103 protein-coding genes, 2 tRNA genes, 1 pseudogene and 1 riboswitch (2 of these 107 running past the window's edge) are annotated in these 112,951 nt (G+C 71.6%); of the genes and pseudogenes, 44 read left to right on the plus strand and 62 right to left on the minus strand.

Annotated features, from left to right (window positions below):
- The 3 genes from BKD26_RS17730 to hutU all read right to left on the minus strand — a co-directional run.
- Positions 1 to 82: the start of a formimidoylglutamate deiminase gene (locus BKD26_RS17730; protein ID WP_084899005.1), read on the minus strand. Its footprint begins 1,253 nt before the window's first position; 82 of the gene's 1,335 nt are visible here — the first part of the coding sequence; it begins with the start codon at positions 80 to 82; the stop codon falls past the left edge of the window.
- A complete protein-coding gene (locus BKD26_RS17735) occupies positions 73 to 1,263 on the minus strand; it encodes an allantoate amidohydrolase (protein WP_084899006.1) in 1,191 nt (396 codons plus the stop codon). Before BKD26_RS17735 ends, BKD26_RS17730 begins: the two co-directional genes overlap by 10 nt.
- Before the next feature lie 104 nt (positions 1,264 to 1,367).
- A complete protein-coding gene (gene hutU, locus BKD26_RS17740) occupies positions 1,368 to 3,029 on the minus strand; it encodes a urocanate hydratase (RefSeq protein WP_084899008.1) in 1,662 nt (553 codons plus the stop codon).
- A gap of 133 nt (positions 3,030 to 3,162) precedes the next feature.
- Between hutU and BKD26_RS17745 the strand changes: the two genes are divergently transcribed.
- The 6 genes and pseudogenes from BKD26_RS17745 (at position 3,163) to BKD26_RS17770 (ending at position 8,265) form a co-directional block, all read left to right on the plus strand.
- A complete protein-coding gene (locus tag BKD26_RS17745; RefSeq protein ID WP_084899010.1) occupies positions 3,163 to 4,488 on the plus strand; it encodes a hypothetical protein in 1,326 nt (441 codons plus the stop codon).
- Positions 4,489 to 4,527: 39 nt separating this feature from the next.
- On the plus strand, positions 4,528 to 5,883 hold the full coding sequence (locus tag BKD26_RS17750) for an APC family permease (RefSeq protein WP_084899011.1): 1,356 nt from the start codon (positions 4,528 to 4,530) through the stop codon (positions 5,881 to 5,883).
- A gap of 139 nt (positions 5,884 to 6,022) precedes the next feature.
- Positions 6,023 to 6,211: pseudogene (locus BKD26_RS41350) on the plus strand (roadblock/LC7 domain-containing protein); the annotation flags it as partial.
- 380 nt (positions 6,212 to 6,591) lie between these two features.
- Complete coding sequence (locus BKD26_RS17760) at positions 6,592 to 7,356, plus strand: hypothetical protein (RefSeq protein ID WP_084899013.1); 765 nt, start codon at positions 6,592 to 6,594, stop codon at positions 7,354 to 7,356.
- Positions 7,357 to 7,381: 25 nt separating this feature from the next.
- On the plus strand, positions 7,382 to 7,885 hold the full coding sequence (locus BKD26_RS17765; protein ID WP_084899342.1) for a roadblock/LC7 domain-containing protein: 504 nt from the start codon (positions 7,382 to 7,384) through the stop codon (positions 7,883 to 7,885).
- Positions 7,886 to 7,890: 5 nt separating this feature from the next.
- Entirely contained in the window at positions 7,891 to 8,265 is a 375-nt protein-coding gene (locus tag BKD26_RS17770) for a hypothetical protein (RefSeq protein ID WP_084899015.1), read from the plus strand.
- A 19-nt stretch (positions 8,266 to 8,284) separates the two neighbouring features.
- Here BKD26_RS17770 and BKD26_RS17775 read toward each other — a convergent pair whose 3' ends face one another.
- From BKD26_RS17775 to BKD26_RS17805, 7 genes are all read right to left on the minus strand, one after another.
- Positions 8,285 to 8,845, minus strand: coding sequence for a hypothetical protein (locus tag BKD26_RS17775; protein ID WP_084899017.1), 561 nt, complete (start codon positions 8,843 to 8,845; stop codon positions 8,285 to 8,287).
- A 91-nt stretch (positions 8,846 to 8,936) separates the two neighbouring features.
- Positions 8,937 to 9,818 (minus strand): MurR/RpiR family transcriptional regulator, encoded by an 882-nt coding sequence (locus BKD26_RS17780; protein ID WP_084899346.1) that lies wholly within the window; start codon positions 9,816 to 9,818, stop codon positions 8,937 to 8,939.
- Positions 9,819 to 9,923: 105 nt separating this feature from the next.
- Entirely contained in the window at positions 9,924 to 11,021 is a 1,098-nt protein-coding gene (locus BKD26_RS17785; RefSeq protein ID WP_179166575.1) for a Gfo/Idh/MocA family oxidoreductase, read from the minus strand.
- A 22-nt stretch (positions 11,022 to 11,043) separates the two neighbouring features.
- Complete coding sequence (locus BKD26_RS17790; RefSeq protein ID WP_084899020.1) at positions 11,044 to 11,847, minus strand: hypothetical protein; 804 nt, start codon at positions 11,845 to 11,847, stop codon at positions 11,044 to 11,046.
- A 29-nt stretch (positions 11,848 to 11,876) separates the two neighbouring features.
- Positions 11,877 to 12,995: a hypothetical protein gene (locus BKD26_RS17795; protein WP_084899022.1), complete on the minus strand. Its 1,119-nt coding sequence runs from the start codon at positions 12,993 to 12,995 to the stop codon at positions 11,877 to 11,879.
- Positions 12,992 to 14,263 carry a decarboxylase gene (locus BKD26_RS17800; protein WP_107417896.1) on the minus strand — a complete coding sequence of 424 codons (1,272 nt, stop codon included), beginning with the start codon at positions 14,261 to 14,263 and terminating at the stop codon, positions 12,992 to 12,994. The genes BKD26_RS17795 and BKD26_RS17800 overlap by 4 nt, the downstream gene beginning before the upstream one ends.
- Positions 14,264 to 14,276: 13 nt before the next feature.
- The gene (locus tag BKD26_RS17805) at positions 14,277 to 15,737 is read right to left on the minus strand and encodes a wax ester/triacylglycerol synthase family O-acyltransferase (RefSeq protein ID WP_179166576.1); all 1,461 of its coding nucleotides are present in this window, start codon (positions 15,735 to 15,737) and stop codon (positions 14,277 to 14,279) included.
- Positions 15,738 to 15,896: 159 nt separating this feature from the next.
- On the opposite strand from BKD26_RS17805, the gene BKD26_RS17810 reads away from it, so the two are divergent.
- Complete coding sequence (locus BKD26_RS17810) at positions 15,897 to 16,319, plus strand: hypothetical protein (RefSeq protein ID WP_084899025.1); 423 nt, start codon at positions 15,897 to 15,899, stop codon at positions 16,317 to 16,319.
- A gap of 243 nt (positions 16,320 to 16,562) precedes the next feature.
- Here the strand turns inward: BKD26_RS17810 and BKD26_RS17815 are convergent, their stop codons facing one another.
- Positions 16,563 to 17,948 (minus strand): cystathionine beta-synthase, encoded by a 1,386-nt coding sequence (locus BKD26_RS17815; RefSeq protein WP_084899027.1) that lies wholly within the window; start codon positions 17,946 to 17,948, stop codon positions 16,563 to 16,565.
- Between the two features lie 104 nt (positions 17,949 to 18,052).
- Between BKD26_RS17815 and BKD26_RS17820 the strand changes: the two genes are divergently transcribed.
- From BKD26_RS17820 to BKD26_RS17830, 3 genes are all read left to right on the plus strand, one after another.
- Complete coding sequence (locus tag BKD26_RS17820) at positions 18,053 to 19,054, plus strand: SGNH/GDSL hydrolase family protein (RefSeq protein WP_241518709.1); 1,002 nt, start codon at positions 18,053 to 18,055, stop codon at positions 19,052 to 19,054.
- Positions 19,055 to 19,728: 674 nt separating this feature from the next.
- Positions 19,729 to 20,949: an acetyl-CoA C-acetyltransferase gene (locus tag BKD26_RS17825; protein WP_084899030.1), complete on the plus strand. Its 1,221-nt coding sequence runs from the start codon at positions 19,729 to 19,731 to the stop codon at positions 20,947 to 20,949.
- Positions 20,950 to 21,282: 333 nt separating this feature from the next.
- Positions 21,283 to 22,152: a hypothetical protein gene (locus BKD26_RS17830; protein WP_179166595.1), complete on the plus strand. Its 870-nt coding sequence runs from the start codon at positions 21,283 to 21,285 to the stop codon at positions 22,150 to 22,152.
- Here the strand turns inward: BKD26_RS17830 and BKD26_RS17835 are convergent.
- The gene (locus tag BKD26_RS17835; RefSeq protein WP_073757615.1) at positions 22,136 to 22,462 is read right to left on the minus strand and encodes a hypothetical protein; all 327 of its coding nucleotides are present in this window, start codon (positions 22,460 to 22,462) and stop codon (positions 22,136 to 22,138) included. The genes BKD26_RS17830 and BKD26_RS17835 overlap by 17 nt on opposite strands.
- A 99-nt stretch (positions 22,463 to 22,561) precedes the next feature.
- Between BKD26_RS17835 and BKD26_RS17840 the strand changes: the two genes are divergently transcribed.
- The gene (locus tag BKD26_RS17840) at positions 22,562 to 22,792 is read left to right on the plus strand and encodes a DUF4287 domain-containing protein (protein WP_073757614.1); all 231 of its coding nucleotides are present in this window, start codon (positions 22,562 to 22,564) and stop codon (positions 22,790 to 22,792) included.
- Between the two features lie 69 nt (positions 22,793 to 22,861).
- Here BKD26_RS17840 and BKD26_RS17845 read toward each other — a convergent pair whose 3' ends face one another.
- Both BKD26_RS17845 and BKD26_RS17850 read right to left on the minus strand, forming a co-directional pair.
- Positions 22,862 to 23,743 (minus strand): Bax inhibitor-1/YccA family protein, encoded by an 882-nt coding sequence (locus BKD26_RS17845; protein WP_084899033.1) that lies wholly within the window; start codon positions 23,741 to 23,743, stop codon positions 22,862 to 22,864.
- 170 nt (positions 23,744 to 23,913) lie between these two features.
- Positions 23,914 to 23,995, minus strand: a tRNA-Leu gene (locus BKD26_RS17850).
- Positions 23,996 to 24,419: 424 nt separating this feature from the next.
- Here BKD26_RS17850 and BKD26_RS17855 point away from each other — a divergent pair.
- The gene (locus BKD26_RS17855; protein ID WP_084899035.1) at positions 24,420 to 25,190 is read left to right on the plus strand and encodes an ABC transporter ATP-binding protein; all 771 of its coding nucleotides are present in this window, start codon (positions 24,420 to 24,422) and stop codon (positions 25,188 to 25,190) included.
- Between the two features lie 69 nt (positions 25,191 to 25,259).
- Positions 25,260 to 27,788, plus strand: coding sequence for an ABC transporter permease (locus BKD26_RS17860; protein WP_084899036.1), 2,529 nt, complete (start codon positions 25,260 to 25,262; stop codon positions 27,786 to 27,788).
- A gap of 58 nt (positions 27,789 to 27,846) precedes the next feature.
- On the opposite strand, the gene BKD26_RS17865 is transcribed toward BKD26_RS17860, so the two are convergent.
- From BKD26_RS17865 to BKD26_RS17925, 13 genes are all read right to left on the minus strand, one after another.
- A complete protein-coding gene (locus BKD26_RS17865; RefSeq protein WP_084899038.1) occupies positions 27,847 to 29,151 on the minus strand; it encodes a cyclopropane-fatty-acyl-phospholipid synthase family protein in 1,305 nt (434 codons plus the stop codon).
- 277 nt (positions 29,152 to 29,428) lie between these two features.
- Positions 29,429 to 30,811, minus strand: a complete 1,383-nt coding sequence (locus tag BKD26_RS17870) for an NAD(P)/FAD-dependent oxidoreductase (protein WP_084899039.1) — start codon at positions 30,809 to 30,811, stop codon at positions 29,429 to 29,431.
- A gap of 359 nt (positions 30,812 to 31,170) precedes the next feature.
- Positions 31,171 to 32,091, minus strand: coding sequence for a Ppx/GppA phosphatase family protein (locus tag BKD26_RS17875; protein WP_084899041.1), 921 nt, complete (start codon positions 32,089 to 32,091; stop codon positions 31,171 to 31,173).
- Positions 32,088 to 32,618 (minus strand): DUF501 domain-containing protein, encoded by a 531-nt coding sequence (locus BKD26_RS17880; protein ID WP_084899042.1) that lies wholly within the window; start codon positions 32,616 to 32,618, stop codon positions 32,088 to 32,090. Before BKD26_RS17880 ends, BKD26_RS17875 begins: the two co-directional genes overlap by 4 nt.
- 14 nt (positions 32,619 to 32,632) lie before the next feature.
- A complete protein-coding gene (locus tag BKD26_RS17885) occupies positions 32,633 to 33,103 on the minus strand; it encodes a septum formation initiator family protein (protein WP_084899044.1) in 471 nt (156 codons plus the stop codon).
- Between the two features lie 93 nt (positions 33,104 to 33,196).
- Positions 33,197 to 34,477, minus strand: a complete 1,281-nt coding sequence (eno, locus tag BKD26_RS17890) for a phosphopyruvate hydratase (RefSeq protein WP_107417901.1) — start codon at positions 34,475 to 34,477, stop codon at positions 33,197 to 33,199.
- A 299-nt stretch (positions 34,478 to 34,776) separates the two neighbouring features.
- Positions 34,777 to 35,478: a transglycosylase family protein gene (locus BKD26_RS17895; protein WP_084899047.1), complete on the minus strand. Its 702-nt coding sequence runs from the start codon at positions 35,476 to 35,478 to the stop codon at positions 34,777 to 34,779.
- A 3-nt stretch (positions 35,479 to 35,481) separates the two neighbouring features.
- A riboswitch (cyclic di-AMP (ydaO/yuaA leader) is annotated at positions 35,482 to 35,660 on the minus strand.
- A 259-nt stretch (positions 35,661 to 35,919) separates the two neighbouring features.
- Positions 35,920 to 36,855, minus strand: a complete 936-nt coding sequence (locus tag BKD26_RS42030) for a transglycosylase family protein (protein ID WP_277622393.1) — start codon at positions 36,853 to 36,855, stop codon at positions 35,920 to 35,922.
- A 180-nt stretch (positions 36,856 to 37,035) separates the two neighbouring features.
- Positions 37,036 to 38,289: a cytochrome P450 gene (locus BKD26_RS17905; RefSeq protein ID WP_084899050.1), complete on the minus strand. Its 1,254-nt coding sequence runs from the start codon at positions 38,287 to 38,289 to the stop codon at positions 37,036 to 37,038.
- Entirely contained in the window at positions 38,286 to 39,278 is a 993-nt protein-coding gene (locus BKD26_RS17910) for a nucleoside triphosphate pyrophosphohydrolase (protein WP_084899051.1), read from the minus strand. Before BKD26_RS17910 ends, BKD26_RS17905 begins: the two co-directional genes overlap by 4 nt.
- Positions 39,279 to 39,287: 9 nt before the next feature.
- Entirely contained in the window at positions 39,288 to 39,941 is a 654-nt protein-coding gene (locus BKD26_RS17915) for a SurA N-terminal domain-containing protein (protein ID WP_241518710.1), read from the minus strand.
- Between the two features lie 82 nt (positions 39,942 to 40,023).
- Positions 40,024 to 40,443, minus strand: a complete 420-nt coding sequence (locus tag BKD26_RS17920) for a GtrA family protein (RefSeq protein ID WP_084899053.1) — start codon at positions 40,441 to 40,443, stop codon at positions 40,024 to 40,026.
- Positions 40,440 to 41,423 carry a glycosyltransferase family 2 protein gene (locus BKD26_RS17925; RefSeq protein WP_084899054.1) on the minus strand — a complete coding sequence of 328 codons (984 nt, stop codon included), beginning with the start codon at positions 41,421 to 41,423 and terminating at the stop codon, positions 40,440 to 40,442. The genes BKD26_RS17920 and BKD26_RS17925 overlap by 4 nt, the downstream gene beginning before the upstream one ends.
- A gap of 126 nt (positions 41,424 to 41,549) precedes the next feature.
- On the opposite strand from BKD26_RS17925, the gene BKD26_RS17930 reads away from it, so the two are divergent.
- Both BKD26_RS17930 and BKD26_RS17935 read left to right on the plus strand, forming a co-directional pair.
- Positions 41,550 to 43,928 carry a YfhO family protein gene (locus BKD26_RS17930; RefSeq protein ID WP_084899352.1) on the plus strand — a complete coding sequence of 793 codons (2,379 nt, stop codon included), beginning with the start codon at positions 41,550 to 41,552 and terminating at the stop codon, positions 43,926 to 43,928.
- Between the two features lie 10 nt (positions 43,929 to 43,938).
- Complete coding sequence (locus tag BKD26_RS17935; RefSeq protein ID WP_084899056.1) at positions 43,939 to 44,757, plus strand: class I SAM-dependent methyltransferase; 819 nt, start codon at positions 43,939 to 43,941, stop codon at positions 44,755 to 44,757.
- Here BKD26_RS17935 and BKD26_RS17940 read toward each other — a convergent pair.
- From BKD26_RS17940 to BKD26_RS17950, 3 genes are all read right to left on the minus strand, one after another.
- Positions 44,752 to 46,278 (minus strand): serine/threonine-protein kinase, encoded by a 1,527-nt coding sequence (locus BKD26_RS17940; RefSeq protein WP_084899058.1) that lies wholly within the window; start codon positions 46,276 to 46,278, stop codon positions 44,752 to 44,754. The two genes, BKD26_RS17935 and BKD26_RS17940, sit on opposite strands and share 6 nt — an antisense overlap.
- Positions 46,275 to 46,904 carry a hypothetical protein gene (locus BKD26_RS17945; RefSeq protein WP_084899059.1) on the minus strand — a complete coding sequence of 210 codons (630 nt, stop codon included), beginning with the start codon at positions 46,902 to 46,904 and terminating at the stop codon, positions 46,275 to 46,277. Before BKD26_RS17945 ends, BKD26_RS17940 begins: the two co-directional genes overlap by 4 nt.
- Positions 46,905 to 47,026: 122 nt before the next feature.
- Positions 47,027 to 49,096 carry an N-6 DNA methylase gene (locus tag BKD26_RS17950; RefSeq protein WP_179166577.1) on the minus strand — a complete coding sequence of 690 codons (2,070 nt, stop codon included), beginning with the start codon at positions 49,094 to 49,096 and terminating at the stop codon, positions 47,027 to 47,029.
- A 200-nt stretch (positions 49,097 to 49,296) separates the two neighbouring features.
- Here BKD26_RS17950 and BKD26_RS17955 point away from each other — a divergent pair, with 200 nt between their 5' ends.
- Together BKD26_RS17955 and BKD26_RS17960 are read left to right on the plus strand one after the other, a co-directional pair.
- A complete protein-coding gene (locus BKD26_RS17955; RefSeq protein WP_084899061.1) occupies positions 49,297 to 50,154 on the plus strand; it encodes a DUF4190 domain-containing protein in 858 nt (285 codons plus the stop codon).
- A 66-nt stretch (positions 50,155 to 50,220) separates the two neighbouring features.
- Positions 50,221 to 50,988: a hypothetical protein gene (locus tag BKD26_RS17960; RefSeq protein ID WP_084899062.1), complete on the plus strand. Its 768-nt coding sequence runs from the start codon at positions 50,221 to 50,223 to the stop codon at positions 50,986 to 50,988.
- Positions 50,989 to 51,062: 74 nt separating this feature from the next.
- Here the strand turns inward: BKD26_RS17960 and BKD26_RS17965 are convergent, their stop codons facing one another.
- The 3 genes from BKD26_RS17965 to BKD26_RS17975 form a co-directional block, all read right to left on the minus strand.
- Positions 51,063 to 51,557, minus strand: coding sequence for a hypothetical protein (locus tag BKD26_RS17965; RefSeq protein WP_179166578.1), 495 nt, complete (start codon positions 51,555 to 51,557; stop codon positions 51,063 to 51,065).
- A 136-nt stretch (positions 51,558 to 51,693) separates the two neighbouring features.
- Complete coding sequence (locus BKD26_RS17970; protein ID WP_084899065.1) at positions 51,694 to 52,452, minus strand: HNH endonuclease family protein; 759 nt, start codon at positions 52,450 to 52,452, stop codon at positions 51,694 to 51,696.
- 16 nt (positions 52,453 to 52,468) lie between these two features.
- A complete protein-coding gene (locus tag BKD26_RS17975; protein ID WP_084899356.1) occupies positions 52,469 to 53,299 on the minus strand; it encodes a hypothetical protein in 831 nt (276 codons plus the stop codon).
- Positions 53,300 to 53,418: 119 nt separating this feature from the next.
- On the opposite strand from BKD26_RS17975, the gene BKD26_RS17980 reads away from it, so the two are divergent.
- Together BKD26_RS17980 and BKD26_RS17985 are read left to right on the plus strand one after the other, a co-directional pair.
- Positions 53,419 to 53,985, plus strand: coding sequence for a TetR/AcrR family transcriptional regulator (locus tag BKD26_RS17980; RefSeq protein ID WP_084899067.1), 567 nt, complete (start codon positions 53,419 to 53,421; stop codon positions 53,983 to 53,985).
- Between the two features lie 120 nt (positions 53,986 to 54,105).
- A complete protein-coding gene (locus BKD26_RS17985) occupies positions 54,106 to 54,669 on the plus strand; it encodes a dihydrofolate reductase family protein (RefSeq protein WP_084899069.1) in 564 nt (187 codons plus the stop codon).
- A 13-nt stretch (positions 54,670 to 54,682) separates the two neighbouring features.
- Here BKD26_RS17985 and BKD26_RS17990 read toward each other — a convergent pair whose 3' ends face one another.
- The 3 genes from BKD26_RS17990 to BKD26_RS17995 are packed head-to-tail and all read right to left on the minus strand — an operon-like array spanning position 54,683 to position 55,454.
- Positions 54,683 to 54,940, minus strand: a complete 258-nt coding sequence (locus tag BKD26_RS17990) for a hypothetical protein (protein WP_084899070.1) — start codon at positions 54,938 to 54,940, stop codon at positions 54,683 to 54,685.
- A complete protein-coding gene (locus BKD26_RS40290) occupies positions 54,937 to 55,188 on the minus strand; it encodes a hypothetical protein (protein ID WP_179166579.1) in 252 nt (83 codons plus the stop codon). The genes BKD26_RS17990 and BKD26_RS40290 overlap by 4 nt, the downstream gene beginning before the upstream one ends.
- A gap of 32 nt (positions 55,189 to 55,220) precedes the next feature.
- The gene (locus BKD26_RS17995; RefSeq protein ID WP_084899072.1) at positions 55,221 to 55,454 is read right to left on the minus strand and encodes a hypothetical protein; all 234 of its coding nucleotides are present in this window, start codon (positions 55,452 to 55,454) and stop codon (positions 55,221 to 55,223) included.
- A gap of 105 nt (positions 55,455 to 55,559) precedes the next feature.
- Between BKD26_RS17995 and BKD26_RS18000 the strand changes: the two genes are divergently transcribed.
- Positions 55,560 to 56,318 (plus strand): GntR family transcriptional regulator, encoded by a 759-nt coding sequence (locus tag BKD26_RS18000; RefSeq protein ID WP_084899074.1) that lies wholly within the window; start codon positions 55,560 to 55,562, stop codon positions 56,316 to 56,318.
- 69 nt (positions 56,319 to 56,387) lie between these two features.
- On the opposite strand, the gene BKD26_RS18005 is transcribed toward BKD26_RS18000, so the two are convergent.
- From BKD26_RS18005 to mfd, 3 genes are read right to left on the minus strand one after another with little or no spacing between them, the layout of a single operon-like run.
- On the minus strand, positions 56,388 to 56,795 hold the full coding sequence (locus BKD26_RS18005; RefSeq protein WP_084899075.1) for a hypothetical protein: 408 nt from the start codon (positions 56,793 to 56,795) through the stop codon (positions 56,388 to 56,390).
- A complete protein-coding gene (locus BKD26_RS18010; RefSeq protein WP_073757555.1) occupies positions 56,792 to 57,091 on the minus strand; it encodes a hypothetical protein in 300 nt (99 codons plus the stop codon). The genes BKD26_RS18005 and BKD26_RS18010 overlap by 4 nt, the downstream gene beginning before the upstream one ends.
- Positions 57,092 to 57,120: 29 nt before the next feature.
- Positions 57,121 to 60,651 carry a transcription-repair coupling factor gene (gene mfd, locus BKD26_RS18015; protein ID WP_084899078.1) on the minus strand — a complete coding sequence of 1,177 codons (3,531 nt, stop codon included), beginning with the start codon at positions 60,649 to 60,651 and terminating at the stop codon, positions 57,121 to 57,123.
- A 266-nt stretch (positions 60,652 to 60,917) separates the two neighbouring features.
- Between mfd and BKD26_RS18020 the strand changes: the two genes are divergently transcribed.
- Positions 60,918 to 62,363: a DUF2079 domain-containing protein gene (locus tag BKD26_RS18020; protein ID WP_084899079.1), complete on the plus strand. Its 1,446-nt coding sequence runs from the start codon at positions 60,918 to 60,920 to the stop codon at positions 62,361 to 62,363.
- 82 nt (positions 62,364 to 62,445) lie between these two features.
- Here the strand turns inward: BKD26_RS18020 and BKD26_RS18025 are convergent, their stop codons facing one another.
- Both BKD26_RS18025 and BKD26_RS18030 read right to left on the minus strand, forming a co-directional pair.
- Complete coding sequence (locus BKD26_RS18025) at positions 62,446 to 65,025, minus strand: ABC transporter permease (RefSeq protein ID WP_084899082.1); 2,580 nt, start codon at positions 65,023 to 65,025, stop codon at positions 62,446 to 62,448.
- Positions 65,022 to 65,840, minus strand: a complete 819-nt coding sequence (locus tag BKD26_RS18030) for an ABC transporter ATP-binding protein (RefSeq protein ID WP_084899083.1) — start codon at positions 65,838 to 65,840, stop codon at positions 65,022 to 65,024. The genes BKD26_RS18025 and BKD26_RS18030 overlap by 4 nt, the downstream gene beginning before the upstream one ends.
- Before the next feature lie 335 nt (positions 65,841 to 66,175).
- On the opposite strand from BKD26_RS18030, the gene BKD26_RS18035 reads away from it, so the two are divergent.
- Complete coding sequence (locus BKD26_RS18035) at positions 66,176 to 67,633, plus strand: MFS transporter (protein WP_241518728.1); 1,458 nt, start codon at positions 66,176 to 66,178, stop codon at positions 67,631 to 67,633.
- Positions 67,634 to 67,727: 94 nt separating this feature from the next.
- Here BKD26_RS18035 and BKD26_RS40295 read toward each other — a convergent pair whose 3' ends face one another.
- The 3 genes from BKD26_RS40295 to BKD26_RS18050 all read right to left on the minus strand — a co-directional run bounded on the left by BKD26_RS40295 (position 67,728) and on the right by BKD26_RS18050 (position 72,207).
- Entirely contained in the window at positions 67,728 to 68,588 is an 861-nt protein-coding gene (locus BKD26_RS40295; RefSeq protein ID WP_084899085.1) for a cellulose-binding protein, read from the minus strand.
- 78 nt (positions 68,589 to 68,666) lie between these two features.
- Positions 68,667 to 71,216 carry an SUKH-4 family immunity protein gene (locus BKD26_RS18045; RefSeq protein ID WP_084899087.1) on the minus strand — a complete coding sequence of 850 codons (2,550 nt, stop codon included), beginning with the start codon at positions 71,214 to 71,216 and terminating at the stop codon, positions 68,667 to 68,669.
- A gap of 7 nt (positions 71,217 to 71,223) precedes the next feature.
- Positions 71,224 to 72,207, minus strand: coding sequence for an SMI1/KNR4 family protein (locus BKD26_RS18050; RefSeq protein ID WP_084899362.1), 984 nt, complete (start codon positions 72,205 to 72,207; stop codon positions 71,224 to 71,226).
- Between the two features lie 227 nt (positions 72,208 to 72,434).
- Here BKD26_RS18050 and BKD26_RS18055 point away from each other — a divergent pair, with 227 nt between their 5' ends.
- Both BKD26_RS18055 and BKD26_RS18060 read left to right on the plus strand, forming a co-directional pair.
- Positions 72,435 to 72,950, plus strand: coding sequence for a YwqJ-related putative deaminase (locus BKD26_RS18055; protein ID WP_084899088.1), 516 nt, complete (start codon positions 72,435 to 72,437; stop codon positions 72,948 to 72,950).
- Positions 72,951 to 72,960: 10 nt separating this feature from the next.
- Positions 72,961 to 73,449, plus strand: coding sequence for an SUKH-3 domain-containing protein (locus BKD26_RS18060; RefSeq protein WP_084899090.1), 489 nt, complete (start codon positions 72,961 to 72,963; stop codon positions 73,447 to 73,449).
- On the opposite strand, the gene BKD26_RS18065 is transcribed toward BKD26_RS18060, so the two are convergent.
- Positions 73,436 to 74,755 (minus strand): histidine kinase, encoded by a 1,320-nt coding sequence (locus tag BKD26_RS18065; protein WP_084899091.1) that lies wholly within the window; start codon positions 74,753 to 74,755, stop codon positions 73,436 to 73,438. The genes BKD26_RS18060 and BKD26_RS18065 overlap by 14 nt on opposite strands.
- A gap of 155 nt (positions 74,756 to 74,910) precedes the next feature.
- Here BKD26_RS18065 and BKD26_RS18070 point away from each other — a divergent pair, with 155 nt between their 5' ends.
- The 8 genes from BKD26_RS18070 to BKD26_RS18105 all read left to right on the plus strand — a co-directional run bounded on the left by BKD26_RS18070 (position 74,911) and on the right by BKD26_RS18105 (position 81,412).
- Entirely contained in the window at positions 74,911 to 75,783 is an 873-nt protein-coding gene (locus BKD26_RS18070; RefSeq protein WP_084899093.1) for a hypothetical protein, read from the plus strand.
- Between the two features lie 6 nt (positions 75,784 to 75,789).
- Positions 75,790 to 75,860 (plus strand) — tRNA-Gln (locus BKD26_RS18075).
- A 131-nt stretch (positions 75,861 to 75,991) separates the two neighbouring features.
- Entirely contained in the window at positions 75,992 to 77,443 is a 1,452-nt protein-coding gene (glmU, locus tag BKD26_RS18080; RefSeq protein ID WP_084899095.1) for a bifunctional UDP-N-acetylglucosamine diphosphorylase/glucosamine-1-phosphate N-acetyltransferase GlmU, read from the plus strand.
- A gap of 108 nt (positions 77,444 to 77,551) precedes the next feature.
- Positions 77,552 to 78,529: a ribose-phosphate diphosphokinase gene (locus BKD26_RS18085; protein WP_073757529.1), complete on the plus strand. Its 978-nt coding sequence runs from the start codon at positions 77,552 to 77,554 to the stop codon at positions 78,527 to 78,529.
- A 205-nt stretch (positions 78,530 to 78,734) separates the two neighbouring features.
- Complete coding sequence (locus BKD26_RS18090) at positions 78,735 to 79,328, plus strand: 50S ribosomal protein L25/general stress protein Ctc (protein WP_084899096.1); 594 nt, start codon at positions 78,735 to 78,737, stop codon at positions 79,326 to 79,328.
- Positions 79,329 to 79,410: 82 nt separating this feature from the next.
- Complete coding sequence (gene pth / locus BKD26_RS18095; protein WP_084899098.1) at positions 79,411 to 80,007, plus strand: aminoacyl-tRNA hydrolase; 597 nt, start codon at positions 79,411 to 79,413, stop codon at positions 80,005 to 80,007.
- A gap of 54 nt (positions 80,008 to 80,061) precedes the next feature.
- Positions 80,062 to 80,529: a hypothetical protein gene (locus BKD26_RS18100; RefSeq protein ID WP_084899099.1), complete on the plus strand. Its 468-nt coding sequence runs from the start codon at positions 80,062 to 80,064 to the stop codon at positions 80,527 to 80,529.
- Between the two features lie 163 nt (positions 80,530 to 80,692).
- The gene (locus BKD26_RS18105; RefSeq protein WP_084899100.1) at positions 80,693 to 81,412 is read left to right on the plus strand and encodes a hypothetical protein; all 720 of its coding nucleotides are present in this window, start codon (positions 80,693 to 80,695) and stop codon (positions 81,410 to 81,412) included.
- A gap of 66 nt (positions 81,413 to 81,478) precedes the next feature.
- On the opposite strand, the gene ppc is transcribed toward BKD26_RS18105, so the two are convergent.
- Entirely contained in the window at positions 81,479 to 84,208 is a 2,730-nt protein-coding gene (gene ppc, locus BKD26_RS18110) for a phosphoenolpyruvate carboxylase (RefSeq protein WP_084899102.1), read from the minus strand.
- Between the two features lie 211 nt (positions 84,209 to 84,419).
- On the opposite strand from ppc, the gene BKD26_RS18115 reads away from it, so the two are divergent.
- Together BKD26_RS18115 and BKD26_RS18120 are read left to right on the plus strand one after the other, a co-directional pair.
- Positions 84,420 to 85,406 carry a fatty acid desaturase gene (locus tag BKD26_RS18115; RefSeq protein WP_084899104.1) on the plus strand — a complete coding sequence of 329 codons (987 nt, stop codon included), beginning with the start codon at positions 84,420 to 84,422 and terminating at the stop codon, positions 85,404 to 85,406.
- Positions 85,403 to 86,080: a TetR/AcrR family transcriptional regulator gene (locus tag BKD26_RS18120; protein ID WP_084899105.1), complete on the plus strand. Its 678-nt coding sequence runs from the start codon at positions 85,403 to 85,405 to the stop codon at positions 86,078 to 86,080. The genes BKD26_RS18115 and BKD26_RS18120 overlap by 4 nt, the downstream gene beginning before the upstream one ends.
- A gap of 44 nt (positions 86,081 to 86,124) precedes the next feature.
- Here the strand turns inward: BKD26_RS18120 and BKD26_RS18125 are convergent, their stop codons facing one another.
- Positions 86,125 to 86,748: a Uma2 family endonuclease gene (locus BKD26_RS18125; protein WP_084899107.1), complete on the minus strand. Its 624-nt coding sequence runs from the start codon at positions 86,746 to 86,748 to the stop codon at positions 86,125 to 86,127.
- A gap of 134 nt (positions 86,749 to 86,882) precedes the next feature.
- Positions 86,883 to 87,710 carry a trans-aconitate 2-methyltransferase gene (locus tag BKD26_RS18130; protein WP_084899108.1) on the minus strand — a complete coding sequence of 276 codons (828 nt, stop codon included), beginning with the start codon at positions 87,708 to 87,710 and terminating at the stop codon, positions 86,883 to 86,885.
- Positions 87,711 to 87,841: 131 nt separating this feature from the next.
- Here BKD26_RS18130 and tamR point away from each other — a divergent pair, with 131 nt between their 5' ends.
- Positions 87,842 to 88,339, plus strand: coding sequence for a MarR family transcriptional regulator TamR (gene tamR, locus BKD26_RS18135; protein WP_073757514.1), 498 nt, complete (start codon positions 87,842 to 87,844; stop codon positions 88,337 to 88,339).
- Here the strand turns inward: tamR and BKD26_RS18140 are convergent.
- The 4 genes from BKD26_RS18140 to galT form a co-directional block, all read right to left on the minus strand.
- Positions 88,298 to 89,083 carry a response regulator transcription factor gene (locus BKD26_RS18140; RefSeq protein ID WP_179166581.1) on the minus strand — a complete coding sequence of 262 codons (786 nt, stop codon included), beginning with the start codon at positions 89,081 to 89,083 and terminating at the stop codon, positions 88,298 to 88,300. The genes tamR and BKD26_RS18140 overlap by 42 nt on opposite strands.
- A 239-nt stretch (positions 89,084 to 89,322) precedes the next feature.
- Complete coding sequence (galK, locus tag BKD26_RS18145) at positions 89,323 to 90,468, minus strand: galactokinase (RefSeq protein WP_084899111.1); 1,146 nt, start codon at positions 90,466 to 90,468, stop codon at positions 89,323 to 89,325.
- Positions 90,465 to 91,436 carry a UDP-glucose 4-epimerase GalE gene (gene galE, locus BKD26_RS18150; protein WP_084899113.1) on the minus strand — a complete coding sequence of 324 codons (972 nt, stop codon included), beginning with the start codon at positions 91,434 to 91,436 and terminating at the stop codon, positions 90,465 to 90,467. The genes galK and galE overlap by 4 nt, the downstream gene beginning before the upstream one ends.
- Entirely contained in the window at positions 91,433 to 92,476 is a 1,044-nt protein-coding gene (gene galT / locus BKD26_RS18155; protein ID WP_084899114.1) for a galactose-1-phosphate uridylyltransferase, read from the minus strand. Before galT ends, galE begins: the two co-directional genes overlap by 4 nt.
- Before the next feature lie 230 nt (positions 92,477 to 92,706).
- Between galT and BKD26_RS18160 the strand changes: the two genes are divergently transcribed.
- Both BKD26_RS18160 and BKD26_RS18165 read left to right on the plus strand, forming a co-directional pair.
- A complete protein-coding gene (locus BKD26_RS18160) occupies positions 92,707 to 94,377 on the plus strand; it encodes a sodium:solute symporter family protein (RefSeq protein WP_084899116.1) in 1,671 nt (556 codons plus the stop codon).
- Positions 94,378 to 94,398: 21 nt separating this feature from the next.
- The gene (locus BKD26_RS18165; RefSeq protein WP_084899117.1) at positions 94,399 to 94,680 is read left to right on the plus strand and encodes a hypothetical protein; all 282 of its coding nucleotides are present in this window, start codon (positions 94,399 to 94,401) and stop codon (positions 94,678 to 94,680) included.
- Positions 94,681 to 94,699: 19 nt separating this feature from the next.
- On the opposite strand, the gene BKD26_RS18170 is transcribed toward BKD26_RS18165, so the two are convergent.
- The 4 genes from BKD26_RS18170 to BKD26_RS18185 form a co-directional block, all read right to left on the minus strand.
- Positions 94,700 to 95,392, minus strand: a complete 693-nt coding sequence (locus BKD26_RS18170) for a LuxR C-terminal-related transcriptional regulator (protein ID WP_084899119.1) — start codon at positions 95,390 to 95,392, stop codon at positions 94,700 to 94,702.
- Between the two features lie 223 nt (positions 95,393 to 95,615).
- The gene (locus BKD26_RS18175; RefSeq protein WP_084899120.1) at positions 95,616 to 97,361 is read right to left on the minus strand and encodes a PQQ-binding-like beta-propeller repeat protein; all 1,746 of its coding nucleotides are present in this window, start codon (positions 97,359 to 97,361) and stop codon (positions 95,616 to 95,618) included.
- A gap of 137 nt (positions 97,362 to 97,498) precedes the next feature.
- The gene (locus BKD26_RS18180) at positions 97,499 to 99,469 is read right to left on the minus strand and encodes a PQQ-binding-like beta-propeller repeat protein (RefSeq protein WP_084899122.1); all 1,971 of its coding nucleotides are present in this window, start codon (positions 99,467 to 99,469) and stop codon (positions 97,499 to 97,501) included.
- 245 nt (positions 99,470 to 99,714) lie between these two features.
- Complete coding sequence (locus BKD26_RS18185) at positions 99,715 to 101,523, minus strand: ABC-F family ATP-binding cassette domain-containing protein (protein ID WP_084899123.1); 1,809 nt, start codon at positions 101,521 to 101,523, stop codon at positions 99,715 to 99,717.
- 64 nt (positions 101,524 to 101,587) lie between these two features.
- Here BKD26_RS18185 and BKD26_RS39800 point away from each other — a divergent pair, with 64 nt between their 5' ends.
- The 3 genes from BKD26_RS39800 to BKD26_RS40300 all read left to right on the plus strand — a co-directional run bounded on the left by BKD26_RS39800 (position 101,588) and on the right by BKD26_RS40300 (position 102,991).
- Positions 101,588 to 101,953, plus strand: a complete 366-nt coding sequence (locus tag BKD26_RS39800; RefSeq protein ID WP_143662666.1) for a hypothetical protein — start codon at positions 101,588 to 101,590, stop codon at positions 101,951 to 101,953.
- A 38-nt stretch (positions 101,954 to 101,991) separates the two neighbouring features.
- Positions 101,992 to 102,642 (plus strand): lipoprotein, encoded by a 651-nt coding sequence (locus BKD26_RS18190; protein ID WP_241518711.1) that lies wholly within the window; start codon positions 101,992 to 101,994, stop codon positions 102,640 to 102,642.
- Positions 102,643 to 102,823: 181 nt separating this feature from the next.
- Entirely contained in the window at positions 102,824 to 102,991 is a 168-nt protein-coding gene (locus BKD26_RS40300) for a hypothetical protein (RefSeq protein ID WP_179166582.1), read from the plus strand.
- 12 nt (positions 102,992 to 103,003) lie between these two features.
- Here BKD26_RS40300 and BKD26_RS18195 read toward each other — a convergent pair whose 3' ends face one another.
- From BKD26_RS18195 to rsmI, 6 genes are all read right to left on the minus strand, one after another.
- Positions 103,004 to 103,897 carry a 4-(cytidine 5'-diphospho)-2-C-methyl-D-erythritol kinase gene (locus tag BKD26_RS18195; protein WP_084899125.1) on the minus strand — a complete coding sequence of 298 codons (894 nt, stop codon included), beginning with the start codon at positions 103,895 to 103,897 and terminating at the stop codon, positions 103,004 to 103,006.
- Positions 103,894 to 104,757, minus strand: a complete 864-nt coding sequence (gene rsmA / locus BKD26_RS18200) for a 16S rRNA (adenine(1518)-N(6)/adenine(1519)-N(6))-dimethyltransferase RsmA (protein ID WP_084899126.1) — start codon at positions 104,755 to 104,757, stop codon at positions 103,894 to 103,896. Before rsmA ends, BKD26_RS18195 begins: the two co-directional genes overlap by 4 nt.
- Positions 104,754 to 106,178, minus strand: coding sequence for a resuscitation-promoting factor (locus tag BKD26_RS18205; RefSeq protein WP_277622394.1), 1,425 nt, complete (start codon positions 106,176 to 106,178; stop codon positions 104,754 to 104,756). The genes rsmA and BKD26_RS18205 overlap by 4 nt, the downstream gene beginning before the upstream one ends.
- Before the next feature lie 97 nt (positions 106,179 to 106,275).
- Positions 106,276 to 107,175, minus strand: coding sequence for a TatD family hydrolase (locus BKD26_RS18210; protein ID WP_084899128.1), 900 nt, complete (start codon positions 107,173 to 107,175; stop codon positions 106,276 to 106,278).
- 28 nt (positions 107,176 to 107,203) lie between these two features.
- A complete protein-coding gene (locus tag BKD26_RS18215; protein ID WP_073757483.1) occupies positions 107,204 to 107,620 on the minus strand; it encodes a hypothetical protein in 417 nt (138 codons plus the stop codon).
- A gap of 129 nt (positions 107,621 to 107,749) precedes the next feature.
- On the minus strand, positions 107,750 to 108,649 hold the full coding sequence (gene rsmI, locus BKD26_RS18220; protein WP_179166583.1) for a 16S rRNA (cytidine(1402)-2'-O)-methyltransferase: 900 nt from the start codon (positions 108,647 to 108,649) through the stop codon (positions 107,750 to 107,752).
- Positions 108,650 to 108,701: 52 nt separating this feature from the next.
- On the opposite strand from rsmI, the gene BKD26_RS18225 reads away from it, so the two are divergent.
- From BKD26_RS18225 to BKD26_RS18240, 4 genes are all read left to right on the plus strand, one after another.
- The gene (locus tag BKD26_RS18225; RefSeq protein ID WP_084899131.1) at positions 108,702 to 110,435 is read left to right on the plus strand and encodes a phospholipid carrier-dependent glycosyltransferase; all 1,734 of its coding nucleotides are present in this window, start codon (positions 108,702 to 108,704) and stop codon (positions 110,433 to 110,435) included.
- A 183-nt stretch (positions 110,436 to 110,618) separates the two neighbouring features.
- Entirely contained in the window at positions 110,619 to 111,173 is a 555-nt protein-coding gene (locus BKD26_RS18230; RefSeq protein WP_241518712.1) for a hypothetical protein, read from the plus strand.
- A 35-nt stretch (positions 111,174 to 111,208) separates the two neighbouring features.
- Positions 111,209 to 111,889 carry a hypothetical protein gene (locus BKD26_RS18235; protein WP_084899132.1) on the plus strand — a complete coding sequence of 227 codons (681 nt, stop codon included), beginning with the start codon at positions 111,209 to 111,211 and terminating at the stop codon, positions 111,887 to 111,889.
- Positions 111,890 to 112,050: 161 nt separating this feature from the next.
- Positions 112,051 to 112,951, plus strand: the 5' portion of a protein-coding gene (locus BKD26_RS18240) for a penicillin-binding transpeptidase domain-containing protein (RefSeq protein WP_084899134.1). Its footprint extends 737 nt past the window's final position; only the first 901 of its 1,638 coding nucleotides appear in the window; the start codon lies at positions 112,051 to 112,053; its stop codon lies beyond the right edge, outside the window.

The raw sequence follows: 112,951 nt of genomic DNA on the forward strand, positions 1-112,951 counted from the left end.
GGCCGTCGGACACGTCGAGGGCGACGCCCGGCTCGACGTGGGTGCCGAGCCAGGCGTGTTCGGTCCAGTAGGTCAGCTGCACGCCAGGCCCTCCAGTACGTCGGCGAGTGCGTGGACGCCGGCCACGCAGTCGTCCTCGGCCGCGTACTCGGCCGGGGAGTGGGAGACGCCTGTGGGGTTGCGGACGAACAGCATGGCCGTCGGGATGGAGGCCGACAGGATGCCCGCGTCGTGCCCGGCGCCAGTGCCCAGGACCGGGACCTGGCCGCCGAGGATCTTGGCCAGCTCGTCGCGCAGGGCGTGCTCGAACTCGACGACGGGGGTGAACGATTCGCGTACGACGGTGAGGTCGATGCCCTGGCGGGTGGCCGCCTCGTGGGCGGCTGCCTCGATACCCGACACGACCGTGTCCAGCGTCGCCTGGTCGGCGGCCCGGGAGTCGAGCCAGCCGCGTACGAGGGAGGGGATGGCGTTGACGCCGTTCGGCTCGACCGCGATCTTGCCGAAGGTGGCGACGGCTCCGGCGAGTTCCGCCTCGCGGCGGGCGGCCAGGACCGTTTCGGCGTACGTCAGCATCGGGTCGCGCCGGTCGACGAGCCGGGTGGTGCCGGCGTGGTTGGCCTCGCCGTGGAAGTCGTACCGCCAGCGGCCGTGCGGCCAGATGGCGGAGGCGATACCGACCGCGTCCCCGGTCAGGTCGAGGGCGCGGCCCTGCTCGACGTGCAGCTCGACGAACGCGCCGATACGGGCGAGGCGCTCCGGGTCCGGGCCGATGGCCTCCGGGTCGTACCCGGCCGCCTCCATGGCCTGGGGGAGGGTGACGCCGTCGGCGTCGAGCAGCGCGTACGCCGCCTCCTTCGTCAGCTGCCCGGCCGTGAGGCGGGAGCCGACGCAGGCGAGTCCGAAGCGGGCGCCTTCCTCGTCACCGAAGTTGGTGATGGCCAGCGGACGACGGAACTCCACTCCCCTGTGGCGGAGTTCGTCGAGTGCGGCGAAGGAGGAGACGACGCCCAGCGGGCCGTCGAAGGCGCCGCCGTCCGGGACGGAGTCCAGGTGCGAGCCGGTGACGACGGCGTCCTCGCCGAGGGGGTCGCCGAGCCAGGCCCACTGGTTGCCGTTGCGGTCGGTCTCGTAGGTGAGCCCGCGCGCCTCGGCCTGCTCCTGGAACCAGGTGCGGCAGTCGGCGTCGGCGCCGGTCCAGGCGTAGCGGCGGTAACCGCCGCTCGCCCGGTGGCGGCCGATGGGCGCGAGGTCGGCCCACATGGTGTGGAACGAGGCGCCCGGCTCCGCCGGGCCGTGCCCACCCGCCCCCTGGGCTTCGCCCGGGAGGTGCCCCCGATGCCCTGCGGGACGATTGCCCATACCCATTACGCGTCACCCTCGCGCATCGGGATGCGGACGCCGCGCTCGTCGGCGACGGACTCCGCGCGGTCGTAGCCGGCGTCGACGTGGCGGATGACGCCCATGCCCGGGTCGTTGGTGAGGACGCGGCGGATCTTCTCGCCCGCGAGCGGGGTGCCGTCGGCGACGGTGACTTGGCCCGCGTGGATGGAGCGGCCCATGCCGACGCCGCCGCCGTGGTGGATGGAGACCCAGGAGGCACCGGAGGCGACGTTCACCATGGCGTTGAGGAGCGGCCAGTCGGCGATGGCGTCGGAGCCGTCCAGCATGGCCTCGGTCTCGCGGTACGGGGAGGCGACGGAGCCGCAGTCGAGGTGGTCGCGGCCGATGGCGAGGGGGGCGGACAGCTCGCCGGAGGCGACCATGTCGTTGAAGTGCTCGCCGGCGCGGTCGCGCTCGCCGTAACCGAGCCAGCAGATGCGGGCGGGCAGGCCCTGGAAGTGGACGCGTTCGCCGGCCATCTTGATCCAGCGGGCCAGCGACTCGTTCTCGGGGAAGAGGTCGAGGATGGCCTTGTCGGTCTTGTGGATGTCGGCGGCGTCGCCGGACAGGGCGGCCCAGCGGAAGGGGCCCTTGCCCTCGCAGAACAGGGGCCGGATGTAGGCGGGTACGAAGCCGGGGAAGGCGAACGCCCGGTCGTAGCCGGCGAGCCGCGCCTCGCCGCGGATGGAGTTGCCGTAGTCGAAGACCTCGGCGCCGGCGTCCATGAAGCCGACCATGGCCTCGACGTGCCGGGCCATCGACTCCCGGGCGCGCTGGGTGAAGTCGGCTGGCTTCTCGGCCGCGTAGGAGGCCATGTCGTCGAAGTCGACGCCGAGCGGGAGGTAGGAGAGGGGGTCGTGGGCGGAGGTCTGGTCGGTGACGATGTCGATGGGGGCGTTCATCGCGAGCAGCTGCGGGACCAGGTCGGCCGCGTTGCCCAGCACGCCGATGGAGAGCGGGCGGCGGGCGTCGCGGGCCTCCACGGCGAGGGACAGCGCGTGGTCGAGGGAGTCGGCACGGACGTCCAGGTACCGGTGCTCGATGCGGCGCTCGATGGCGCGCGGGTCGCAGTCGATGCAGATGGCGACGCCGTCGTTCATGGTCACGGCGAGCGGCTGGGCGCCGCCCATGCCGCCGAGGCCGGCGGTGAGGGTGATCGTCCCGGCCAGGGTGCCGTTGAACTTCTTGGCGGCGACGGCGGCGAACGTCTCGTACGTGCCCTGGAGGATCCCCTGCGTACCGATGTAGATCCACGACCCGGCCGTCATCTGGCCGTACATGGTCAGGCCCAGCTGTTCCAGCCGCCGGAACTCCTCCCAGTTCGCCCAGTCGCCGACCAGGTTGGAGTTGGCGATCAGGACGCGCGGCGCCCACTCGTGGGTCTGCATGACGCCGACGGGGCGGCCGGACTGGACGAGCATCGTCTCGTCCTGCTTGAGCGTCCGCAGCGTACGGACCATCGCGTCGAAGGAGCGCCAGTCGCGGGCGGCCTTGCCGGTGCCGCCGTAGACGACGAGCTTGTCGGGGTGCTCGGCGACCTCGGGGTCGAGGTTGTTCTGCAGCATCCGCAGGGCGGCTTCCTGCTGCCATCCCAGGGCGCTCAGTTCCGTACCGCGCGGGGCCCGTACGGGGCGGGGTCCTGACATGGGGATGCCTCCTCGGTCACACAGGGACGACTGCGACTGCGTCGCTTGCAGAATCAGCTATTCACATCTTGGCGCGATGAATAGATGTAGTCAACGGCTGCGGTGCCGGACACCGGATGATTGGCTGGAGAACATGGCTTCAGACCGTCGCGATCAGGCCGTACGAGCCGCAGTCGACCAAGCCCTCCTCACCGGGACCGAACCCGTCGCCGCCCTCCTCGACATCGCCGGCGTCCGCGCCTCCGCCGCCGCCCTCCGCGCCGCCTTCGCGGACGTCACCGACGCGCCCGTCCTGCACGCCTTCGCCGTCAAGGCGTCCCCGCTCGTCCCCGTCCTGCGCCTGCTGTACGAGGCGGGCCTCGGCGCCGAGGTCGCGAGCCCCGGAGAGCTGGCCCTGGCCCGCGCGGCCGGCGTCCCGCCGGAGCGGACCGTCCTCGACTCCCCCGCCAAGACCCCCGCCGAGCTGCGCGAGGCCCTCGCCCTCGGGATCTCCGTCAACGCCGACAACCACCAGGAGCTGGCCCGTATCGGCGCCCTGCTCCAGCAGGCCCCGAGCGCCTCCCCGCTCGGGCTGCGCGTCAACCCGCAGATCGGCGGCGGCACCATCGAGGCCCTGTCCACCGCCACCTCCACCTCCAAGTTCGGCATCGCCCTGCGCGACGAGGGCGCCCGCGCCCACGTCGTACGGACCTACCTCGAACGCCCCTGGCTCACCCGGCTGCACACCCACTCCGGCTCACAGGGCGTGCCGTTGTCCCTCCTCGTCACCGGCATCAGGGAGGTGTACGAGCTCGCCGAGGAGATCAACGCGGCCGCCGGGCGCCGCCAGGTCGACACCATCGACATCGGCGGCGGGCTGCCGGTGAACTTCGCGTCCGACGAGGAGACCCCGACGTACGCGGAGTACGCCCGGCTGCTGGCCGCCGAGGTGCCGGGGCTGTTCGACGGGCGCTACGGGCTGGTCACCGAGTTCGGCCGGTCGCTGCTGGCCAAGCACGGCACGGTCCTGGCCCGCGTCGAGTACACCAAGACGTCCGGCTCCCGGCCCATCGCCGTCACGCACGCGGGCGTCCAGGTCGCCACCCGTACGGTCTACGACCCCGTCTCCTGGCCGCTGCGGATCGCCGCGTACGACGCCAAGGGGCTGCCCAAGACGGGCGGCGGCCCGGCCGTCGACCAGGACGTGGCCGGACCGGCGTGCTTCGCGGGCGACCTGCTGGCCGTGAAACGCCCGCTGCCGCTGCTCGAACCGGGCGACATCGTGGCCGCGCTCGACACCGGGGCGTACTACTTCGCGCACCACTACGCGTACAACTCCCTCGCCCGGCCGGGGGTGTACGGCTTCGTCACGGATGACGACGGGTCGGTCCGGTTCGCGACCGTACGGCCGCCGCAGACCGTCGACGAGATCGTCGCGGAGGCAGGTGGCGGACGCCCGGACGTGCTGCTCTTGGGCTGAAAGGGGCATCTCCCCGGGCGGCCAGGGCAGAACCTCCCCATGACCACCACCGAACAGCCCGCGGGAGCTCACGCGGAGCCGCCCCTCAAGCGGGTCATCGGGCCGAAACTGCTCGTCCTCTTCGTCATCGGCGACATCCTGGGCACCGGCATCTACGCCACCACCGGCAAGGTGGCCGGGAAGGTGGGGGGCGCGCTCTGGCTGCCCTTCGTGATCGGCTTCGTCGTCGCGATCCTGACGGCGGCGTCGTACGTCGAACTCGTCGGCAAGTACCCGAAGGCGGCCGGGGCGGCCCTCTACACCCAGAAGGCGTTCAAGGTTCCCTTCCTGACCTTCATCGTCGCCTTCATGGTGATGTGCTCGGGCCTGTCGTCCGCGAGCGCGGCGGCCCGCGCCTTCAGCGGGGACTACCTCGCCGAGTTCACGGAGGGCGTGGTTCCGCCCACGCTGATCGCGATCCTCTTCATCCTCGCCCTCGCCGCACTGAACCTCCGAGGCGTGTCGGAGTCCGTGAAGACGAACGTCGTCCTCACCCTCGTCGAGATGACCGGCCTGGCGATCATCCTCGCCATCGGCGCGTGGGCGGTGCTGACGGAGGGCGGGGAGCCGTCGCGACTGGGCGAGTTCCAGGCGACCGGCACCGGGTACGCGCTGCTCACCAGTGTGCTGGGGGCGACGGCGCTCGGCTTCTTCGCGTTCGTCGGCTTCGAGGACTCGGTCAACATGGCCGAGGAGACCCGGGACCCGGTGCGCACCTTCCCCCGGGCGATCTTCACGGGCGTCGCGGTCACCGGCACCATCTACGTCCTGGTGGCGCTGGTCTCCTCGCTCCTGGTCGACTACCGCACCCTGGAGAAGTCCAGCGGGCCGCTCCTGGAGGTCGTCAAGGCCGGCGGGCTCGACTTCCCGCCCAAGGCCTTCGCCCTCATCGCGCTGTTCGCCGTCACCAACTCGGCCCTCATCAACATCATGATGGCCTCGCGCCTCTGCTACGGCATGGCCAACGAACGGATCCTGCCCCGCGCCATGGGCCGCGTCCTGCGCGTACGCCGCACCCCCGTCGTCGGCATCGTCTTCGTCTCGCTCCTGGCGGTCGGGCTGGTCTCGACCGGCGAGATCGAGGGCCTGGGCGACACGACGGCGTTCCTGCTGCTGTGCGTCTTCGCGGTGGTCAACATCGCGGTACTGGTACTGCGCCGCGACCGGGTCGAGCACCAGCACTTCCGTACGCCGACGGCGCTGCCGGTCCTCGGTGCGATCACCGCCCTGATCCTCGCCAGCCCGCTGGCCGACCGGGACGCGGACGTCTACATCCGGGCGGGGATCCTGGTGGCGATCGGCGTGGGGCTGTGGGCGGTCAACAAGGCGGTGATGCGGGCGCGCGGAGAGTCGTAACCGGCGACCTTATCGCTCGCGGGGCACGTTCCATTGGAAAATGCCAGAACTCCCACCTGTCGAGCGAACGTTGCGTAGCGTCGTGGTCACAGCACCTTTGGACGTGGATGCGCAACGGGGAACTGGGAGGGGAGCCCGCGTGCCCGGAATCGACGAGTGCCTGCGCGAAGTGATGAGCCTGCCGGGCGCGCGGGGGGCGGCACTCGTCGACTGGACCAGTGGCCTGGCTCTCGGCACGGCCGGCCAGTCCCCGGTGGGTGACCACGAGACGACGGCGGCGGAGACGGCGGAGCTGGCGCGGGCGGCCGCGGAGTACGAGTCGTTCGCCCCGGACGCGTCACCGGCGGCCTTACCGGACGCGTTACCGGCGGCGGGACCGGCGGCCTTACCGGACGCGTCACCGGCGGCCTTACCGGACGCGTCACCCGCGGCGGGACCGGCGGCCCTGCCCCGGGATCCGGGAGGCCACCCGGGCGGGCGCCCCGCCCCGGCCCTGCTCCCGGCGTTGCCGACGGGCGGTGTGGACCCGAAGGCGCCGCCCGTCGAGGACGTCATCGTCACCACCCGTACCGGCTATCACGTCCTGCGGTTCGTCGAGACGACGTTCGACAGCAGCGTGTTCCTCCACCTGTGGCTGGACCGCTCCACCGGCAACCTGGCGCTCGCCCGCCTCCGCCTGCGGGAGTTGGCCGAGCGGCTGGTGCTGGTATGAGGGCGCATGCCGCCGGAGCCGTCGTCGTCTCGCCGATGCTGCTGCGGCTCGCGCGCGAGCGGGCGACCGGGGCACTGGTGCGCGACCACGGGACGCTGTACCTCGTCGACGGGCGGGTCGTGCACGCGGAGAGCCCCGTCGCGCCCGGGCCGGACGTCCTGCTGACGGCGGGCGGGCGCCGGCCGAGGCGCGGCCGGATCGCGGCCGGCGAGCTGGAGATCTGCCGGCTGGGCGCCCTGTTCGACGCGGCGTTCTTCGCGCTCGCGCCCGGCCGCGGCCCGGCCCGCTTCCAGTACGGCACCGTTCACGGGACGCACGCCGTACGCCCCGTACGGCCCGTGTCGGCAGTCGACCTGGAGCGGGAGACGCTGCGCCGCCGTGAGCTGCTCGACAGCGTGTGGCCGTACCCCGCCGTCGACGCCGCGCCCGTCGTCCCGCGCCCCGCCGCCCCCGGCCAGACGGTCACCGCCCGCGGGCGCGCCCTGCTGGCCCACGCCGACGGCACCCGTACCCCGGCGCAGCTCGCCTGGGCGCTGGGAAGGCCCGCGTTCCACACCCTGCTGGACGTCCGGCGGCTGGCCGCGGCCGGGCTGGTGGCCACGCCCCCGGAGCCGCCCCCGTACGACCCCGCCCCGTCCCAAGTCGCCCCGTACGACCCCGCCCCGCACCGCCCGCCCCCGCCCCTGGTCGCGGACTTCACGCCCGACCCGGACATCGCCCTGCTCCGCCGACTCCGTGACGCCCTGGAGGCCCATCTGTGACCACCCGTACGCCCCGTACGCGCTCATGAGGCGCGCCCTACGACAGCGCGCCGAGAGGAGACAGCTGATGACGGCGGCCGAAGCCGAGGTACTCGGCGAGCTGAGGCGCCTGCGCGCCCGGGTCCCGCAGGTGACCGGGGCGCTCGCGGCCAGCGCCGACGGCCTGGTCCTGGCCCGGGACACGGCGGACGCCGACGCCGCGGAGGGCGTCGCCGCGCTCACCGCGGCCGCGCTCGGCGTCGCGCTGCGGCTCACCGAGGCCACCGGGCAGGGCGGCTTCCGTGAGCTGCTGGTCCGTGGCGAGCACGGCTACGTCGCGACGTACGCGGCCGGCGGCTCCGCCGTCCTGACGGTCCTGGCCGAGCCGCGCATCAACGTGGGCCGGCTCCACCTGGAGGCCCGGCGGGCCGGCCTCCGCATCGGCGAGCTGGTCGACGGCGCCCTGCAGCCACGTACGCCCGCATCCCACGAACCCGCCCCCCGACGAGCCATACCGCCCCTCCCGTCCCACAAACCGAAGGAAGCGTGACACTCATGGCCAACACCGAAACCGCCCTCAAGGAAGCCACCACCGTCATCGACGGTGCCCTGGGCGCCGCCCTCGTCGACTACACCAGCGGCATGGCCCTCGGCACGATCGGTGGCGGCAAGGACCTGGACCTGGCGGTGGCCGCCGCGGGCAACACCGACGTCGTACGCGCCAAGGTGCGCACCATGGAGATGCTGGGCCTCAACGAGGAGATCGAGGACATCCTGATCACGTTGGGGTCGCAGTACCACCTCATCCGGCTCCTCAAGGGCCGGGGCACGAACGGCCTGTTCCTTTACCTGGCGCTGGACAAGGGACGGGCGAACCTGGCGATGGCCCGCCACCAGCTGCGGAAGATCGAGGCCGAGCTGGAGGTCTGACGGGAGGTCTGACGGGTGTTCAGCGGCGCCGCGCCCCGCCCGGTGCGGCGTCGCCCGCCGCGATGCCCGTCGACCGGTACGCCTTGACGGGCTTACCGGCCGGCCCCTTGCCGAGCCAGTCGGTACGCACCCACCACAGGGTCTCCTCGGTACGTTCCCGGTGACCGAGCCACAGCGCCTTCAGCCACAGCCCGGCGCCCGCGCCCGCCAGCCACAGCCCGCCCGCGCCGGGCAGCGCGAACGACGAGCCGACGGCGGCGAGGAACGCGCCCAGCAGCCACCAGCGGTGGGCGCGCCGCCAGACCCGTAGCGTCACGGCCCGGTCCTGGAGGAAGTCCGCCCGCGCGGCCCTCGTGGCCCCGGCGGCCAGCCGCGTGTAGCGCCCGCGCCGCACCAGGGCCACGACGGCGGCCGTCACCAGGAGGAGGGCGGCCCCGGCGAGCAGCCCGATGCGCCGCCCGGTGAGCCCGGGCAGCAGCGCACCGATCCCGGCGGCGAGCAGTCCCGCCCACCACATGGGTGCGGCCCCCGCCCGTACGACCACGGCCACTCTCGCCAGCGCCTGCCCTCCACGTGCCACGTCCGCCTCCCCTGTTCACGGTCACCTGGGTGCGGCGGGAGGGTAACGCCCTTTCCTTAAAGCCTTCTGAGAGGAGCCGCCTTGGGAGGCCTCACTCCACGAACAGCCCCCGCGCGGCGGCCGCCGCGTCGAACTCCTCCAGCCGTGCCTGCGCGTCCGGCAGCCCGTCGCACATCGCCTCCAGCAGCACCCGCCCCAGCAGCATCGGCGCGCACGCCGTGTCGAAGGCGAGGCCGGTGCCGACGGCCGCCGGGATCAGCAGGTCGCTGTGCTTGGCGACCGGCGCGAACGCGGAGTCGGCCACCGTCACGACGGTCAGCCCGGCGTCGCGCGCGTACGCGAGCGCGTCGACGACCTCCCGGGGGTGCCGGGGCAGCGCGAAGCACAGCAGCACGGTGGCGCCCGCCCGTACGGCCGCGTCGATGCGGTCGGTGAGCATCGTGCCGCCCTCGTCGAGCAGCCGTACGTCCGGGTGGACCTTCGCCGCGAAGTACGCGAAGCCCCGCGCCTGGGAGGAGGCGGCGCGCAGCCCCAGTACGGGCAGCGGCCGCGAGGAGGCGAGCAGGCGCCCGGCGCGCTCCACCGGCTCGGGGTCGGCGAGCAGCTCGGCGAGGTGCCGCAGGTTCTCGATCTCGCCCAGCACGGCCTGCTGGTACTCGTTGTACGTCGACTCCCCCGCCGCCCCGGCGGCCGGCTCGGCGGGCGCCACCTCGCGCAGGTGCTTGCGCAGCGCGGGGTAGCCGTCGAAGCCGAGCGCCACCGCGAAGCGGGTGACGGACGGCTGGCTGACCCCGGCGAGCTCGGCCAGCTCCACGCTGGACAGGAACGGTACGTCACCGGCGCGCCGCACCATCGAGTGGGCGATCCGGCGCTGTGTGGGCGTCAGCCGGTGCCCCTCGAACAGCGCCTGCAGCCGTGCGGCAGGGCTGTCGCTCGTCCCGTTCCCGCGTGTCGTCCCGTTCCCGCGTGTCATGCCGTTCCCCCGTTCACCCAGGACCATCGCCAACTTATTCAGCCACTAAAAACTCTGCATGACCATATACAGCGCGGGCAAGGGAGGGACGCCGGCGGCCGGTGATCAGGACTTCTCAGCCGCGGCCCGCAGGATGTCGATCATCAGACGGGTGTCCTGGAGTGCTTCCTCCACGCCCGTCAGGGGCTGCAGCCCGGGGGAGGCCACGCACGCGTGGAAATGGCGGAGCTGGGCCCTGAACGCCTCCTCATAGGAGCCGGTGATGATCTCCTCTACGGCGGCCCCCCTGGAGTGGCCCCCGTCGGATGCGGCTTCGTCCCGCCGGACCGTGACGGTCGACGGTGTGTGCCGGAGGAACGGGTTGGAGATGTCGAGCGTGACCGTACGGTCGGCCCCCCACACGGTGAGGCTCTCCTCGAACCGGTGGAGCGAGGTGCTCGCCCCCTGGAAGGTGCACTGGAAGCCGTCGGCGTACTGCAGTGAGGCGGTCATCACCGTGCCGTCCGGGGAGGAGTGGGCCTTGATGGACGTGGGAGCGGTGGGGAACGCGGCCCGGTAGACGTTGATGTCGTGGCTCCACACCCCGAACATGTCCATATAGGCGTCCATGATGTTCTCCGGAGCGGCGCCGAACTCCTCCAGGACCCTGAGGCGCCGGGCGTCCGTCTCCTCCTGTACCGGACTGCTGGAGCGCGCGATCCGTGCCAGCTCGGGAATGATCCAGTTCCCGTACTGGGGCCCCACGACGATGTGGATCCTCGCCATGACGGGGTGGGCGATCCGGGCGATCTCCTCCAGGCCGCGCCGCACGCCACTGTCGTAGCGCTTCATATAGCCCACCATCAGCTTGGCACCGGTCCGCGCCGAGGCGGCGGCCATCTCCTCGATCTCCTTGACGGTGTAGCCGAGGGGCTTTTCGGTGAACACGTGCTTCCCGCGTTCCAGGGCGGCCAGCACGGGGCCCGCGTGGTCGAGGTTGAGGACGACGACCGCGTCGATGTCGGGGGCCTTGGCCAGCATCTCCTCCAAGGAGGTGCAGATCTCCCGGACCTGGAAACGCTCGGCCACCAGCCCGGCCAGGTCGGCGGACCGGTCGCACACCGCCACGATCTCGAAGCGGTCGCGCAGTTCGGCGAGATACGGAAGGTGCATCAGCTGGGCGATCATTCCGCAACCCAGGACACCCACCCTGACACGGGACACGCGGATCTCCTCCATGAATCGACTACTCGGCCGACAGCGGTGACCGCCGCCGGATCACCTGGTCCAGGATGTCGGCGACCCCGTCCAGCCCTGCCCGCCCCGACACGTACCAGGCCGCTTCCCGCACGTCGTCGGGGATGTCCGCGTCCCCCACGAAGGCACACGTCACGCCCGGCGCGTCCGGAACCCAGTCCGCCGGCGAATTGCCGACCATGAGCACGTGTCGGTGCTCCTCCCGCGCCAGTCGTGCCAGGGCCCTGCGTTTCCCCAGGTGCGTACGGGCGTAGGGATGGATTCCCAGGTACGTACGGCCGGGGCCGGGCTCCACCGACATGTCGACGCGATGGCGGACCGCCCACCCGGTCAGGTGCCGTTCGGCCGCGCCGATGAACTCCGGGGGCCCGAACACGCTCACCGACGCGCGCCGGTTGGCCCCGAAGGCCCACTCGTGGCAGGCCGGTGGAACGCCGCCGAACTCCGGCGCTGTCACGTCCTCGGCCCGGCCGAGCCGATGAGCGGAGGCCACCGCCTCCACTTCCGTACGAATCCGCTGCCGTGCCGGGAAGGGCGTCATGACGCGTACCGCTGCGCCGACCGCGACCACGTTCCCGTTCTCGGCGACCACGGGGAAGCCGGGCGGCGTGCCGAGGCCGACGACCCGCCCGAACCCCCAGAGCTGCTCGAGGGGCGAGTCCGAGCACAGACCGACGCGGACACCCGCCGCGTCCAGCAGACGCGCCAGGCGGGCGACACGGTGGAAGACGGCCGCGTCCGGAGGCGGCCCGGGCAGTGAGGGCACCAGCGTGCCGTTGACGTCGAGGAGCACGGTATCGAGCGGCTCCTGGCCGGGCCCCGTCACCGGACGGCCCCCGGCACATCGAGGTCGGAGCGATCCGCGGATTCCGCGACCACGTCGATCCAGCGGTCCATCCACACGCCGAGCCCCTCCAGTACGGAGCAGACGGGCCGCGACAGGGAAGCCATGTCCAGGGACATCAGCAGCCGGCGAGTGGCGGGAGGGAGATCGGCGACCCTGACAGTGCGCCCCAGAACCTGCCCCGCCCGGACGAAGAAACGCCGGTTGGCCTCCAGCATGCCGAAGGCGAACTCCTTCTCGTACGCGGCGGCGACGCCGACCCGCGCCGTGGTGCTGACGAAAGGCAGCCAGTACGGCGCGCGTCCCCACGTCCGGTCGGGCAGCCGGACGACCAGCCCCGACGCGCCGAGCAGGAAGTTCCTCGGGTCCGTCAGCTCCATGACGCGTTCCGCCCCGGCGGCGCCCACGGCCCGGTACTGGAGTACGGGGTCGACGGCGACGCCCAGGATGCCGGTCGGCGCGGTGCCGGTCGGCGCGGTACCGGCCAGGCGGATGCCGGGTATCGCGCGCCGTACGCGCACGCCCGCTTCCTGAAGCAGACGGATCACGCCGGCCAGGGTCCCGCCGGTGGACACGTCGTCCTCGACGAGTGTGTAGCCGTGCTCGGGCGGGTTCTTCAGGAGCGTGGTGATCTGCCTGCCGATCGGATCGGTGTCCGGCCTCGGCACCAGTCCGAGCGCCTTCCGGCCGCCGAGCAGGAAGCCCCTCGACACGCGCAACGGGCGGGCGGCGCGCTCCACCAGCGGATCGAGACTGATCACGGGCCCGCCCCCGACCCAGCGGCGGACGGACCGCTCGAGCTGGTGCCCGTCGACGACGTGGAAAGCGATCCCCCTGGGCCCGTACGCCGTGTCACGGAACGCGCCGCGGAGGTCGTCCTGGAAGGCCCGGTAGCTCTCGGTCAGGGCAGCGGACAACTCGCCCGGCGGCACGGCGCTCCGTCCGGACAGCCGACGGCACAGCTGCTCGACGCAGTACGCGGTGTCGTCACGCATGATCAGGACGAAGGCACCCGCGGCGGGCACGTCCACGTACGTGGGTGCGTCCAGCGTGGGGTCCGGCTGGACGACACGGAGATCGGAAACGACTCCCCTCATGCCGTGTACCGGTCGCGGCCCAGGAAGGCACGGCTGCGGTCGACTTCCCTTTCCCCGTCGACCACCACCTCCAGGGGCATGGGGTGGCAGTGGAACAGGGCCAGTGAGGAATGCAGGCCGTAGGCGCCGACATTCGGTACGACGACGAGGTCGCCCACGGTCACATCCGGAAGGGCTCCGTTCATGGCCCAGACGTCCAGCGGGTGACAGAGGGGGCCGGTGACGATCGTTCCCCCCGTACCGTCACCCCCGTCGCCGCCGTCACCCCCGTCACCGCCTTCGAGCTGGAGGCCGGGTTCGACCCGTTCCTCCTTCCCGAGGCCGGACATTCCCCCAAGATGGTTGACTCCGGTGTCCAGGACGACGATGCGCCGCCCCCGTGACTCCTTCACGTCAAGGACCCGGGTCAGCAGGCGGCCGCAACCGGCCGTCAGATAGCGGCCCGACTCGAAAACGACCCGGCGCTCCCCCTCCGGCCAGCCCGGCAGCCGCTTCCGGAGCAGGCGATGGAGCTCCTCCCTCAGCGAGTCGAATCGCGGCAGCTCGCCCGCGACCGCATAGGGCGCGCCGAAGCCACCACCGAGGTCCACCACGGGCAGGGTGCGGCCGAGCGCCTGCTCCACCTGCTCCACCACATCGAGGGCGTACCCGAACGTGGCGAGCAGCGCGGCCTCCTGGTGGAGGTTGCTGCCCATGTAGAGGTGGAGGCCCAGCAGTTCGGCATACTCCCTGCTCCGGAACATCCAGGGCTTGTCCAGCACCCACGACAGGTCCGCACCGAACTGCGAGGGCCCTCCGGTCATCGCCAGGCCCGCGCCCACCGGCGGATCCGCCGGATTGACCCGCAGCAACGCGGAGAGCCGGGTGAGATGAGCACGGCCGGAACGGTCCAGCTGGTCCAGCGCGGACGGAGAGTCGACGGAGAACTGACGGACCCCCTGCGAAATCGCCCGGGATATGTCCTCGTCCCGCTTTCCGGGACCGGTGTAGAGAATGCCGGCGGGGGGAAATCCCGCCTCTATGGCAGCCTCCAGCTCACCGGGAGAGCTCACCTCCGCCTGGCACCCCAGGGAAGCGATGTGCCGGAGCACGGTGGGGTGAGGATTCGCTTTCAGCGAGTAGAGCAGAGTCGCCGATTCCGGTAATGCGTCCAGCAGGTGCGCGTGCGCGCGCCGTATCGCGGACAGATCGTACACATAGGCGGGGGTTTCCACTGGTGTGCCATGAGCCGTTCCCCCGATCACCGCTCCACCGACACCGGCATCCACAGATCGAAGCCCTTCATGAATCCACTTGGTCTTTTTCCGCGGGGGCGAGCTCCGCCCTGCCCAGGTCCAGCGCCCGCTCCAGGAGGCCCAGTTCGTCGCTCGCGTACTCCGCCAGATCGTCGAGGAAGGGCAGCGCGTCGCGGTCGCCGACGAACCCGAGATTGAGCCGCCCGGACGACGAGCACGCCGCCACGAACAGGCGCACTCCGTGGCAGACACTGCCCAGGGGATGGATCGACTCCAGTGCGGAACCCGCGAAGTACTGCTGCTTCGGTGAGCCCGGCACGTTCGACACGACGATGTTGTACGGGGGACGTGTCCTGCCGCCCAGGCCCAGCACGTTCTGCGCGACGAACGGCCAGGTGAACAGCGCCCCGTAGAGTCCGGCCGCGTCGGGGGGCAGTTCGCCCAGCTCCTTCTTGGCGATCCCGCTGGACCGGGACACCAGCCGGAGCCGCTCCAGCGGGTCGGCGACGTCGGTGCCGAGACTCATGACCGTCATGGCGAAGGCGTTCGCGGTCTCCGTGTCACCCGCCGCCCGCGTCGACACCGGGGTCCCGGCGGTGAGCGAGCGCTCCGGCAGGGTTCCGGCCTCGGCCAGGCACCGCCGCAGAGCGCCGCCGCACACGGACAGGAGGACGTCGTTGACGGTCACGCCAGCGGCGTGGGCCGCCGTACGGAAACGCTGGAAGTCGTAGTGCCGCGTGGCCACCCGGCGTTGCTGTCCGACGGCCCCGTTCACCCGGGACCGCGGAATCGCGAACGGTACCGCGCGTGCCGGGTCGTCCGGGGCGAGGGCGCCCTCCGCCATCTTCCTGGCGGCGCGGCCCGCCGCGGCTCCCGTGGCCATCGTCGCCCCGATACCCGCCAGCATCCGTGCCAGCGGCGTCGCGCCGCCCCCGCCCGGCTCGGCTCCGCCCGGCTCGGCTCCGCCCGGCTCGGCTCCGTCGGTGGCCGCCACGCTCCACAGGGCCCGCACCCCGTCGTCCAGCGGATCGGCGCTCAGCATGTACCGAAGGCGCTGTACGGCACCGAGCCCGTCGATGAGCGCGTGGTGGACCTTGAAGTAGAGCGCGTACCGGTCGTGCGCCAGGCCCTCGATGAGGTGACACTCCCACAGCGGCCGGGTGAGATCGAGCGGCCGGGAGTGGAGCTGTGAGACGAGGTCGTGCAATTCGCTCGCCCCGCCGGGTGTGGGCAGCGCGGAGCGGCGTACGTGATGGGACCGGTCGACGTCCTGCTCGTCCAGGACGTCCCACGCGGCGGCGAACGCCCTTCGCCCCGGGTGGCGCAGCCGGAAGGTGAACGGCGCCGCGACGGGTGCGGCACGGAGGCGGGTGAGCAGCCGGTGGACGTGGTGCCGTGGGTCGGCATCGCCGGGTAACGCGAAGGTGGCCAGAAAGGCGACGTGCTGGGGCGTGCTTGCGGTTTCCAGGGCGAGAAAGACCCGGTCCGCGATTTCTGTCCTGGTCACCGCACCTCTTCTCCGGCGAGTTCCTGGCGGATGCGCAACAGCTTGGTGCGCGTGGGCCGAACGGGCAAGCGGATCAAGGGAATCGGGGGGAGCGCGGGGGGATGAAGAGGGGGGGTAGCCCCACCGACAGCGCGGCTTCGGCCCCGTACCGTATCGAGCATGGAAGCCCGTGACACGGAGCTCGAGAAGGAGCTCGACGCCACCCTCCAGGCGCGCCGCGAACTGGGGACGGAGTACGAGTCGGCCCTCGTCGAGTCGTTCCTGGAGAAGGTGGAGCAGCGCCTGGACGCCACGGTCGAGCGCCGCGTCCGCCGTCAGGTCGCCGAGCAGCAGATGATCGTCGCCCGGGGCGCCCGCCCGGGCGGCGGCCTGGACGGCGGCCCGCCGGTCGGGGAGAACTTCGGCGAGCGCTTCGGCTTCGCCATCGTCTCGCTGATCCTCGCGGTCCCGCTCTCGGCGATCGGCGTCGTGAACGCCGGCCTGGAGGGCCTGATCGTCACCTGGACGGGCATAGTCGGCGTCAACGCGGCGTACTCACTGCGGGGCATATCCCGGCGGCGGCGCCGGGACGAGGACGCCTGAACAACGCTTGGCGCGGGGACCGCCGCACCCCCGTTGCCGGGGGGCGGGACGACGGCGGTCCCCGCGAGGGACACGGGCCCGGGTCAGGGCCGGTCTCCGCGTCCGCGGCGCGTCTGGAGGTCCGGGAGCCGCTCCGGAGGTCCGTAACGCCGACACAGACAACGATGCCTGACGCGTGTTAAGCGGGTGCTGCCGCTACATGTCGCGCTCGTACCGATTTCGCGAAGCGGCGTTCCCTTGTGGCTACTTGCCGTCCTTCGCGAGGAAGGCGAGCAGGTCCTGACGGCTCACCACACCGGTCGGCTTGCCCTCGACCAGCACGATCGCCGCGTCGGCCGCGCCGAGTACGGACATGAGGTCGGCGACCGGCTCGCCGGAGCCGACCTGGGGCAGCGGCGGGCTCATGTGCTTGTCGAGCGGGTCGTCGAGGGAGGCGCGCTTGGTGAACAGGGCGTCCAGCAGCTCCCGTTCGACGACCGAGCCGACGACCTCGGCGGCCATGACGTCGGGGTGACCGGCGCCGGGCTTGACGATGGGCATCTGGGAGACGCCGTACTCGCGCAGGACGTCGATGGCTTCGCCGACCGTCTCCTCGGGGTGCATGTGGACGAGCTTGGGGATGTCGCCCTCCTTGTGGCGGAGGACGTCGCCCACGCTGGCGGACGGGCCGGCCTCCTCCAGGAAGCCGTAGTCGGCCATCCACTCGTCGTTGAAGATCTTGGAGAGGTAGCCCTTGCCGCTGTCGGGGAGGAGGACGACCACGACGTCGTCGGGGCCGAGGCCCTCGGCGACGCGCAGTGCCGCGACGACGGCCATGCCGCAGGAGCCGCCGACCAGGAGGCCCTCCTCCTTGGCGAGGCGGCGGGTCATCTGGAAGGAGTCCTTGTCGGACACGGCGACGATCTCGTCGGTGACGGTCCGGTCGTACGCGGTGGGCCAGAAGTCCTCGCCGACACCCTCGACGAGGTAGGGCCGCCCGGAGCCGCCGGAGTAGACGGAGCCCTCGGGGTCGGCGCCGACGATGCGGACCTTGCCGCCGCTGACCTCCTTCAGGTAGCGGCCGGTGCCGGTGATCGTGCCGCCGGTGCCGACACCGGCGACGAAGTGGGTGATCTTCCCGTCGGTCTGGTCCCACAGCTCGGGACCGGTGGTCTCGTAATGCGAACGGGGGTTGTTCGGGTTGGAGTACTGGTCCGGCTTCCAGGCGCCCGGCGTCTCACGGACGAGGCGGTCGGAGACGTTGTAATACGAGTCGGGGTGCTCGGGGTCCACGGCCGTGGGGCAGACGACCACCTCGGCGCCGTACGCCCGCAGGACGTTGATCTTGTCGGTCGAGACCTTGTCGGGGCAGACGAAGATGCACTTGTAGCCCTTCTGCTGGGCCACGATGGCGAGGCCGACGCCCGTGTTGCCGGACGTGGGCTCGACGATGGTGCCGCCGGGCTTCAAGGCGCCGCTCTCCTCGGCCGCCTCGATCATGCGCAGGGCGATGCGGTCCTTGACCGAACCGCCGGGGTTGAAGTACTCGACCTTGGCCAGGACGGTGGCCTGCAGGCCCTCGGTCACACTGTTGAGCTTCACCAGCGGGGTGTTGCCGACGAGGCTGATCATCGAGTCGTGGTATTGCACCGTAGTCTCCGGGGTCTCCGTAATGGTCCAGCCAGCGTATGCGTAGTCGGAGGCGGTTACGGGGCAGTTAGCTCTTGTACGGCAACGAGGAGGTGGCTGCCCCTATGTCGAGGGCGAGGGTGGCACGGCGGATCGCCGCCGGCGCGGCGTACGGGGGCGGCGGCATCGGGCTGCTGGGGGTGGCGGCGGTCGGGGTGCTGCTGGCCGAGGTGCAGCTGGCGAAGCGTTCGGTGGGCGGTGGCGTGGCGCCGCTGCCGCCGGCGGCCGACGGGCTGTACGGTCGGGGGTACGAAGGCGGTGCCGAGCCCCTGCGGCTCGCCCTCCTGGGTGATTCGACGGCGGCGGGGCAGGGAGTGCGCCGGGCTGGCCAGACGCCCGGCGCGCTGCTCGCCTCGGGGCTGGCGGCGGTCGCGGAACGCCCCGTGGAGCTGCGGAACGTCGCCCTTCCCGGGGCCCGCTCCGACGACCTGGAACGCCAGGTGACCCTGCTGCTGGCCCATCCGGGGCGGATCCCCGACGTGTGCGTGATCATGATCGGGGCGAATGACGTGACGCACCGGATGCCGCCCACGGAGTCGGTGCGGTACCTGGCGACGACCGTGCGCCGGCTGCGTACGGCGGGGGCGGAGGTCGTCGTCGGCACGTGCCCCGACCTGGGCACCATCGAGCCGGTGTACCAGCCGCTGCGGTGGCTGGCGCGGCGGGCCTCGCGGCAGCTGGCCGCCGCCCAGACGATCGTGGCCGTGGAGCAGGGCGGCCGCACGGTGTCGCTGGGCGACCTGCTGGGGCCGGAGTTCGCGGCGAACCCGCGCGAGATGTTCGGGGCCGACAACTACCACCCGTCGGCGGAGGGGTACGCGACGGCGGCGATGGCCGTGCTGCCGACCGTGTGCGCGGTGCTGGGCGTGTGGCCGGAGGCGGACCGGCTGGAGGCGGACCGCCGGGAAGGCATGCTGCCGGTCGCGAAGGCCGCGGCGGAGGCGGTCGAGGAAGCCGGTACGGAGGTCACGGGCGCCCGCGCGCCGTGGGCCCTGCTCAAGCACCGCCGCCGTCGCCGCCTCCCCTCGGTCCAGGACCCCGCCCCTCTCCGCGACGCCCACCCCTGACCCTTCCGCGCGGGCGCGTGCGCCCTCCGGGCGGATGCCCCCGGGCCGGTCGCCGCCGCCCTGCGGGGTCGCCCGTGCGCGGGGTCGCCCGTGCGCGGGGTCGCCCGTGCGCGGGGTGCGCCCTGCGGGGTCGCCCGTGCGCGGGGTGCGCCCTGCGGGGTCGCCCGTGCGCGAGGTCGCACGTGCACGTATACGTGCCGTTGGGGTCCGCTCCGTGGGCCGTGTCCTGGGCTCTCCTTCGCAAGCTCAGTCGTTTTAAGCCCAGAACACGACCCACTGCGCGTCCCCCTTCGGAGCCGAGCCGAGACCCCGCGCACCTGCGCGGCGCGAAGCCGCCGCGCCCCGGGGTACGGGGCGGAGCCCCGGTTTCGGGAAGGGGCGGGGTAGGGGAAAGCGTGCCACCGACGCGGCGCGAGCTGCCGCGTCCCGGGGGTGTGGGGGCGTCGGCCCCCGCCTACTGGCTCCGGGGCGGAGCCCCGGTAAGTGGGGGCGTGAAGCTGCCGGTCATGGGGTGAAGGCGGTGGTTTCGGGCAGGAGCCGGGTGTGGGCGGGGCCGCAGGGGCTGAGCGAGCGCTTAGAAATGCGGTCCGCATCACACGCCCGCCCCGGTGACCTGGGCCATACGTACGGGTAACTTCCCTCTCAGTCCTGCCCCTCGCCCCTCTGGAGCCGTGATGCCCGAAGCCGTGATCGTCTCAGCCGCCCGCTCCCCCATCGGGCGGGCCTTCAAGGGCTCGCTGAAGGACCTGCGGCCGGACGACCTGACCGCCACGATCGTCCAGGCCGCGCTCGCCAAGGTGCCCGAGCTCGACCCGCGTGACATCGACGACCTGATGCTCGGCTGTGGCCTGCCCGGTGGCGAGCAGGGGCACAACCTGGGCCGGATCGTCGCCGTGCAGATGGGCATGGACCACCTGCCCGGCTGCACCATCACCCGGTACTGCTCGTCGTCGCTGCAGACGTCCCGCATGGCGCTGCACGCCATCAAGGCGGGCGAGGGCGACGTCTTCATCTCCGCCGGTGTCGAGATGGTGTCCCGCTCCGTGAAGGGCAACAGCGACAGCCTGCCCGACACGCACAACCCGGTCTTCGCCGAGGCGGAGGCCCGCACCGCCGCCCGCGCCCAGCAGGAGGGCACCGACTGGCACGACCCGCGCGAGGACGGGTTGCTGCCCGACGCGTACATCGCGATGGGCCAGACCGCCGAGAACCTGGCGCGCCTGAAGGGCGTCACCCGCCAGGACATGGACGAGTTCGGCGTACGGTCGCAGAACCTCGCCGAGGAGGCCATCAAGAACGGCTTCTGGGAGCGGGAGATCACCCCGGTCACCACCCCCGACGGAACCGTGGTCTCCAAGGACGACGGGCCGCGCGCGGGCGTGACGCTGGAGGGCGTCCAGGGGCTGAAGCCGGTCTTCCGCCCCGACGGGCTCGTCACCGCCGGCAACTGCTGCCCGCTCAACGACGGCGCCGCCGCGCTGGTCATCATGAGCGACACCAAGGCGCGGGAGCTGGGCCTGACACCGCTCGCGCGGATCGTGTCCACGGGCGTCTCGGGCCTGTCGCCCGAGATCATGGGGTACGGGCCGGTCGAGGCCAGCAAGCAGGCGCTCCAGCGCGCCGGGCTGACCATCGGCGACATCGACCTGGTCGAGATCAACGAGGCGTTCGCCGCCCAGGTCATCCCGTCCTACCGCGACCTGGACATCCCGCTGGAGAAGCTGAACGTCAACGGCGGCGCCATCGCCGTCGGCCACCCCTTCGGCATGACGGGCGCCCGCATCACCGGCACCCTGATCAACAGCCTCCAGTTCCACGACAAGCAGTTCGGTCTGGAGACCATGTGCGTCGGCGGCGGCCAGGGCATGGCCATGGTCATCGAGCGGCTGAGCTGAGCTGTAGCGGAGGGTAGGGGTCGCCTGAGGAACGAAGGCGGCCCTTGCCCGCAGCGGTAGCGAAGCGGAACGCGACCACAAGAGGCGAGCGACTGAGCTGAACCACAGCTAACCGCACCGCGTCCCAGCCGTGACCGAATCTCCCCCAGGATGTGACCTATCTCCCGGGGGAGATTCGTTTGTGCAGGTCAGCCCGTACATCGGGGGAAACCACGAGGAAAAAGACCTGTCCATTTCGTGACGTAATGCACTGACAGGGGGCGCGAGGGCAGGACAAGCTGATGTAGGAAGTGCGGGGGATCGATTGAAACCGGGAGTAAGTCAGTGAGCGCCATGTCTCTCGCCCTGCTGCTGACCACGGCCACCGCCACGGCCGTGGGCGCCGCTGCCCTGCACGCCGCCCACGGGCTGCGCAGGCAGGTCACCGCGCTGCGCACGGAGCTCGCCGCCGCGGACGCCGCCGGCCGTACCCCCACCGTTCCCCACGCCCGCGCCGCCGAGGACATACGCGCGGCTGTCGCCGAGGCGCTCGCCGAGGAGCGGGAGCGCGAGCTGGCCGAGGCGCGGGCGTTCTGGGCCGCCCAGGAGGCGCGGGACGCCAACGACGGCCCCGGCAGCCTGCTGGGCGGGCACGCGGCGGCCGGGACGGGGGCCGAGGACGGGCCGTTCTTCGTGCCGCGCCAGGCGGACTTCGCGGGCCTGGAGGCCGACATGGCTCAGGAGTACGCCGAGTACGCCGACGCCCTGGACGATCTCGACGCCCTCGCCGAGCTGCCCGACTTCCCCGGCATCACCGACCACCCGTACCCCGAGGACTCCCCCGAGCTGGCCGCCGCCCGCCGCCGGCACCCCTCGCACCCCGACTTCGTGCCGGTCCAGACGCCCGTCGTCACCGACCACGAGCGCACCGTGGCCCGCCTGGAGGAGCTCGCCGAGACCCGGACGGCGCTCACCGACGTACGGCCCGGGCCCCTGGGCACGCTGGATGTGTACGTCTTCGCCGACGGCACGACCCTGTGCATGACGCCCGGCCACCGGGAGACCGCCGAGCGCCTCGCCGACGCGCTGCGCAACGGCGAGACGCCCGTCCTGCTGGGCGGCTCGGGGGTGTCCGGCGCGTACGCCCTGACCTTCTCGTGCGGCAGCGGCGCCGACGCCGAGAACGTCTACATCCTCGCCGACCGCGTCATAGCGTCGCTGTAGCCCGCCGGACCGCTGACACGGCCTCGTCCAGCTCCCGCTGAAGCGGGGAGCCGGCCGGGGCCGTTCTCAGAATTTCCGCCAAATCGTTGCAGGCCACCACGAGCTGGTCCGCGACCGCGAACAGCCCGGCGTCCGGCATGGTCCGCGGCGGCACGTCCGGTGCCTCCAGCCGCTGGGCCCGCAGCGCCAACTCCCTGGCCAGAGCCAGCGCTTCGGCCGCCGCGCCCCGCTGGAGCCGGCTCTGCGGCGCGGCCCGCAACCGGTCGGCGAGGCGTTCGACGGCGGCGGTCAGTTCTGTCGTATCGAGCACGCCGCGACCCTACGCGCCGCGACGGGACTGTTGCCAACGGGCGAACGCTCAGGCACGGTGACGTGAAGGAGCACACGCGCAAAGCGTCCGGAGGCGCCGATGTCCCAAGTCTTCTCCGAAGAGACCCATCGAAATCTGCTCTCCCGCATTCCCCACTGCACAGGCCGGCAAGTGTCCGAATGGCTTCGCACCGTCGAGGAAGGCCCCTCCCTCGTCCGCTTCGAGGAGAAGGTGAGCTGGCTCCGGGGCGAGCACAACCTCAGTTACGGGCACGCCAAGGCGATCATCCACGAGTACGACCTGAGGCGGGCCGCCCGCAAGCTGCTCTGACGGTCGGACGACAACGCCGAAGGGCCCGCCCGGCGGTCGCCGGACGGGCCCTTCGTACGGTCACAGCGATCAGTCGTCGCCCTGCAGGATCGACAGCAGCCGCAGGAACTCCAGGTAGATCCACACCAGCGTCATGGTGAGGCCGAAGGCCGCCAGCCACGACTCCTCGCGCGGGGCGCCGTAGGTGACGCCGTCCTCGACCTGCTTGAAGTCCAGAGCCAGGAAGCACGCACCGAGGATGATGCCGATGACACCGAACAGGATGCCGAGGCCGCCGCTGCGGAAGCCGAGCCCGTCACCGCCGCCGAACACGGCGAACAGCAGGTTCACCGCCATCAGCAGGACGAAGCCCAGCGCGGCCGCCATCACGAAGCCGTAGAAGCGGCGGGTGACGCGGATCCAGCGCATCTTGTACGCGATGAGCACGCCGGCGAAGACGGCCATCGTGCCCAGCACCGCCTGCGGGACGACGCCCGGCGAGACGTACGTCGACACGGCGTTGGAGATCACGCCGAGGAAGACGCCCTCGAAGGCCGCGTACAGCAGGATCAGCGCAGGCGACGCCTTGCGCTTGAAGGACTGGATCATCGCGAAGACAAAGGCCACGAGGGCCGCGCCGATGCCGATCCCATACGACTTGCCCAGGTTCGCCGGGTCGACCGGCAGCAGGAACCAGGCGAGCGTGGCGGTGACGAAGACCGTACCGAGCGTGATCGCGGTGCGCGACACCACGTCGTCGATGGTCATCGCGCCCGGGCGCGCCGGGGCCTGTGCGGGGGCGCCCAGCTGGGCGTCCTGCGGGGCGTACGGGTTGGTGGCGTACGGGTTCGTCGCGTACGGGTTCGCTCCAGCGGCGGGGCCCCCGGCCTGCGGCTGCTGCGCGTTGAAGCCCGCATAGCCGTTGTCGCGGCTGAACCCCCGTCGCGAGAAGACCGGGTTGCTGCTCCTCATCTCACTCCTCCATGGCCGCCGTGCGCGGCCTTGAGACAAGAGTAATGGGCAAGCAAAAGAAACACCCTAGTGCTCGGGGAGGATCTTTCACTCCCGTCACACCGGCCCAGGCCGGTTCCTGCCGGTCGTCCGGTTTTTCGTGGGACCGCTCCCGCCAGGAAGCTCGGGAGTGCCCGGAACCGGACTCGAACCGGTACGGCCCGAAGGCCAGCGAGGTTTAAGCTCGCCGTGTCTGCATTCCACCATCCGGGCGTTACCCCGCGGCCCCGCGTTGGCACATGAGCCTATCGGGGCGCGTCCCCCGAACAGCGGAACGATGGCCCGATGTTGTCTTATTTTATTGACGCTTGAGGGTGCGTCAGTGCAGGTGAACGGCGTCACACAGCAGCCTCCAGGGGCTCCCGGCCGCAAAGATCCACGCAAAGGAATGACGGAAAGTCGCCGCCCGGTGTCACCCGGTCGGTGAACGGGCGGGTGACACCGGCTCCCGGAGCGGGGGCCTCCGGTCTCCCGGAGCGGGTCTCAGGGGCCCCGTCATACCTCAGGAGGAGGGGTGAGCCCCCCGGTCCGACTCCAGGCTGCCCCCGATACGGGCATGCGGACGGACGCCCGGCGGGGCGGCCGGCGATGACGATGGAGGGGTCCTCGAAGAACAGTCCTCGACAGGAGCCCCCTCGTGACCGCCACCCCCACCGCTTACCGCGCCACCGCGGTAGCCGCCCGCGCCACGGATCTGTCCAAGGTCTACGGACAGGGCGAGACCCAGGTGGTCGCCCTGGACCGGGTCACGGTGGACTTCCACCAGGGTGAGTTCACCGCGATCATGGGCCCCTCCGGCTCCGGCAAGTCGACGCTGATGCACTGCGTGGCCGGGCTCGACACCTTCAGCAGCGGGTCCGTACGCATCGGCGACACCGAGCTGGGCTCCCTCAAGGACAAGCAGCTCACCCAGCTGCGCCGGGACAAGATCGGCTTCATCTTCCAGGCGTTCAACCTGCTGCCGACGCTGACCGCCCAGGAGAACATCACGCTCCCTATGGACATCGCGGGCCGCAAGCCCGACAAGGAGTGGGTGCGCAAGGTCATCGACATGGTGGGCCTGTCCGGGCGGCTCGGCCACCGGCCCGCGCAGCTCTCCGGCGGCCAGCAGCAGCGCGTCGCCGTGGCCCGCGCGCTGGCCTCCCGCCCCGAGATCATCTTCGGTGACGAGCCGACCGGGAACCTCGACTCCCGCTCCGGCGCCGAGGTGCTGGGCTTCCTGCGCAACTCCGTACGCGAACTGGGGCAGACCGTCGTGATGGTCACCCACGACCCGGTGGCCGCCTCCTACGCGGACCGGGTGATCTTCCTCGCGGACGGCCGGATCGTCGACGAGATGCTGCGCCCGACGGCGGACGGCGTGCTCGACCGCATGAAGGAGTTCGACGCCAAGGGCCGCACGAGCTGACGCCCCGCAGGGGCGCGCCCGCCCCGGACGACCCACGCCGATCCCTCTTCACCCCAGGACTCACACCTCATGTTCCGTACCGCCTTGCGCAATGTGCTCGCGCACAAGGCCAGGCTGCTGATGACCGTGCTCGCCGTCATGCTCGGCGTGGCGTTCGTCTCCGGCACCCTGGTCTTCACCGACACCCTGTCCAACGCCTTCCGCAACCAGTCGGCCAAGAGCTACGACGACGTCGCGGTCGCCGTCACCTCGTACGCCGACGAGAACGACGCCACGCAGGAGCCCGGCCTCTCCCAGCAGACCGTCAACAAGGTCGCGAAGGTGGACGGGGTCGCCTCCGTCACCGGACGGGTGGACGGCTTCGCCGGTGTCGCCGACCCCGACGGCAAGCTGATAGGCGTCGGCTGGTCCAACAAGGGCGCCAACTTCGCCCCCGGCGAGGACGGCAAGGACCCCGCGTACGACTTCACCGACGGCTCCGGCCCGGTGAAGGACGACCAGATCGCCCTCGACAAGGACACCGCCGCCAAGGGCGCGTACAAGGTCGGCGACCGGGTGCGGGTCGCCACGAACGGGCCGGTCAAGGAGTACACCCTCGCCGGTGTCTTCACCACCGACGACGGCGCCGTCAGCGCCGGCGGCAGCCTGGTCCTCTTCGACACCTCCGTCGCCCAGAAGCTCTACCTGAAGCCGGGCTACTACAAGGAGCTGACCGTCACCGCCGCGCCCGGCGCCGACGACGCGAAGATCCTCGCCGCCGTGGAACCGCTGATCCCGGACAACGCCCAGGCCCAGACGGGCGCCGCGCTCGCCGACGAGCAGGCGAGGGCGATCGAGGAGGAGCTGAGCAGCCTCAACCAGATCCTGCTCGGCTTCGCGGGCATCGCCCTGTTCGTCGGGGTCTTCCTGATCGCCAACACCTTCACCATGCTGGTCGCGCAGCGCACCAAGGAGCTGGCGCTGATGCGCGCCGTCGGTGCCTCCCGCAAGCAGATCACCCGGTCGGTACTGGCCGAGGCCGGTGTGGTGGGCCTAATCGCCTCCGCCGTCGGTCTGGTGCTCGGTGTCGGGCTGGCCGTGGGGCTGCGCTCCGGCATGGCCGCGTTCGGCATGAAGGTGCCCGGCGGTCCGCTCGTCATCGGTATGACGCCGGTGATCGCCGCGTTCGGTGTCGGCGTGCTGATCACCATGTTCGCCGCCTGGCTGCCCGGCCGCCGCGCCGCGAAGATCCCGCCGGTGGCCGCGATGAGCAGCGTCCACGCGGTGGCGACCACCAAGTCCCTCGTCGTACGCAACTCCATCGGCGGTGGGCTGACCGCCATCGGCGCGGGCGCGATCCTGGGCGGTGCCGCGATGGGCTCGGACGGCCGGTGGATCATCGCCCTCGGCGCGTTCCTGGCGCTGATCGGCGTGATCGTCCTGATCCCGCTGCTGTCCCGCCCGGTCATCGCCCTCGTACGGCCGCTGCTGGTGCGCGCCTTCGGGGTGTCCGGCAAGCTGGCCGGCCAGAACGCGGTCCGCAACCCGCGCCGCACCGGCGCCACCGCCTCCGCCCTGGCCATCGGCCTGACGCTGGTCACCGGCCTGTCGGTGCTGGGTGTCACCGTCGGCACGGCCATCGACAAGATGACCACGGACCAGATCAAGGCCGACTACATGGTCACCATGGCCAGTGGCGGCGACCTGGACCGGTCCGCGCTCACCGCGCTGGAGAAGGCGCCGGGCGTCACGGCGGTCTCGCCCCAGCAGTCCACGTCCTTCGACGTCGGCGACAACTGGGTGTCGGCGTCGGCCATCACTCCGGGTGACATCGAGCGGGTCCTCAACGTCGAGGTGGTCGGCGGCTCGCTGGACTCGCTCGGCAAGGGACAGCTGGCGGTCGCCGAGAAGACGGCCACCAAGCGCGGCTGGAAGGTCGGCGACACCCTGCCGGTCACCTTCAACGACGACAAGAAGGGCGAGCTGACGGTCGGCGCCGTCTACAAGGACAGCGAGTTCCTCTCGCCGGTCCTGGTGGACACCGAGGTCGTCGCGCCGCACGAGGTGAAGCCGTACATCCCGCAGATCTTCGTGAAGATGGACGGCGGCCAGAGCGCGGCGAACGAGAAGGCCCTGATCAACGCCCTGGGTGAGAACCCGGCGATCAGCGTGATGGACCACAAGGACATCCGCGACCAGTTCGGCGGCTTCATCAACATGATGCTGAACGTCATGTACGGCCTGCTGGCCATGGCCCTGCTGATCGCGGTGCTCGGCGTCGTCAACACCCTGGCGATGTCGGTCTTCGAGCGGCAGCAGGAGATCGGCATGCTGCGGGCGATCGGTCTGGACCGCCGCCGGGTGAAGCGGATGGTGCGGCTGGAGGCCGTGGTCATCTCGGTCTTCGGCGCGGTGGTCGGCATCGGCCTCGGCTCGTTCCTGGGCTGGGCGATCGGCCAGACCATCAAGTCGAGCCTGCCGGGCTACGCGCTGGTCGTCCCGTGGGACCGGATCGGGATCTTCCTGGTCCTGGCGGCCCTGGTGGGCGTGCTGGCCGCGATGTGGCCGGCGCGCAGCGCGGCGAGGCTGAACATGCTGAACGCCATCAAGGCCGAGTAGCACCCCCGGAAGAAGCAGAGCCGGGTTCCCGTCGGGTGGGAACCCGGCTCTTGCCGTGTCAGCGGCCCGCGCGCTCGGTCCACTCCCGAGTCCGCAGCGGCAGCCCGGAGACACCGTCGTCGGGCGTGCGTACGGCGAGGATCTGGTTGACGCCGATCCGGTTGCGTTCGAAGGAGACGGCGGAGGCGGCCATGTACAGGCGCCAGACGCGGGCCCGGCCCGGTGAGGTGAGCCGCGCGGCCTCGGCCCAGTTGGCCTCCAGGTTGGCCACCCAGCGCCGCAGGGTGAGGCCGTAGTGCTCGCGGATGGCCTCGACGTCCCGGACCTCGAACCCGGCCTCCTCCAGGGCGGCGGTGGTACGGGCGACGGGCGCGAGCTCGCCGTCGGGGAAGACGTACCGGTCGATGAAGTCGTCGACGCGGTAGGCGGCTTCGTTCTTCTCGGGGCGGCGGGAGATCTGGTGGTTCAGGAGCCGGCCGCCGGGCTTGAGCAGGGCGTACAGGTCGTCGGCGTACTCCTGGTAGCGGGCCTGGCCGACGTGCTCGGCCATCCCGATGGACGAGATGGCGTCGTACGGCCCGTCCTTGACGTCCCGGTAGTCCTGGACGCGGATCTCGACCAGGTCCGTCAGGCCCTCGTCGGCGATCCGCTTGCGGGCGTAGGCGGCCTGCTCGGTGGAGAGGGTCACGCCGACGACGCGGGCGCCGTACTCACGGGCGGCGTGGATGGCCATCGAGCCCCAGCCGCAGCCCACGTCGAGCAGCCGCTCGCCCGCCTTGAGGGCGAGCTTGCGGCAGATGAGGTCCAGCTTGGCGGCCTGTGCCTCTTCGAGGGTGCCGTCCTCGGTCCAGTAGGCGCACGAGTAGACCATGGACGGGCCGAGGACCAGTGCGTAGAAGTCGTTGCCGACGTCGTAGTGGTGGCTGATGGCCGCCTTGTCGCGCCGCTTGGTGTGCAGCGGTCCGGTGCGGCGCCTGACCTCCTCGGCGGGCGGCGGGGGCGGCGGCCACGGCCCGGCGAGCCGGACCAGGGTGCGGGCGGCGGCGCGGAGTCTGGGGTCCCGTACGGGGTGCACGGCGTCCTTGTCGTCGGCGCCGCGCTCCCAGACGAGCGCCGCGAGCCGGTCGAGCGTCTCGTACAGATCGCCCTCCACGTCGAGCTCCCCGGCGACCCAGGCCCGGGCGAGCCCCAGCTCCCCCGGCTTCCACAACAGCCGTCGCAGCGCCCGGCGGTGGCGTACGACGAGGACGGGCGCACCCGGCGGCCCCGCTTCGCTGCCGTCCCAGGCGCGGATGCCGACCGGGAGCGGAATGCCCAGCAGGTCCTCGGCGAGCGTGGTGAGCCGCGACGCGGCGTCGGCCATGGTGCACACCTCCGTGATGAGGGGTCCCAGAAATGCTCAACACCACGAAAACACCCGGCGGGCGCGGATGCGTCCCGAAGCGAGGCAATGCGACGGCAAAATGCCCCGTTCCCGTCCGTCACACGCCTTGACGCCCCCTCAGCCCGCCGGAGCCGCCCCGGTATCCGGACTCCCGCGTCCGGGTACGCGAAAGGGGCCGCCTGCACCACGGATGGCAGGCGGCCCCTTTGCGTGGGCCTCGGTCCGGTGACCGGGGTCAGGACCGGTCAGGACCGGGTCAGGAGGCCTTGGCCTTCTCCGGCTTCGACGCCGACGGCGCCGCCGGGGCCGGCTTGGCCGCCTCGTAGAACTCCTCGCGCGGCGACTCGATGGCGCCGAGCGAGACGACCTCGCGCTTGAGGAACATGGCGAGCGTCCAGTCCGCGAAGACGCGGATCTTGCGGTTCCAGGTCGGCATCGCCATGCCGTGGTAGCCGCGGTGCATGTACCAGGCGAGACGGCCCTTGAGCTTGATCTTCACCTTGCCCATGACGATCATCGCGACGCCCTTGTGCAGGCCGAGACCGGCGACCGCACCCTTGTTGGCGTGGCTGTACTCCTTCTGCGGGAAGCCCCGCATGCCGGAGATCACGTTGTCGCCGAGGACGCGGGCCTGGCGCAGCGCGTGCTGGGCGTTCGGCGGGCACCAGGCGTTCTCGTTGCCGGCCTTGCGGCCGACGAGGTCCGGGACCTGGGCGTTGTCGCCGGCGGCCCAGATGTAGTCGGTGCCCTTGACCTGGAGCGTGGCGTCGCAGTCCACGTGGCCGCGCGGGCCCAGCGGCAGGCCGTAGCGGGCGAGCGCCGGGTTGGGCTTCACACCGGCGGTCCACACGATGGTGTTGGAGTCGACCTCCAGGCCGTTCTTCAGCACCACGTGGCCGTCGACGCAGGAGTCCATGGACGTCGAGAGGTAGACCTCGACCCCGCGGCCCTCCAGGTGCTCCTTGCCGTACGTGCCGAGCTTCGGCCCGACCTCGGGAAGGATCTTGTCCGCGGCGTCCACCAGGATGAAGCGCATGTCCTCGCGCTTCACGTTCTTGTAGTACTTCGCGGCGTCGCGGGCCAGGTCCTCGACCTCGCCGATGGTCTCCGCGCCGGCGAAGCCGCCGCCCACGAAGACGAAGGTCAGCGCCTTGCGGCGGACCTCCTCATCGGTCGTCGAGTCGGCCTTGTCCAGCTGCTCGAGGACGTGGTTGCGCAGGCCGATGGCCTCCTCGATGCCCTTCATGCCGATGCCCTGCTCGGCGAGGCCGGGGATCGGGAAGGTGCGGGAGACCGCGCCGAGCGCGATGACGAGGTAGTCGAAGGGCAGCTCGTAGGCCTCGCCGACGAGCGGCGCGACCGTGGCGACCTTGCGGTCCTGGTCGATGGTGGTGACCCGGCCGGTGAGTACCTCGGCCTTGGGCAGCACGCGTCGCAGCGGGACGACGACGTGCCGCGGCGAGATGCTGCCGGCGGCGGCTTCGGGCAGGAAGGGCTGGTAGGTCATGTACGACCGGGGGTCGACGACCGTGACGGTCGCCTCGCCGTAGCGCATCTTCTTGAGAATGCGCCGAGCTGCGTACAGGCCTACGTACCCACCGCCTACTACGAGGATCCTGGGACGCTCCGTGGTGCTCATGCCATCGAGTATCCACCCGCTGGAGGGGGGTCGCTCGTGCGCCCCTTCACAAGGTTCTGGGGTACCTCTGCTACACTGCGCGGCCCGCGTGACCGAGGTCATGGCGCGGAGGGGGAACCAGGGTGTAACGGAAGGCGTTGTTCACCCCCGCTGAACTGGGCGAGCGAGCACCTTTTAACGGTGGACCACACCGCAGTTCACGCCTGCGAAACATAGGCCAACCACTGCCCACGAGCGTAGACAAGGGCCCTGAGGGAGGCACCAGAGGCCCTTGAGCGGCTCCGCGACCCCCATCAGGGCCCTTTTCCTTGTGAAGAACTTCACGAACTTTTCCGACCGCCTGTCCGGCGGAGCGGGGATCAGACGAGCGACAGGGCGATTCCGTCCAGAATGTCGTGTTCGGAGACGACCACCTCACGGGCCCCGATCCGCTCCATGACGGCCAGCAGGACCAGCGCCCCGGAGACGATGACGTCCACCCGCCCCGGGTGCATGACCGGGATCGCGGACCGCTCGTCGTGGCTCGACGCGACCAGCCGCGCCGTCACCTCGGCGACCTGCTCGTAGCGGATACGGGAGCGGTGGATCGCCGCCGAGTCGTACTCCGCCAGCCCCAGCGCGATCGCCGCGACCGTCGTGACCGAACCGGCCAGCCCGACGAGCGTCTCCGCGTCCCGCAGCGGAACGGTCTCCTCCGCCAGGTCAAGCGCCGCCTCGACGTCCGCCCGGATCGCGGCCACCTCGGCCTCCGACGGCGGGTCGCTGCGCACATGACGCTCGGTCAGGCGTACGCAGCCGATGTCGACCGACCGGGCGGCGCGCGCGTGCAAGTCGCCGACGACGAACTCCGTGGAGCCGCCTCCGATGTCCACGACCAGGTACTCCCCCGCGCCGGCGTCCTTCAGCTCCTTGGTCGCCCCGGTGAAGGAGAACTCCGCCTCCTGGTCACCACTGATGACCTCGGGCTCCACGCCCAGGATGTCCATGACGCCCCGGACGAAGTCGTCCCGGTTCTCGGCGTCGCGCGAGGCCGAGGTCGCCACGAAACGCAGCCTCTCCGCCCCGTACTCCTTGATGACGGCCGCGTACTCGCGGCACGCGGCGAACGTCCGCTCCAGCGCCTCGGGCGCGAGCCGGCCGGTCCTGTCGACGCCCTGGCCGAGCCGGACGATCGTCATCCGGCGGTCCAGGTCGGTGACTTCGCCGCTCGCCGGGTCGACGTCGGCGACGAGGAGGCGGATGGAGTTCGTACCGCAGTCGATGGCGGCGACCCGGGTCACTGGTCGTCCTCCTTCTGCGGACTGACGCAGGGGCCCTTGGCCCACCACTCCGGCAGCATCGCGATGGCCTCGTCGCCCAGCGGGTTCACGCCGGGGCCGGCGGCCAGCGAGTGACCGACGAGCACGTGCAGGCACTTCACGCGGTCCGGCATCCCGCCGGCGCTCGGGAAGCCCTCCAGCACCTCGATGGCGTCACGGCGCGCGATGTAGTCCTCGTGCGCCGCGCGGTAGGCGGCGGCCAGCTCCGGGTCGGTCTGGAGCCGCTCGGACATCTCCTTCATGACGCCGTTCGCCTCGAGCGTGCCGATCGCGGAGGCCGCGCGCGGGCAGGTGAGGTAGTACGTCGTCGGGAACGGCGTGCCGTCCGGGAGCCGGGGCGCGGTCTCCACCACGTCCGGGTTGCCGCACGGGCAGCGGTGCGCGATGGCGCGCAGGCCGCGCGGCGGGCGGCCGAGCTGTTCCTTGAACGCCGCGACGTCCGCCTCGGTGGGCTCGGTGCGTTCGGTCTGCGGAGGGGGCGTTTCCATGCCTGCCTTGGGTTCTACTTGCGGTCGGTGCGGTCGGCGGTGTCCACGCCGTCCCAGAGGTTGGAATACCAGGGGCGGTCGGCCGCGCCCTGGTCGGTGCGGCGCTGGCGCACCGCGTCGGGGTCGATGACCGTGTAGCCGGTCTCCCCCGGGAGTACATAGTGCAGGTGCTCGCGGGCGAGGCGCTTGATGTACGCGTCGTCCTGGAGCCGCGCCTTCTCGTCGCGCAGCCGTTCGACGCGCTCGCTCGCCTCGGCCGCCAGCCGCTCCTGCTCGGCGATCTCGGCGCGCTGGGACACCCATTGGCGCATCGGGTAGGCCAGGGCCACCACGAGTGAGCAGACGACCAGCGCGAGGAAGGCCGCGCGGCCGGTGAGCCGGGAGCGGCGGTCGTGCCGTCGGCTCTGGGAGCGGTAGACGCGGGCGGCGGTCTGCTCGCCGAGCAGTCGCAGCCTGGTCGCGGTGGAGAACCGGTCCCGGGCCATGTGCTTACCCGCCTCCCCTTGCCCGTTACGTACGTACGTCCCCGGACACGGTACGGGACCGTGGCCGGGGACGTACGGAGGCTGGTGCGGAGATCAGCCCTTGAAGCGCGGGAAGGCGCTGCGGCCCGCGTACACCGCCGCGTCGTCGAGGATCTCCTCGATGCGCAGCAGCTGGTTGTACTTGGCGACGCGCTCGGAGCGGGCCGGGGCGCCGGTCTTGATCTGGCCGCAGTTGGTGGCGACGGCCAGGTCGGCGATGGTGACGTCCTCGGTCTCGCCGGAGCGGTGCGACATCATGCACTTGAAGCCGTTGCGCTGGGCCATCTCGACGGCGTCCAGGGTCTCGGTCAGCGAACCGATCTGGTTGACCTTGACCAGCAGGGCGTTGGCGGCGTTCTCCTCGATGCCGCGCGCCAGGCGCTCCGGGTTGGTGACGAACAGGTCGTCACCGACGAGCTGGACCTTGGAGCCCAGCTTCTCGGTGATGGTCTTCCAGCCGTCCCAGTCGTCCTCGAACAGCGGGTCCTCGATGGAGACCAGCGGGTACGCGTCGACGAGCTCGGCGTAGTAGTCCGTCATCTCGGCGGCCGAGCGGGACTTGCCCTCGAACTCGTAGGCGCCGTCCTTGTAGAACTCGGACGCGGCGACGTCGAGCGCCAGGGCGATGTCCTTGCCCGGGGCGTAGCCGGCCTGCTTGATGGCCTCGAGGATGAGGTCGAGGGCGGCGCGGTTGGAGTCGAGGTTCGGGGCGAAGCCGCCCTCGTCGCCCAGACCCGTGGAGAGGCCCTTCTCCTTCAGGACCTTCTTCAGGGTGTGGTAGACCTCGGCGCCCCAGCGCAGGGCCTCGGAGAAGGACTCCGCGCCGATCGGGGCGATCATGAACTCCTGGATGTCCACGTTGGAGTCGGCGTGCGAGCCGCCGTTCAGGATGTTCATCATCGGAACGGGCAGCAGGTGCGCGTTCGGGCCGCCCAGGTAGCGGAAGAGCGGCAGGTCGGACGCCTCGGAGGCGGCGTGCGCGACGGCGAGGGAGACGCCGAGGATGGCGTTGGCGCCGAGCGACGACTTGTCCGGGGTGGCGTCCAGGTCGAACATCGCCTGGTCGATCAGCCGCTGCTCGGTGGCGTCGTAGCCGACGAGCTCCGGGCCGATCTGCTCGATGACGGCGAGGACGGCCTTCTCGACACCCTTGCCGAGGTAGCGGTCCTTGTCACCGTCGCGGAGCTCGAGGGCCTCGAACGCTCCGGTGGACGCACCGGACGGGACGGCAGCACGGCCGGTGCTGCCGTCGTCGAGGCCGACCTCGACCTCGACCGTGGGGTTGCCTCGGGAGTCCAGGATTTCCCGGGCTACGACGACGTCGATGGACGGCACGAGCATCTCCTTCTGGGATGTGACGCAAAATGTGACGCATGCGGTGCAGGGTCTCTTTGGCCTTGCGGCAAGAGCCTAACCGCCCTGAGGGCCGGAGCCGGCCGACGCCCGCCTCCTGGGACGAAAAAGGGCTCACGAGTCGGCATTACGGGCAAAACGCCACGAAACTTACTGGCTGGTAGCCGTGGTGTGCGGGGGGTCGCTCAGGGGTGCGGCGGGTGCGGCAGGTGCGGCGACGGGAAACCCCGGCCCGGCGCATACAGGGGAAGGACACGCCGGGCCGGGGTGGTGCGCGGGGCTCAGCTCAGGTGGAGCTGCTGGCCCGGGTAGATCAGGTCGGCGTCGTCGACGATGTCCTTGTTCAGCTCGAAGAGCTTCTCCCAGCCGCCCGCGACCTTCTTTTCGGCGGCGATGATGCTGAGGGTGTCGCCGGCCTTCACCTTGTACTCGCCGTCGCCCTTCTCGACCTTCTTGCCGGTCGGGGTGGTGACGGTCTTCTTCGGCGCGGCCTGAGGAGCGGCCTCGGCCTTCGGCGCGGTGCGCTGCTCGCTGCGCGTGGTGGGCTGCTCGGCCGTGCGCTCCTGCTGCGGCTGCGGCTGGGCCTGCTCGGCGCCGCCGCCGTCGTACGAGGCGTTGGACAGGCCGACGCCGCAGCTCGGCCACGCGCCCTTGCCCTGGCCGGCGAGGACCTTCTCGGCTATCTCGATCTGCTGCGACTTGGAGGCCTGGTCGGCGGTCGGGGCGTACGCGGTGCCGCCGTACGCGGCCCAGGTGGAGGCCGAGAACTGCAGACCGCCGTAGTAGCCGTTGCCGGTGTTGATGGACCAGTTGCCGCCGGACTCGCACTGGGCGACCTTGTCCCACTCGGCGGCGGTGGCGGCCGAGGCGGACGTGGCGCCCATCAGCGGGGCGGCGACGGCCACACCGGTGATGCCGGCGAACGCGGCGAACCGGGCGGCCTTGGAGGGGCGACGGTGCTTGGCCTTGCTGGAGAACAGCATGGGACATCTCCTCACCGACGCCTGCGAGGTGAGCTGTCGGGTTCGGGCGTGAGCTGCCCGGCCGCGCGGCACTGCTGTGCGCGCGGCTTCACCCCAAGCCGGTTGTCGGTGCCATGTCTCCATGACTGCCGGGCCGGCACTTACCTTGGGTCCCCCGCTCCTGCCTTCGGCGCGTGACGCGACGACTGTTCCCGTCGACCGGCGGCAGGATTCGGCGTTCCGGTCGATGGGGCCCGCGGTGGCGAGCGGTCACGACGGTAGACACAGACCTCCCCGAAGTTCAAAGACGGACATCGGGGTCAATCCGCCCGTACGCGCCTGCCCTTGACGGGCGTTTACGCAGGTGACGGGCGGATTGTGCGGTTCGGTCGGCGTTGGCGCGCCAGTTGGGGCGAAGAGATTCATGTCTCACTTACACAGAAGCGGACATTTACCCCGCGCTCAGGGCTGATCCGGCGTCAGCTCCAGGCTCTGGCCAGGAAGGATGAGGTCCGGGTCGGCGCCGACGGTGTCCTTGTTGGCCTCATAGAGGGCCGACCAGCCACCGGGGAACTGGTGCTCGTCCGCGATGGTCCAGAGGTTGTCGCCGGGACGGACGGTGTACGCGCCGGGCTCGACGTTCCCCGGGTCGCGTGTCGCCCCGTCACCCCGGGAGGCATGCCCGTCGTTTTCGCGCCCGGTGACCGAATTGCCGGTATCGGTGGGATCGGTGGGTCCGCTGGGCTTGGTGGTGCTTTCGCCCTCCGGTGTGGCAGGGGCGGCCGGGGCCTTCGGGTCGGTCGCCGCGGGCTCCTCCGGGTCGGCCTCGCCGCGGTGCTTGCCGGTGCCGGGGGCGGGGCTCTGGGCCGGGTCCCCGGTCGGGGTCCCGGTGGGGGTCCCGGTCGGGTCGGGCGTCGCCGGGGTGGGCTCGGTGGGCAGGAGCGTCCCGGCCGGGTCGGCCGGCTGGGACGCCTCGGGCGCGCCCGGGTCCTCGAGCGTCTCGGCGGGGTCCGTCGCCTCGGGCGCCGCCGGGGCGGTCTCACCGGGCGCGGTGGGCACGATGCCCAGGTCGGCCTCGGGCGTCGTGGTGGCGCCGCCCAGGCCCGCGATGGGGGCGCAGGTCTCCCACATCTTGACGCCCGTCGCGGCGTAGGCCTTCTCGGCGACGGCTATCTGCTCGGTGCGGCTGGCGAGGTCGGGGCGCGCGGCGTGGGCGAGACCTCCGTACGACTCCCACGTCTCCTGCGACATCTGCAGGCCGCCGTAGAAGCCGTTGCCGAGGTCGGCGCTCCACATGCCGCCGGACTCGCATTCGGCCACCCGGTCCCATGTGGTGGCGTCCGCCGCCGACGCGGAACCCGCGCCGAGCAGCGGGAGCGCGATGGCGGATCCGGTCACCCCTGCCGCGACGACGATGGCGGGGGCTTGACGGGGTCGTCGGTGCCGGCCGTTCCCGGAGCGCATGCGGTGCTGCCTTTCGCGTGACTGCTGAGGTGGGGGTGAACGTAGCGGCATTCGAACGCCAGTCACAAGTCGATGCAGCGGAGATTACGCGAAGATCACAGTTCTGACGGAGCGTCACTTCTCAATAGGGGCGAACTCGACCGGGAGTGTGCGCAGTCCCCGCATAATCAGCCCCCCACGCCACCGCAAATCGGCCGGATCCACCGCAAGCCGAAGGTCGGGGAGGCGGGTGAGCAGCGTCGCGAGCGCGGTCTGCCCCTCCAGCCGGGCGAGCGGTGCGCCGAGGCAGTAGTGGATGCCGTGCCCGTACCCCAGGTGCTGGTTGTCGCGCCGCGCCAGGTCGAGGGTGTCCGGCTCGGTGAACCGCTCCGGGTCCCGGTCGGCCGCGGCGAGCACGACGAGGACCGGGTCGCCGGCCGCGATCCGCTCGCCGCCGATGGTGAGCGGCTCGGTCGCGAACCGCCACGTCGCCAGCTCCACCGGCCCGTCGTAGCGCAGCAGTTCCTCGACCCCGGTCTCCAGCAGCCCGCGCTCTCCGGCGGCGAGGGAGTCCTGGAGCGCGGTGCGCTGGCCGGGGTTGCGCAGCAGGGCGTACACCCCGTTGCCGATCAGGTTCACGGTGGTCTCGAAACCGGCGAACAGGAGGATGAAGGCCATCGCGGCGGCTTCGTTCTCGGTGAGGTGCTCGCCGTGGTCCGAGGCCCTGATGAGCCCCGAGATCAGGTCGTCGCCCGGATCCTCCCGCTTGCGGTGGATCAGCTCGGCGAGGTACCCGCGCATCTTCTTCACCGACCGCGCCACCCCGCCGCGCGGCCCGCCGCCGTGCCGGATCATCATCCCGGCCCAGTCGCGGAAGTCGTCCTGGTCCTCGCGGGGCACGCCCAGCATGTCGCAAATGGCGTAAATGGGGAGCGGGAAGGCGAACTCATGGATGAGGTCCGCGCTCCCCTTTGTAGCGAAGTTGTCGATGAGCCGGTCCGTGAGCTCCTGCACACGCGGCGCGAACTCGGCCACGCGGCGGGGCGTGAACGCCTTCGAGACCAGGCGGCGCAACCGGGTGTGGTCCGGCGGGTCGATGTTGAGCAGATGCGTCATCAACTCGGCCTTGCGCTCGCCCGGAATGCCGGTCTTGCCCTTGGCGTGCGCGGGCTCGTCGTGATGCGCCGGGTTCTTGCTCAGCCGCTGGTCGGCCAGCGCCTGCCGGGCGTCCGCGTACCGGGTCACCAGCCACGCCTCGACCCCGCTGGGCAGCTTGGTGCGGTGCACGGGCGCGTGCTCCCGCAGCCAGGCGTAGGCGGGGTACGGGTCGGTGGCGAACTCCCAGGTGAAGAGCTCGGGCGCGGCGGGCGGGGGGTTCCGGTCGGTCACTCCTCGACGGTATCCGGCGCCCCGGCGGCTTCCGCCGCGCGGATCGCGTCCCGGTAGGCCCGGCCGGCCGCCCGCAGCGCCGCCTCCGGGTCCACGCCCGCCGCTTCCGCCCGTACCGCCAGGGCCAGCAGCTCGTAGCCGAGGCCGTCGCCGGAGGGCAGCGGGACGTCCAGGCCCGCGTTGCGGACCCGGCTCGCGAGCTTGGCCGCCAGGGCGAGGCCCGGCTGGCCGAGCGGGACGCCGTCGGTCACCGACGCGCGCCGCTTCTCGATCGCCTTCGTCCGCAGCCAGTGCTCCTTGACCTCCTCCGGCGTCTCGGCGCGCTCCTCGCCGAAGACGTGCGGGTGGCGGTGGATGAGCTTGTCGACGATCGTGCCGGCCACGTCGTCGATCGAGAACGGCTCCTCCTCGTGCTCCTGGGCGATCCGCGCGTGGAAGACCACCTGGAGGAGCACGTCCCCGAGCTCCTCGCGCAGCTCGTCGCGGTCGCCGTCCTCGATGGCCTCGACGAGCTCGTACGCCTCCTCGATGCCGTACTTCGCCAGGCCCTTGTGGGTCTGCTGCGAGGACCAGGGGCATGCGCGGCGGATGCGGTCCATCACCTCGACGAGGTCCAGCAGCCGGGCGCCCGGCAGGTCGTACGAGCCGGGCAGCAGCTCCAGGTCGGGCATCGCGACCCGGCCGGAGCCCGCCATGCGGGCCAGCCCGTCCGTCAGGGCGCCCTCGCCCTCGCCGGCCGCCACGACCACCACGGTGGCGCCCCCGGCGCAGGCGCCGACCAGCTCCTCGGCGATCGGCGCGGCGATCTCCACCGTGACGCCCGCCTCACGCAGGTACGGCAGCTGAGGGTGCGCGTCGTCGGCGCACAGGACCCGGTCGGCTGCGTGCAGCGTCCGCCACGCGGGCCAGGACAGCAGCCCGGGCGCGACGCGGTGGCTGGCGGTGAGAAGGACGATACGGCCAGGGGTGTCGGGGGTGTCGGCGTTCACCCCTCGAACCTACATCTGCTGCTGCTTGCCGATCTGCCGGATCCAGGGCGCGCTGTACTCGCCCAGCTGGATCTTGTCGTTGTCCCACGTGCCGTACCGCGGGTTCACGTCGATGTCGAGGGCCTTCGAGGCCGCGGCGAAGACCTCGGTGAGCTTCTGCTGCCCCTCCGGGGTGTTCCCGGCGCCCAGCTTCGCGGCGATCTTGTTCATAAGGACGTTGCGCCGCACGACGCCGTCGATCTCGTCGGGGGCGACGCCCTGCTGCTGGAGCAGCATCGCGGCGAGTTGCTCCTCGCCGCCGCTCTGGGCCGCGGCGGACCGGCGGGTCTCCTGGACCTCCTTGCGGCTGGCGGTGATCCCGTGGTCGGCGGCGACCTTCTCCACCACCCGGTCGAAGATCATCCCGTTGAGCTTCTCGCGGTTCAGGTCGCCGGTGGCCTCGATCAGCTGCTTCGCCTGCGGGGACGCCTCCTGGGCGCTGCGTACGTCCCTGACCTGGGCCTGGAGCGCGGCCACCTCGATCCGGTCGCCGTCGACGACGGCCGCCGCGCCCGGGTGGGCGTCGCTTCCGCAGCCGGCCAGGAGCGGTGCCGCGGCGAGGAGCGCGGCGGAGACGGAGAGCGCGGTGCGACGGCGGCGATGCTGGCTGCGCAGGCGGTGCAAAGGAGCCTCCCGGCGTGGGTCGTGCGTCAGTGGGAACGACCGTGCGGTGATCGATGGTATGCAGTGGAAGTGGCGTAGGCCACTACTTCCGAGCCACTGCTTGGGTCAACGACTCACGCGTCCGGGCGGTCTCGGGACCCAGCATGATCGTCCGGGAGACGACGAAGGTGATCGGGATGGCCGCCGCGGCGGCGACCAGCGGCGCGTACCGGCTGGAGAAGCCCGCCCCGTCCACCAGCAGCCACACACCGCTCGTCGTGATCACGAAGTTCGCGGCATTGGTCAGCGGGAACAGCAGGAACTTCCGCCACGTCGGACGGGTCCGGTAGGTGAAGCGGCAGTTCAGGAAGAAGGACCCGGTCATGGACGTGAGGAACGCGACGACATGCGCGGCCACGTAGGGCAGGCCGACGGTCAGGAACAACAGGTAGCAGCCGTAGTACGTGGCGGTGTTCACCACGCCCACCAGCGCGAACCTGACGATCTGGCCCCGGACGGTCATCGGCGTACGAGCTCCCCACGGGGTGGTCGGTGCGGTACGGGGGTGTTGGTCGCCTTCACCAGGAAGTGCGGGCGCCGTTTCACCTCGTAATAGATACGGCCCACATACTCCCCGACCAGTCCCAGCATCACCATCTGTACGCCGGCGAGTGCCGTGACCGTCACCAGCAGGGTGACATAACCGGGGGTGTCGACACCGTTCACCAGCGCGACACCGACGATCCAGGCGGCATACGCGGTGGCGAGGGACACCAGCAGCAGGCCGAGATAGAGCGCGGCCCGCAGCGGTTTGTCATTGAAGGAGATCAGACCGTCCAGGCCGTAGTTGAGCAGCTTGCCGAAGGTCCATTTCGAGCGGCCCTGCTCGCGCCGCGCGTTCTCGTACTCGAAGGTGGTGGTGCGGAATCCGACCCAGGCGAAGAGACCTTTGGAGAAACGGTTGTACTCGGTGAGTTCCAGTACCGCGTCGACGGTCCGGCGCGACAGCAGCCGGAAGTCGCCGACGCCGTCGACGAGCTCGACGTCGACGAGCCGGTTGATCAGCCGGTAGTAGGCGCGGGCGGCGACGGTACGGGTCACCCGGTCGCCCGTGCGGGTGCGCCGGGCGATCACCTGGTCGAAGCCCTCGCCGTGCAGCCGCAGCATGCGGCGTATCAGCTCCGGCGGGTGCTGGAGGTCGGCGTCCATGATGACGACCGCGTCCCCGCCCGCGTGCTGCAGGCCGGCCAGCATCGCCGCCTCCTTGCCGAAATTGCGACTGAAGGAGACATAACGTGTATGGGAATCCGAAGCCGCGATCCCTTGGAGGAGGGTGAGCGTACGGTCATGACTTCCGTCGTCCACATAGACCAGCTCGTATTCCACCGTGAGGTCCGCGGCGAATTCCGCCGCGAGGGAATCGAGCTCCGTGGTCACATGGTCGTGGAAGCGGCCGATGATCTCCTCTTCGTTGAAACACGGCACAACTATCGAGATCAGCACGGAAGAACGACAACCGATGTGCGTGTCGGTGGCGGTCGCTCCACATGGCGGTCAGGCGACCATTGAATGAACTGGGCCAGGAGAGCGGTGTTTTCGCCTGTGGGCGCTGGCATATTCGGCCCCACCATGCAGAGACACGTGCCCCGCGCCGGCGCCCTCGCCGGGCTGCTCGCCGGGTTCCTCACCGCCCTCGCCGTCTGCGCCGGAGACGCCGTCGCCCGGACCTTCCCCTTCGGGCCGCGCACCCGCGGCATCAACGACCTGGGCAACCAGTTCGTGCCGTTCCACGCCCACCTGTGGGACCTGCTGCACGGGCGGGCGGACGGCGGGCTGCTGCTCAACTGGTCCTCCGGCTACGGCACGAGCTTCCTGCCGGACCTCGGCACCTACCTCACCAGCCCGTTCGCGCTGCTCGTCGGTCTCTTCCCGCGCGACGACATCGACCTCGCCGTGTATGTGATCACGGTCCTGAAGATGGCCGTCGCGGCCGCCGCCATGAGCGTGCTGCTGCTCGCGCAGCGCCCGGGCCCCTGGTGGGGCGCGGCGGTGCTGGGGGCCTCGTACGCGCTGTGCGGCTGGTCCGTCATCGAGGCGTCGTACAACCCGATGTGGCTGGACGGGCTGATCGCCTTCCCGCTGCTGTGCCTGGTCGGCGAGTGGGTGCGGACGGGGCGGCATCCAGTGCTGGGGCCGGTGGTCGTCGCGGTGGCGTGGGTCGCCAACTTCTACACCGCGTACATGGCGACGATCGGCGCGGCGCTGGTCCTGGTGGCGCGCGCGGTCCCCGGATGGCGGCTCCTGGGACGGGCGGCGTGGACCGTGCTCCTGGGGATCGGGCTCGCCGCGCCGGTCCTGGTACCCGTCTTCCTCGGGTCACGGCACGCCTACCCGGGCTGGACGCGGCAGTTCGCGCCCGCCGGTTGGGGGGACATGGCCGCGCGGATGCTGCCGGCGACGTACGGCTTCTTCACCCCGGCCGTCTTCCTGGGCACCAGTGCGCTGCTGCTGGCGGCGGCGCTGCCGTTCCACCGGGGGGTGCCGGGGCGGGAGCGGTGGATATGGACGGGGCTCGTGGTGGGCGTGGTGCTGTCCTTGCAGTGGGAACCGACGCACCTGGTCTGGCACGTGTTCGCCACGCCCAACGGCAGCCCGTACCGCCAGACGTTCGTCCTGGCGGGGGTGGTGGTGCTCGCTGCGTGGACGGGCGTGTCGTACGGCTGGCCGGGGTGGCGGGCGCTCGCGGGCGGAACGCTGGTCCTGGGCGTGGTCGTCGCGGCCGCGGCCTTCGGGGACCTGGCGTCCTGGTGGGCGTACGCCCTGTTCGGGGCGGGGCTGGTGGCCGGTGTCGGCGGCGTGGCGCTGGTACGCCTGAGGGCGCGGCGGTACGGGATCGCCGGCGCCGTGCTGCTGGCGGGCGTCCTGGTCGGGCAGGCCGCGGCGACCACGGCGTACGCCGACCGGGAGCGGCCCGCCCGGCTGGACGACTACCCGGCCTGGGGCGCGGCGCACGAGGCGCGGGCCGCCGCGGTGGCCGGGGCCGACGGGTGGCCCCGCTACCGCACCGACCCCGGGCGCCCGCAGCTGACGGGCAACGACCCGCTGCTGGTGGGCGGCCAGGGCGCCGCGTACTACAGCAGCCATACGCCGGCGGTGCTGACCCGGACGCTGGCGGCGCTGGGCGGCGGGTGGACGTCGAACGGGCGGAACCTGCAGTCCCTGGACAACCCGGTGACGGACGCGCTGTTCGGGGTGGGCGCGCGGTGGCGGGACTCCTCACTGGTACGGCGGGCGGACGTCCTGCCGCTCGTGACGGTCCGGCCGGCCGGCCGGGAACTCCGGTACGGGGCTTCGCCGTTCCGTAACCAGGAGCTGCTGCTCGGGTCACGCGTCTACGACCTCCCCGCCGATGGCGCGTGCCCGGTCGGCAGCGACGTCTTCCTGTGGGCGCCCGACTTCACCGGCACGGCCCGCCTCGGGGCGGGCCAGCCGGTGGAGCTCCGCGGCGGCCTGCCCAAGCGGCGCGCCCCGATGACGCCACTGGGTACGCAGCGGGCGGCGGGCGTGACGGTGACCCTGTCCGGTGACGGCGCCGTCCCGCCGCGCGGGAGCGTCGGCTGCCTGGACCGGGCCCGGCTGTCGGCTGCCGTGGCCCGGCTGAAGGCGACCGGCGCGGTCACGGTCCACGTCACCGGCGACGGCATCCGCGCCGACCTGCCCCCGGGCACCCGCGGCACGGCCGTCCTGGCCGCCCCCCGCATCGCCGGCTGGCGCTGCGAGGGCCGCCCGGCCGGTTCGTACGGCGGGTTGGTGGCGTTTGACGTCGGCGGCGACCGGACAGCGGTCTCGTGCTCCTTCCGGCCGCCCGGGCTGCGGGCCGGTGCCGGCATCGGGGGCCTGGCGCTCGTCGTCCTGGTGGCGGTCCGCGGCGCGAGTCGCCTGCGCGCCACCAAGACTTCACCCGTGCACCACCGTGCCGTGACCCCCACGGCGGGCCGGGCGGCGTAGCTTGCCCCGCATGCCCTCTCTTCTGAGCAACCGGCTGGCGAAGCGCGTCCTGCGCCCCGCGTTCGCCCTGGTCGAGCAGCGCATGGAGCGCGTGACGACCACGTTCCAGGCAGACCTCGACGCCCTGCACCACGAAGTGGCCGACCTGCGCCGCCAGAGCTATGGCCTCGGGCTGCTGCTCGACCAGGCCGGGCGCGACGGGCACCGGATGCCCACCGCGACCCAGGTCGACACCCTCGTACGCGAAGTGCGCGCCGTCACCGGCGACGGCGGCGACCGGGCCCGGCACGACATCACCGTCGCCTACCGCCACCTGGTGGCGGTGGAGGCGCTCGGGGCCGGCGGCCTGGCCGGCACGGTCTCGGACGTGTGCGGGCGCCTCGCGACCGTCCCGCTGCTCGCCCCGCCGAACGGCGACGTGCTGGAGATCGGCACCCTGCACGGACTGTTCGCGGCCGCGCTGCAACGGATGCTGCGGCGCGACGGCGTCGAGGCGCGGCTGACGATCGTCGACCCGCTGGACACCTCGCCCACCCGCGAGAACATGGTGCGCGGCAACCTGGCGCTGGGCGGCGGGGCCGGTACGGCGGACGCGGCGCGGATCGCACGGGGCGGCTTCGGTGACGCGGACGTACGGGAGCGGATCGCCGACCGCCGCTACGGCGTGATCGTGGTGAACGGCGACCACGACCTGGCGGCCGTACGGGACCTGGCGGCTCCCGGGGCGGTCGTCGTCCTCGGCCCGGATGCCGGGGCGCGCCCGGCGGGGCTCACCGGGCTCGGGCGGGTCGCGGACTCGGTGTACTGCCGGGCGGCCGCGGCCTCATAGGCCCCGCATCCGCTGCTGGCGCTCCAGCGCGCGGCGCAGCTCCGCCGGGAGCGGGTGGTACGGCCCGTACGCCCGCTCCGCGTCGTACATCAGGTTCTGCAGCTGCTGCTGGGCCGCCGTGTGGTCGCCCATCGCCAGCAGCAGGTGCCCTATGCGGTGCCGGATGTCGAAGGCGCGGGCGGGGTCGGCGCCGGCCGACTGGCTGCTCGCGCAGTACGGCAGGACCGCGCGGTACTCGGCGAGCGCGGCGGCCGTCTCGCCCAGCTGCTCCAGGCACAGCGCCGCGTCGTACCGGAACTGCAGCGTCTGTGGGTCGGCCGGTCCGGCCTCGGCCGCGCGGTCGTCGGCGAGGCGCCGCAGCTCGGGCAGGGCCCGCCGGTACTGGCCGTCGTCCATCAGCGTCGTCGCGTACTGCTTGCGCAGGATCCGCACGACCGGCGAGTGCTCGCCGTGCTCGGCGGCGGCGGCCGGGAGGATCCCGCCGAGGATGTCGACGGCCTGCGTGATGCTGCCCTCGCCGAGCAGCCGCTTCACCTCGTCGACGGCGGCCGCGACATCGGGGCGGGTCGCGGCGGGCGGGACGGCCGGCTGCGGCACGGGCGCGGGCGTGGTGGCCCGGTCGGGCCAGGGGGCGTGCGGGCGGAGGAACGGGCGCGTGGGGTCGAGGGGCCCGGCCGGGCCGCCCCGCGTGGGCAGCAGCGGGGCGAGGGACTCGTACACCTCCTGCGCGCAGGACGGGCGGGCTTGCGGGTCCTTGGCGAGCAGCCGCAGCACCAGGGCTTCGAGGGCCTCGGGTATCTCGGGACGCAGCTGGCGGACGGGCACCGGCGGCTCGTACAGGTGGCGGTGGAGGACGCCGAGGGCGGTGGAGCCGGCGAAGGGCACGTTCCCGCTCAGCAGTTCGTGGAGGAGTGCGCCGAGCGCGTACAGGTCGGTGTACGGGCCGACGGCGCCGCCCATGGCCTGCTCCGGTGCCATGTAGGCGGGGCTGCCGATGGGTGAGCCGGTGTGGGTGAGGCGGGTGGTGTCGGTGTCGATGACGGACGCGACGCCCAGGTCGAGGACGGTGACCGTGCCGTCGGGCTTCACCATGACGTTGCGCGGCTTGAGGTCGCGGTGGACGATCGGCACGGCGTGCACGGCGGCGAGCACGGCGCACAGCTGGGCGGCGACGGACACCGCCCACTGCCAGGGGTACGGGTCGTGCTCGGCGAGGTGGTCGGCGAGGTCGGCGCCCTCGACGTACTGCATGACCAGGTACAGGTCGTCGCCGTCGCTGCCCGCGTCGTGCACGGTGACCAGGCCGGGGTGGGAGACCTGGGCGGTGACGCGGCACTCGCGGACGAAACGGCGGCGCATCTCGCCGGCGGCGGTGGCGGCGGCCATGTGGTCGGGGCGCAGCAGCTTGACGGCGACGCGGCGGTCGAGGCGGCCGTCGTAGGCGGTCCAGACCTGGCCCATGCCGCCCTGGCCTATGACGGTGGACAGCTCGTACCTGTCGGCGATGACCCGCCCGTTCACTTGCCCTCTTCCCAGGGGTCCTTGGGGTCTTTGGGGTCGTTGCGGAGGAGGTCGCTGAGCTCGTCGAGCTCGGCGCGCACCTGGTGGATGCGCTGCGACTGGGGCTTCGCCAAGGGCTCGGGCTGTGGCTGGGGCTGCGGCTGGGGCTGGACCTGCGGCTGGGGCTGGGGCTGGGGCGGGGGCGGGGCGGCCGGCTGGGCGGGGGCCTGCGCCTGCGGGTAGCCGTAACCGGTCGCCTGCCGCGGGTACGTCGTCGTGTACGGGGTGACCGGCGCGGGTGCCGCGTGCCGCCGCTCGTGGTGGCGGATGTCGGCGTACAGGTGATAGCCGGTGAAGACGGCCGCGTTCAGCAGGATCCCGCCGATCGCCACGTCCGCCTTCCAATTGTCGACCTCGTCCACCGGCAGGAGGATGAACGCGAGGACGACGACCACGAGGGATACGGCGAACAGGACCCAGTCCAGTGCCTTGCGCGTCACGATCGCCAGCCGCAGCGTCGTCACCCAGGTGAGGAAGCCGAGGCTGAGCAGCGGGAGCAGCGTAAAGACGACGCGCAGCACGACCACCGCCGTCGTCGACGGGCGACGGGGCTGTGGTGGCACGATGCCGTAGCCGGGGCCGTACATTGCTGCTCCTGGGCGAACGAGTCGGATTCGGAAGTGAGCGTATACACCGACACTGACAAGTGCTTCCGGGTTGTGCGGAACCGTTGTCGAACCGATCACCGAGCCGGGTCCCGTACCCGTGCTCAGGCCTCGACCGTGCCGTCCGTCAGCCCGTCGTACATGCCCCGCACCAGCCGCTCCCCCAGCCGCCCCGCGACGCGCAGCGCCTCCTCGAACTCGGCCAGCGCCCGGAACCGTTCGCCGTACCGCCGCTGGTCGGCGAGCGGGAGGCGGGGCAGTTGGAGGCGCCGTACGTCGAGGCGGGTGGCGGTGGACGCGTAGCTGCTGGCCTGCCGGTTGTTGGCGGTGCCGCGCAGGAAGCCGGCCAGGAACCAGGGGTCGAGCGCGGCGGGGTCGGGGCGCAGCAGCTGGAGGTTGCGGCCGAGGGCGGCGCCCTCAGTGGCCTCGTCGACGACCCGGGCGATGGAGCCGCCGCCGAGGACGGGGACGACGACGTCACCTGTGCGTACGAGCACGGGCTCTTCGCCGGTGCCTTCGGGCAGGCTCCCGGAGGGGGCCTGCCCGGTCAGGACGTCTTGCTCGGTGAGGACGGTGACGGCCCCGCGGACGGTGAGGGGCCCGCCGGCGGTGACGTACCCGCCGGCGGTGCCCGAGCCGCCCGTACGCAGTTCGAGGGCGCCGGTGCGGGCGAGTTCGCCGACGGTGACGCCGGGGAGGCGGGCGGGTTCGGTGTGTGCCGCGGGCCGGGCGGGGAGCGGGGTGAGTTCGGCGGTGCGGCGCAGGACGGCCGTGAGCCGGTCGCGCACCCCGGCCAGTTCCTCGGCGCCGCCGGCGGCGGCCGGGGGCGGGAGGTGGCGGGCGGGGGCGAGGTCCACGTCGTCGTCGAGCAGTTCGATGACCGGGACGGAGCGGTGGGCGCCGGGCTGTTCGGCGACGGTGCCGTGTTTGTCGAAGGGCAGCCACGCGTCCAGTACGGCGGTGTGGACGGCCGGCCAGTCGAGCTTGTCGCGGCCCGTGTCGGTGTGCTCGGCGGTGTCGACGAGCAGCAGTTCCGGCGAGGCGGGGGCGCCCGCGGCGGGCTTGCGCAGCACCCACAGGTGGAGCGGGATGCCGTACGGGGGTGCCGCCCCGGCCGGGAGGGCGACGACCGCCCGCAGCGCGCCGCGGCGCAGCAGGTCGGCGCGGATGCGGCGGCCGGAGCGACGGGAGGCGGCGGCGGGGGGCATCAGCAGGACGGCGGTGCCACCGGGGCGCAGCCGGGCCAGGGCGTGCTGGACCCAGGCCAGTTCGGACTCGGTGCGGGCGGGGAAGCCGTACTCCCAGCGCGGGTCGTAGGCCAGTTCGTCGTGGCCCCAGTTGCGTTCGTTGAACGGCGGGTGGCAGAGCACCGCGTCGGCGGTGAGCTGCCCGAACGCGTCGGCGCGCAGCGAGTCGCCGACCCGGGCGCGGACCTCGGCGCCGGAGTGCAGGGCCAGCCGGAGTGCGGTGAGCGCGGCGAGGTCGCGGTCGGTCTCCTGGGCGTACAGGGCGGCGGGTTCGGCGACGGCGCGCAGCAGGGCGCCGGTGCCGGAGGCGGGGTCGAGCACCGTCCGGGCGGGGCCTGCTAGTTGGGCCATGAGCGCGGCGGGGCCGGGCGGGGTGAGGGTGTACTGGCGCGGGTTGGCATCCAGGTGGCGGCCGAGGAGGAACTCGAAGGCCTGCCGGGCGCCGGCTTCGGCGGCGAGCTCGGTGACGGCGCGCAGCAGCGGGACGGAGGGCGCGAGTTCGGTCGGGGGCGGGGTGGGGACGGCCCGTTCGATCCCGAAGCGGAGCGTCAGGACCTCTTCCAGGGCGGTGGGCAGCAGTTCGGCCATCCGCTCGTCGGACACGGCGGTCAGCTCCAGCCAGCCGCTGGGCCTCTCCCGTACGAGGAGGAGGGCGCAGCCGGCGTGCACGAGCGCGGCGACCGCCCCGGCCGGGTGCCCGGCGATCTGCTGCCAGACGCGTTCGCGCAGCGGTACCTCTGCGAGCTTGCCCTGGGCGCGCAGCCACCGTTCGACGTCGGCGAGGGCGAAGGAGGGGCTGGTCTCGGTGCCGCCGACGGGCTTGGGGAAGTCGGCGTGCCGACGGCGCCAGTTGCTGACGGCGGCCCGTCCCACCCCGGCGAGGCGGGCGATCCCGGCCGCGGTCACCTCTGCTGCGTTGTCCGGCACCTGGCTGACTCCTTCCGTCTGCTGCTGTGGCGCCGATCCTACAGCCGTACACAAGAGACTCCCCTTCACAGTGTGACCCAGCCCAGATCCCCTGAACCGTGTTGACTCGGTTCACAGGCTCTGGTCTTATTGACCCGTCGCCACACGGGGCAACTGCACGGGCCCCGACACAAACCCATGTCACTGTCCGGGAGGCCCCCATGTCCGACTTCACGCAGCAGCCCCAGTACGGCGCCCAGCAGCCCTATCCGGGCGGCCCCGGCCCGTACGGCGGCGCCCCCGCCCCGCTGCCGGCCCGTAACGGGCTCGGCACCGCCGCGCTGGTCCTCGGCATCATCGGGGCGGTCTCGGGGCTGATCCCGTTCCTGTTCTGGCTGGCCGGCATCCTCGGCCTCATCGCCGTGATCCTGGGCCTGACCGGCCGCGGCCGCGTCAAGCGGGGCGAGGCCACGAACAAGGGCGTCACGACGACCGGCGCGGTTCTCGGCCTGGTCTCGCTGATCCTCTCGGTCGTCGGCGCCGTGCTCACCTACAAGGCCATGGACGACGTGGTGGACGAGTACAACAAGGGGGTGGCCGACACCGCGTCGCAGGACCCGGCCGCCGACAAGGGCGGCGACCCGGCCGAGAAGGACGCCGGCGCGGCGGACGACGCCACCAAGGGCAAGCCCCTGGCCGCCGGTGACACCTCGGTCTACGACAACGACGTGCAAGTGACCGTGTCCGAGGCGAAGTCCGTCAAGCCCGGCGAGTTCGCGGTCGGCCACACCGAGGGCAACAAGGCCTACGAGCTGACGATCGTCGTCGAGAACGCCGGCAAGGAGAAGTTCTCCACCGACTCGCTCAGCGTCAGCGCCCGCGCCGGCAAGGAGGGCGTGACCGCCGAGGAGATCTTCGACGGCGACACGTACGGCAACGGCTTCAACGGCGACATCCTGCCCGGCAAGAAGGCCACCGTGAAGTACGCCTTCGACGCCCCCGCCGACGCCAAGACGCTCACCGTCGAGGTCAGCCCCGGCTTCGACTACGACGCCGTCCAGTGGGATCTGAAGCTCTAGCCGCCCCTTCCACCCCACCGCAGGCTCCCATCCCCCGCTCCACCTCACCCCGGAGAACACTCCCCCATGCCTTCCACCACCCTCCGCGCCTTCACCCGCCCCGCCCTGGCCGCCCTCTGCGCCGCCGCCGCGCTCGGCCTGACGGCCTGCGGCCCCTTCGGTTCCTCCGGCGGAGTCGAGGAGACCGGTCCGTTCGCCGGGCTCTCCGGCCCGCAGATCGCCAACAAGGCCATCAAGGCCACCAAGACGGCCGACTCGCTCACCCTCGACGCGAACCTCCAGATGTCCGACGGCCCGGTCAAGGCCTTCATGGCCCTGGACACCAAGGGAAAGTGCGCCGGGACCATCTCCATGGGCCCCACCGGCACCGCGGAGCTGATCAGGACCGGGAAGGTCGCCTACATGCGCTTCGACGAGGCGTTCCTGCGGGAGCAGAACCAGGGCGGCTCGCCGGAGGAGACGGAGGCGGTCCTGAAGATGCTCAAGGGCCGCTGGGTGAAGACCGACGTCACGGACCCGGAGGCCAAGGACAGCCTCGAAATGTGCGAACTGGACACCATGCTGGCCGAGTTCGAGACGGGCATCAACTCCGCCCAGCGGGGCGAGGAGACCACCGTCAACGGCAAGAAGGCGCTGATACTCACCGAGAAGGACGGCGACGCGACGTACAAGATCTACGTCGCCACGGAGGGCGAGCCGTACCTGCTGAAGATCGAGCAGAAGGGCGGCGAGGAGCCCGGCACCATGTCCTTCCTCGACTACAACAAGCCGGTCCCGGCGAAGCAGCCGGCCGCCAAGGACATCCTCGACCTCAAGGAGCTCGGGGAGCAGTAGGGGGACAAACGGGGGACCACGGGGGAAGCCGGACAGACCGTCGGAGGGGGCGGCCTGTCCGGCTCGGCCGTGTTTCACGGCGCCCGCCCCACCGCCGTCGTGTCCACTGCCGCGGCGGTGGCCGCCGTCATGACCTTGTCGATGGTGAGGATCGGCAGGACCGTCGCGACACCGCCCACCACCCCGATCCACAGCGTCGGCACCACACCGATCGCCGAGCCGAGCCCGCCCGCGAGCAGCGCCGCCGGCGGCATGCTGCCCCAGACGACGAAGCGGATGGAGGCGTTCATCCGGCCGAGGAGGTGCTTGGGGCACAGGCTCTGCCGGAGGCTGACCTGGGTCACGTTGAAGAGCAGCGCCCCGACGGTCAGACCGAACTCGCCGACCAGCAGGACCGCACCCGCGAGGAACCGGCTGTGCGGGGCCACCAGGGCCGCCAGGGGGCTGGACACGGTGAAGAACGCGGCCATGAGCAGCCCGAAGGACATGACCGTACCGACGCTGAAGCGCTGCCGTGCCCTGGGCGCGAGCAGCGCTCCGAGGACGCCGCCGACCGCGCCGCAGGTCATGATGAGGCCGAGCATGAACGAGTCGACGCCGGAAGTTGGCGGAGGCCACGGAGTGGACGGTCGCGGACTGGGCGGTCGCGGACTGGGCGGTCGCGGACTGGGCGGTCACGACGCGCGTACCGTCCCGGCTGCGGGCTCAACCACCGCACTGCCGCAGCATCGCGCCCTTGTCCGCCGCGGTGACCGGCAGTTCGTACTTGAGCGCCGCCTGGGCGAAGCGCACCGCGTACGAGCACCGGATCGCCTTGTGCGGCGGCAGCCAGGACGCCGGGCCCGAGTCGCCCTTCGAGGAGTTGGCGGGCCCGTCGACCGGCAGCAGGTTCAGCGGGTCGTTCGCCAGCTGTTCGCGCTTGCGCTCCGGCCAGCGGGAGGAGCCCATCTGCCAGCTGTACGACAGCGGTACGACATGGTCCACCTGCACCTCGGAGGCCCGCTGCTTGCGCCAATCGATGGCCTTGCCGGTGTACGGGTCGTCCAGGGTCATCGCCACGACCACACAGTCGGAACCGTCACGGAAGCGCAGCTTCTGCCCGTCGCGCCGCAGCAGGTCGTTGCGGGTGTCGCAGCCGTTGCGCGCCAGCGGTACGCCGTCGGCGGTGTCGAGCCAGGCGTAACCGAACTCGTCCCGGTCGTAACCCGTCTTCGGCCCGCGCCCCTTCACGGCGAGCCGTTCGATGAGCCGCCGCGCCTCGGCCCGGTCGGCGTCCGACATGACGGGCGCAAGGCCCGGCTTCGTACCGTCCGGGTTGTCCAGCGGGACCGCCGCGCTCGGGGACGACGGTCCAGGCCCCGACGAGCCGTCACCGGCCGCCTCGCACCCGGCGACGAGGGACGCGGTGAGGGCGAGGGCCGCGGCGGGCAGGACGGCAGCGGTACGGGTACGGGGCGAACGCATGCCCGCATCGTAGGTGTTACCCCTTGCCCACCCCCAGGGTGTTCTCGCGGGGCAGCAGCCCGGCCCCGAGGACGGCGACCCAGACGCCGCCGAGCAGTTCGGAGAGCCGTGCCGTCTCCTGGTCCCCGAGCGCCGCCCATGGAGCCGCGGCGAGTTCGTCCGTACGCCGCTCCACCTCGGCGCGCAGCGCCCGCCCCGCCTCGGTCGCCGTACCGTCCAGGGTCACGAGCCCGCGCGCGGCGAGCCGTTCGCGGGCGGCCGCCCAGTCGTCCTCGCTCCAGCCGCGGCTCGCGAAGGTCCGCGTGGACGCGGCGCCCACGGCGGCGAAGGAGACGAGCGCCTCGACCGGGTCGAGCCCGGCGGTGAGCAGCGCGGCCACGTGGCCGTCCCCGCGGTGCTCGCGCAGCACGGTCGCGGCCTGCCACAGCACCAGGTGCGGTGCCTTCGGCCACTCCAGCGCGGCGTTGGCGGCGGCGAGCGGCCGCCCGGCGGGTACGGCGGCCTCGGCGGCGCGCCGGGCGAGGCGGGCGGCCTGTTCAAGCTCGTCCGCCTGCTCCCCGAGCAGCCTGCGGTAGAACCGGTCCATCGCCCGCAGCCGCGCCTCCACGACGTCCCCTGGTGCGGCGACCTCCCACGCGGCCGCCATGTACCGCTCCACCATCGCGGGGCTGAAGCTGTAGAACGCGGACGCGACCGGTCCGGCGCCCACGGGCCCGAGGGGCGCGGCGCGCCACGCGAAGTAGGAGGGCCAGCGTTCCTCGGTGCCGTACCCGAGCGCGGCGGCCTCCTCGAAGGCCTCCGGCGCGTAGTAGAGCACGGCGTGCAGAGGCTCCAGCAGGTGCCACATCTGCCGTACGCGCGTGACGTCCACGACCCACTCCCCGTCCCCATCTAGACACTGCCTAGATCCAGCGTCCCCTCGACACCCCAACTTGTCAATGCCTAGATCCGGCATACGCTGATCCCATGACCAGCAGCACCGACAGCCGACGCGCGTACCACCACGGCGACCTGCGGCGGGCCGTCCTCACCGCCGCCCTCGACGCCATCACCACCGACGGCCCGGCCGCCCTGAGCCTCCGCGACCTGGCCCGCCGCGCGGGCGTGTCCCACGCGGCCCCGGCCCACCACTTCAAGGACCGCGCCGGTCTGCTGACCGCCATCGCGACGGAGGGCTTCGACCTCCTGGCGACGACCCTCGCGGACGCGTCCGACCTGAGCGACGCGGGCGTACGGTACGTCCGCTTCGCCATGGACCACCCCGCGCACTTCCAGGTCATGTTCCAACCGGACCTCCACCACCCCACCGACCCGGCCCTGCTGGCGGCCAAGTCCCGCGCCGGCAACCGCCTCCGCGAGGCGGTCGCCGACGCCGTGGAGACGGACGACCCGCGACTGGCGGGCATCGCCGCCTGGTCCCTGGCCCACGGCTTCGCGACGCTGCTCCTGACGCACAACCTCACCGACCCGGTCGGCGACCGCGCCCCGGAGGACGTCTTCCGTTCCCTCGCCGACCTGCTGTTCGCGACCTGACCGGCCGATCGCCGTACGCCGTGGGCGGCCGGATGCCACGCTGATTTCTGTTCCGCTACGGCCGATGAGTTTCGGAGCCGCTCCCGGTCTTCTTACCAACCGACTCAAGGAGAGCATCCGATGCGCACCTTCAAGCTTCAGGTCCAGATGAGCGTCGACGGCTACATGGCCGGCCCGAACGGCGAGATGGACTGGATGACGTGCCCCTGGACCGACGACATCAACGCCTACCTCGACGCGCTCACCGAGCCGGTCGACTGCATCGTGCTGGGCCGCAAGCTCGCCGAGGGCTTCATCCCGGCCTGGGCGGCCGGCCCGGAGGGCGAGGACCAGGCGTCCATCGACAAGATGAACAACACGCCCAAGGTCGTGATCTCCAACAGCCTCACGGAGTCGCCGTGGGACAACGCCGTCGTCGCCGGAGGGGACCTCACCAAGATCGTGACCGATCTCAAGTCCCAGTCCGGCGGCGACCTCATCGCCTACGGCGGCGCCACCCTCGTACAGGGCCTGATCGCCGCGAACCTGATCGACGAGCTCCACCTGCTCGTCAACCCGGTCGCCCTCGGCGCCGGCCTGCCCGTCTTCGCCGACACCGGGGCGTACCAGCAGCTCCGCCTGGTCGCCGCCCGCCAGTTCGACTGCGGCATCACCGCGCTGCACCTGGAGCCGAAGCGCTCCTGAGAGGCGGGGCGGCTCAGTCGCCTTCGATGATCCGCAGCGCGTCGCCCAGCGCGTCGGTCAGGTGGGCGACCAGGCCGAGCAGCTCGGTGTCCGCCGCCCGCGAGCCCGCGAGGGTACGTTCGGCCCGGCCCAGCACGTGTCTCGCCAGACCGAGCAGGGCCGCCTCCCTCTCGTCCGCGAGCCGGGACACGGGGCCGTCGCCGTCACCGTCACCGATGACGTAACTCCGCTTCCCCTCGGCGCCGGACCACGGCAACTCCCGCACGCTCATCCGGCCACCCCCGCGCACGGGCACGCCTCTTCCCGCTCGCACGCCCGCAGATACGGCCTCACCAGCGCGCTGGCACCGCCGTCGAGGGGCTCGTACCAGTGCCGCACGGTCGCGGCCGGCCGCCGGACGGTGACGAGTGGGGCAGGCAGTGGCGGTGCGGGTCTCCCACCACCGGCCCGGTGGCGCCCGGGCGGAGTGGTGAACCGGGCCCGCACCCAGTTGGCGAATCGCAGCAGTGACGGGACCATGCGCCATGCCTTTCTGTCGTGAGGAAGCGGAGTCACCGGTCGATCTCGGCCCAGACGGTCGCACCGTCGACCGTGATGTCGTGCCCGTACCGGTCGGCGTCGGCCAGCGCCGACAAGAGTGCCCGCCGTCCGGGCTCGCTCAGCCGCACGGGCATCGCGACCTCGATGCGGATCACCTCGGGGGTCTCCCGAGCCTGCGGCTCCCGGCCCGCCATCGCAGCGAAGTGCGCGGCCAGTACGGCGGCCCGAGTGCGGTAAGAGCGCACAACCATCCCCCTGGTAAGCGAGTGATCACGCCCCGTAGTTCTACTTCAGTAGCTTGGACCTGATGCAGTAGCTTGTCAATGTCCCGTGTGAATGGAGGGCCGCACATGCCCCGAGAGGCGCCGTACCTTGAGGTGGCCGACTCGCTGCGGGCACGCGTGCTCGCCGGGGAGTGGGCCGTCGGAGAGCGTCTGCCGTCGAGAGCTCAGCTCGCGGAGGAGTACGGCGTAGGACGCAATGTCACGCAGCGAGCCATGGACCGGCTCATCGTCGAAGGCCTGCTCGAAGGGCGCGCGGGCTCCGGGACCTACGTCCGCAAGCCGCGCGAGCGCATGCGCATGGTGCGCTCGCGCCACCGTGAACGCCGCGGCGGCTCGCCGTTCCGTGCCGACATGGAGGAGCGGGGCAGCGCCGGCACCTGGGAGTCCCACAGCGAGGCCCGCACCCCGGCTCCCGCGCACATCGCCGAGCGGCTCGCGATCGAGCCGGGCGACCTCTGCGTGGTCACCCGGTACGAGTTCCTGGCCGACGGGCAGCCGGTGCAGCTCTCCACCTCGTGGGAGCCGATGTCCATCACCGACGGCACGCCGATCGTCCTGCCCGAGATGGGTCCGCTCGCGGGCAAGGGCGTGGTGGAACGGATGCGCTCGATCGGAGTCGCCATCGACACCGCCGTAGAAGTTCCGCGCCCCGCACGCGCGACTCAGGAACAGGCCAACCTGCTGGGCATCAGCCTCGGGGACCTCGTACTGGAAATCGAGCGCACGTATTACGACACGGATGGCCGCCCCGTCGAGACGGCGGACATCATCGTCCCGGACGTCCGCTGGGAAGTGGCCTACGAGTTCGGTATCGATCGGCGGTAAGGGGACGCCGACCTGGCCGATGCGGACGTTCGCACCCACGGGGTCACGGCACTCGTGCGAAGTCGCCGGTCACACAAGCACAGGGTCCAGCTTCCAGTCGAGCGTCGCGGCATAGGCGGCCACGTCGGCGGGGTCGGAGGTGACGACCGTGTCCGTGTGGTGAAGGACCGCCGTCAGCACGACCAGGGCGTCCACCGCGTCCGGCCGCTTCTTGTCCGGCAGGTCGGCGTGGCCCAGCATCCAGCCTGCGCGCCGGTAGTCGTCCACCGTGTAGGCCACGTGCACCCGGCATTGCTTGAGGAACTCGGCGAGGGCGTACTGGCGGGCCCCGCCCCGCCAGACCTGCGCCAGGACCGGGCCGGGGACGACCGGCGTGATTCCGGCAGCCCGCCAGGTTCGGTGCAGGTAGCGAAGCTTCGCGCTGCCACGCTCGACGGCGATCAGCGCGCCGCTGTCGTAGACGACGTGTGCCGTCATGCGGAGCGCTGCATCTTGGCGAAGAACCGCTCCAGGACGGCGTCCGCCTCCGCCTTGTCCTCCGCCGTCAGCGGCTCGGGCTCCGGCCAGATGGCGGCGTCGGCGGCGGCGTAGGCGGCGGCGGTCGCGGCGTCCGCGTCCCGGAACGCCGCGCTTATGGCCTCGTCCTGCTCGACCGAGGCCAGGACCCTGGACTCGATGTACGCCGACACGGTCACGCCCGCACGCTGGGCCGCCCGGCGGAGCCGCGCGGCGTCCGCCGGGTCGATGGTGAACGTCACCCGAGTCTTCGCCATACCTCGAAGGTAACACGGCGTATGAACATCTACGACCCCAGGATCGTCGTCAGGAACTCGCCCGTCCACGCCAGCAGTTCGCGGCCCACGACCGGCTTGCCGCCGATCTTGCCCGTGGTGGGGCGAGGGACCAGGATCTGGTGGGTGGGGGCCTTGATCACCGTACGGGGGTAGAGGCGCTTGAGGCGCAGCTCCTGCGACTCGCGCAGCTCCACCGGGGCGAAGCGGATGTTCGGGCCCTGGAGAACGATCTCGCCGACGCCGCACGCGCGGGCCAGCATGCGCAGGCCGGCCACCAGCAGGAGGTTCTCGACCGGTTCGGGCAGCTTGCCGTAGCGGTCGGTGAGTTCCTCGCGGACCGCCTTGATGTCCTCCTCCGAGTTCGCGGAGGCGATCGCCCGGTACGCCTGGAGGCGCAGCCGCTCGCCCGGCGCGTAGTCGTGCGGGACGTGCGCGTCGACCGGGAGCTCGATCTTGACCTCCAGCGGCGGCTCCTCCTCCACGCCGCCCTCCAGGGAGGCGCGGTAGTCCGCGACCGCCTCGCCCACCATGCGTACGTACAGGTCGAAACCGACGCCCGCGATGTGGCCGGACTGCTCGCCGCCCAGCAGATTGCCCGCGCCGCGGATCTCCAGGTCCTTCATGGCGACGTACATGCCGGCGCCCATCTCGGTGTGCTGGGCGATCGTCGCGAGGCGCTCGTGGGCGGTCTCGGTGAGCGGCTTCTCCGGCGGGTAGAGGAAGTACGCGTAACCCCGCTCGCGGCCACGGCCGACACGGCCGCGCAGCTGGTGCAGCTGCGAGAGGCCGAAGTTGTCGCCACGCTCGACGATCAGGGTGTTGGCGTTGGAGATGTCGATGCCCGACTCGACGATGGTCGTGGAGACCAGGACGTCGAACTTCTTCTCCCAGAAGTCCACGACCACCTGCTCCAGGGCCTGTTCGGTCATCTGGCCGTGGGCGATCGCGATACGGGCCTCGGGGACGATCTCGCGGAGGCGGGCCGCCGCCCGGTCGATGGACTCCACCCGGTTGTGGATGTAGAAGACCTGGCCCTCGCGCAGCAGCTCACGGCGGATCGCCGCGCCGATCTGCTTCTCCTCGTACGGTCCGACGAAGGTCAGCACCGGGTGCCGCTCCTCCGGGGGCGTCGTGATGGTCGACATCTCGCGGATGCCGGTGACGGCCATCTCCAGCGTCCGGGGGATGGGCGTCGCGGACATCGTCAGCACGTCGACGTTGGCGCGCAGCTTCTTCAGCTGCTCCTTGTGCTCGACACCGAACCGCTGCTCCTCGTCGACGATGACCAGGCCCAGGTCCTTGAACCTGGTCTCCGAGGAGAACAGGCGGTGCGTGCCGATGACGATGTCGACGGAACCGTCCTTCAGGCCCTCCAGCGTCGCCTTCGCCTCCGTGTCGGACTGGAAACGGGACAGGGCGCGGGTGATCACAGGGAACTGGGAGTAGCGCTCGGAGAAGGTGCCGAAGTGCTGCTGCACCAGCAGCGTGGTCGGGACGAGGACCGCGACCTGCTTGCCGTCCTGCACCGCCTTGAACGCGGCGCGCACGGCGATCTCCGTCTTGCCGTAGCCGACGTCACCGCAGACCAGGCGGTCCATGGGGACGGTCTTCTCCATGTCCTCCTTCACCTCGGCGATGGTGGACAGCTGGTCGGGGGTCTCCGCGTACGGGAAGGCGTCCTCCAGCTCCCGCTGCCAGGGGGTGTCCGGGCCGAAGGCGTGGCCGGGCGCCGCCATGCGGGCGCTGTAGAGCTTGATGAGGTCGGCGGCGATCTCCTTGACCGCCTTCTTCGCCCGGGCCTTGGTCTTGGTCCAGTCCGCGCCGCCGAGCCGGTGCAGGGTCGGGGCCTCGCCGCCCACGTACTTGGTGACCTGCTCCAGCTGGTCGGTGGGGATGTAGAGGCGGTCGCCGGGCTGGCCACGCTTGGCGGGGGCGTACTCGACCAGGAGGTACTCGCGGGTGGCGCCCTGGACGGTGCGCTGCACCATCTCGATGTAGCGGCCCACACCGTGCTGCTCGTGGACGATGTAGTCGCCGGTCTCCAGGGTGAGCGGGTCGATCGTCTTGCGGCGCCGCGTCGGCATCCGCTGGCCGTCCTTGCCGGCCGCCTTCTGGCCCGACAGGTCGGTCTCGGTGAGGACGGCGAGCTTCAGGCCCGGGTCGATGAAGCCGTACTCGATCGAGCCGCACGCCACGTGCACGATCGACGGCGAGATGTCGGTGAGGTCGGCGTCGAGGCGGGCCGCGATGCCCTCACCGCCCAGCACCTCCACCGTGCGGGCCGCCGGGCCGTGCGCCTCGGTGACGTACACCGTGCGCCAGCCGTCCGCCAGCCAGCCCTTGGTGTCGGCGAGGGCTCTGGCGGTGTCGCCCCGGTACGACTCCGGGGCGTGCATGCCCAGCTTGAGCGTGTCGTCGTCCAGCTCCTCATCGGCGGCGAACGGCGACACCGACCACCACATCATGCCGAGCTCGCGCGCCCGGTCCCGTACGTCCGCGATGCCCCACAGCGACGCCGCGCCGACGTCGATCGGCGCCTCGCCGCCGCCGGCGGTCGCCGCCCATGAGGCGTGCAGGAACTCCTGCGAGGTGGCCACCAGGTCGGCGGCCCGGGTGCGCACCCGCTCCGGGTCGCACACCACCGCCATGGAGCCCTTGGGCAGCACGTCCAGCAGCAGCTCCATGTCGTCGACCAGCACCGGGGCGAGGGACTCCATGCCCTCCACCGCGATGCCCTCGGCGATCTTGCCGAGCAGGTCGCCCAGCTCCGGGTGGGCCTCCGCCAGGGCCGCCGCCCGGGCCTTGACCGACTCCGTCAGCAGCAGCTCCCGGCACGGCGGCGCCCACAGGCCGTGCTCGGCGACCTCCAGGGACCGCTGGTCGGCGACCTTGAAGTACCGGATCTCCTCGACGTCGTCGCCCCAGAACTCGATCCGCAGCGGGTGCTCCTCCGTCGGCGGGAACACGTCCAGGATCCCGCCGCGCACCGCGAACTCGCCGCGCTTCTCCACCAGCTCCACGCGCGCGTACGCCGCGGCCGCGAGCCCCTCCACGATCTCGTTCAGATCGGCGGTCTGCCCGGTGCGCAAGGACACCGGCTCCAGGTCGCCCAGGCCCTTGACCTGCGGCTGGAGCACAGAGCGTACGGGCGCGACGACGACCGAGACCGGGCCGGTCGCCGGGTCGTCCGCCGACGGGTGGGCCAGGCGCCGCAGCACGGCCAGGCGGCGGCCCACCGTGTCGGAACGGGGCGAGAGCCGCTCGTGCGGCAGCGTCTCCCAGGACGGGTACTCCACCACCGTGTCCGGGTCCAGCAGGGTGCGCAGAGCGGCTGCCAGGTCCTCCGCCTCCCGGCCGGTCGCCGTCACGGCGAGCACCGGGCGGTCGGCGTCCCGGGCCAGCGCGGCGAGCGCGAAGGGACGCGCGGCGGGCGGGCCGACCAGGTCGACATGGGCCCGGTGACCATCGGCGGCGGCCTTCACCGCTTCGGTGAGGGCGGGGTCCTTGACGACGGCGTCGAGCAGACCGTGCAAGCTCATGAAGGCTTCCATCCGGGGGGTGTGGGCAACGCGAACCGCCCGACACGTCTCACGGGCCGGGGGTTCCCAGCGTACGACGTCGCTCCGACAGCCGCGCCCGAAACCTCTCCCGTCCCACGAAGCACCCCACGAAACGTCCGAAAATGCGTGCGGCAGAGTGTCAACCGGAACCGTCTCCCCGGACGTATACGCCAGGAGACCTGTCCGACCCGCGGGTCCCGCCAACCCGTAAGCACGTGCCCGAAGCCCGAAGGAGCCCCTCACCCATGCGTGGAGCCGTCCTCGCCCCGCCCACCGGCGGCACCGAACCGGTACCGATACCCGGGGCGCGCCGTCCCCCCGCGCCCGGGAACCGGCCGCGGAGCTGGACGGACCGCGCCCCGTACCTCCTCGCGCTCGCACTGTTCGCCGCGTACACGTCCCTCTCCGTACTGCGGTACCGCCGCATGGAGACCCGCTCCTGGGACCTGGGCATCTTCGAGCAGGCCATCCGCGGCTACGCCCACCTCCAGGCCCCGGTCGCCGACCTCAAGGGCCCGGGCACCAACATCCTCGGTGACCACTTCAGCCCCGTCACCGCCCTCCTCGCCCCCGCCTACCGGCTCTTCCCCTCCCCCATCACCCTCCTCGTCGCCCAGGCCGCGCTCTTCGCGCTCGCCGCGATCCCCGTCACCCGCGCCGCCACCCGCCTGCTGGGCCGCGCTTCCGGCCTGGCCATCGGCATCGCGTACGGACTGTCCTGGGGGATCCAGCAGGCGGCCGACTTCGACTTCCACGAGATCTGCTTCGCCGTCCCGCTGATCGCCTTCTCGCTCGAAGCCCTCCTGGGCCGGCGATGGCGCGCCGCGCTCCTCTGGGCGGTGCCGCTCGTCCTGGTCAAGGAGGACCTGGGCGTCACCCTCGCCGCGATCGCCCTGGTGGTGGCCTGGCGGGCCCGCCGGGACCCGTCGCGCGCCGCCCTGTACGCGATCGGCGTCGCCGTCCTCGGCGCGACCGCCACGCTCCTCACCCTCACCGCCGTCATCCCCTCCTTCAACACCACGGGCGGCTACGACTACTGGACCAAGGTCGACGGCGGCCCCTCCCCCTTCGCCGGCGCCGACACCAAGCTGCGCACCCTGGCCTGGCTGCTGCTGCCCACCACCGGCCTGCTCGCCGTCCGCTCCCCCCTCCTGCTGGCCGGGGCACCCACCCTCGGCTGGCGCTTCCTGTCCGGCGACGACCACTACTGGTCGACCGACTGGCACTACAGCGCCGTCCTGATGCCCGTCCTGTTCCTCGCCCTCGCCGACGCCGCCGACATCTCCCGCCGCAGCCCACGCCCCTGGCTGCGTACGTACGCCGACCGGCTCCCCGCCTGCGCCGCGGCGGCCGCGCTGGCCCTGACCACCTCGCTGCCCCTCGCGTCGCTCACCGAGGCCGCCACGTACCGCAAGTCGCCGCGGGTGGTCGCGGCCGAGGAGCTCCTCGCCCGCGTCCCCGACGGTGCGACGGTCGAGGCGAACGTCGGGCCGATCAGCCGCCTGGCCGGCCGCTGCCGCGTGCTGTGGGTGGGGGACACGCGGGGCGTGACGCCCGACTGGATCGCGCTCAACAACTCCTCCGGCTGGGTGCGCGACGCCCACACCTACGCCCGGCAGCTCCACCCGGACGCCCGCTACCGCGTGGCCGGTGAGGCCGGCGGCTACCTGCTGCTGCAGCGCCGCACCTGACCGGCCACTGGGCGCCGGGCGCCACGCGCGCCACCGGGCGCCGGGCGCCACCGGGCGCCACCGGGCGCCACCGGGCGGGGCGTCACTCGGTCGCGATGGCGTTCAGCACGTTCATCCGCCCCGCCCGGAACGCCGGGACCAGCGCCGCGAACAGGCCCACGAACGCCGACCCGACGAACACCGTCAGGATCGTCGGCCACGGTATGTCCAGGACCCCGAGCCCCTCCAGGGCCAGCAGCTTCTGCGCCGCCGTGCCCCAGCCCATGCCGAGGACCAGCCCGAGCAGGGCGCCGAAGAGGGCGATCACCACGGACTCCAGGCGGATCATGCGGCGCAGCTGACGGCGCGACAGGCCGATGGCCCGCATCAGGCCTATCTCCCGGGTGCGCTCGACCACCGACAGGGCCAGCGTGTTGACCACACCCAGCACCGCCACGATGATCGCCAGTGCCAGCAGCCCGTACACGATGTTCAGCAGCTGCCCGATCTGGTCCTTCAGGTCCTGCTTGAAGTCCGTCTGGTTCTGCACCTTGTACTGCGGATAGCCGGCCAGCGACTCCTTCAGCGCGGCGTAGGCCTCGCTCTCCTTGCCCTCCTCCGCCTTCGCGAACATGATCATGCTCTGGGGCATCTTCTCGGCCGGCAGATACCTCCCGGCCGTCGTGATGCCGGTGTACTTGGCGCCCTTGTCGACGTTCGTGTCGTCCGAGGTGATCGCCGCGACCTTCAGCCTGGCCGTCTCGCCGCCCTTGAAGGCCACCGCGATCGTGTCGCCGACCTTCACCCCGTGCCGCTGGGCGTAGTCGCTGCCCACGGACATCGCGTCCTTGCCGTACGCGGCCGTCAGCTCACCCGCGACGGTCTCACGGCGCAAGTCGGTGGCGTACGTCGGATCGGCGGCGATGACGCCCTCGTCCTCCTTCTTGCCGTCCGGCGACGTCAGCTCGGCCTCCACCAGCTTGTACTCCGTCACATGCGCGATGCCCGGCGTCCTCTCCAGGGCCGCCTGGGCCTGCGGCACGATCGGCCGGCCCTCATTGCCCGCGCTCTGGACGATGAAATCCGCGCCCACCGACTTGTCCAGCTCCTCCGTCGCGGAGGCGACCATCGACGACCCCACCACCGCCAGGCAGGCGACCAGCGCGAGGCCGATCATCAGGGCGGCGCCGGTCGCCCCCGTCCGGCGCGGGTTGCGCAGCGCGTTGCGCTCCGCCATCCGCCCCACCGGCCCGAACACCCGCAGCAGCAGGGCGCCGAGGACCTTGACCACACCGCCCGCCAGCACCGGGCCGACCACCACGAACCCGAGGAGGCTCAGCACGACACCCACGCCGAGGAACATCGACCCCTCGGCCGCCTGATCGGCCCGCGCCGCCACGTACAGCGCCGCACCACCCGCGCCCGTCAGGACCAAACCCACGATCCCTCGTACGAGACCGGCCTTGCCGTCCGCAGGGGTGCCCGCGTTTCGCAGGGCGGCCATCGGGGAGACCTTGCCGGCCCGGCGGGCCGGTACGTACGCCGCCAGGACGGTGACGACGACACCCAGGAGCAGGCCGATGGCCGGAGTGGTCCACCTGACCGTCAGGTCCCGCGTGGACAGCTCCATGCCCATGGACGACATCAGCTCCATCAGACCGACCGCGAGCCCCACCCCGGCGCCCACACCAAGCACCGAACCGACGATGCCGAGCAGCACCGCCTCGACGAGGACCGAGCGGTTGATCTGCCGGCGGCTCGACCCGATGGCACGCATCAGGCCTATCTCGCGGGTGCGCTGGGCGACCAGCATCGAGAAGGTGTTGACGATGAGGAAAATACCGACGAGGAAAGCGATCCCGGCGAAACCGAGCATCGCGTACTTCATCACGTCCAGGAACCCTGCGACGTCCTCCCGACCCGCGTCGGCCGCTTCCGCCTGCGTCTGGAACCGGTACGGCCCCTCGACGGCGGACGCGACGCTCCTCTTCAGCCGCTCATGACCGACCCCGGCGTCCGCCGCCACATACACATGGGTGAACCGGCCCTCCGCGCCCAGCAGTTCCCGCTGGGCCGTCGCGGTGTCGAAGTAGACGACGGCCGCACCGGGGTTGGTGACCCTGAAGGCGGCGATACCGGAGATCTTCGCCGTGAAGTCGCCGGTGACGGCGATCGTCCGCAGCTCGTCGCCCAGCCGCAGCCCGTGCTTCTCGGCGGTGTCGGCGTCGACCATCACCTCGGTCGGACCGCGCGGCGCGTGCCCCGACGCGATCTCCATCGAACGCAGGTCGTTGCGCGTCCAGTTGCCGGCGAACGTGGGGGCACCAGTGGTGGACCCCATGTTCTTGTTGTCCGCGTCGACGACCGTCACGCTCGTCGAGACGACCGCGCCCTCGGCCGACTTGACGCCCTCCGCCGCCTCGGCTCGCTCGACGACGGACGCGGGCATCGACTCGGGCCTGCCGGTCTGCGGCACCTCGTCGTCGGTCGCCGCCGACTTCGGGCTGACGGTGACATCCGCCGCCGACGCCGCGAACAGCTTGTCGAACGTCGTGTTCATGGTGTCCGTGAACACCAGTGTCCCGCTGACGAACGCCACCGACAGCAGCACCGCCACCGCCGACAGCGCCATACGGCCCTTGTGCGCGAAGAAGTTGCGCAGTGAGGTTCTGAGCACGGTCACGATGTCCGCCCCCGCGCGTCGAAGTCGGGGGTCTGGGGGTGTCCCCCGGAAAAACGCAGCATCCGGTCCAGGACCGCGTCGGCCGTCGGCCGGAACATCTCGTCGACGATGCGCCCGTCCGCCAGGTACAGCACCCGGTCCGCGTAACTCGCCGCCACCGGATCGTGCGTGACCATCACGATGGTCTGGCCCAGCTCGTCCACGGACCTGCGGAGGAAGCCCAGCACCTCCGCGCCGGCCCGCGAGTCCAGGTTCCCGGTCGGCTCGTCACCGAAGATGATCTCGGGCCGGGCGGCCAGCGCACGGGCCACCGCGACACGCTGCTGCTGGCCACCCGACAGCTGCGAAGGCCGGTGCTTCAGCCGCTCGGCCAGCCCCACCGTCTCCACCACCCGGTTCAGCCAGGCCACGTCAGGCTTGCGGCCGGCGATGTCCATCGGGAGCGTGATGTTCTCGATCGCGTTGAGCGTCGGCAGCAGGTTGAACGCCTGGAATATGAAGCCGACCCGGTCCCGGCGCAACCGCGTCAGCCTCTTGTCCTTCAGCTTGGTGATCTCCGTCTCGTCGAGGAAGATCTCGCCGCTCGTCACGGTGTCCAGGCCGGCCAGGCAGTGCATCAGCGTCGATTTGCCGGAGCCGGACGGGCCCATGATCGCGGTGAACTGCCCGCGCGCGATGTCCACATCGACGTGGTCCAGCGCGACGACGCGGGTCTCCTCCGCCCCGTACGCCTTCACGACCCGGCGCGCCCGCGCCGCGACGGCCGTACGCCCTCCAGTACCCCCGTGCTTGGGCATGGTCACAGCCGTTGTCATGGTAAGTCTCCTATATCGGTGATGACGGGACGGAACACCACAAGGCGCCGAAATCTGCGTACGGATACAAGTCTTCCGGGCCCGGCGCCCGAGCGCCCTGGTGCCCATTGCAGTCTTTGCCCTGGGGTTTCCCCCACCCCCCGCCCTCGCCGGGGGCTGTAGGAACAAGCTAAGGAACGAGCCCGTACCTTCTCGTCCTCCAGCGGGACGAACACCCCCTGGCCGGACGTGGGGAGATGCCCCTAGGGGTTCTCCCGCCGCGGCGGGAGTGAGAGGCTGACCCGACGAAATACGTGCATAGGGAAGGGACCTTGGTGGTGTCCGAAGCCGAAGCGATACCCCAGGCCGCGGCACCGGCCACCGCACCCCACCGACGCGGACCGGTCGTCGCGGCCCTCATGATGGGCATGGCCCTCGCCGCCCTCGACGGCACCATCGTCTCCACCGCCGTACCGCAGATCGTCGGCGACCTGGGCGGACTCTCCGTCTTCTCCTGGCTCTTCTCCGGCTACCTGCTCGCCGTGACCGTCACCCTCCCCGTGTACGGCAAGCTCTCCGACACCTTCGGCCGCAAACCCGTCCTCATCGCCGGCATCGTCCTGTTCCTCATCGGCTCGCTGCTGTGCGCCGCCGCGTGGAGCATGGCCTCCCTCATCGCCTTCCGCATCGTGCAAGGACTGGGCGGCGGGGCCCTCCAAGGCACCGTGCAGACCATCGCCGCCGACCTGTACCCCCTCAAGGAACGCCCCAGGATCCAGGCCCGGCTCTCCACCGTCTGGGCCACCTCCTCCGTGGCCGGACCGGCACTCGGCGGACTCCTCGCCGGGTACGCGGACTGGCGCTGGATCTTCCTGGTCAACCTGCCCGTCGGCGCCGTCGCCCTCTGGCTGATCGCCCGCCACCTCACCGAGCCCGCCCGCGCCCGCGCGAAGGTCCGCGTCGACTGGCCGGGCGCGCTCGCGATCTTCACCACGGGTACGTTGCTGCTGACCGCCCTCGTCCAAGGCGGCGTGGCCTGGCCCTGGCTCTCCGCCCCGTCCCTCGCGCTCTTCGCGGGCGCGACGGTCCTCATGGCCGTCACCGTCCTGATCGAACGCCGCGCCGCCGAGCCGATCATCCCCGGCTGGGTCTGGCGCCGCCGCACCATCGCGGCGGTCAACCTCTCCCTCGGCGCACTGGGCCTGCTGATGGTCGCGCCGACGGTCTTCCTCCCGACGTACGCCCAGTCCGTCCTGGGCCTCGGCCCCATCGCGGCAGGCTTCGTCCTGTCCGCGATGACCCTGTCCTGGCCCATCAGCGCGGCGTTCTCCAACCGCCTCTACACCCGCATCGGCTTCCGCCTCACGGCCGTCATCGGCATGACGCTCGCCATCCTGGTCCTGCTGGCCTTCCCGCTCCTGCCCTACCCCGGCGAACCGTGGCAGCCGGCGCTCATCATGCTCCTCCTGGGCGCCGCCCTCGGCCTCTTCCAGCTCCCGCTCATCGTGGGCGTCCAGTCGACCGTCCCCTGGTCCGAACGCGGCACCACCACCGCGTCCGTCCTCTTCTGCCGCCAGGTCGGCCAGAGCCTGGGCGCGGCGCTCTTCGGCGCCATCGCCAACGCCGTCCTCGCCACCCGCCTCACCGAGGGCGACCTGAACGACCCCGGCACGCTCACCCCCACGGCGGTGGACGCGGCGGTGGAGTACGTGTACGTCGGCGCCGCGGCGGCCGGAGCCCTGGCGCTCGTGGCCCTCCTGACCCTCGCCCCGCGCCGCTTCCCGGTCCTCACGGACGACGACCGCACCGCGTGACGGGCGTTGTGGGCGGTGTGGGACACCTGGACGCGCGGGCCATCCACGGCAGCTGTCCCACTCCGCCCACTCCGGCCTACTCCGCCTGCTCCGCCTACTCCGTACGCCCCGTCAGCGCCGCCAGGCTGCTGCGTACGTGAGCCATGTGCGCCCGCACCTCGTCGCGCGCCGTCTCATGCTCCCGCAGGATCCGCTCCGTCTCCCGCTCCACCCGCTCGGCCCGCGCCCGCGCCTCCGCCAGCAGCGCCCCGGCCCGCGCCTCCGCCTCCTCCTGGCCGTGCCGCGCCTGCTCGGCCACCGCCGCCAGCACCCGCTCCGCCTCCGCGAGCCGCGCCTTCGCCGCCCCGATCAGCTCCTCGTGCCGCGCCGCCACCTCCGCTTCCCGCCCGGCCGCCTCGCCCTCCGCCGCCTCCCACCGCTCGGCGTGCCCGGCCTCCTGCGCGGCCAGCAGCCGCTCCGCGCGCTCCCGCGCCTCCCGCAACGCGGCCAGCCCCTCGCCACGCCCCTCCTCGGCCTCGGCCAGCGCCTCCGCCCGGAGCTCCCCGGCCGTGCGCCGCGCCGCCGCGAGGGCCTCCTCCGCCCGCGCCTCGGCCCGGCCCCGTACCGCCTGTGCCGCATCACGCGCCGCGTCCCGCACCGACCGGGCCGCCGCCCCCGCCTCGTCCGCCAGGCGCCGCGCCTCCTCCAGCGCATCCGCCCGCAGCGCGCCGGCCTCCTCCTCCGCGAGCGCGAGGATCTCCTGCGCGCGCCGCCCCAGCACCTCGTACCGCTGCGGCGGCAACTCCGCCACGAACTCCCGCAGCCGCGCCGCCTCCGCCGCCAGCTCCTCCGCGCGTACGGCGAGTTCGCCCGCCCGCCGCCGCGCGGTCTCCCGCTCCGCCTCCAGACCGGCGACGGCCCGGTCCACCTGCTCGGTCCGGTAGCCGCGGCCCCATACGACAGCGAACCCGCTCATGACTGACGCCCCTTTCCCCGATCCAGGATGCAACATCCCGTACCGGCGGAAAGGGGCGCCCATGCGCCAAGCCGTGGCCTAAAGCAGCCCGTCCCACATCTGTTCCAGCAGCACCGACCACCAGCTCTCCGGCGACGACAGCGCCGCCGGGTCCAGCATCGCCAACTGCGCCTGGAAATCGACCGTCCAGCGGCCCGCCTGCTCCGGCGTAAGCCCGAACCGCAGCCGCCACATCCGACCCAGCAGCCCCAGGCACCGGGTGAACTCCGGCAGCCCGCTGTTGACGAACTGCGGCGCCACCGGCCGCCCGTCCGGACCCGCCTCCACCGGTACGGCCACGATGTGCGCCGTCCCGTACTGCACGCAGATCGCCCGCCCGAAGTCGGACCCGATCACCAGGTACGAACCCGCGTCGGACGCCGGCTGCACCTGCCGCTGCGCCGCCAGTTCGGCGAGCGTCGGCACCACCGGCTGGGCCGGCTGCGCCCAGAAGAACGGCCCGAAGTCCGCCGGCAGGCCCGCCCACACGAGCGTGCGCGCCACCAGCTCCGGCACGCCCTGCCGCGACACGGCCCGCTGGTCGAACCGGCAGATCCCCTGCGGCCCGAACGCCCCCACCAGCTCCTGCGCGATGCCCTCCGGCGGAACCGGCGGCGCGGGCTGCACCGGCGGCAGCGGCACCCGCAACGGCGCCGGACGCGCCGGACCGTCGGCCACCTGGTGCAACTCACCCTGATGGGCGAGCAGTTGCCCCATGCCCTGCTGGCGGCTCGCGTGGTCACGCCCGTACGGGGCGATCGACGTGATCCGCGCCTGCGGCCACGTCTCCCGGATCATCCGGGCGCAGTAACCGCCGGGCAGCTCGCACGACTCCAGCTCGGTGTGCAGCTCCAGCACCTGCTGCGGCGGCACGTTGAGGGCGCGCAGCTCGTGCAGGATCTGCCACTCGGGGTGCGGCGTACCGGGCGCCGAGCGGCGGATCAGCTGGGCCTCGGAGCCGTCGGGCGCGCGGTAGCGCAGCACGGCCTGGTAGCCGGGGCCGACGGTCGGCATCCCGGTGGGCGGCGCCTGCGGGTAGCCGTACGCGGGCGGCGCCGGAGCAGGCGGGACGGGACCCGGCGGTACCGGACCCGGCGGAACGGGCCCCGGCGGCGGCAGCGGACCGGGCGCGCCGCCCGGACCCGGCTGGGCCAGCATCGTCGCCGCATGGTGCACCCCACCCCCCGGAGCGCCCGGAGGCGCCGGAGGCGGCGGCGTACCGGGCCCACCCGGCGCACCGGGAGGCCCGGGCGGAGGCGGCGTACCCGGCCCACCCGGCCCACCCGGACCGGGCTGCGCCAGCATCGTCGCGGCGTGGTGCACCCCGCCACCCGGAGGCGGCGTCGCACCAGGGGGCGGCGGAGGCGCCGGCGTACCCGGCCCACCCGGGCCCGGCTGGGCCAGCATCGTCGCCGCATGGTGCACCCCGCCACCCGGAGGCGGCGTCGCGCCGGGAGGGGCCGGCGGCCCGGGCGGGGGCGTACCGTCGGGCGGCAGCTGCGACACGAGCTGCGTCGGTACGTACCCCCCGGCCGGCGCCCCGGGCGCACCCGGGCCCGACGCGGGCGGCCGCGCCCCGGGCGTGCCCGGCGCACCCGGCGGCGGCGGAGTCGTCGGCCCGGTCCCGCGCGGAGCCCTGGCGCCGCGCGGCGGCAGGGTGGCCTTGCTGGTGGCGGCGTCCGCTATGTCGCCCGCCGACGGACCGGCCTGCGGGTCGAGGGCGGGCGCGATGGCGGTACGCGGCAACTGGCTGCCGCCCGACATCAGCGCGGTCGGGGCGTCCGCGCCCACCGCGGGCGGCGGCGTGCCGTCGTCGTCCGACCCCGAAAGCGGCGGCGCGAACACGGTCGCGGGCAGCGGTACGGAGGCGTCGTCACCGTTGCCGCCCGGCGCGTTCACGTCGCTCCACGGCGCGGAGGCGGGCACCCCGTCGGGCGCGGTGGGCTCGTAGTCCCCCGGCTCCCCGGGCGCGGCCGGCCAGGCGGCGCCCTCGACGTGAGACCCGTGAGAACCGTGAGGCCCGTGAGCCCCCCGCCCGGACGTCCCCGTGTCGGCGGACGCCGCGGCGGGCACGGCATCAGCGGCGGCCGGAGCCGACGGCACGGCATCGCGAGGGGGCGCAGGCACCGCATCCACCGGAGCCGGCGGCACCGCGTCCACCGGCGCGCCCTCCGCGCCCGTGTCCGCACCGCCGCCCCCGGCACGCCGGTCCGGAATGCCCAGCTTGTCCGCGGCGTCCTGGAGCCACTCCGGCGGGCTCAGCAAGAACGACGTCTGGTTCAAATCGATCCGCTCCGGCGGCGCCGCGGCCGGAGCCGGCGCGGCGGCAGGGGCCCCGTACTCCTCCTCGTACCGGCGGATCACCTCACCCACCGGCAGCCCCGGCCACAACGTGGCCTCACCACTGTCCCGGGCGATCACCAGCCGCTGACGGCCGCCGTCCGACGTCGGACCGGTCTCCCGGTCCTCCGCCCACACCACGAACCCCAGCTCGAACTCCCGTACCCGCACCTCGCGGTGCTGGTACGCGGGCACGTCGCCGTTGACCCACTCTTCCGCCCGCTCCTGCGCCTGCGCGAAGGTCACCATCGAAAGCTCACTCCCCCACCGGAACGGCCCGCGCGAAGCCGCCGTCCACCATCAGGTTCGCCACCGTCTCCAGCTCCGGCGGATCGCCCGCCAGCCGCTGGAGGAACTCGTCGAAGTCCGCGCCGCACGGCAGCAGCAGCCGGTCCACCCGCTCCTGCACCGTCCAGCCGTCCTGGTCACGGGCATCGTCGTACGCGCAGAACCACACCGACCCGACGTCCGCACCGCCCCGCACCTTCACCGCCAGCAGACCGCCCTGGACGAAACCCACGCCCAGGAAGTCCTTCGTCAGATGGTCACGCAGACACTTGTTGACGTACACCAGGTCATTGACCGCCGCCTCGTCACGCACCGTGAAGAACGGCTGGTCGACCAGCAGCCCCAGCTCCGCGTCCAGCGCCGCCCCGACCGGCGCGCAACCGCCCGCCGCCTTCAGGAACGACCGGTACGCCCCCGGAAGCCGGTAGCCCAGGTCCTCCTCCACGCCCAGCAACTGCGCCTCGGTCACCGACAACGCGCCCTTCGGCAGCCCGAAGTGCGCCGGCCGCGTCTCCTGCAACGGACGCGTACCGCGCTTGCCGTGGTCCACGGCCGCCGTCGCCAGCCCGCCGTGATGCCGCAGCAGCGCCTTCACCTCCACCGGCACCAGCTCCATGCGCCGCGTACCGGCCACGTGGTGCCAGGTCCAGCCGTGCGGCGTGGCGACCGCCGGGACGGTGTCCCACAGCTCGTGCCCGGTCGCGGACAGCGCGGCGTTCGCGGACACATAGTCCGTCAGCCGCAGCTCGTCCACGCCGAAGCCCGCCGGCGGCTCGGCGATCTCCGCGGCCGCGCGGGCGTACGGCGAGAAGTCCGGGTGGCCGTTCCCGTCCACCCGGATCCCTCCGGGATGCCGGGCGGCACGGACCGGGTCCGGGAAGTGCACGACCTGCCCGGCGTAGGCCGCGTTCGGTGGCGCGGCATGATGCTGCCCGAGCCGACCTGTCGTCATGGCGGATGCCCCCTGCTGCTGCTGGCTGGTCCGCACAGCCTATGCGGTGGGGCAACGGGGGGAACCCGCCCTCCGTTTCGGTGACCACCCGTCACACTCAAGTGACCCACTGACGATCACACGACACACCGATCACACGTTTCAGTGCCCTGGCTTCCCCATCAGCTCACCCATTTGGCAGGCTGTTCCCCGCAACTCGGGGGATTGCAGAGGGGACGACACGCATCATGCAGGCAGCGCGACCAGGCACGACGCCCGCCACGGGTGACCCACGTCTCAGATGGAGCAGCACCGGCCCCGACCTCACCCCGATCCTGCGCCACCGCCGCGACGGCATCCTGCCGACCGTCGGAGCGGCACTCTCCGTACGCGGTGAGACCCTCACGTGCACCGCCGGACGCGGCGACCGGCCGCCCGCCCTGCACCCCCTCGTACAGGATTTCCTCGACACCCTCACGAGCGGCCAGCGCGAGCGCTTCACCGGCCGCTGCCCCGAGGCGATCCTGCTCTCCCGTCACCTCACCGCGACCGAGACGAACCGGTCCAAACGGGCCCAGCGCAGACCCCTCAGCCAGGGCGAGGCCCGCCGCTCGCTCAAACACGCGAAGATCACCGCGCGCCGCATCCGCGAGGACGGCGACCCCCTCCACGGCAGCTACGCCGCCCCCTGCCGCTCCTGCGCCGCGCTCCTCGCCCACTTCGGCGTACACCCCGTCGACCCCACCACCGCCCAGAACGGCTGACCGCACCCACATGCCCGACCTGAACACCACCCGCTTCCCCGTCGCCGTGGACGCCGCCCTCAGGGAAGCGGGCTGGCAGCCCGGCCGCTGGGACATCAAACAGGCCGAACAATGGGCCGACGCCCTGCGCGCATACGTCTCCCCCGCCGGCCACCGGCACCGCGTCTTCCCCGCCGCCGTCGAGGCATGGGCCGAATTCGGCGGCCTCCACATCAACGCACCCGGCCCCGGCCGCCAGATCGCCCCCACACCCGTCCACCTCGACCCGCTCGCCGGACTCCACCACGCCCGCAGCCTCGCCGACCTCGGCCGCGCCCTGGAAACCGAGATGGCCCCCCTCGGCGAGGAGGCCGACAACCGCGCCGTCCTCGCCATCGACGCAGCCGGACGCGTCTACAGCCTCGACCACGCCGGCGACTGGTACCTCGGCCCCGACATCGACCACGCCCTGGCCGTCCTGATCACCGGCGCCCAGCCGGCCCGCCTCACGTCCCCCTGACAGGAGCCGGCAACACCGCCGACACCCTGAACCCACCCTCGTCCGTCGGCCCCGACACAAACACCCCGCCCAGCGCCGTCACCCGCTCCCGCATCCCCACCAGGCCATTACCGCCGCTCGGCAGCCGCAGCCCCGCATCCGCCGCCTTCCCGTCCGACGGCCCGTTCTCCACCTGCATCGCGACCTCACCACCCCGATGCGCCAGCCGGACGACCACCTTCGCGCCCGCCGCGTGCTTGTGGACGTTCGTCAGCCCCTCCTGCACCACCCGGTACGCGGTCCGCTCCACCTGCGGCCCATACGGCCGCGCCTCCCCCATCACCTGCAACTCCACCACCATCCCGGCCTGCCGGGACTGCTCCACCAGCTCCTCCACCGCATCCAGGCACGGCCCGTCCTCCGCCTCCACCGCTGAAGCAGCCGCAGCAGCCGCCCGCCCCACCGCCGCCAACGGCACCGCCTCCCGCACAGGAGCCGCCTCCCCCGCCCGCAGCACCCCCAGCATCTCCCGCAACTCCCGCAACGCCTGCCGCCCCATGTCCCCGACCAGCGCCGCGTTCTTCGCCGCCTTCTGCGGATCCTTCAACGCCACCGCCTGAAGCGCCGCCGCATGCACCACCATCAGACTCACCCGGTGCGCCACCACGTCGTGCATCTCCCGCGCGATCCGCGTCCGCTCCTCCGTACGCGCCATCTGCGCCCGCTGCTCCGCCCGGTCCGCCAGCAGCGACAGCTCCTGCTCCAAGCTGTCCGCCCGCTCCCGCAAGCTCTCCATCAACCGCCGCCGCGCCCCTATGTAGAGCCCGAACAGCACGGGCGGGGCGTTCAGCCCCAGCGAAAAGATGACGGCCATCAACGGCACGTACCAAGGCCCCGGATCGAACTCGGCCGACGCGATGTCCTGCCGCAGCCGCACGAACGTCACGATCAGCACCGCGACCAGCGACATACCCGCCAGCACGGCGATGATCCGCCGGGGCACCTCGGAGGCGGCGAGCGTGTACAGCCCGACGATGCCCATGAGGTAGCCCATCTCGGCGGGCGTGATCGCGATCGAGACGAGCACGACGGCGATCGGCCACCGCCGCCGCACCACGAGCACCGCCCCCACGACCAGCCCGAACAGCACCCCGACCGGCACGGGCAGCGCGGCGTAATCCGCGAACCCGACCCCCTCGGCCGCACACTCCAGGGCCGACACGGCGCCCAACGTCACATCCAGCACCGCACTACGGCGCCGCCCCCACCACCACCAGCCACGGGCGGTCGCGCCCGCAGCGTCCTGGTGTGCCCCCGTTGTGGTCATGTCTCCCAGCCTACGGGCGGCTGCCACCCATTTTCCGGCGAGCCCAGCAGCACAGAACAGGGTGATCCGCTCCCGAAACGCACGTTGATCCCTCGAACACGTGAATCGCCCGCGCATTCGACCCGGACGCCCACTTTCCGGACGAACCTGTCACCGTGACAACCGCCATCGGCAAATACGCCGACTTCGAGAGCCTGCGCCAGCAGGCCATCACGCTGCGCCGCGAGGGGCTCAGCCTCCGCCAGATCCGCGACCGCCTGGGCGTCCACAACAACGACATCCTCAACCGCCTGGTGAAGGGAGAACCGCCCCCGGACTGGACCAAGCGCCCCAACGCCAAGGACGACCTCCGGGCCAAGGCCCGCGAGCTGCGCCTCCAGGGCATGACCTACGACCAGATCCAGGTCGTGCTGGGCTGCTCGAAGAGCTCCATCTCGCTGTGGGTGCGGGATCTGCCGAAGCCGGAACGCAAGCGCAGCCGCGAGCAGGCGTCAGCCATTGCCAAGAAGGGGTGGGAACCCACGCTGCAGCGCCGGGAAGCCGAACGGCAGGAGGCCAAGACGGCAGCCGCGAATGCGGTCGGCGACATGACGGACCGCGAACTGCTGCTGGTCGGCACGGCTCTCTACTGGGCCGAGGGCACCAAGTCCAAGGCGCATCGCCCACAGGAGCGGGTCACCTTCATCAACAGCGACCCCGACATGATCAGGGTCTTCCTGTCCTGGCTGCGCCTTCTCGGTGTACAGAGAGAACAGCTGCGTTATCACGTACATGTTCACGAATCCGCCGACGTCAGCAAGGCGGAGGCCTTCTGGGCACACACCGTCGGCGAGGAAATGTCCGCACTGGGCCGGACGACGCTCAAGAAGCACAACCCCAAGACCAACCGGAAGAACGTCGGCCCCGACTATCACGGCTGCCTCACCATTCGCGTCGTCCAAAGCGTCGATCTCTACCGTCGCATCGAAGGCTGCTGGTACGGCATAGTAGGGGCTGCGTCCGCACCCGGATCAGGGAATCGGACATAAAGCCCATCCCGGGTCGTCTAAGGGCAAGACGTCAGATTTTGGTTCTGATCATGGGGGTTCGAGTCCTCCCCCGGGAGCTTCGAAAGTTCGGGTCCTGACCTAACCGTCAGGACCCGCCCTCGTTTCCGTAGCCCCCCGCCCTCATTTCCGCTCCGAAACCCCCCGGTATCCTGCGGGTGTCCACCACCCGAAGCCGAAGGGCATTCCCGTGAGCGCCAACCGCCCGGCAGCCGTCGTCGTCCTCGCAGCGGGTGAGGGCACCCGCATGAAGTCGAAGACCCCCAAGGTCCTGCATCAGATCTGCGGGCGCTCGCTCGTCGGACACGTCGTCTCCGCCGCACGCGAGCTGGACCCCGCGCACCTGTGTGTCGTGGTCGGGCACGCCCGTGAGCAGGTGACCGCGCACCTCGACGAGCACTACGCCGGTACCCGTACCGCAATCCAGCACGAGCAGAACGGCACCGGTCATGCCGTGCGCATGGCCCTGGAGGAGCTGGGGGCACAGGCGCTGGACGGGACCGTGGTCGTGGTGTGCGGGGACACTCCGCTGCTGTCCGGGGAGACGCTGACCGCGCTGGCGCGGACGCATGCCGCCGATGGCAACGCCGTGACGGTGCTGACCGCCGAGGTGCCGGACTCGACCGGGTACGGGCGGATCATCCGGGACCCGGAGAGCGACGCCGTGACGGCGATCGTGGAGCACAAGGACGCGTCGGAGGCCCAGCGGGCGATCCGGGAGATCAACTCCGGGGTGTTCGCGTTCGACGGGAAGCTGCTCGCGGATGCGCTGGGCAAGGTGCGTACGGACAACAGCCAGGGTGAGGAGTACCTCACCGATGTGCTGGGGATCCTGCGTGAGGCGGGGCACCGGGTGGGGGCGTCGGTGGCGGGGGATCACCGGGAGATCCTGGGGATCAACAACCGGGTGCAGTTGGCGGAGGCGCGGGCGCTGCTGAATCGGCGGTTGCTGGAGCGGGCCATGATGGACGGTGTGACGGTCGTGGACCCGGCGTCGGTGTTCGTGGACGTGACGGTGACGTTCGAGCGGGATGTGATCGTGCACCCGAACACGGTTCTGCTGGGGTCGACGCATCTGGCGGAGGATGCCGAGGTGGGGCCGAACAGCCGGCTGAAGGACACGAAGGTCGGCAGGGGTGCCCGGGTGGACAACACGGTGTCGGACGGTGCGGAGGTCGGTGAGGCGGCGTCGGTGGGGCCGTACGCCTATCTGCGTCCGGGTACGCGGCTTGGTCTGAAGGCGAAGGCCGGGACGTATGTGGAGATGAAGAACGCGAAGGTCGGCGAGGGGTCGAAGGTTCCGCATCTGTCGTATGTCGGGGATGCGACGATCGGCGAGTACACCAACATCGGTGCCGCCAGCGTGTTCGTGAACTATGACGGTGAGAGCAAGCACCACACGACGATCGGTTCGCACTGCCGTACCGGCTCGGACAACATGTTTGTGGCTCCTGTCACGGTCGGGGACGGGGCGTACACGGCGGCGGGCTCGGTGATCACGAAGGATGTGCCTCCGGGTTCGCTCGCTGTCGCCCGTGGCCAGCAGCGGAATATCGAGGGTTGGGTCGCGCGGAAGCGGCCCGGCAGTGCCGCGGCGCAGGCGGCTGCGGCGGCCTCCGAGCAGGGCCCTGACGAGGACTGACCGGAAACGGGTGCGTCGAACTCGGCGTACCGTGATACGTGCACACAAATTCGGCTGGTTCGCGCGAAAGTGGTCGCGGCCAGAGAACACGTCTGAGGAGACAGTGCTGTGACCGGGATCAAGACGACCGGCGAGAAGAAGCTGATGCTCTTCTCCGGCCGCGCCCACCCCGAGCTGGCCGAGGAGGTTGCGCACCAGTTGGGTGTCGGCCTCGTGCCGACGAAGGCTTTCGACTTCGCCAACGGTGAGATCTATGTCCGTTTCCAGGAGTCGGCGCGTGGTGCGGACTGCTTCTTGATGCAGAGCCACACGGCTCCCATCAACAAGTGGATCATGGAGCAGCTGATCATGATCGATGCTCTGAAGCGGGCTTCGGCCCGGAGCATCACGGTGATCATTCCGTCGTACGGCTATGCCCGGCAGGACAAGAAGCACCGTGGCCGTGAGCCGATCTCGGCCCGTCTGGTCGCAGACATGCTGAAGTGCGCGGGTGCCGACCGCATCCTCACGGTCGACCTGCACACGGATCAGATCCAGGGCTTCTTCGACGGCCCGGTGGACCACCTGTCGGCGCTGCCGGTGCTGGCGGACTATGTGGGTGCGAAGGTCGACCGGAACAAGCTGACGATCGTCTCTCCGGACGCCGGCCGGGTGCGGGTGGCCGACCGCTGGTGCGACCGGCTGGATGCGCCGCTGGCGATTGTGCACAAGCGCCGTGACAAGGACGTCGCGAACCAGGTGACGGTCCACGAGGTGGTCGGCGAGGTCCGGGGCCGGGTGTGTGTCCTGGTCGACGACATGATCGACACGGGTGGCACGATCTGCGCCGCGGCGGAGGCGCTGTTCGCCAATGGTGCGGAGGACGTCATCGTGACCGCGACGCACGGCATTCTGTCGGGTCCGGCGGCGGACCGGCTGAAGAACTCGAAGGTCAGCGAGTTCGTGCTGACGAACACGTTGCCGACGCCGGGTGAGCTGGAGCTGGACAAGATCACGGTGCTGTCGATGGCGCCGACGATCGCCCGTGCGGTGCGGGAGGTCTTCGAGGACGGTTCGGTGACGAGCCTCTTCGAGGAGCAGGGCTAGTACGCAGTGTGAGAGCCGCCTCGACCGTTGCGGTCGGGGCGGCTTTCGCATTCCGTTAGACTGGTGTAGTTGCTCGGCGAGGGAGGCCGCACCGGTGGATGGTGCGGCGGTCCGTTATCGACGCGCTCTTCGTAGCAGGCCAAGTCCAGTCGTGGCCGGGTGACCCCACGACCGTTGATCCGTCTGACATTTACGAGGAGTGCATATGTCCGAGGTGAAGCTCACCGCTTCGACCCGTACCGAGTTCGGCAAGGGCGCTGCCCGCCGTATCCGCCGTGCGAACCAGGTTCCGGGTGTTCTCTACGGCCACGGCTCGGACCCGATCCACCTGACGCTGCCGGGTCACGAGCTGCTGCTGGCGCTGCGTACGCCGAACGTCCTGATCTCCCTGGACATCGACGGCAAGTCGACCGAGCTGGCCATTCCGAAGGACGTGCAGCGCGACCCGGTGAAGGGTTTCCTGGAGCACGTCGACCTGCAGCTCGTCCAGCGTGGCGAGAAGGTCAACGTGGAGATCCCGGTCCACACCGAGGGTGAGCTGGCCCCGGGTGGCAACCTGCTGGAGCACGTCCTGAACGCGCTGCCGGTCGAGGCCGAGGCCACCCACATTCCCGAGTCGGTCACGGTCTCCGTCGAGGGCCTGGAGGCCGGTGCCTCCATCCTGGCGAAGGACATCGAGCTGCCGAAGGGCACCACGCTCACCGTCGAGGGCGACACCGTCGTTCTGCAGGTCCTGGCCGCGCAGGCCGAGGAGCCGTCGGGCGAGGCCGCTGAGGGCGAAGAGGCCGCCGAGGCCTGAGCCGTCCTGGGCTCTGCTTGACGGGGTGGCGGGCTGCGGCCCGCCACCCCGTTCCCTGTTCGTACGCGAGGAGACTGAGGACATGACGACCGACGCCAGCGCCCCCTGGCTCATCGTGGGTCTGGGCAATCCGGGGCCGGAGTACGCCGCGAACCGGCACAATGTCGGGTTCATGGTGGCCGATCTCCTCGCGGAGCGGATCGGTGGGAAGTTCAAGCGGGCGGGGAAGGCTCAGGCGCAGGTCGTCGAGGGCCGTATCGGTCCTTTGGGGCCGGCGAACCGGCGGGTGATCCTGGCCAAGCCGATGTCGTACATGAACCTGTCGGGCGGTCCGGTGACCGCGTTGCGGGATTTCTACAAGGTGCCTACGGCGCAGATCGTGGCGGTCCATGACGAGCTGGACATCGACTACGGGATGTTGCGGCTGAAGCTGGGCGGCGGTGACAACGGTCACAACGGTCTGAAGTCGATGACGAAGGCGATGGGCTCGGACTATCACCGGGTGCGGTTCGGGATCGGGCGTCCGCCGGGCCGGATGCAGGTTGCCGATTTCGTACTGAAGGACTTCTCGTCGGCGGAGCGCAAGGAGCTGGACTATCTGGTGGACCGGGCGGCCGACGCGGTCGAGTGCCTGGTGATCGAGGGTCTGGAGCGGGCGCAGTCGACGTACAACTCCTGACCGTCGGGGCTCGGGATTGACCGGGTGCGGTCATGTGCCTGAGGATCGCGCCCCATGAGCAAGAAGCGGACTTCAGTCCTCCCGTATGCCCGTAGTGCCGCGATGGCGCTGGTCGCCCTGCTGCTGGTGGTGGCGGGGACGTGGGCGTCGTGGGGGTCGGCGCAGCATGTGCTGCTGTCGAAGGGCCGTGAGCACGGGACGCTGACGGTCACGGGTTGTTCGGCGGATGTGTGTACGGGGCGGTATGACCCGGAGGGGCCGGCGGGGCCGCGTACGGACATGACGATCGACCGTTCGGTGGCGGTGCAGAAGGGCGGCCGGTATCCGGTGGTGGTCAAGCCGGACACGACGGAGCTGGTGCGGACGGGCTGGCCGGGTGGGCTGCATGCGTGGTTGCCGTTGGGTGGGGCGTTGTTGCTGGCGGCGTTGGTGATCGGTGGGGGGATGCGGTTGCCGCGGCTGGCGTGGGTGTCGGCGTCGGTGGGCGGGGCGCTGCTGGTGGGGACGTTCTTCGCGTTGTGACGTCGGGTGGAGCCGTCTCCGACCGAAGCGGAATGGGGCATTCACTCAATCGTTATGCGGGTGAGCGGGTATGTGCCGCCGGGTGTCTTGACGGGGTTCAGTCAGTCACACGAAGCTTCAGCCGCCCCCCACGGCCCCTCCCCCCTCTCACGTTGGACTGCCCATGCGCATTCTCACGCCCAGCAGCGTGCTGGTGACGGCCGCGGCCTGTTCCCTTCTGTTCCCCTTCACCGCCTGGGCCACCCCTCCCGGCGACAACGGCACCGTGAAGATTCACGACGCCGGGACCGGTGAGGAGCTCCGTAAGAACGAACCTCATGTGTGCACCTTCTACCTGGATGCCTTCGGCTTCGACGGCGGACAGGAGGTCGACTGGCACATCGAGGCCTGGGCGCCGACCGCCGGCGTCAAGGGCGAGACGGTCGAGTCCGGTTCGCTGACGCTGGACGGCACCGGGCACGGTCGTACCGGCGACCTGACCCTGCCCGACGGTCATTACAAGCTGTTCTGGACCTTCGACGGCGAGCACGGCCGCGCCAAGCAGAAGGTCTTCTGGTCCGCGTGCGACGCCGAGCCCGGCGGCTCCGAGAACGGCGGCTCCGAGGCCGGCGACGAGAAGCCCGGTACGAAGGAGCCGGGTGCGTCGGAGCCCGGCGAGCGGCCCTCCTCGGAGGCCTCGGCGGATGCCTCGGCCGGTCCCGCCACGGCCGCCGGCGCGTCGTCCGCGCCCGCCGCACCCTCCCCGAACGGTTCCACCGGCGGCGATCTCGCCGAGACCGGCAGTTCCGCCCCCGTCGGCGTCCTGGTGGGCGTCGCGGCCGCGCTCGTCGCGGGCGGCGCCTATCTGGTGTCCCGTCTCGGCAGGGCCAAGAACCAGCCCTGATTCCCCTGTGACGCGCGAGGGGGCGCCCGGTGGACTCCGGGCGCCCCCTCGTTTTGTCGGTGCGTGTCAGCCGGTGTTGCGGAGGCCCGCCGCCACGCCGTTCACCGTGAGCAGCAGCGCCCGCGCGAGCAGCGGGTCGGGCTCCTCGCCGCGCTCGGCGGCGGCCCGCTGGCGGGCGAGCAGGGCGACCTGGAGGTAGGAGATCGGGTCCAGGTAGGCATCGCGGATGGCGAAGGTCTGCTGGAGCACCGGGTTGGAGTCGAGCAGCTTCTCTCCGCCCGTGATGCGCAGCACCTCGCTGACGGTCAGGGCGTGCTCGGCCTCGATGTCGTCGAAGACGTGCCGGAGGTTCTCGGGCACGAGGGTCTCGACGTAGTGGCGGGCGATCCGCAGGTCCGTCTTGGCGAGGGTCATCTCGACGTTGGACAGGAAGTTGCGGAAGAAGTGCCACTGCTCGTACATCTCGTCGAGTACGGCGTCGAGGCCGGCCTCGCGCAGTGCCTTGAGGCCCGAGCCGACTCCGTACCAGCCCGGGACGATCTGCCGCGACTGGGTCCAGCCGAAGACCCACGGGATGGCCCGCAGTCCGTCGAGCGAGACGCCCGAGCCGGGGCGGCGGGAGGGCCGCGAGCCCAGGTGCAGGTCGGCGAGCTGGTCGACGGGTGTGGAGGCCAGGAAGTACGTGGGCAGGTCGGGGTCCTCGACCAGCTTGCGGTACGCGGTGTGGGCGGCGTCGGAGACGACGTCCATGGCCGCGTCCCAGCGGGCGAGGGCCTCGTCGGACTGGCGGGGCGCCGTGTGCAGGGCGGAGGCCTGGAGGGTGGCGGCGACCGTCAGTTCCAGGTTCTCGCGGGCGAGCGAGGGGATGAGGTACTTGTCGGAGATGACCTCGCCCTGCTCGGTGACCTTGATCTCGCCCTCCAGGGTGCCCCAGGGCTGGGCGAGGATCGCGTCGTGCGAGGGGCCGCCGCCGCGGCCGACGGTGCCGCCGCGGCCGTGGAAGAGCCGCAGGCGTACGCCGTAGCGGTGGGCGACGTCGCGCAGTCGGCGCTGGGCGCGGTGGATCTCCCACTGGCTGGTGGTGATGCCGCCGAACTTGGAGGAGTCGGAGTAGCCGAGCATGACCTCCTGGACGTCGCCGCGCAGCGAGACGAGGCGCCGGTAGGAGGGGTCGGCGAGCATGTCGTTGAGGATGACGTCGGCGGCCTTGAGCTCGTCGGTGGTCTCCAGCAGCGGCACGATGCCGATCTTGGCCCAGCCGGCGTGCAGGTCGATGAGTCCGGCCTCGCGGGCGAGGACGGCGGCGGCGAAGACGTCGTCGGCGCCCTGGCACATCGAGATGATGTAGGACTCGATGACCTCGGGGCCGAAGCGCTCGAAGGCTTCCTTGACCGTGTGGAAGACGCCGAGGGTCTTGGTGCCGGCCGCGTCCAGCGGGGCGGGCGTGGGGGCCAGCGGGCGGCGGGAGCGCAGTTCCTTGGCGAGGAGCTTCTGCCGGTAGTCGCGGGGCATGTCCGCGTACCGCCAGGATTCCTCGCCGAGGCGGTCGAAGAGCTGGCCGAGGGCGTGGTGGTGGGCGTCGGCGTGCTCGCGTACGTCCATGGTGGCGAGCTGGAGGCCGAACGCGGACAGGGTGCGGATGGTGCGGTCCATGCGGCCGTCGGCGAACAGGCCGCCGCGGTGCTCGCGCAGGGACGTCTGGACCAGGGTGAGGTCCTCGATCAGCTCGGCGGTGCCGAGGTAGTCGCGGCCTTCCTGGTGCGCGGTGCCCTTGGCGAGGCGTTCGCGGGTGTTGACCAGCTTCTGGCGGATGCAGGTGGCCTTGAGCCGGTAGGGCTCCTCGGCGTTGAGGCGCTTGTAGCGGGGGCTGATCTCGGGGAGCCGCTCCAGGTCCTGCTGGAGGGAGTCGAGGAGCTCCTGGGTGGCGCCTGCGTAGCGGATGGAGTTGGACAGCTGGCTGCGCAGGTGGTCGATCAGCTCGATGGCGTCGGTGATGCCGTGCTCGTGCTGGAGGATCAGTACGTCCCAGGTGACGGCGGGGGTGACGTTGGGGTTGCCGTCGCGGTCGCCGCCGATCCAGGTGCCGAAGGTCAGTGGGCGGGTGCCGGGGGGCAGCTCGACGCCGACGCGCTCCAGCTCGGCGGCGAGGTCCTCCAGGACGTCGCCGACGGCACCGGCGTGCAGCTCGTCGAGGTAGTAGATCGCGTTGCGGGCCTCGTCGGTCGGCTCGGGGCGTACGACGCGCAGCTCGTCGGTCTGCCAGATGAGGTCGATCGACTCGGCCAGGCGCAGGTCGTGGCGGCGCCGGTCGGAGGCGATGACCGGGGTTTCGAGCAGTTCGGCGACGCGGCGGAGCTTGTTGAGGACCGAGCGGCGCGCGGCCTCGGTGGGGTGCGCGGTGAAGACGGGGCGGACGTTGAGGTGCTTGACCGTCTCGCGTACGTGCTCGGGGTCGCCGTCCTTGAGCATGTCGGCGGTGCGGGCGAGCAGGCCGCCCTCGGCGGCGCGCTTCTCACGCAGTTCCTTGCCGCGGTGGACCTGCTCGGTGACGTTGGCGAGGTGGAAGTAGGTGGAGAAGGCGCGCACCAGGCGGGCGGCGGTCTCCAGGTCGGTGTCTCCGAGCAGCTCGGCGGCGGCCTCGCCGTTCTCGCGCGTGAGGTGGCGGACCTTCTCGACGAGCTCGAGGAGCTCGGGTCCTTCCTGCCGTACGAGGGTCTCGCCCAGCAGGTCGCCCAGTCGGCGGATGTCGGCGCGCAGCTCGGCGCTGGCGGAGGGGGTCTGGTCGGCACTGCTCACAGGTGCGGCTCCTTGCAGTGTTTGAGCACGTCTGGAGGGGTACTGGAGGCTGCGGACCGCGCTGTCCGACGACACCCAGGATAGGTGCCCCTCCTGGCGGGCCGACCGCAGGCCTCTTGCCGCGTGCCGAACCGCTGCCATACTTACGTCGCCGTAGGTTACGGAACCGTAGCCACTGCTTCCGTTGTATCCCTCACCCCCAGGGGACTTCATGACCACTAGCTCCGACGTGCTCGAGACTTCGGACCCGCCCGCTTCCGCTTCCCCGGACCTGCCTCTCGCCACGCTCGGCGGGGACAGCAAACGTTCGATCGAGCAGATCACGCTGCTGCTGTTCATCACGGTGCCCTTCCTGGCCCTGCTCGCGGCGGTGCCGCTGGCCTGGGGCTGGGGCGTGAGCTGGCTGGATCTGGGGCTGATGGTGGCGATGTACTACATCGGCTGCCACGGCATCACGATCGGCTTCCACCGCTACTTCACGCACGGCTCGTTCAAGGCGAAGCGGCCGCTGCGGATCGCGCTGGCGATCATGGGGTCGCTGGCGGTGGAGGGGCCGCTGGTGCGCTGGGTGGCGGACCACCGCAAGCACCACAAGTTCTCGGACGCGGAGGGCGACCCGCATTCGCCGTGGCGGTTCGGCGAGACCGTACCGGCGCTGATGAAGGGCCTGTGGTGGGCGCACATCGGCTGGATGTTCGACGAGGAGCGCACCCCGCAGGCGAAGTACGCGCCCGATCTGATCAAGGACCCGGCGATCCGCCGGATCTCGCGGCAGTTCATCGGCTGGACGGTCCTGTCGCTGGCGATCCCGCCGCTGGTGGGCGGTCTGGTGACGATGTCGTGGTGGGGGGCGTTCACGGCGTTCTTCTGGGGCTCGCTGGTGCGGGTGGCGCTGCTGCACCATGTGACGTGGTCGATCAACTCGATCTGCCACGCGGTGGGCAAGCGACCGTTCAAGTCGCGGGACCGCTCCGGGAACGTGTGGTGGCTGGCGGTGCTGTCGTGCGGTGAGTCGTGGCACAACCTGCACCACGCCGACCCGACGTGTGCACGTCATGGCGTGATGCGGGGCCAGATCGACTCCAGCGCCCGGCTGATCCGCTGGTTCGAGAAGCTGGGCTGGGCGTACGACGTGCGCTGGCCGACCGCCGAGCGGATCGAAGCCCGACGCCAGGACCGCGCCGCGAACGCGGCATGATGGACGGTGTGGCGATCGACGGCAGTAGCACCAGCAGCAGCGACAAACCCAGGCGCGGGCGCCGGGTCCGGATGACGGGCGCGGAACGCCGGCAGCAACTGCTCGACATCGGCCGCACACTCTTCGCCGAACGGGGGTTCGAGGGCACCTCGGTGGAGGAGATCGCCGCGAAGGCCGGGGTCTCCAAGCCGGTGGTGTACGAGCACTTCGGCGGCAAGGAGGGCCTGTACGCGGTCGTCGTGGACCGCGAGATGCGCCAGCTGCTCGACATGGTGACCGGCGCCCTGACCGCCGGGCACCCGCGCGAGCTGCTGGAACAGGCCGCGTTCGCGCTGCTGGACTACATCGAGACGTACACGGACGGTTTCCGGATCCTGGTGCGGGATTCGCCGGTCGCGCAGTCGACGGGCACGTTCGCGTCGCTGATCTCGGACATCGCCACGCAGGTGGAGGACATCCTGGGCCTGGAGTTCAAGGCCCGGGGCTTCGACCCGAAGCTGGCCCCGCTCTACGCCCAGGCGCTGGTGGGGATGGTGGCCCTGACGGGCCAGTGGTGGCTGGACGCCCGCAAGCCGAAGAAGGCGGAGGTCGCGGCGCACCTGGTGAACCTGGCCTGGCACGGCCTGGACGGCCTGGAGCCCAAGCCGCGGCTGATAGGGCACCGCAAGAGCTGACGCGGTGCGTGCTGGTCGCGGCCGGCGCGCCGGTACGCAGGCGGTTATGCCCGAGTGATGGCCTTGCCGATGGTGAAGCCCTTGGCAGGGCCGTTCGGGATGACGGCGTCGGTGCCGTAGGGGACGCGGTGCTCGTCCTCGTACCTCTCCTTGCCGGGGTTGGGCTCGCTCAGGACGAGGATGGCCCCGTCTTCGTCGAAGTCGTCGATGATCACGTACACGGGGATGCCCGCACGGGCGTACTCGCGGCACTTGCGGACCCGGTCGCGCTCGATGTTCCGCCGGCCGGGCGAGACCACCTCGACCACCAGGGCCACTCCGGCGACGTCGACGCCGAGGTCCTCCTCGTCCGGGATCTCGTCCAGATCGTCGGAGGCGACGAAGAGGTCGGGGATCCAGACCTTGCGCTGGTGGATGACGTTACCGTCCTGGTAGGACGCGAAGTCGGTGCCCGCGAGGCGGGCGTCCAGGGCCCGGCGCAGACGATTGATCAGCACGGTGTGACGGCGGCGGCCGGTGGGCGACACCTCGATTGCTCCCTCGATGATCTCGGCCCGGTACCCCTCGGGGAGCTCCATGGCCTTCCAGGTCCGCCACAGGAGCTCGTCCAGCTCGGAGACCGGCTCGTTTTCCACCACCGGGATCACCTCATGTGCGAGAGCGGTCATCGTGCAGCACCTCCTCCGTCAGTGTGGGCGTGTGCGTCACTGCGACACAAGCGACACCGGGACGCTACGGGTGCGCGGCGCCCCGGTGTGGGCATATGCCAGTGGATCACCCCCAGGAGTGAGGACGCGCCGGGTCACCCCGACTTACGGGCCACGGCGAAGATCCTCCGGAACGGGAAGACCGTGCCGTGCGGGCCGGGCGGGTAGGCCTTGCGCAGCAGGTCGCGGTACTGGGCGAGGAATTCGGCGACGGCCTCGTCGTCACCGTCCAGGGCGGTGAGGACCGGCCGCAGCGCGGTGCCCTTCACCCAGTCGAGCACGGGGTCCTCGCCCTGGAGGAGCTGGGAGTAGACCGTCTCCCACACGTCCACGGTCAGGCCGAGGTCGGCCAGCCGGGTGAGGTAGTCGGCGGCGTCCAGGATGTGGACGAAGCGGCGGCCGTGGCCGGTGAGGCGGGCCCGCCACTGCGGGGTCTCGCACAGCTCGCCCAGGAGCGCGTGGCTGGGCGAGGTGAAGTTGGCGGGCACCTGGAAGGCGAGGGTGCCGCCGGGGACGAGTCCTTCGGTCCAGGCGGGGAACGACTCGGGATGGTTGGGCACCCACTGGAGCGCCGCGTTGGAGATGATCAGGTCGTACGGCTCCTCCGGCGTCCAGTGCGCGGCGTCGGCCGGGCGGAAGTCGAGCCAGCCGCCGCCCTCGGTGGTGCCGGCGTAACTCTTCTTCGCCTGTTCCAGCATCTCGGGTGAGAGGTCGAAGCCGGTGATGCGCGCGTCGGGCCAGCGCTCGGCGAGCAGTGCGGTGACATTGCCGGGGCCGCAGCCGAGGTCGGCGATGCGGGGAGAGCGGCCCTCGGCGGTGGCGGGCAGCTCGGGTATGCGGGCGAGCAGGTCGAGGAACGGTCGGGTGCGGTGCGAGGAATGGCGCAGGTACTGCTGTGGATCCCAGATTGGTGCGGAATACATGTTCGAGCCCCCTTGCTGGACCGGAGTACCGAAGCGGAACAGAGTCCCGGCCCCGTCATGCCCAATGGTCCAGGTGAATATTTCTTGACGTCAAGAGACTTCATGTCGACAGATCGCCTACACTGATCGCCATGGAGGACGAGGTCGACCGACTGGTCGCTGCATGGCGCCGCGAGCGCCCCGACCTCGACGTGGAACCGCTCGAGGTGCTCAGCCGCGTCTCCAGGCTGGCCCGCCACCTCGACCGGGCCCGCAGGCTCGCCTTCTCGGAGCACAACCTGGAGCCCTGGGAGTTCGACGTCCTCACCTCGCTGCGCCGCGCGGGAGCCCCGTACCAGCTCTCCCCCGGCCAGCTGCTCACCCAGACCCTGGTCACCTCCGGCACCATGACCAACCGCATCGACCGGCTCGCCAAGAAGGGCCTGGTCGAGCGGCTGCCCGACCCCAGTGACCGCCGCGGCGTGCTGGTCCGCCTCACCCCCGAGGGCCGCGACCGCGCCGACCAGGCCCTCGCCGGCCTCCTCGCCCAGGAACGGGCCATCCTCGCGGAGCTCTCGCGCGCCCAGCGCGCCGAACTGGCCGCGCTGCTACGCCAGCTGACCGCCCCGTTCGACAACATCCCCGGCTGACCCGGGCCCGAGGTCGGCCGGCCCCACACCCGCCCGGCGGGCCAGCGCCACCGCCGCCAGCGTGGAGTGCACGCCCAGCTTCCCCAGCACGTTCTGCATATGCGTACGCACCGTGTGCGGGGACAGGAACAGCCGGTCGGCGACCGCCTTGCGGCCCAGGCCCGCCACCATGCAGCGCAGCACCTCCCGCTCGCGCGGGGTGAGCGACTCCACCAGCCGCTCGCTCTCGGTGCGGTGCTTGCGCGCGGCCGTCAGCTCCCGCAGCACCCCGGTGAGCAGCGCGGGCGGCAGATGCGTCTCGTCGCGCAGTACGCCGCGTATCACCGTCAGCAGCCGCTGCAGCGAGCAGTCCTTGGCGACCCAGCCCGAGGCGCCCGCCTGGAGGGCGAGCGCGGCCCGGCGCGGGTCGTCCTTCTCGGCGAGCACGACCGTACGCACCTCCGGCCGGCCCTCACGCACCCCGGTCACCAGGGAGATGCCGTCCACGACACCCTCCCCGTGGTCCGGTACGGCGCGGGCGACCGCCGACGCGGCCGCGGCCCCCAGGTCGGCGTCGACCAGCAGCACATCGAACCTGCGGCCCTCGGCCGCCGCCCGGTCCAGGCAGCGCAGCGCGGCGGGGCCGCTGCCGGCCGCCGCGACGTCCACGTCGGGCTCGGCCGCCAGAGCGGCGGCCAGCGACTCGGCGAAGATGCGGTGGTCGTCCACCACCAGAACCCGGATACGGACCACTGACACCCCCATGTGTCGAGAAGCGGAGCAGCTGCGGGTACGGCGCCCGGAGCCCGAGGTGGCCAGTGGTCGCACGGCCGCCGCCGTGCAGTGACTGTTACCCCCGCCCCGGGCGTCGTACCCGGCTGTCTCGCCCCCTGATCAACACCGGCCCCCACCGGTGCCGTGCATTAGAGTACGGCGGGGCGGCCGGAGGGGAGGGCGACTTCCGCAAACTCACCGGTATCCGTGGGCAGTCGGAAGCCGTCCGCTCAGCCGACGCGGCGCGCCCCCGCCGACGGCACCGCCGGGAACACCCGCGGCGCCGTGTACCCGGCCGCCGCGAACGCCTCCTCCACCGCCTTGGTCACCGTGTCCGCGTCCACCGCCTCGGCCAGCACGATCGCCGAACCGCCGAACCCGCCGCCCGTCATCCGCGCGCCGAGCGCCCCGGCGGCGGTCGCGGCCGAGACCACCAGGTCCAGCTCCGGGCACGACACCCGCAGGTCGTCGCGGAGCGAGGCGTGCCCCTCGGTGAGGACCGGCCCGACCGCCCGCACGTCGCCCGCGTCCAGCAGGGCGATCGTCCGCTCGACGCGGTGGTTGTCGGACACCACGTGGCGGACGTAGCAGCGAACCGTTTCGTCACCCAACCGCCGCACGGCATCGGGCAGTTGCACGTACGGGACGTCGCGCAGCGTACGCACGCCGAGCGCCCGCGCGCCCGCTTCGCACCCGGCGCGCCGCTCGGCGTACGCGCCGTCGCCGAGCGCGTGCTTCACCCGGGTGTCGACGACCAGCAGCGTCAGCCCCTGGGCGGCGAGGTCGAACGGCACATGGCGCATGGTCAGGTCGCGGGTGTCGAGGTACAGGGCGTGACCCTCGGCGCAGCACGCCGACGCCATCTGGTCCATCACGCCGCACGGGACGCCCACGAACGCGTTCTCGGCCCGCTGGGCGAGCACGGCCAGCTGCCGGGCGGTCAGCCCGAGCCCGTACAGGTCAGTGAGGGCGAGCGCGGTGACGACCTCCAGGGCGGCCGACGACGACAGTCCGGCGCCCGTGGGGACGGTGGACGCCAGGTGGATGTCGGCGCCCGTGACGGCGTGGCCCGCCTCGCGCAGCGCCCACACCACCCCGGCCGGGTAGGCGGCCCAGCCGGTGTCCGCGAGCGGCTCCAGGGCGTCGATGCCGAGCTGGACCACGCCCTCGTCGGTGTCGGCCGAGTGGACCCGCAACTGCCCGTCGGTGCGGCGCGCCACGGCGGCGACGGCGGTGTGCGGGAGCGCCAGCGGCATCACGAAGCCGTCGTTGAAGTCGGTGTACTCGCCGATCAGGTTGACCCGGCCGGGCGCGGCCCACACGCCTTCCGGGGCGTACCCGTACAGCTCCTGGAAATCCTCCGCGACGCTCCTCATGCCCCCGCCTCTCTCGCCTTCGCGAACTCCCACGCGTCCGCCACGATGCCCGCCAGGTCGGGCCGCGACGGCTTCCAGCCCAGCCGTTCCCGCGCGGTGGCGGCGGAGGCGACCAGCACCGCCGGGTCGCCGGCGCGGCGGGCGGCGACGACCTCGGGCACCGGGTGGCCGGTGACCTCCCGTACGGTCTCGACGACCTCACGGACCGAGAAGCCGTTGCCGTTGCCGAGGTTGCAGATCAGGTGCTCGCCGGGCACCACCGCGTCGAGCGCCAGCAGGTGCGCCTCGGCGAGGTCGGCGACGTGGATGTAGTCGCGTACGCAGGTGCCGTCGGGGGTCGGGTAGTCGTCGCCGTACACGGAGATCGACGCCCGCTTGCCGAGCGCGACCTGGAGGACGAGCGGGATGAGGTGGGACTCGGGGTCGTGGCGCTCGCCGCACTCCCCGTAGGCGCCCGCCACGTTGAAGTAGCGCAGCGAGGCGGCGGCCAGGCCGTGTGCGGCGGCCTCACCGGTGATCATGTGGTCGACGGCGAGCTTGGAGGCGCCGTAGGGGCTGGTGGGGGCGGTGGGGTCGGTCTCGGTGATGGGAGTGGAGACCGGCTCCCCGTACGTCGCGGCCGTGGAGGAGAACACCAGGCGGCGCACGCCCGCGTCGCGCATCGCGGCCAGCAGCGCCACGGTGCCGCCGACGTTGTTCACCCAGTACTTCTCGGGGTCGGTGACGGACTCGCCGACCTGCGAGAACGCGGCGAAGTGCAGGACGCCGTCGTAGGAGCCGTCGAGGTGCCGGGCGGCGTCCTGGACGCGGCCCTCGATGAAGTGCGCGCCCGCCGGGACGCCCTCGCGGAAGCCGGTCGACAGGTCGTCGAGGACGGTGACCTCGTGCCCGGCCCGAAGCAGATGGGCGGCGACCACACTGCCGACGTAGCCGGCGCCGCCGGTCACCAGATATTTCCTGCTGCTCACGTGGTCGCTACCTCTCGCAGTCGGCGGGCCGCGGCCTCCGGCGGCACGTCATTGATGAACACGCTCATGCCGGATTCCGAGCCCGCGAGGAACTTCAGCTTGCCGGAAGTGCGGCGGATGGTGAAAAGCTCGAGATGCAGGGCGAAGTCGTCGCGCCCGGGGTCCGCGAACGGCGCCTGGTGCCAAGCGGCGATGTACGGCGTCGGCGGCTCACCGTCCCCGAAGATCCGGTCGAAGCGCCTCAGGAGTTCCAGGTAGACCTGGGGGAACTCGGTGCGCGCGTCCTCGTCCAGCGCCCGGAGGTCGGGTACGCGCCGCTTGGGGTAGAGGTGCACTTCGTACGGCCAGTGCGCGGCGTACGGCACGAAGGCGACCCACTGGTCGCTCTCCAGGACCACCCGTTCGGCGTCGGTGCGCTCGCGCTCGACGAGGTCGTCGAAGAGGTTGCGGCCGGTGGCGGCGCGGTGGGCGGCGGCGGAGCGCTGCATCAGCGCCGTACGCGGGGTGGTGAAGGGGTATCCGTAGATCTGGCCGTGCGGGTGGCCGAGGGTGACGCCGATCTCGGCGCCCCGGTTCTCGAAGCAGAACACCTGCTTGACGCCCGGCAGCTCGGCGAGTTCGGCGGTGCGGTCGGTCCAGGCCTCCAGGACGAGGGCGGCCTGCTCCTCGGCGAGGTCGGCGAACGAGGCGTCGTGGTCGGAGGTGAAGCAGACGACCTCGCAGCGGCCGGAGTCACCGGCGAGGGAGGGGAAGCGGTTCTCGAAGACGACCACGTCGTAGTCGCCGTCCGGGATCTCGCTGTGCCGGCCGTCGCGGGAGGGGCACAGGGGGCATTCGTCGGCGGGCGGGTGGTAGGTGCGGCCCTGGCGGTGCGAGGCGATGGCGACGGAGTCACCCAGCAGCGGGTCGTGGCGGATCTCCGAGGTGGTGGAGATGGGGTCGAGGGGGCGCTGGTCGACGGCGTCGCGTACGGCGTCGTCCCGGGAGTCGTAATAGACCAGCTCCCGGCCGTCGGCCAGCCGGGTCGACGTTTTCTTCACTCGCGGACTCCTCGGACGCCTCACACACACCCAACAGAAACAAACATAACCAACCACAGCTCAACAGTGCCCGTCAATGCTCACCGCATGGCGGCCCAGTAAGCGCTTGCTCCAGACATTTCACCTCACCCGATCACAATCAAACAAAGAAAACGAACAGAACTGTTCAGATCATGAACGCGGAGGCGTAGGTTCCGGCGTGATCAGTTCACGCGACGAAGCGAGTACTCATGCATTACCTGGCCGACGGGCTCCGGCTCCCCACCAACGGGCTCGATTACACGATTCTGGCGATCTACTTCGCCGTGGTCCTGGGCATCGGCTTCGCCGCCCGGGCGAGCGTGAAGACCAGCCTCGACTTCTTCCTCTCCGGCCGCTCCCTGCCCGCCTGGGTCACCGGGCTGGCCTTCGTCGCCGCGAACCTCGGTGCGACGGAGATCCTCGGCATGGCCGCGACCGGCGCCCAGTACGGCGTTGCCGTCGTCCACTGGTACTGGATCGGCGCCATCCCCGCCATGGTCTTCCTCGGCCTGGTGATGATGCCCTTCTACTACGGCTCCAAGGTCCGTTCCGTACCGGAGTTCCTGCTCCAGCGGTTCGACAGGCCCGCGCACCTGCTCAGCTCCGTGCTGTTCGCGTTCGCCGCCATCCTCATCGCGGGCGTCAACCTCTACGCCCTGTCGATCGTCGTCGAGGCGCTGCTCGGCTGGCCGCAGTGGGTCTCCATCGTCGTCGCCGGCTTCTTCGTCCTCGCGTACATCACCGTCGGCGGCCTGTCCTCGGCGATCTACAACGAGGTGCTGCAGTTCTTCGTCATCCTCGCCGCGCTCATCCCGCTGACCGTCCTCGGCCTGAAGCGGGTCGGCGGCTGGGACGGCCTGACCGGCTCGCTGGAGAAGAACCACGGCTCCGACTTCCTGACCGCCTGGGGCGGCACCGGCATCGGCGACCCCAACCCGCTGGGCGCCAACTGGCTGACCATCGTCCTCGGCCTCGGCTTCGTGCTCTCCTTCGGCTACTGGACCACCAACTTCGCCGAGGTCCAGCGCGCCCTGTCCGCGAAGAACCTGTCGGCCGCCAAGCGCACCCCGCTGATCGCCGCCTTCCCCAAGATCTTCATCGTGTTCGTGGTGATGATCCCCGGCCTGGTCGCCGCCGTCCTCGTACCGAAGATCGGCACGGCGGGCTCCGACCTCACCTACAACGACGCCATCCCGCTGCTGATGCAGGAGCTGCTGCCCAACGGCGTCCTGGGCATAGCCGTGACCGGTCTGCTGGCCGCCTTCATGGCCGGCATGGCGGCCAACGTGTCGTCGTTCAACACCGTCTTCACCGCCGACATCTGGGCCAAGTACGTGGTCAAGGGCCGCGACGACACCTACTACCTGCGCTTCGGCCGGCTCATCACCGCGATCGGCGTCCTGGCCTCCATCGGTACGGCGTTCCTGGCCGCCAGCTTCTCCAACATCATGGGGTACCTGCAGACCCTGTTCTCCTTCTTCAACGTGCCGATGTTCGTCGTCTTCATCATCGGCATGTTCTGGAAGCGCGCCTCGGTCAAGTCGGGCTTCTGGGGCCTGATCGCGGGCACGGTCGCCGCGATGGTGAACTACTTCGTCATCTACAAGCAGGGTGTCATCGCCATCCCCACCGACCAGGGCGCCAACTTCGTCTCCGCGATCGTCGGCTTCGTCGCCGGTGCGGTGGTCATGGTCGCCGTCACGCTCTTCACCGCACCCAAGCCCGAGGCGGAGCTGGCGGGCCTGGTGTACGGGACGAGGTCGCCGGGCATGGAGGAGGCGCCGTCCGAGGGCGACGACGCCTGGTACCGCCGGCCCGCCCTGCTGGGCTGGGGAGCCGTCGTCCTGGCCGCCGCCTGCTACCTGCCGTACTCCTTCTGACCGCCCCGGAGGCACCGACCCATGTCCGAACTGCAGCGTGAAGTCTCCGAGCTGGAGAAGAAGTCCGCCACCGCCGCCCGCCTCTTCGACATCCGGCGCATCATCGGGGGCCTGTTCACCGTCTACGGGATCATCGTCACCGTCGCCGGGCTCACCGCGTCCGACGCGGACCTGAAGAAGGCCGTCGACGTCAACATCAACCTCTGGACGGGCCTGGGCATGCTCGCCCTCGGACTGTTCTTCCTGATCTGGCTGCGGCTGCGCCCGATGGCCCCGCCGACGCCGCCCACCGGCACCGAATGAGCCCGGGGGCCGGACCGCCTCAGACGGGGTCCGGCCCCTTCGGCACCCCTGACGCCGCCCGCTCCAGCAGCCCCGTACGGGCGGCGAGCGCGGCGGCCTCCAGCCGGGACCCGACGCCCAGCTTCATCAGCACCCGCTGCACATGCGTACGCGCGGTGCTCGGCGCGATGTTCATGCCCGCCGCGATCAGCCGCGTGTCCTCGCCCTCCGCGACCCGCACCAGCACCTCCACCTCGCGCGGCGTGAGCATCCGCAGCAGCCGCTGCCCCTCGTCGTCGGGCTGCGCGACCGGGTTGAGCAGCTCGGTGAAGGCGCCCTGGAGCAGCTGTGGCGCCACCGCCGCCTCGCCCGCCCTGGCCTTCAGCATGGCGCGCTCCACGCCCTCGATGCGCTCGTCATGGCGTACGTAACCGGAGGCGCCGGACGCGAAGGCCGCCGCGATCCCGCGCGGCGACGGCACCGGCCCGAGCACCACCACGGCCACCTGCGGGCGCTCCCGCTTGATCGTCACGATCGGGTCGAAGACCCCCGGCTCGGCCGGAGCGGCCGTCCCCAGCAGGCAGACCTCGGGCGCCCTGCTCACCACCAGCTCGGCCGCGCCCCCCGTGGGCGCGGTGGCCGCGAGCACCCGGTGCCCGCGCAGTTTGAGCGCCGAGGCGAGTGCCTCGGCGAGCAGTCGGTGGTCGTCGACCACCATGAGCCGCACGCCCATCGAGCAACCCCCCATCCCCCTGGGGCCGGCCCCCCGCCGCCCCCAGCACTGTTGACCCGGCAAGCTACACGCTTGTTCGACGTCGCGCGCCCCCTACTTGTCAGAAGGCCCCCAGAATGTCGAATTCTTCGTCAAACAGGGCTACATGCGGCTCACGAAGTGGACGGCCCGGCGCGTCGGGGAAGCCGATGCGCCGGGCCGTCCAGGGGGTTGGGAGTGCCGCTCAGTGGGTGCTGAACGCCATCACCAGGTAGTCCTTGCTCTCGGTGGACGTACTCGGTGAATTGAACATGTCGTCCGCGATGAACAGCCTGCCGTCGGCGTACAGCATCTCCGCGGTGTCCAGGACGAAGGACTGCTCCGCGCGCACGACGGACTTGTCGGCCGGGTTCTCCAGCAGGACGGTCTGCTTGAAGGTCCCGCCGTCGATGCTGACGATCTGCCCGCCTTTGTCGTAGGGCGCCTTCTTGTACGCGATGATGTTGCCGCCGTCCATCCGCAGCGGGAACATCGAGTACCGGTCCCCCGCGTCGGCCTTGTCGGTGGTGGGCTTGCCGGTGGTGAGGTCGAAGGACACGATCTCGTTGGTGTCGCCGTAGTCACCGCCGCCCTCGTGGTCCTCGGTGGGCAGGTAGACCCGGTTGTTGCCGACGACCGCCTTGGTGCACACCTCCACGCCGGACGACTCGCACTCCGCCGCGTACCGCTCACCGTCCGCCGAGATCTTGACCTTGAGCTTGCCGGTCTTCTCGTCGATGGAGAAGAAGTCCGAGATGCGCGAGCCGTCACCGGCGGTGTCACCGACGTCGGCGGCGACGACGAGCGGCTTGGTGGAGATCACGCCCGCGCCGTCCACACCGGCGGGCATCTTGTACGACGAGATGGGCGCGCCGGTCTTCGGGTCGAGGTTCTGGATGAACGTGTCCGGGGTGTCGATCGGACCGCACAGCCGCACCGCCACCAGGGCGTCGCCGCCGCCGTAGCCCCGGTCCTCGCACTCCTCGGCGTTGACCTCGGGCTTCCACAGCAGCTTGCCGGTGGCCAGGTCCCAGGCCGCGCCGCCGTCCGTGCCACCGGCCGCGACGGTCGTGGCGCCGATCGTCACCTCGTCGAACCCGGCCTTGCTGTCACCGGAGTCGGTGCCCGTGACGGACTTGCGCCACAGCAGCTTGCCGGTGACCAGGTCGATGACGCCGACCTCGGTGCAGGGCTGGAAGTTCTGCGGCGGCACGCGCTTGGCGGCCTCGAAGACGATGGCGGTCTTGTTGTCCTTGACGTGCCGGGACGCCGCGCAGACCTGGCCGGGGAGCGGGGTGGTCCACAGGGGGGTGCCCTTGTCGATGTCGTAGCCGACGACCGACTCGACGCCGCTCTTGACGTACGCCTTGTCGGTGATCCAGGAGCCGGTCACATCGGTGAGGTCCGTGACCTTGGGCAGCGGCAGCTGGAACGCCACCTTGGCCTGGGTGTTGGCGGGCGCCTTCTCCTTGCCGCCGCCGTCCGGGGCCGTGTTGCCGCCACCTCCGGTGGTCTCGGAGGACCCTCCCTTGGCGTCGTTCGAGGGGTCCTCCTTGGAGCCGGCGTACCAGATACCGGCGCCGATGATCAGGACCACGGCGACGGCCGCGGCGATGATGATCTGCATCTGCGCGGACAGCTTCTTGCGCCCGCCGCCCTGCGGCGGCACCGGCTGCTGCACGGGGGCGGTGGGGTAGCCGTACCCACCGGGCTGCTGGTAGCCGTACCCACCGGGAGCCTGGCCGGGAGCCTGCGGGTAGCCGTAGCCGGGGGGCTGGGCGGGAGGAGGCGTCTGGGGCGGCTGGGGGGCCTGGGGGTATCCGTACGCCGGGTTCTGCGGCGGCGGGGCGGGCGCGCCGAAGCCTCCCGGCTGGGGTTCCTGCGGGGCACCGAAGCCACCCGAGGGGGGCTGGTTGGGCGGCTGGTTCGGCGGCGGCGGTGGCTGCGTCATGGGGTACGTACCTCTGAAGGTCTGGAAAAGGACATCGGGTTGAGTGCGTCGGACGTCAGGACGCGGTCACGGGCCGAAGGCCGTCATGACCACCACTTCCCGCGTGTCGCCCAGTTGCCATCGAACTGGGCCCGCCGTCACTTGCCGAAGGCCATCATCGTCTTCGTCTGCTTCTCCTCGGCGTCGTTGCGCGCACTGACGCGGCCGCTGGCGATGAAGAAGCGGCCATCGGCGTACGCGTACCGCGGCGAGTAGAAGTCGCTCTCGATCTGGGCCGTGGACGCCGGGTGCTGGAGCAGCACCTTCGGGCTGCCGCCCGTCGGCGCGAGGGTCGCGACGGCACCGCCGCGTTCCCAGGAGCCCTCCATGTACAGCAGGACGTCGCCGCCCTCCATGCGCAGCGGCGTCATCGTCCGCTGCGGGCCCGCGGCGGCGCGCCACTTGGGCTTGCCGGTGTCCAGGTTGAACGCCACGACGTCATTGGTGCCGTTGGTGAGCTGGGTGGGCACCGTCGACATGTAGAACGTGCTCGCGTCGGCGGCGACCCCGACGCAGCCCTGGAGGTTTTCGGCGAGGACGACGAAGGAGCCGCCGCACTTGGGCTGGAACTTGTCCTTGCCGCCGTCGAGGGTCGAGCGGAGCTTGCCCGCGTCCGTCAGCGCGATGATGCTCCACTTCTCGGTGTCGCGGTTCTCGGTGGAGATGACCAGGGGGCTGACCGAGAACACCTTGGTCACCTCCCAGTTGACCGGCAGCTTGTACGTCCACTTCGGCTTGCCGGTCGTCGGGTCGACCTCGCTGACCTCGTGCTGGGACTTGTTGTAGTCACCCGTGCGGCAGCTGGCCGCGGCGATCAGCTTCGGCCCGCCCGCGAAGGCGAACGGCTGACAGTCGGAGTCGGGCTTGCCGAACAGTTGCTTGCCGTCGGCCAGGGAGAAGCCGTACGAGTTGTTGGTGGCGGAAGCCGTCACGGTGTTGCCGGTGATGGCGAGCGTGATCTCGGACAGGGAGCTGAAGCCGGTGCCCTTGGGGACGGATTTCTTCCAGCCGGCCTTGCCGGTCTTCAGGTCGATCTGCTGGAGGACCGTGCAGTCGGCCTTCTCGCCGGCCGTGTCATTGACGCCGATGACGATGGTGCCGGCGGCGGAGGGCTCGACCGGGGCGGCGCACACCTCGGTGGTGAACGGCACCTCCCACTTCTTCTTGCCGTCGGTCGCCGAGTAGCCCACGACGCTCTTGTACATCGCCTTGACGACGGTGTCGCCGACGACCCACGGGCCGTACACGTCAGCGCCGTTGCGCGGCAGGTCCACGTCGTTGGTGTTCAGCCACTCGACCTTGGCCTCGCCCTTCTTGCGCCCGGCGTTCAGGTCGTCGTTGGCGTCGCGGCCGCCGGTGCCGTCGCCCTGGTCGACGTCGTCGGAGCCGGTCGGGTTCGGCGCGGCGCTGGAGCCGCCCTTGGCGTCGGGCTTCTTGGGGTCGGTGTCGTCGCCGCTGAGGGCGAGGTACGTGCCGCCGCCGATGACCAGCAGGGCGGCGACGGCCGCGCCGATGATGGCGGCCGGCTTGCCCTTGAAGGGGCTGTTCCTGCCGGCCGGCGGCGGAGTGGGCGCACCGGGGTACTGCGGCTGACCGGGGTGGCCGCCGTAGGGGTTGGGCTGCTGGCCGTACGGTCCGGGCTGCGCGCCGTACGGGCCGGGCTGCGGCGGCTGGCCGGGAGCCTGCGGGTAGCCGTACCCCGGCTGGCCGGGAGGTGTCTGCGGGTACCCGTAACCGGGCGCGGCGGCCGGGGGCTGGCCGGGCATCTGCGGCTGGCCGTGCGGCGCCTGCGGCGGGACCGGCGGCTGGCCGGGCTGGCCGGCGGGCGGCTGCGGCGCACCGTAACCGGGGACGGCGGCCGGCGGCTGGCCGTGCGGCGCCTGCGGCGGGACCGGCGGCTGACCGGCAGGGGGCCGACCGGCAGGGGGCTGGGCGGACGCGCCGTGTGGGGCGCCGTAACCGGGCGCGGCGGCCGGCGGCATGGGCGGAGCCTGGGGAGGCTGCTGGTGCGGGTCCTGCGGAGACCCGAAGCCCCCCTGCGGCGGTTGCTGGCTGGGCGGCTGACTCATCAGCGCTTCCCCCTTCGTGCGGCCCGCTGCCCGACCGGCCTCCCCCGCGATTCCGGCGCGCACGTACCGCCGGAAAGGAGCGAATCGGACATGGATTCCGCAGTGTTACGTGAGTCGAGCGGGGCTTCTTTCTATCACTCGGCACCGACACGAAACGGGCCGGTCCGCCCCTGTACCCAAGGGAGGACCGGCCTGTGATGCCCTCGTTACCCGCTCTCCACGCCTTCGCCACGTACCCCTGAGGGTCAGGCGTCTTCGGCGAGTTCCAGCCAGCGCATCTCCAAATCCTCGCGCTGGGCGGCGAGTTCCCGGAGCTCCGCGTCCAGTTTCGCCACCTTCTCGAAGTCCGTGGCGTTATCGGCGATTTGAGTGTGCAGCTTGGCCTCCTTCTCGGAGACCTTGTCGAGCTGGCGCTCGATCTTCTGCAGCTCCTTCTTCGCGGCCCGGGCGTCGCCCGCCGACTTCTCCTTGGCGGGCGCGGAAGCGGACGCGGCGGCCGGTACGGGGACGGCCGTCTCGATCATCCTCTGGCGCCGCTCCAGGTACTCGTCGATCCCGCGCGGCAGCATCCGCAGCGTGGCGTCGCCGAGCAGCGCGAAGGTCTTGTCCGTCGTCCGCTCGATGAAGAACCGGTCGTGGGAGATGACGACCATCGAACCGGGCCAGCCGTCGAGGAGGTCCTCCAGCTGCGTGAGCGTCTCGATGTCGAGGTCGTTGGTCGGCTCGTCGAGGAAGAGGACGTTCGGCTCGTCCATCAGCAGCCGCAGCAGCTGGAGGCGGCGCCGCTCACCACCGGACAGGTCCCCGACCGGCGTCCACTGCTTCTCCTTGGTGAAGCCGAACTGCTCGCACAGCTGCCCCGCCGTCATCTCCCGGCCCTTGCCGAGGTCGACACGGTCCCGCACCTGCTGGACGGCCTCCAGTACGCGCAGGGCGGGCGGCAGTTCGGCGACGTCCTGCGACAGGTACGCGAGGCGGACCGTCTTGCCGACGACGATCCGCCCGCCGGCCGGCTGCTGCTCGCCGTGCGTGGTGGCGGCGTCGGCGAGGGCGCGCAGCAGGGAGGTCTTGCCGGCGCCGTTGACCCCGACGAGGCCGATGCGGTCGCCGGGGCCGAGCTGCCAGGTCAGGTGCTTGAGCAGCACCTTCGGACCGGCGGTGACGGTCACGTCCTCCAGGTCGAAGACGGTCCTGCCGAGCCGGGCGTTGGCGAACTTCATCAGCTCGCTGGTGTCGCGCGGCGGCGGCACGTCGGCGATCAGCTCGTTGGCGGCCTCGATGCGGTAACGCGGCTTGGAGGTACGGGCGGGGGCGCCGCGCCGCAGCCAGGCCAGCTCCTTGCGCATCAGGTTCTGCCGCTTGGCCTCCTCCGTGGCGGCGATGCGCTCACGCTCGGCACGGGCGAAGACGTAGTCGGAGTAGCCGCCCTCGTACTCGTGGACCGCCCCGCGCTGGACGTCCCACATGCGCGTACAGACCTGGTCGAGGAACCAGCGGTCGTGGGTGACGCAGACGAGCGCGGAGCGCCGCGCCTGGAGGTGGCGGGCGAGCCAGGCGATGCCCTCGACGTCGAGGTGGTTGGTCGGCTCGTCGAGGACGATCAGGTCCTGCTCGGCGATCAGCAGCTTCGCGAGCGCGATACGGCGCCGCTCGCCACCGGACAGCGGCCCGATGACGGTGTCGAGGCCCTGCGGGAACCCCGGCAGGTCGAGCCCGCCGAACAGCCCGGTCAGCACGTCCCGGATCTTGGCGCTGCCGGCCCACTCGTGGTCGGCGAGGTCGCCGATGACCTCGTGCCGCACGGTGGCGGCCGGGTCGAGCGAGTCGTGCTGCGTGAGCACCCCGGTCCGCAGCCCACCGCTGTGCGTGACCCGCCCGAAGTCGGCCTCCTCCAGCTTGGCGATCATCCGGATGAGGGTGGTCTTGCCGTCCCCGTTGCGTCCGACGACACCGATCCGGTCCCCCTCCGAGACACCGAGGGAGACACCGTCGAGCAGGGCACGGGTGCCGTACACCTTGCTGACTGCCTCGACATTGACCAGGTTGACGGCCATTTCACTCCTGTGCAGGGGGACGGGGTCGACCTACCAGGGTAGCCGCCGCGGACGGTGCGGCAGCGTGCGGCGGTCGATCATGGACGGGGGCCCGGTGTGGCGGGCAGGGGCGGCCGGGCAGGTGCGGGCCCTGTTCCCGGACGTCGAGCTGCGGCCAGGGCCGTCCGTACGCCCCAGGCACGGGCGGTCACCGTGTCCACCAGCCCCGCGCACGTCCCGGCCGCCTCGGCGACCGGCGTGGCACGGCGGTGAGCCGGACCCGGGCCTCCGAGTCCCTGAAGCCGCCACCGCGCTCTACACCGTCGCCCCCCGTTCCGATGCGCTCCGCGAGGCGGCGCCGGACCTGGACCGCCCCGGGCTGCGCGCCGCGCTGAAGCGCTTCGCGGACCGGTCGGCGGCCGCGCACGGCTGCTCGGTACCCGTGCGGTAGCGTGCGGCGTTCGATCAACCGATCGGTCAGGCTCAGGGGTGGGGATCTTCATGGGGCGGTACGGGGTGTCGTGGGGCGTCGCGGTGGCGGTGGCGGGCGGGGTGATGCTGGCGGGGTGTTCGTCGGAGCCGGCCGCGCCGGATGCTCCGCCCGCGAAGGCGGCCGAGAAGCCGAAGCCGAGCGCCCAGATCGCCAAGGGCGTCGTGATCGGTGGCAAGGGCACGCCGTGTGTGCTGCCGGTGTCGTTCGAGACGGCGCCCACATGGACGGCGGAGAAGGTGACGGTGGCGGAGGACCCGGATTTCGCCGCGCTGGCCGAGCAGGGCACGGTCACCCTCTCCTGTGAGGTCGACGCCAAGCCGGCCGGGAACATCGGCTTCCTCCGCGTCTGGACGGGCGACGAGGCGAAGGCGGCGCCGCGCGAGGTGCTCGAGGCGTTCGTCGGCGCCGAGAAGAACGCCTCGAAGATCGCGTACCAGGAGACGAAGGCGGGAGCCCTGCCGGCCACCGAGGTGACCTACACCATCAGCAGCGAGTTCACCGACGGGCCCAAGCCCGAGCGGGCCTTCGCCGTCAGCACGCCGCGCGGTCCGGTGTTGGTGCACCTGGGCGGGCTGGACGCCGGGGAGCACAAGGCGATGCTCCCCGCCTACGAGCTGGCCAAGCGGACGATCGGGCTCACCGGCTGATCAGGCACGGTCCGCCCGCTCCACCAGGAGCCGGCCCGCCAGGGCCGTCCGGCGCCTCCAGGTACCGGCCCTGCCTCCTGCAGGCCGAGCTCGACGAGGAGGCGGCGGGAGACGCCGCGCTCGCGTTTCCCGGCATCGACGTCATCCAGCTCGACACCGTGGCCCCCGTGCCGTCGCGAGAATGGTGCGCGGCGGCGGCATCGGCGGGCCCGACGTCTGCCATGCCCTCTACGCCGCCCTGCCCGCCCCGCACCGGTCGGCCACGGACCTGATCCTCACCCGTCGCGAAGACCTCTGTCCACCCGGAACCATGACCGTGGACATCGACGACGGACGTCTCGAGGACTGACGGCCCACGCCGTCACACCACGGTCGCCCCCGGCGCCGGCGACGACGCCACGCGGGCCGTGCGGCAGGTGCCCGAGGCGAGCAGGGCGTCGGCGACCGTACGGGCCGCGTCCTCGTCCTTGACCAGGAACGCGGTCGTCGGACCGGACCCGGAGACCAGGCCCGCCAGGGCGCCGGCCGCCGTGCCCGCGGTGAGCGTGGCGGCCAGCGACGGGCGCAGGGAGAGGGCGGCGGGCTGGAGGTCGTTGGCGAGGGCGCCCGCCAGCAGCGCGGCGTCGCCGGTGCGCAGCGCGTCCAGCAGGGCGGGCGAGGCCGCCGGGGCCGGGACGTCCGTACCGGCGACGAGCCGGTCGAACTCCCCGTACACCGCGGGTGTCGACAGCCCGCCGTCCGCGACCGCGAACACCCAGTGGAACGTGCCGCCCACCTCCAGCGGCGTCAGCCGCTCACCGCGCCCGGTGCCCAGCGCCGCCCCGCCGACGAGGCTGAACGGCACGTCGCTGCCGAGCTCGGCGCAGATGTCGAGGAGTTCGTCGCGGGACGCGCCCGTGCCCCACAGGGCGTCGCACGCCAGCAGCGCGCCCGCGCCGTCCGCGCTGCCGCCCGCCATGCCGCCCGCGACCGGGATGTCCTTGGCGATGTGGAGGTGGACGTCCGGGGAGATGCCGTGCCGTTCGGCGAGGGCGAGCGCCGCGCGGGCCGCCAGGTTGGTGGCGTCCAGCGGCACCTGGTCCGCGTCCGGGCCGGAGCAGGTGATCCGCAGCTCGTCGGCGGGGGTCGCCGTCACCTCGTCGTACAGCGAGACGGCGAGGAAGACATTGGCCAGGTCGTGGAAGCCGTCGGGGCGTGCGGCGCCCACCGCCAGCTGGACGTTGACCTTGGCGGGTACGCGTACGGTGATGCTCACGCTGTCCTGGCCTCCGCGATGCGTGCGAACTCTTCCACGGTGAGGGACTCGCCCCGCGCCTGCGGGGAGACCCCGGCGGCGACCAGCGCCGCCTCGGCGGCCGCCGGGGAACCGGCCCAGCCGGCCAGCGCGGCGCGCAGCGTCTTGCGGCGCTGGGCGAACGCGGCGTCGACGACCGCGAAGACGTCCTTCTTGGACGCCGTGGTCTTCACCGGCTCGGAGCGGCGCACCAGGGACACCAGGCCCGAGTCGACGTTCGGAGCGGGCCAGAAGACGTTCCGGCCGATCGCGCCGGCCCGCTTGACCTCCGCGTACCAGTTGGCCTTGACCGACGGCACGCCGTACACCTTGTTGCCCGGCCGCGCCGCCAGCCGGTCGGCGACCTCGGCCTGGACCATGACGAGGGTCCGCTCGATGGTCGGGAAGCGGTCCAGCATGTGCAGCAGGACGGGCACGGCGACGTTGTACGGGAGGTTCGCCACGAGCGCGGTCGGCGGCGGTCCCGGCAGCTCCTGGACGTGCATCGCGTCGGAGTGGACGAGTGCGAAACGGTCCTTCTTCGCGGGCATGCGGGCGGCGATCGTCGCCGGCAGGGCGCCCGCGAGCACATCGTCGATCTCGACGGCGATCACCCGGTCCGCCGCCTCCAGCAGCGCCAGGGTCAGCGATCCCAGCCCGGGCCCGACCTCCACGACGACGTCGTCGGGGCGGACCTCCGCGGTGCGGACGATGCGCCGGACGGTGTTGGCGTCGATGACGAAGTTCTGGCCGCGCTGCTTGGTGGGGCGTACGCCCAGCGCGGCGGCCAGTTCACGGATGTCGGCGGGGCCGAGGAGGGCATCGGGATCAGTGGTGCTCACCGATACAGCCTACGGCCGCAGTGCGGCCACGGGGTCGGCCCCCGCTGCACGTAGAGCTTCTTCGCCCGGTATGTCTGTTCGGAGGCGGGGGCGTCCTGGGCGACGCCGCTGCCGCCGAGGGCACGCCAGGTGCCGGGGTCGAACTGGTACAGCCCGCCGTACGTCCCGGACGCGTCGACCGCGTCCGGGCGGCCGCCCGACTCGCACTGGGCGAGGGCGTCCCAGTTCAGGTGGTCGGCGCCGGCGACGGAGGTGGGCATCGGCTTGGTGCCGACCAGCACCAGCCGGTCGACCGGCTCCCGTACGACCTCCTCGGCGATCCTCCGGGGCTTCTGCCTGACGCCGTTGACCGTGCGCAGCGCGTATGTGACGCGGCGCGCGCCCTGCCGCCCCTGGCGTTCGACGACCTCGGTGCCGGTGTAGAGGGTCGGGTCCTCGACCTTTTGCACCCCGTACGGGATGGGCTCCTCGCGGACCTCCTCGCCGGCGGTGATCCGCATGACGGTGATCGTCTGGCCGTCGCGCGGGAAGCTGCCGGGCGGTGCGGAGGTGGTGTCCTGGCCGCTGAGGGTGATGCCGGCCTGTTCGACGGCCTCGCGGACGGTGGCGGCGTTGGTGCGGATGGTGCGCTCGCGGCCGTCGGCCATGAAGGTCACGGTGCGTTCGGTGCGTACGTCGAGGGTGAGGCCGCGCCGCGAGATGGCGGCGGAGCGGGACACGGACAGGTAGGCGCCCTCCGCGCGGACACCGAGGGCGCGCAGCGCCTCGTCGACGGTGCGGGCGGTGGTCCACACGCGGCGGCGCTGCCCGTCGAGGGTGAGCGTCACGGGGCGGCCGTAGCGGAGGACGACCTCGTCGCCGCTGGTGAGCGCCTCGTGCGGCGCGGGCGCCACGAGGTCGTGCTCGCCGACGTCCAGGCCCTCGTCGGCGAGGAGTTCGGAGACGTCGTCGGCGAAGGTGTGCATGGTGCGCGGTACGCCGTCGACGCTGAGCCGCACGGCCTTGTCGTTGGCGACGAACGCGGTGGTGCCGCCGGCGAGGAACGCCACGACGAGGGCCTGCGGGACGAGCCGCCGCAGCCCCTCGGGGCGGCCTGTCCCGGCCGCCTTGCGGCGGCGGGCGGCGCGGCGGGCCTCGGCGCGGCCCCCGGTGGCCACCGCCGGGAGGGTGGGCGCCTCGGGGTCGACGCGGGACGTGCGGGCCCCTTGGCGGGGCAGCGACCGGTACACGGCGACGGGCGCGGGGGCGGGCGGGGGTACCGGCTCGGGGAAGGGGGCCGTGGTGGTGGCCGCGGCCGCCCATGTCTCGTACGTCGCGGGGACTTCGGCGCGTGCCTCCCGCCCGGCCGCGGGCGCGGGCGTCCCGGAGGCGCGGCGGCCGCCTCTGGTGGCGGCGCGGTGACTGCCCTGGGAGTTGCTCACGAGGCCCGGACCCTAGCGGAGGGGCGGTCACTCTCCAAAGCAACTCGACTACGCAGTGTCGCGCCGCTACCCTACGCGGCACTCCGCCCGTTATCGGTCAGTAATCAAATGCTCGCGCGGTGTTGACGGCGATCGCGGTCGACATGGCCTCCTCGTCGATCCCCCGCACCCCGGCCATCGCCCGGACCGTGATCGGAACGAGATACGGGGCGTTGGGCCGTCCGCGGTACGGCACGGGCGTCAGGAACGGCGCGTCCGTCTCGACGAGGACGAGGTCCAGTGGGGCGACGGCCAGCGCGTCGCGCAGCGGCTGGGCGTTCTTGAAGGTGACGTTCCCCGCGAAGGACATGAAGTACCCGGCTTCGGCGCAGATCCGGGCCATGTCGGCGTCGCCGGAGTAACAGTGGAAGACGGTCCGCTCGGGGGCGCCCTCCTCGGCGAGGATGCGCAGGACGTCGTCGTGGGCGTCGCGGTCGTGGATGACGAGGGCCTTGCCGTGCCGCTTGGCGATCTCGATGTGGGCGCGGAAGGACCGTTCCTGGGCGGCCATGCCCTCCGGTCCCGTACGGAAGTAGTCCAGGCCGGTCTCGCCGACGGCCTTGACCTCGGGCAGCGCGGCGAGCCGGTCGATCTCGGCGAGCGCGTCGTCGAGCGCCGCGTCGCCGCCGCCCTCGCGCGCCCCCTGCCGCGACCACCCTCCCCCAGCCCCAGGGGGCTGGGAGGTGCCCCCAGGGTCCCCGAGCACGATGCGCGGCGCCTCGTTGGGGTGCAGGGCGACCGCCGCCCACACGGGGTCGTACGCCGCGGCCGTCTCCGCGGCCCAGCGGGAGCCCTTGAGGTCGCAGCCCACCTGGACCACCGTGTCGACGCCGACGGCGGCGGCCTTGGCGAGGGCCTCCTCGACCGTGCCGGCCTGCATGTCCAGGTGGGTGTGGGAATCGGCGACCGGCACCCCGAGGGGCTCGGGCAGCGGCGGCGGGGCGTCCTTGGAACTCATGCCCCGATCGTACGGAAGCGGCCGGGACCTACTTGCGGTGGAAGGCGTGCAGCAGGTCGGACAGGTGCCAGTGGTGCGGCTCCCTGGCCGGCTCGGCCGGCGGTGCCTCTTCCGTCTCCTGCTTCCGCTCCTGGCCGAGGGTCGGACCGGCCGACCCCACGGAGCCCTTCGTCGGCTCGGCCTGGTGCTGGGCGAGCAGTTCGAGCACCGAGGAGACCTGGCCGGCCCGCATGATCCGGACGCGGTGCCGTCCGCAGTTCACACAGGTGGGGTTGGAGAGCGGCGACGGCACCCGGCGGCCCCCCGCCTTGTACACGACGAACTCGTGCCCGCTGATGTCGGTGTGGTGCTCGATGTCGTACGCCTGCTCCCAGCCGTACCCGCAGTTCATGCAGGCGAAGGCATATGCCTCATGGCCGACCGGAGTACTTGTCGTCTCGCTCATGCCAGCTCCTTTCCACTGCAACCAGTGGACGCCTTCACGGGCGGGAGTGCGTAGGCACCTGTCGAATAATGGACCGGTTTTGGGGCGTCCCATGCCGAAAGGCCTGCCGCACGGTCTGGTCTTTGCTTTTCACGATAGTCCTTTACCCTCTGCCGGGGCCTGGCCAGACGCGTTCTTTGCCGCGACGACGGCGTCGAACACCTCACGCTTGGGCAGGCCCGCCTCGGCGGCGACCGCGGCGATGGCTTCTTTGCGCCGCTCCCCCGCCTCCTCGCGCACCCGCACCCTGCGCACCAGCTCGTCGGCGTCCAGCTCCCCGGGCCCGGTCTCCGGCGCCCCCTCGACCACGATGGTGATCTCGCCGCGTACGCCCTCGGCGGCCCAGGCCGCCAGCTCGCCGACGCCGCCGCGCTTGACCTCCTCGTACGTCTTGGTCAGCTCGCGGCACACCGCGGCCCGCCGGTCGGCGCCGAACACCTCGGCCATCGCGGCGAGCGTGTCGTCGAGGCGGTGCGGGGCCTCGAAGTAGACGAGCGTGCGACGCTCGCCGGCGACCTCCCGGAGCCTGGTCAGCCGCTCGCCCGCCTTGCGCGGCAGGAAGCCCTCGAAGCAGAACCGGTCGACGGGCAGCCCGGACAGCGCGAGCGCGGTCAGCACGGCGGACGGCCCGGGGACGGCCGTCACGCGGATGTCCCGCTCGACGGCGGCGGCGACCAGCCGGTAGCCGGGGTCGGAGACGGACGGCATGCCCGCGTCGGTGACCAGCAGCACGCGCGCGCCGCCCGCGAGGGCCTCGACCAGCTCGGGCGTACGGGCCGACTCGTTGCCCTCGAAGTACGACACGACCCGGCCGGTCGTGTGCACGCCGAGCGCCTGGGTCAGCCGGCGCAGCCGCCGGGTGTCCTCCGCGGCGACGACGTCGGCCCTCCCCAGCTCGGCGGCGAGGCGGGGCGGGGCGTCCGCGACATCTCCGATCGGGGTCCCTGCGAGTACGAGCGTTCCGGTCACCGTTCCTGTCACAGGGGTCATCCTCGCAGCCCGGACGGGCGACTCGCACAGGCGCGTTCCCTACGATGGCGCGGTGACCAGTACTGCTCATAAGGCCCTGCACGGGCAGGACGCCGCGAAAGAGCCGCCCCCGTGGCAGCAGCGCCTGCGCCGTTTCGGCTATGTGCCGCGGCCGGTGACGGGCCTGCGCGAGCGGTTGGTGCCCCCGTACGCCCGTCCCTCGGACCGGGTGTGGACGGTGCTCGGCGCGCCGCCCGCGGTGGCCGGGCGGCTGTGGCGGCTGGCGGCGTGGGGCGGTCCGCTGCTGGTGGCGCTCGTCGCGGGGCTGCTGCGGTTCTGGAACCTCGGTCAGCCGCACGCGGTGATATTCGACGAGACGTACTACGCCAAGGACGCCTGGGCGCTGATCAACCAGGGCTACGAGGGGTCGTGGCCCAAGGACGTCGACGCGCGGATCCTGGCGAACCCCGACGCGGTGGCCGTCCCCACGGACCCCGGTTATGTGGTGCACCCTCCGGTCGGCAAGTGGGTCATCGGGCTCGGCGAGTGGATGTTCGGGTTCGATCCGTTCGGCTGGCGCTTCATGGTGGCGGTGCTGGGCACGCTGTCGGTGCTGATGCTGTGCCGGATCGGGCGGCGGCTGTTCCGGTCGACGTTCCTGGGCTGCCTGGCGGGCGCGCTGCTGGCCGTGGACGGGCTGCACTTCGTGATGAGCCGGACGGCCCTGCTGGACCAGGTGCTGATGTTCTTCGTCCTCGCGGCGTTCGGGTGCCTCCTCATCGACCGGGACCACTCGCGCCGGCGGCTCGCGGCCGCGCTGCCGGTGGACGCGGACGGGGTGCTGCGGCCGGACGCGACGGTCGCGGAAACGCTGCGCCTGGGGTGGCGGCCGTGGCGGATCGCGGCCGGGCTGATGCTGGGCCTGGCGGCGGCCACGAAATGGAACGGGCTGTACGTCCTGGCCGCGTTCGGGGTGCTCACGGTGCTGTGGGACGTGGGCGCGCGCCGCACGGCCGGCGCCTTCCGGCCGTACGAGAGCGTCCTGAAGCGGGACCTGCTGCCGGCGTTCGTCTCGACGGTGCCGGTGGCGATCGTGACGTACATCGCGTCGTGGTCGGGCTGGATCTTCACGGGCAAGGGGTACTTCCGGAACTGGGCCACCACGGAGGGCAAGGACAGTTCGTGGTCGTGGCTGTTCCCCGACTGGTGGCGCAGCCTGTGGCACTACGAGTCGGAGGTCTACAGCTTCCACGTCAATCTGACGTCGGGTCACACGTACCAGTCGAACCCGTGGAGCTGGATCGTGCTGGGCCGGCCCGTCTCGTACTTCTACGAGGACCCGCGCGCCGGCCAGGACGGCTGCCCGGCGAACGCCACGGAGAAGTGCGCCCGCGAAGTCCTGGCCATCGGCACGCCCCTGCTCTGGTGGGCGGCGTGCTTCGCGCTCCTGTACGTCCTGTGGCGCTGGTTCTTCCGGCGCGACTGGCGGGCGGGCGCGATCGCGTGCGCGGTCGCGGCCGGGTGGGTGCCGTGGTTCTTCTACCAGGAGCGCACGATCTTCCTGTTCTACGCCGTGGTGTTCGTACCGTTCCTGTGCCTCGCCGTGGCGATGATGGTCGGCGCGATGCTCGGTCCCCCGGGCACGGATGAGGCGGCCGAACGCCGCCGGACGATCGGGGCGGTCGGCGCTGGCGTACTGGTGCTGCTCATCGTGTGGAACTTCATCTACTTCTGGCCCCTGTACACGGGCGAGACGATCCCGATGGACGACTGGCGGGACCGGATGTGGCTGGACACCTGGGTGTAGGCAAATTTCGCCGCCGCGTTGTCAGTTGTGCTGTGTAGTCTGTTTTACAGCCGGGGGGAACGGGCCTTGAGCGGCGTGCGTGACCGCGTGTGCACACGTGGCGCGCGTGCCGTTCGTGCGGCCCGTACGGGATCGCCGTTTCCCCCGTGACGCACGCACCAACGGGGATACGGGGAAAAGACCATGAGACGGAGCACACGTGTGCTCGCGGCGCTCGGCGCCGCCGTCGGCTCGCTGATACTCGTCACGCAGCCGGCCTCGGCCAACTCCTTCGGGCCGACGTTCGCGGACAACAAGGCGCACAGCTTCTTCTTCGACGACGACCTGTCGTCGGGGCAGCGCAACGGCATGGACTGGGCGCGCAAGAACTCGCTGGCGCCCACGGACATGACGACAAGCCTGGACAGCCGGTACAACAACCAGGTCGACGTGTGGGCGTACGCCACGTGGAACCCCACGGGTGACCAGAAGAACTGGTACGCGTGGACCACGTGCGTCAAGAAGGTGAGCGGCAGCTCGTCCAAGTGCGACCAGTTCACCATCGTGTTCAACCACAAGATCCCGCACTCGAACTACAAGTCGCTGTCGTGCCATGAGATCGGCCACAGCGTCGGCCTGGGCCACGCCAGCGGCAAGAACAGCAGCTACTCCTCGGCGAATCGTTCCTGCATGCGGGGCAACCCCGATCACAACTACTACGCCAACCACGACAAGAACCACATCAACGGCCGTTACTGAGCAGGACCGACAGAGCAGAGGAGAGTGAGCAACCGATGAAGCGCACACACATCACACGGGCGGCCGCCGGCGCCGCCACCCTCGCCGTCCTGCTGGCCACGGCGGCGTGCTCGTCCGGCACGCCGCAGGCCGACGGGGAGCGCGGCACGTCCACCGCCACGAAGGCGTCCGGCGACTTCTGGGGCGCGCACGCGGGCGCGGCGGCCTCCGAGGTCGACCCGCCGACGAGCGTCCCGGATCTCGCGAGCCGCTCGGACCTGGTGGTCCTCGGCACCATCACGGGCGCCAAGGAGGGCAAGGACTACACCGAGCCGGGCAAGCCGCCCAACCGCACCTCGAACGTCGAGATCGAGGTCGAGAAGGCCAGCAAGCCGGGAGTGACCGGCGCGGTCGTCGAGTTCACCCGCGACCCGGGCCACAACCTGAAGGACATCACCGCCAGCCTCCCCAAGGGGAAGTACGTCTTCTACCTCACGTCCTGGTACGAGGGGCCTGACGGCCCGGTCTACAGTTGCGCGTCCACGGCCTCGTGCGTGGTCGCCGCCAAGGACGGCGCCCTCCAGACGCCCCGCGACCCTCAGACGGCGCACGAGCTGACCGAGGGCACCAAGACCGCGGCTCCGGCCCAGGCGGGGAAGACGGCTCAGTCCGCGCCCTCCGGGCCTCAGCGGCTGAACAGCGCCGAGGACGTCTTCGCGCTCAGCACCGCGCGCTGAGCGGGTGGGCACACGGGTCCCGGACATCGAGACCGATGTCCGGGGCCCTGACGTTCCGGTCGGGTAACAGCTCACTCCTGTTGTCAGTGCTGTCCCGTAGGGTGGCTCCCGTTACGTGCTTGAACATGTTCAAGCGGGCTCCTGGGGAGGGGGACTGCACCATGCGCAGTGGAGCGAAGGTCGCCGTCATCGGCGGTGTTTTCACCGTCGTCGCGAGCGGCGTGGGGTACGGGGCGTACAACCTGTGGAACGGGATCACGGGCGGGACGACGCAGACCACCACGTCGGCCGCGGCCCCGCGGAAGGCCGGTTCGGGGCCGGTTACCGCCGAGGAGGTCGAGCGGACCGCGAAGGACTTCCTCGCCGCGTGGGCCAAGGGCGACGAGGCGACGGCCGGTGAGCTGACCAACAACGCCGGCACCGCCACGCCCGCCGTCGCCGGCTTCCGGGACGAGGCCCACGTCTCGAAGGCGGTCATCACCCCGGGCCAACCGGTGGGCCCGAAGGTGCCGTTCACGGTCGACGCGACCGTGACGTACGAGGGGCAGTCCAAGCATCTGACGTACGCCTCACAGCTGACCGTCGTACGCGGCGTCACCAGCGGCAAGCCGCTGGTCGACTGGGAGCCGTCGGTGATCCACCCGAAGCTGACCGACCAGTCGGCGCTGCGTACGGGCGAGGCACCCAACCCGCCCGTCAAGGCCGTCGACCGCGACGGGGTGGAGCTGACACCGGAGAAGTACCCGTCGCTCAAGCCGGTCCTGGACCAGCTGCGCGAGAAGTACGGCTCCGAGGCGGGCGGGAAGCCCGGCATCGAGACGTGGATCGAGTCCACGAACGAGGGCGGGGCGGACCAGACGCTGCTGACGCTCACCAAGGGCGAGCCGGGCACGCTGCGGACGACACTGGACGCCGACGTCCAGGCGGCGGCCGAGCAGGCGGTGAAGCGGTACGGCGAGTCGTCGGTGGTGGCCATCAAGCCGAGCACCGGGGAGATACGCGCCGTCGCCAACAACCGCGAGGACGACTGGAACGCGGCCTTCCTGGGCGTGCAGGCACCCG

The organism is Streptomyces sp. CB03238 (assembly GCF_002099185.1).
Lineage (GTDB): Bacteria > Actinomycetota > Actinomycetes > Streptomycetales > Streptomycetaceae > Streptomyces.

Excerpts from the sequence above, each read along its gene's own strand:
- BKD26_RS17860 (WP_084899036.1), top strand. The coding sequence starts at position 25,260 with ATGTTCCGTACCGCCTTGCGCAATGTGCTCGCGCACAAGGCCAGGCTG.
- BKD26_RS17745 (WP_084899010.1), top strand. The coding sequence starts at position 3,163 with ATGGCTTCAGACCGTCGCGATCAGGCCGTACGAGCCGCAGTCGACCAA.
- BKD26_RS18055 (WP_084899088.1), top strand. The coding sequence starts at position 72,435 with ATGCAGGCAGCGCGACCAGGCACGACGCCCGCCACGGGTGACCCACGT.
- BKD26_RS40295 (WP_084899085.1), bottom strand. The coding sequence starts at position 68,588 with ATGAGCGGGTTCGCTGTCGTATGGGGCCGCGGCTACCGGACCGAGCAG.
- BKD26_RS17810 (WP_084899025.1), top strand. The coding sequence starts at position 15,897 with ATGGAAGCCCGTGACACGGAGCTCGAGAAGGAGCTCGACGCCACCCTC.
- BKD26_RS40290 (WP_179166579.1), bottom strand. The coding sequence starts at position 55,188 with ATGGTCCCGTCACTGCTGCGATTCGCCAACTGGGTGCGGGCCCGGTTC.
- BKD26_RS17750 (WP_084899011.1), top strand. The coding sequence starts at position 4,528 with ATGACCACCACCGAACAGCCCGCGGGAGCTCACGCGGAGCCGCCCCTC.
- BKD26_RS18010 (WP_073757555.1), bottom strand. The coding sequence starts at position 57,091 with ATGGCGAAGACTCGGGTGACGTTCACCATCGACCCGGCGGACGCCGCG.
- BKD26_RS17975 (WP_084899356.1), bottom strand. The coding sequence starts at position 53,299 with ATGTGGCACCTGCTGGAGCCTCTGCACGCCGTGCTCTACTACGCGCCG.
- BKD26_RS17760 (WP_084899013.1), top strand. The coding sequence starts at position 6,592 with ATGAGGGCGCATGCCGCCGGAGCCGTCGTCGTCTCGCCGATGCTGCTG.
- BKD26_RS17935 (WP_084899056.1), top strand. The coding sequence starts at position 43,939 with ATGCCCTCTCTTCTGAGCAACCGGCTGGCGAAGCGCGTCCTGCGCCCC.
- BKD26_RS17920 (WP_084899053.1), bottom strand. The coding sequence starts at position 40,443 with ATGACCGTCCGGGGCCAGATCGTCAGGTTCGCGCTGGTGGGCGTGGTG.
- BKD26_RS17840 (WP_073757614.1), top strand. The coding sequence starts at position 22,562 with ATGTCCCAAGTCTTCTCCGAAGAGACCCATCGAAATCTGCTCTCCCGC.
- tamR (WP_073757514.1), top strand. The coding sequence starts at position 87,842 with ATGGAGGACGAGGTCGACCGACTGGTCGCTGCATGGCGCCGCGAGCGC.
- BKD26_RS17945 (WP_084899059.1), bottom strand. The coding sequence starts at position 46,904 with ATGTACGGCCCCGGCTACGGCATCGTGCCACCACAGCCCCGTCGCCCG.
- BKD26_RS17955 (WP_084899061.1), top strand. The coding sequence starts at position 49,297 with ATGTCCGACTTCACGCAGCAGCCCCAGTACGGCGCCCAGCAGCCCTAT.
- BKD26_RS17930 (WP_084899352.1), top strand. The coding sequence starts at position 41,550 with ATGCAGAGACACGTGCCCCGCGCCGGCGCCCTCGCCGGGCTGCTCGCC.
- BKD26_RS17795 (WP_084899022.1), bottom strand. The coding sequence starts at position 12,995 with ATGAGGGGAGTCGTTTCCGATCTCCGTGTCGTCCAGCCGGACCCCACG.
- BKD26_RS18130 (WP_084899108.1), bottom strand. The coding sequence starts at position 87,710 with ATGTATTCCGCACCAATCTGGGATCCACAGCAGTACCTGCGCCATTCC.
- BKD26_RS18210 (WP_084899128.1), bottom strand. The coding sequence starts at position 107,175 with ATGAGTTCCAAGGACGCCCCGCCGCCGCTGCCCGAGCCCCTCGGGGTG.
- BKD26_RS18180 (WP_084899122.1), bottom strand. The coding sequence starts at position 99,469 with ATGAGTCAGCCGCCCAGCCAGCAACCGCCGCAGGGGGGCTTCGGGTCT.
- BKD26_RS18140 (WP_179166581.1), bottom strand. The coding sequence starts at position 89,083 with ATGGGGGTGTCAGTGGTCCGTATCCGGGTTCTGGTGGTGGACGACCAC.
- BKD26_RS17965 (WP_179166578.1), bottom strand. The coding sequence starts at position 51,557 with ATGACCTGCGGCGCGGTCGGCGGCGTCCTCGGAGCGCTGCTCGCGCCC.
- BKD26_RS18105 (WP_084899100.1), top strand. The coding sequence starts at position 80,693 with ATGCGCATTCTCACGCCCAGCAGCGTGCTGGTGACGGCCGCGGCCTGT.
- BKD26_RS17960 (WP_084899062.1), top strand. The coding sequence starts at position 50,221 with ATGCCTTCCACCACCCTCCGCGCCTTCACCCGCCCCGCCCTGGCCGCC.
- BKD26_RS17865 (WP_084899038.1), bottom strand. The coding sequence starts at position 29,151 with ATGGCCGACGCCGCGTCGCGGCTCACCACGCTCGCCGAGGACCTGCTG.
- BKD26_RS18115 (WP_084899104.1), top strand. The coding sequence starts at position 84,420 with ATGACCACTAGCTCCGACGTGCTCGAGACTTCGGACCCGCCCGCTTCC.
- BKD26_RS40300 (WP_179166582.1), top strand. The coding sequence starts at position 102,824 with ATGGTGCGCGGCGGCGGCATCGGCGGGCCCGACGTCTGCCATGCCCTC.
- BKD26_RS18170 (WP_084899119.1), bottom strand. The coding sequence starts at position 95,392 with ATGGGCGTGCGGCTCATGGTGGTCGACGACCACCGACTGCTCGCCGAG.
- BKD26_RS18230 (WP_241518712.1), top strand. The coding sequence starts at position 110,619 with ATGAGACGGAGCACACGTGTGCTCGCGGCGCTCGGCGCCGCCGTCGGC.
- BKD26_RS18045 (WP_084899087.1), bottom strand. The coding sequence starts at position 71,216 with ATGGTGACCTTCGCGCAGGCGCAGGAGCGGGCGGAAGAGTGGGTCAAC.
- mfd (WP_084899078.1), bottom strand. The coding sequence starts at position 60,651 with ATGAGCTTGCACGGTCTGCTCGACGCCGTCGTCAAGGACCCCGCCCTC.
- BKD26_RS17880 (WP_084899042.1), bottom strand. The coding sequence starts at position 32,618 with ATGGAAACGCCCCCTCCGCAGACCGAACGCACCGAGCCCACCGAGGCG.
- BKD26_RS17770 (WP_084899015.1), top strand. The coding sequence starts at position 7,891 with ATGGCCAACACCGAAACCGCCCTCAAGGAAGCCACCACCGTCATCGAC.
- BKD26_RS18160 (WP_084899116.1), top strand. The coding sequence starts at position 92,707 with ATGCATTACCTGGCCGACGGGCTCCGGCTCCCCACCAACGGGCTCGAT.
- rsmI (WP_179166583.1), bottom strand. The coding sequence starts at position 108,649 with ATGACCCCTGTGACAGGAACGGTGACCGGAACGCTCGTACTCGCAGGG.
- BKD26_RS17825 (WP_084899030.1), top strand. The coding sequence starts at position 19,729 with ATGCCCGAAGCCGTGATCGTCTCAGCCGCCCGCTCCCCCATCGGGCGG.
- BKD26_RS18030 (WP_084899083.1), bottom strand. The coding sequence starts at position 65,840 with ATGACAACGGCTGTGACCATGCCCAAGCACGGGGGTACTGGAGGGCGT.
- BKD26_RS17830 (WP_179166595.1), top strand. The coding sequence starts at position 21,283 with ATGTCTCTCGCCCTGCTGCTGACCACGGCCACCGCCACGGCCGTGGGC.
- BKD26_RS17895 (WP_084899047.1), bottom strand. The coding sequence starts at position 35,478 with ATGCTGTTCTCCAGCAAGGCCAAGCACCGTCGCCCCTCCAAGGCCGCC.
- BKD26_RS17820 (WP_241518709.1), top strand. The coding sequence starts at position 18,053 with ATGTCGAGGGCGAGGGTGGCACGGCGGATCGCCGCCGGCGCGGCGTAC.
- BKD26_RS18090 (WP_084899096.1), top strand. The coding sequence starts at position 78,735 with ATGTCCGAGGTGAAGCTCACCGCTTCGACCCGTACCGAGTTCGGCAAG.
- BKD26_RS18065 (WP_084899091.1), bottom strand. The coding sequence starts at position 74,755 with ATGACCACAACGGGGGCACACCAGGACGCTGCGGGCGCGACCGCCCGT.
- galK (WP_084899111.1), bottom strand. The coding sequence starts at position 90,468 with ATGAGGAGCGTCGCGGAGGATTTCCAGGAGCTGTACGGGTACGCCCCG.
- BKD26_RS18050 (WP_084899362.1), bottom strand. The coding sequence starts at position 72,207 with ATGACGACAGGTCGGCTCGGGCAGCATCATGCCGCGCCACCGAACGCG.
- BKD26_RS18100 (WP_084899099.1), top strand. The coding sequence starts at position 80,062 with ATGAGCAAGAAGCGGACTTCAGTCCTCCCGTATGCCCGTAGTGCCGCG.
- BKD26_RS18060 (WP_084899090.1), top strand. The coding sequence starts at position 72,961 with ATGCCCGACCTGAACACCACCCGCTTCCCCGTCGCCGTGGACGCCGCC.
- BKD26_RS18125 (WP_084899107.1), bottom strand. The coding sequence starts at position 86,748 with ATGACCGCTCTCGCACATGAGGTGATCCCGGTGGTGGAAAACGAGCCG.
- BKD26_RS17990 (WP_084899070.1), bottom strand. The coding sequence starts at position 54,940 with ATGAGCGTGCGGGAGTTGCCGTGGTCCGGCGCCGAGGGGAAGCGGAGT.
- BKD26_RS18005 (WP_084899075.1), bottom strand. The coding sequence starts at position 56,795 with ATGACGGCACACGTCGTCTACGACAGCGGCGCGCTGATCGCCGTCGAG.
- BKD26_RS17735 (WP_084899006.1), bottom strand. The coding sequence starts at position 1,263 with ATGTGGGCCGACCTCGCGCCCATCGGCCGCCACCGGGCGAGCGGCGGT.
- BKD26_RS18120 (WP_084899105.1), top strand. The coding sequence starts at position 85,403 with ATGATGGACGGTGTGGCGATCGACGGCAGTAGCACCAGCAGCAGCGAC.
- BKD26_RS18185 (WP_084899123.1), bottom strand. The coding sequence starts at position 101,523 with ATGGCCGTCAACCTGGTCAATGTCGAGGCAGTCAGCAAGGTGTACGGC.
- BKD26_RS17780 (WP_084899346.1), bottom strand. The coding sequence starts at position 9,818 with ATGACACGCGGGAACGGGACGACACGCGGGAACGGGACGAGCGACAGC.
- BKD26_RS18000 (WP_084899074.1), top strand. The coding sequence starts at position 55,560 with ATGCCCCGAGAGGCGCCGTACCTTGAGGTGGCCGACTCGCTGCGGGCA.
- BKD26_RS18175 (WP_084899120.1), bottom strand. The coding sequence starts at position 97,361 with ATGACGCAGCCACCGCCGCCGCCGAACCAGCCGCCCAACCAGCCCCCC.
- BKD26_RS17845 (WP_084899033.1), bottom strand. The coding sequence starts at position 23,743 with ATGAGGAGCAGCAACCCGGTCTTCTCGCGACGGGGGTTCAGCCGCGAC.
- BKD26_RS18020 (WP_084899079.1), top strand. The coding sequence starts at position 60,918 with ATGCGTGGAGCCGTCCTCGCCCCGCCCACCGGCGGCACCGAACCGGTA.
- BKD26_RS18215 (WP_073757483.1), bottom strand. The coding sequence starts at position 107,620 with ATGAGCGAGACGACAAGTACTCCGGTCGGCCATGAGGCATATGCCTTC.
- pth (WP_084899098.1), top strand. The coding sequence starts at position 79,411 with ATGACGACCGACGCCAGCGCCCCCTGGCTCATCGTGGGTCTGGGCAAT.
- hutU (WP_084899008.1), bottom strand. The coding sequence starts at position 3,029 with ATGTCAGGACCCCGCCCCGTACGGGCCCCGCGCGGTACGGAACTGAGC.
- BKD26_RS17980 (WP_084899067.1), top strand. The coding sequence starts at position 53,419 with ATGACCAGCAGCACCGACAGCCGACGCGCGTACCACCACGGCGACCTG.
- BKD26_RS17985 (WP_084899069.1), top strand. The coding sequence starts at position 54,106 with ATGCGCACCTTCAAGCTTCAGGTCCAGATGAGCGTCGACGGCTACATG.
- BKD26_RS17765 (WP_084899342.1), top strand. The coding sequence starts at position 7,382 with ATGAGGCGCGCCCTACGACAGCGCGCCGAGAGGAGACAGCTGATGACG.
- BKD26_RS18165 (WP_084899117.1), top strand. The coding sequence starts at position 94,399 with ATGTCCGAACTGCAGCGTGAAGTCTCCGAGCTGGAGAAGAAGTCCGCC.
- BKD26_RS18235 (WP_084899132.1), top strand. The coding sequence starts at position 111,209 with ATGAAGCGCACACACATCACACGGGCGGCCGCCGGCGCCGCCACCCTC.
- BKD26_RS17970 (WP_084899065.1), bottom strand. The coding sequence starts at position 52,452 with ATGCGTTCGCCCCGTACCCGTACCGCTGCCGTCCTGCCCGCCGCGGCC.
- BKD26_RS17885 (WP_084899044.1), bottom strand. The coding sequence starts at position 33,103 with ATGGCCCGGGACCGGTTCTCCACCGCGACCAGGCTGCGACTGCTCGGC.
- BKD26_RS17870 (WP_084899039.1), bottom strand. The coding sequence starts at position 30,811 with ATGAGCACCACGGAGCGTCCCAGGATCCTCGTAGTAGGCGGTGGGTAC.